The sequence below is a fragment of the Trueperella pyogenes genome, from assembly GCF_001070855.1.
GTDB classification, from domain to species: domain Bacteria; phylum Actinomycetota; class Actinomycetes; order Actinomycetales; family Actinomycetaceae; genus Pauljensenia; species Pauljensenia pyogenes_A.
In genome coordinates this window covers 1-115,343 of record NZ_JVLH01000003.1, presented here as the reverse complement: position 1 = coordinate 115,343, position 115,343 = coordinate 1, and the positions used below count along the sequence as shown (strand labels likewise).

The following is a 115,343-nucleotide window of genomic DNA, read 5'->3' as shown; positions in this document are numbered from 1 at the left end:
CGCCTTCTTCGCCGTTCTGGTAATTGCCGATCGTTCCGAGGCCGGAGACGGTGCCTTCGCCGGCCAGCCTTCGGATCGTCCCGGTTCCTCCGATGAAGAGCGTTCCGATTCAAAGGGCTACCAGCGTTCGGAAATGTTCGCTCTGGTGCTCTTCTCCACCGGCGGCATGATGATCTTCCCCGCGGCGAACTCCTACATCGTGCTCTTTGTGGCTCTGGAAGTCATGTCTTTGCCGCTGTACATCCTGGCCGCAACGGCACGCCGTCGCCGTCAGCTCTCGCAGGAAGCTGCCCTGAAGTACTTCATCTTGGGTGCCTTCTCCTCTGGCTTTATGCTCATGGGTTCGGCCTTCCTTTACGGTTACTCAGGTTCACTGCTGATCTCCAATGCAGCGACTCCCACAGCTCAGACCGCTGGAATGCAGATTCTTCTGCTCATGGGCACGGTCATGGTCATGGTCGGCCTGCTTTTCAAGGTCGGTGCCGCTCCCTTCCACGCATGGACTCCTGATGTCTACACAGGCGCGCCGACTCCGGTGACCGGTTTCATGGCTGCTGCCGTGAAGCTTGCGGCCTTTGCCGCGATGCTTCGTTTCTTCCAGGTCGTGGCAGCGCCCCTGCAGTGGAGCCTTATCCCGATCATGGTTGTTGTCATCATCTTGACCATGCTGGTGGGTACTTTCGCCGGAGTCGTCCAGATGGACGTCAAGCGCATGCTGGCCTACTCCTCGATCGCGCACGCGGGCTTCATCCTCATGGGTGTGATCTCGCTGCTCCGCTACTCCGCAGGACACGTTCTCTTCTACGTTCTGGCCTATGCGGTTGCAACCATCGGTGCTTTCGGGGTTATTACCCTGGTGCGTTCGCGTGACGATCAGGACACCATCGGTGGGGAAGTAACGGACCTGCGTCGTTGGGCGGGACTTGGAAAGACCAACCCGGCCTTGGCCTCGGCAATGCTGATCTTCCTGCTGTCTTTCGCGGGCATCCCCTTCACCGGCGGTTTCATTGCGAAGTTCGTCGTTTTCTCGGATGCTTTCGCGGCTGGAAACGCCTGGCTTGTTGCGCTTGCGCTGGCATGCTCGGCGGTCACCGCCTTCTACTACTTCCGTCTGGTTCGCGTGATGTTCTTCTCGGAACCGCGTGAAGACGTTGCGGTTGTTCGCTCCGAAGGTTTCACAGGTGTTGCCATTACCGTGTGTGCTGTGGGTACGATTGCACTTGGGCTCTTCCCGAGTCCGGTTCTGTCTCTACTCAATCAGGTGGTTGTGCTTCTCCCGTGAGCGCCGTAATCGACTTACACGTTCCTGATCTCGAGGCCCGAATTCTTCCGGGCCTCGAGGCCGTTGAGGACCGTTTGCACCAGGCCGTGTCCCACTCTCGGGACCTGGTTACAGAATTGACGTCTCACTTGGCCCAGGCCGGTGGCAAGCGTATGCGCCCCCTGCTGACCTTGGTTGCCGCGCAGTTTGGTGATCCGGAGCGCGCGTTGAGCAACGAAGTCCTCACGGCAGCAACGGGTATCGAACTGACGCACTTGGCCTCGCTCTACCACGACGATGTCATGGATTCTGCGCCCACCCGCAGGGGGGTTCCATCGGCTCAACATCTGTGGGGCAATAACCGCGCGATTCTTGCAGGAGACATCCTCTTTGCACGTGCATCGGCCATGATTGCCACTTTGGGTGATGAAACGGTTCGCTACCACGCCATCACTTTCGAGCGCCTGTGCATGGGGCAGCTCAATGAAACCTTCGGCCCCCAAGAGGGGGATGACCCGCTGAAGTTCTACATCCAGGTGCTGGCTGATAAGACCGGTTCTCTGGTGGCTTCTGCAGCGGCATTCGGTGCGATGCACGCGGGTGCGGATCAGGCGACAATTGATGCCCTCACTCAGTTTGGTGAGCGTTTGGGAGTCGCCTTCCAGATCGCCGACGATGTTATTGATTTGGGGCCCGAGGCCGGCGCTTCGGGGAAGACCCCGGGAACTGATCTTCGCGAAGGCGTGGATACTCTTCCGGTGCTTCTTCTTCGCCGCGCACAGTCAAATGGCAATCTGGACCCCGAGGGACAGAAGATTTTGTCCATGCTGGGAGGGGATCTTTCCTCCGATCAGGCTTTGGCTGCGCTGGTTGAACGCCTGCGTGAGCATGATGTTGTTTCGCAGACACGGGAGCTTGCTCGTCAGTGGTGTGATAGCTCTCTTGAATGCATTGCCGACCTTCCAGATGGGGAAGCCAAGCAAGCTTTGATCTCTTTTGCCCACCTGATGGTGGACCGCGTCGCCTGAGTGCGGCCGGCGCACCTCTTGAGGTGTGCCTCGACCTTCTCAGCTGCCCTGCAGGTCGTCTAATTGTAGGATTGGGACAGGATTAGGGTCGCCTTCCTTGGTGGCCAGAGAAGAGGATACGAGTGAGCACCTACAACGTGGCCGTTATCGGCGCTGGACCTGCTGGCATCTATGCATCGGATATTTTGTCCAAATCCGGTTTGGACGTGAATATCGACCTGTTTGAACGCCTTCCCGCCCCCTATGGCCTGGTCCGCTACGGTGTTGCTCCCGATCACCCGCGAATCAAGCAGATCATTGTCGCCTTGTACAAGATCCTGCAGCGCGGTGATATTCGTCTTTTGGGCAATGTTGAGATTGGCCGCGACGTCACGATTGATGACTTGCACGCGCACTACGATGCGATCATCATCGCAACCGGCGCTGACCGCGACGCCCCGCTGAATATCCCCGGTGTTGATCTGCCCCAGTCCTACGGTGCCGCCGACTTCGTCTCCTGGTACGACGGACATCCGGATTACCCCCGTACGTGGCCTCTTGAAGCGAAATCCGTGGCCGTATTGGGCGTGGGAAATGTTGCTTTGGATGTTTCCCGTGTCTTGGCGAAGCACGCCGAAGACATGCTCGTGACCGAGATCCCGGAAAACGTTGCAAAGGGTCTTGCTGAAAATCCCATTACTGACGTTCATGTCTTTGGTCGTCGTGGACCTGCCCAGGTGAAGTTCACGCCGCTGGAACTGCGCGAGTTGGGGCATGTTCCCGATGTTGACATCATTGTTTCCGAGGACGACTTTGACTTCGATGAAGGTTCCGAAGAAGCCCTGCGCGCTTCGAACCAGCAGCGCCAGGTTGTCAAAACTCTGACGAACTACGCGATGGAGGATCCCGAGTCTCACACGGCTTCGCGTCGCATCCATATCCACCTTTTCCAATCTCCGGTTGAGATCCTTGCCGACGAAAACGGTAATGTCAGCGCGATCCGCACCGAGCGCACCGAGCTGACGGGCGATGGCTCCGTGCGTGGAACCGGTGTCATGACCACCTGGCCCGTACAGGCCGTCTACCGCGCAATCGGCTACTACTCCTCGCCGGTCCCCGGGCTGCCCTTCGATAAGCGTGCCGGCGTTGTTCCCAATGTCGAGGGTCGCGTGATCGATTCTGATACGACGAAGAATGAAGATGCTCCGGTGATTCCGGGTATCTATGCGACTGGTTGGATTAAGCGCGGTCCCGTTGGCCTTATTGGCTCGACGAAGTCCGATGCTCAGCAGACGATTTCCCACTTGGTTGAGGACGCTGAGGCCGGTCGCCTGCATGCGACTTCTTCCGACGTTGGTCACGAGGCCATGGTTGCGCTGCTGCGTGAGCGTGGCGTTGAGTTCACAACCTGGGAGGGTTGGGAGCTTCTTGATGCCTACGAGGCCGCGCTGGGCGAGCAATTCGGTGAGGTTCCCGGTGGCCGCGGAACACGCGAGCGCGTGAAGGTCGTGTCGCGTCGCGCGATGACCGATATCTCCCAGGGCAAGGATGAGGTTCACGAGGACCTGATCGGCGAAATGGGGGAGATGGGTGTTCCTTCAGCCCCAGAGCGTTTTGAGGACTACTCGGGGCCGACCCGTGCCTGAGACGGTTGCTAAGGAGGCGTTATGCATACACGTCACTATCACAATGGTCTGAAGACCACCGTGCTTTTGGGTGGAATGTGGGCTCTGCTCCTGGCAATTGGCTATGCCATTGCCCTTGGAACCAGACAGTCCATGTGGATTTTCATCTTCGCCGGGATCGGACTCATCCAAATCGTTTGGTCCTATTGGAACTCTGCGAGTATGGCATTGCGTTCAATGAATGCCTATCAGGTGACTGAAGCGCAGCAACCTGCGATGTATCGGATTGTTCGCGAGCTGTCACAAAAAGCAGGTCAGCCAATGCCGACGCTGTGGGTGGCTCCCACAATGACGCCGAATGCTTTTGCAACCGGTCGTAACCCATCGCACGCGGCGGTGTGCTGCACCGAGGGTATTTTGCACCTGCTCAATGAGCGTGAGCTTCGCGGAGTCCTTGGTCACGAGCTCATGCACGTCTACAACCGCGATATCCTGACCTCCTCCGTCGCAGCAGCAATGGCGAGTATCGTGACTTCGGTTGCCCAATTCATCATGTTCTTTGGTGGTGGAAGTCGTGATAATCGCGAGGGCGGACTTCTTTCGGCAATTGGTGGAATCCTGCTGGCGCTCCTCGCTCCTTTTGCGGCCACGCTGATCCAGTTCTCTCTTTCGAGGACTCGCGAATACGATGCGGACGAGGATGGTGCCTATCTGACTGAAGATCCGCTGGCCTTGGCTTCGGCACTGAAAAAGCTCGAGTCGGGAAATGCGCAGGATCCTCTTCCGGTGACGCCGCAGACGCAGAATGTCTCCGCGATGATGATTGCGAATCCCTTCAGGGGACAGGGCTTGCGGAACCTTTTCTCGACTCACCCTCCGATGGATCAGCGTATTGCGCGCCTCGAACACATTGCGGGCTACTAGGAAGTCACTGGCTTTTAAGGGCAGAGAGCCCTTAGAGCCTTGAGGTGAAACGCGATCCTTCTCAAGTCGTGAATAGCCTGTGGGGGCACCTAGCAGCGCTAGATGCCCCCACAGTGTTGCTGTCAGTCAATCTGAGTCAGCGGTAGTTCACGAACTGAAGTGCGACCTCGAGTTTTTCTCCCGAGGGGCCCTTGAGCAGTGCGATGACTGCCTGCAGATCGTCACGAGACTTTGAGGAGACGCGAATTTCATCCCCCTGGATTTGCGCCTTGACTCCCTTGGGTCCTTCATCGCGGATCAGTTTTGTGATTTTCTTCGCAACGTCCTGTTCAATCCCTTCACGCAGGGGTGCAACCAGACGGTAGATCTTGCCCGATGCCTTCGGCTCGCGATCTTTGAGATCAAGCGCTTTTAGGGATACTCCTCGGCGAATGAGCTTGGTCTGCAGAACATCGACGATGGCCATGACGCGTTCGGGGGTATTGGCCTCCATCTCGATTGCGTCTCCGCTCAGGCGGATCGATGCGTCCACGCCGCGGAAGTCATAGCGAGTCGATACTTCTTTTGCGGCTTGATTGACCGCATTATCGACTTCTTGGCGGTCTAATTTGGAAACAATGTCAAATGATGAATCAGCCATGACCATCCTCTCTTTGTGCTCTATGGCGCACTTGGGTCGCTCTGATTGGCGCGCAACCCATTCGTTCTGCTATTCTTCCACAGCACCGATTTTTTCGGCGTATGGCAGGTTTCCAGAGCGGCCAAATGGATCTGACTGTAAATCAGACGCTTCGTGCTTCGGGGGTTCGAATCCCTCACCTGCCACAGTCTCGTAGAGACTCGTTGTGATGTCATTCTCACTGACAGGAATTGCTTCGCAGTTCGGTTATGAGTTAGGCTTCTCGGCGTTGCCCCGATAGCTCAGTCGGCAGAGCGTCTCCATGGTAAGGAGAAGGTCAAGGGTTCGATTCCCTTTCGGGGCTCAGGTCGCGGTTTCGACCGCAGCCGCTGCGGCGGGGTAGCTCAGCTGGTCAGAGCGCACGACTCATAATCGTGAGGTCGCGGGTTCGAGCCCCGCCCCCGCTACCAGACCAACAGAGTCGCACGCCGACATAAGCAACAGCAAAAGGGGAATCACCGTGGCAAGCAAGTCTCAGGACGTTCGCCCCAAGATCACTCTGGCATGCTCGGAGTGCAAGGAGCGCAACTACATCACCAAGAAGAACCGTCGTAACACGCCGGATCGTCTTGAACTGCAGAAGTACTGCCCGCGTTGCCGCAAGTCTACGCTTCACCGCGAGACCCGCTGACGGCGTCGCGCTAAACCCCGAGGAACGCAAGCTCCTCGGGGATTTTTGTTGTCTGTTTCCATTTTCCGCTAGTGTGGCCCCCATGAGTGCCCGCGTGGATTGTCGTCAGATTGTTGCCCCACTGGATAGGGGCGAGGCCCGCATTCCTGCCCTCGTGACGCTTCCCAGCGGACGCTTGCTTCTCTTTTATGACGAGCGGCCAGCCCCGGCCTCGGGAAAAGGATCGGACTTTAATGGGCTAACGATGGCCTCGGACCTTCCCAACCCGAATCGAATTCGTTGGGTGGAGCGCACGTTCCCAGCCGAAGGTGACAATGCGTCAAGGTGGAGTGCTCCGCGCGATCTTCCTCTTACCCTTCCTGCGATTACCTCTGACGCGTGTGTGGGGATCGATGGTGACGGTCTTCTTCACCTGGCTTGCGCCTCAACGCAGGGGCAAGTGGGGTATATGGATTCGCGTGCCGATGCTGAGCACCTTCAAGCGATCCTTGCGTGGGGGAGTGGTCCGGAGGATCTGCAGGTGCGTGATCTGGCGGACGAACTGTACTCTCGCACCGGCGCGGATGCACTCTTCGCAACCTCGGGCTCGACTGTGACGTGGCAGGGGGCGGTTCTTCTTCCCTACGTTGTGCGAGTGGGCAATCACACCCATGTGCAGGTGCTTGCCGTACGTGGCGGTGAGATTCAGTGGCTTTCTGATCCCCTGGTTGGTCCGAGGGGTGTTCTTCTTGATGAGACGACGCTGGCGCTTTGGGATGGACGGCTTGTTGCCAATTGTCGTTTGCAAGGATTTGAAGGCCGAGGCTCGGGATCTCGTTACCTTGCTTGGGGTGATGGGCGTACCTGGCAAGGTGGGCACTTGTGGAAGTGCGAGGACCCGGGATGTAACGCGAAACAGCTTGCCGACTTCTTTATTCACCCGCATTCACTCAGTTCGCGTAGCGCAGGCACCGTTGTGCGCTTGAGTCCTCCTTGGGAAGGAAACGTGCGCGCCGAGGCCGTCGTTTCCTTGGGTGGGGGAGAGTTTGGGTATAGCGACGTCTGCGTTCGCGGTGACGAGGTTGTTGTTGTTTTTGAGCGGGAACGTGGACTGTGGGACGTGGTGCTTTCTCTGACTGAGATCGTGTCTTAGAGTTTCTGTGCTCTGTGGGGCAGATCTCAAGGGGTGTATGAAATTGTTATCTGAATAGCTTGCGGGAATTTGTCAGACAACATATGCTTGCTTCAGCGGACGTGATAAACGGCCCGCACATCCCATTTCTCGAAGATGAGGAGCGAGAATATGCGTATGCGCAAGCACTTCGCAACCGGTGCTGCAATGGCAGCAGCGGCAACCATGGTCCTGACCGCATGCGGCGGCGGATCGTCCACTTCAACATCAACCAGCAGCAGCAGTAGTTCAGACTCAGGCGCACCCAAGGGCACCATCACCGTTGGTTCCGCCTACGAGACCACTGACTACGGCCCGATCACCACCTCGGCTCTGGGTATCGGTGCGGACTGGCAGGTCCTTGAAGGCCTGTACCGCTTCGATATGTCCGACTACTCAGTCACCCCCGCACTTGCTGCCGGAGATCCCGTCAAGGTTTCCGACACCAAGTACGAAGTCACCCTGCGTGACGGAGCAAAGTTCTCCGACGGCACGGATGTCAAGGCTGCAGACGTCGTGAGCTCCTACGCGCGCGCCACCGATGAAAAGTCGATCTACCGTCAGTTCTTCACCTTCGTCGATTCTGTCGAAGCGAAGGATGACAAGACCGTCACCATCAACCTGAAGCACCCCTTCGCTGCACTGAAGGAACGTTTCGTTAACGTTCGCGTGGTTCCTTCAAGCATGAGCGCAGACGAACTGAAGTCCAAGCCGATCGGCTCTGGTCCCTACAAGTTCGATAACATCTCGGCCACTGAGGTCACCGCTGTTCCCAACGAACACTACAACGGCAAGATCCCCGCAAAGGCAGCCACCCTCAAGTGGAGCGTCCTCAAGGACGATTCGGCACGCCTCGCAGCTGCGCTGGGCAACAGCATCGACATCATGGAAGCAGTTCCTGCAGATGCAGCGGATAAGCTCAAGGCTGCGAGCTGGAGCGTTGATTCCAAGCCCGGTTACGGCAACCCCTTCATGATGTTCAACACTCAGAAGGCTCCCTTCGATAAGCCCGAGGTGCGTCGCGCATTCCTCAAGGCCATCGATAAGCAGAAGCTCGTTTCTTCCGCTCTCCGTGGTCAGGCTGTGGAAGCCAAGTCCTTCCTGCCCGAAGCAAACCCGGCCTACAAGAAGCCTGCAACCGACCTGTCCTACGACAAGGATGCAGCAAAGAAGGCACTTGACGCAGCCGGAGTCTCCGGTAAGGAAATTAACCTGGTCACCACGGACCACCCGTGGGTCCTCTCCCTAGTTCCTCAGATCAAGTCTGATCTTGAAGCACTGGGCCTGAAGGTTAACCACCAGCAGATGGCTTCCTCGGCTCTGTACTCGACCGTCACCGATGTTGACAAGCCCGACTACGACATCGTCATCGCCCCCGGCGATCCCTCGGTCTTCGGTGTTGATCCCGGCATCATCATTTCTTGGTGGAACGGCGACAACGTCTGGACCAAGAAGCGTGACGGCTGGCAGGTCTCGGATCCCGAGTCCTTCAAGAAGCTGCAGACCATCATGGATGAGGCTGTTCAGCTTGAAGGTTCTGCGGCTAAGGAAAAGTGGGGAGAAGCTCAGGATCTGCTCGCCGAGCAGAGCGTGATCTACCCGCTTGCCTTCCGCAACATGATTACCGCATCTAACCCCAAGAAGGTCGATGGCTTCAAGCCAATTTCCGCCACCAGCGTGCAGCTGCTTGGAGTAAGCGCAAAGTAAGCCCTTCGAGGCTTCACAGAAAGGAGGGGTGGGATGCTCGCCCTGAGGCTCTAGCCACAGTGGGACCCCACCCCTCCCTTTCTTTGCCCAATTCCGCTTGACATGGAGGTCTAGCAGTGAATAACCTTCTGCGTCTTCTCGCGCGACGACTAGTGTGGTTGCCGATCATGGTGGTCGGCGTATCCTTCCTGGTCTTCTCAATTATGTGGCTGTCTCCCATTGATCCCGCCTACTCGGCGCTCGGTGAGACCGCAGCCCCTGAAGCTCTTGAGGAATACCGCATTCAGCACCACCTCAACGAGCCCTTCTTCGATCAATTCCGCCTCTATCTGTTGGGGATGCTCCACGGTGACCTTGGAACATTCGGTGTCGGTACCCACTATCGCGTCAGCGATGAGATTGCCAAGGCACTTCCTCTCACCTTGCAGCTGACATTCCTCGGTCTGATCATTGCCGTTCTCATTTCCTTCCCCCTCGGCGTCATCGCCGCGCTCTACCGTGATCGTTGGCCCGATCAGCTGATCCGCGTGATCTCGGTCGTCGCGATTGGCACCCCCTCCTTCTGGCTGGCAGCGTTGCTGGTCCTGCAATTCGTCGGTACTTCCATCCCCGTGTCGGGTGAAGTTCCTGCTTTCAGCGATGACCCATCGGGTTGGTTCCTCCGGATGATTCTTCCGGCTATCGCATTGGCGGTTCCCGTCATCGGTCAGATGACACGTGTCGTTCGTACCTCGATGGTTGAAGAATTGGACCGTGACTACGTCCGAACTGCAATCGGTGCGGGTATTCCAAAGACCGTTGTTGTCGCGCGTAACGTTCTGCGTAATGCGCTGATCACCCCCGTGACCGTCCTTGGTCTTCGCATTGGCTACCTCATGGGCGGTGCGGTCGTTATTGAAATCATCTTCGCCATTGATGGTATGGGCAAGATCGTGCTCCTGAAGGGCATCCAAGACAACTCTGTCACCCTGGTGCAGGGCGGCGCATTGGTTGTCGCAATCGCCTTCATCATCGTCAACATCCTTGTTGACATGCTCTACCTGCTCATCAATCCGCGTATCAGGTCGGTGTGAGTCATGAACCAGAAAGCAAAACTCGAAAAAGTTACCCGAAAGGGTGTGCGTTTTTCGCGTATCGGCGCGATGTCTTTGGGATCCAAGATCGCAATCGGTGTTTTGGCACTGATCGTTCTTGTATCAATCCTCGCGCCCTTCGTGGCACCCTATTCGCCCGAATTCATCGATACGGCGTCGCAGGGGCCGTCTTCGGCTCACCCCTTCGGTACTGACCACGCGGGTCGAGACATTCTTTCTCGCGTCCTCTTCGGTGGTCGCTACTCGCTGCTCATCGGCCTGTGCTCAACCGTGATCGCGCTCTTCTTCGGCGCAATCATCGGATCGATCGCAGCCGTGACGCGCAAGGCCATCTCCGAGACCATCATGCGCATCCTAGACATCATCATGGCTGTCCCCGGTATCGCAATGGCGGCTGTTACGGTTCTGGTCTTTGGTCGTACGCTTTCCCAATCGGGTAATAAGTTCGGGCTGGTGATGGTGATTGTCTTCTCGATCGCCTTCGTCTACATCCCGCAGCTGGCACGTATTGTTCGCGCAAACGTGATGGCCGCATACGGTGAAGACTACGTGCGTGCAGTGATCGTCTCCGGTGCCCGTGCACCGTGGATCCTGATCAAGCACGTCATGCGTAACACTGCTGCTCCGGTTTTGGTCTTCGCCACGGTCTTGGTCGCAGATGCGATCATCCTCGAGGCCTCGCTAACCTTCATCGGTTCAGGCCTTCCTCCAACCATGGTTCCCACTTGGGGCAATATCTTGTCCGAGGCTTCGACCAACCTCTCGATCCTGCTGGGCGACTGGTGGACCGCCTTCTTCCCCGGCCTGTTCATCATGATCACCGTCTTGTGCCTGAACATCCTCTCCGAAGGCATCACCGATGCTATGGTCGCGGCTCCCTCCACGGCAGCTGTTGCCCAGGTCGATAAGAACTCTGACCGCGAAGCCGACCGCATCCTTCTCGATCCTCGCCGCGCCTACGCCGAGCAGGCCGAGTCCTTGCAGCAACGCCTAGACGATCTGGAGGTTGTCGAAGGCAAGCGTCACGATCGTTTTGTCTCTACTTCGCACGAAGCACCTCTGCTCGAGGTCAAGGACCTGTGCATCAAGTTCGAGCGTCACGGCGATGTCAATGTCGTCGATCACGTGTCCTTCAAGGTGCGCCGCGGCGAGACCATGGGCCTCGTCGGTGAGTCCGGATGTGGTAAGTCCATTACGGCACTGACCATTATGGGCCTCATTGACCCGAAGGCAGAGATCACCGGTGAGATCCTCTACGAAGGTAAGAACTTGCTGGAGATGAAGCATGAAGAGCGTCGTGCGCTTCTGGGCCACGAGATGGCAATGATCTACCAGGATGCTCTCTCCTCGCTCAACCCCGCCATGCTCATCAAGGCACAGATGAAGCAGCTGACCAAGCGCGGCGGAACCCGCAGCGCAGAGGAACTCCTTGAGCTGGTGGGCTTGGATCCCAAGCGCACCCTCGAGTCCTACCCGCACGAGCTTTCCGGTGGCCAGCGTCAGCGAGTTCTGATCGCAATGGCACTGACTCGTGACCCGAAGCTCATCATTGCCGATGAACCGACCACCGCACTGGACGTCACCGTTCAGAAGCAGGTCATTTCCCTGCTCAACGAGCTGCGTGAGAAGCTGGGATTCGCAATGATCTTCGTCTCCCACGACCTGGCTCTTGTCGCAGAGGTTGCCCACAACATCACCGTCATGTACGCCGGTCAGGTCATCGAGCAAGCTCCCACTCAGGAACTGCTCACCCACCCGACCCACGAGTACACCCGCGGCTTGCTGGGCGCAGTCCTCTCCATCGAGTCCGGCTCGGGACGTCTGCACCAGGTCCCCGGGACCGTGCCTTCGCCTCGGGACTTCCCGATCGGCGACCGTTTCGCCCCGCGTTCCTCGCACCCCGACTACGGCCTCGACATCCGTCCGGTCCTCACCGAGGTGGGCCCCGAGCACGTGTATGCGGCGCTGCCGCCTCGCGAAGAGGTCCTTGTCGTAAGCGAATCCGTCGTCATTGAAGAAGGTCAGGAGGAAAACTGATGAGTACTGAAACTCCGATCATCGAGCTCAAAGACGTTGAGGTGACCTTCAACTCCCGTACAGGATCGCTGTTCCGCCCCCACAAGGTGCACGCGGTTCGAGGCGTTAACATGCGCATTGAGCGCGGACAGACGCTCGGTATCGTCGGCGAATCGGGCTGTGGCAAGTCCACGACCGCGAACGTCATGTGCGGCCTGCAGATGGCGACGAAGGGCAAGGTGTTCTTCAACGGTGAGGAAGTTACCAAGCGTGGCGCTGATGCGCGCAAGCGTATCGGACGTGTTGTTTCCGTGGTCTTCCAAGACCCCGCAACCGCTCTCAACCCGCGCATGCACGTTGCTGATCAGCTTGCTGATCCGCTGCGCGTACACGGTATTGGTGACGAGGCCTCGCGAGCCAAGCGCGTTCGCGAACTGATCTCCTTCGTGGGCTTGCCCTCGAGCGCCTTGGACGCGCTTCCGGGCCAGCTCTCCGGTGGTCAGCGTCAACGTGTGGCAATCGCCCGAGCCCTGTCCATCGGCCCCGATGCGATCATCGCTGACGAACCGACCAGTGCTCTGGACGTCTCGGTTCGCGCACAGATCCTCAACCTGCTCACGGACCTCAAGAGTGAACTGGGCTTGGCGATGGTCTTTATCTCACACGATATTCAAACTGTTCGCTACGTTTCTGACCGGATCGCTGTGATGAATGGCGGAAAGGTCGTTGAAGAGGGACCGGCAGCTGAATTGCTGGCATCCCCGAAGGATCCCTACACCCGCAAGCTCCTGGGGGCTGCACCCTCGCTGCTGCATCCAACACTCGGAGGAGAGAACTAATGAGTTCACAGATTCGCGGCGTTGTCCCGCCGTTGGCTATCCCGCTGAAGAACGGCGAGCTGGACGTTGCCTCGCTGGAGCGCCACATCAACCGCATGATCGGTGCGGGGCTGAACGGCCTCTTCGTCTCCGGCTCGACCGGTGAGGTTGCATTCTCGACCTCCGAGCGTCGTCAGCAGATCCAGCGCGAGGTTGTTCGCATTGTCGACGGTCGCGTTCCGCTGCTGGTCGGTGTGATCGATACCGAAACTGAGCGTGTCATTGAGAACATCAAGGCAGTTGAAGAAATCGGTGGAGCTCTGGGCGTCGTTGCAACCGCTCCCTTCTATGCACTGGGCGGCCAGGCAGAGATCGAGAAGCACTTCCGCATCCTCAAGGAGAACACCAATCTTGAGCTGTGGGCCTACGACATTCCCGTCTGCGTCCACACGAAGCTTCAGAACGATCTTGTTCTTCGCTTGGGTAAGGAAGGCGTTCTTGACGGCGTTAAGGATTCCTCCGGTGACGATGTGGGCTTCCGCTGGCTGTCCCGTGCGAACGAGGCCGCTGGCCACCCGCTTCAGCTGCTGACCGGCCACGAAGTGGTTGTCGATGGTGCCTACATGTCGGGCGCAGACGGCTCGGTCCCCGGCCTGGCCAATGTTGACCCCGATGGCTATGTCCGTCAGTGGCAGGCTTTCGAGCGCGGTGACTGGGAAGCTGTGCGCGCCGAGCAGGACCGCCTTGCGGACCTCATGCGCATCGTTCTGGTGAAGGGCGTTCAGGGCTTCGGCGGTGGCGTTGGTGCCTTCAAGACCGCACTGCAGCTACTGGGTGTCTTTGATTCCAACGAGATGCCGCGTCCTGTTGCTGCCCTCGAAGGTGACAACGTCGAGCACGTTGCTTCCGTCCTGCGCGAAGCTGGCTTGCTCTCCTGATCATCAGCGAGGCCGAGGTGGTCCTCCTCTCGCGTACGCGCGAGCGTGCGCCCGCCTTGGCCTCGCTGATTAGCATTTTCATCCCTTTTTTAGTGGAGAACTTTCATGACTACGCTCCTCGCCCTTGATATCGGTGGAACCAAAGTCGGTTGGGGCATTGTCGAAGTTGGACAAAACTATACGGTTGTTGAGCGCGGCTCAATTCCTACTGAGGCTTCCCGTGGGGGTGCCGACGTCGCAGAGCGAATCTGCTCGCTGGCCTCGTCTCTCAAAGAGGCTCACCCCGAAGCCTCGGGTGTCGCAATTGCTTCTGCTGGGGTCGTCGATCCCGCTGAAGGAAAGATTGTGTCGGCAACCGACATCATGCCCGGGTGGGGAGGAACCCCTCTGGGGAAGCTTGTTGAGGAAAGCACGGGACTTCCTGTGCACGTCCTTAACGATGTCCACGCACACGGTCTGGGCGAGGCAACCTTGGGAGCCGGACGCCCCTATTCTTCAGTCCTCTCGATCGCAGTAGGTACGGGAATCGGTGGTGCTCTGGTCGAAGACGGTCATGTCACTTTTGGCTCTCGAGGGATCGCTGGGCACGTCGGTCACATCCATCACCATTTCGCCCCCGATATGGTGTGCTCCTGCGGTCGGCTTGGTCATATCGAGGCATTCTGCTCCGGATCAGGAATTACGGCTTGGTACAACTCGCTGCGTCCTCAAGATGCTCCCGAAGTCGATGGCGGTCGTGCACTGCAAGAACTTGCAGATGCGGGTGACCCGCTGGCTAGTGCCTGCTTCTCGCGCTCTGCGTACGCACTGGGCGAGGCCACGGCCTCGCTGGTCAACTGCGTGGACCCCGCAGCGGTTATCATTTCTGGCTCGATGACTCGTTCCGGAGATATCTGGTGGGATGGTCTGTGTGAAGGTTTTGCAGCCAGCGCGATGACTCCCGTTGCTGATACACCGATCCTCATTGGTTCCCTGGGCGGCGACGCGCCGCTGCTCGGAGCCGTTTCATTCTTCCTCAACGCATAGGAGAAACCATGCATCCGCTTATTGCTGGCCTGAAGGGGAAACTCATTGTTTCCGTTCAGGCTTACCCGGGAGAGCCCATGCGGCACCCCGAAACCATGGCGCAGATCGCGCGCGCTGCCGAAATCGGTGGAGCCGCGGCAATTCGCTGCCAAGGTCTGTCTGATATTTCCGCAATCAAGGGGCGCGTGGATGTACCCGTCATTGGTTTGTGGAAGGAAGGCCACGAAGGTGTCTACATCACTCCTTCGCTTCGACACGCTCGCGCATGCGTGATGGCTGGGGCCGATATTGTCGCTCTGGATGCGACTGGTCGCCCGCGTCTTGATGGTCGTAGTTTTGCCGAAACCGTTGCAGCTCTTCGCGAAGAAGAGACTCTGGTTATGGCCGACTGCGGATCTTTTGAAGATGCACAGCGCGCCGTTGATGCCGGTGTCGATATTGTTTCAACGACTCTTGCTGGCTACACCGGAGATCGCCCGAAGACCGATGGTCCTGACTTAGAGCTTCTCGAGCAGACGGTTCAGGCATTCCCGAATGTTCCCGTAATCTGTGAAGGGCGTATTCACACTCCGGAGCATGCCGCAGCTGCCATGAAGCTCGGCGCGTTCGCAGTGATCGTGGGTACCGCAATTACTCACCCGACGTCGGTAACTGGTTGGTTTAAGGCCGCCGTCGAAAACTGACTTTTCTTCCGAATATCAATCGGTGTCCGTGTGGAGCTATTTCACACGGACACCTCTTTTTGCGGCCTTTAACCACGGGTCTATCGGCGAGTAAAATTTCGAATCATGTCTATTCCCTCATCGCGTGCTCACAGTGCTCTTCGTGCGACCTTTGTGGTCTATGCAGGCCTTGGTTTCGCAACCTCAGCGTGGCTCTCACGTCTGCCAGATGTACGCGATCATCTGGGATTGACCCCGGGCACAATCGGTATGATGCTCTTGATTGCCTCGCTTGGTTCTTTGCTGACCTTGCCTACCTCCGGCCCAATCGTCATGAAGATCGGTGCACGCTGGGCTGGGCGAATCGGCGTATTCATTTGGGCATTGGGCATTGCCGGTGCAGCGACAGGAACGCTTGCGAATTCTCTCGTGCTTTTCACCGGTTCCCTCGTTTTCATGTCCGCTGGGACGGGCCTGTGGGGATCAAGCATGAACATCGAGGCTGGCCTCGTGCAGGCTGCTGTGCGGCGCCTCGTTGTTCCGGTGATTCAAGCGATGTACGCCGTCGGCATGCTCGGTGGCGCATTACTTGGAGCACTTGCCTCGCGGGTCGGGATTCCGGTCGGAGCGCACCTTTATGGTCTTGCTGTTCTTGAGCTTATTGTCTGCGGTGTTTCCGTTGGCTTCTACCTCAGCCAAGACGAGGTTGCCACTCTTGAACCCGCTAAGGAAAGCCCTGCGGGCGAAGGGGACGAGGCCTCGGGAACTAATGCGAAGAAGGGATTGACCCGCTTGGCGTGGCGCGAGCGTCGCACGGTTCTGATTGCCCTCATGGTGATGAGTGGCGGCCTGATGGAAGGTGCCTCTAACGACTGGTTGAACCTGTCGATGGTCGATGGCTATGGTTTTGCGACTTCTTCCGCGTCGGCGATCTTCGCTTTCTTCTTGCTGATGATGACGATCATGCGTTTCGGATCCCCGCGTTTGGAGAGGCGTTTCGGAGCGCCGCATCTGCTCCGATTTACCATGGGCTGCGCGGTTGTCGGTCTGCTGCTTGTTGCTTTTGCTCCGCATCATATTTTGGCAATCATTGGCGTCGCCCTGTGGGGTATTGGGGCTTCTTTGGTCTTCCCGCTGGGTATTTCCGCCCTGAGCGTTGATCCCGTGATGACCCCGGCTCGCGTCTCGGTGCTCTCGACGGTGAATTACGGTTCGGCCCTCATTGGACCTCCGGTTTTGGGCTTGATCGCAGATCATGTCGGCTACCACCGCGCGCTTGCCTTCGTTATCCTTCCGGTGCTTCTGGCAATCGTCTTAGCCGGTCAGGTTCCGGACCAGCGGGGGCGCGTGCGAGCCGTCGCACCTCTTGACGATTAATCTTGAGTCATGACGACTCTTGCTGAATTGACGACCTTTCGCGTGGGCGGAGAGGTTTCTCGCCTTGTACGCGCGACTTCCAGTGAGGAATTGGTTGCTGCCGTTCGCGCGGCCGATGAGGAACAGCGCCAGCTTCTAGTCCTAGGCGGCGGATCAAACTTGCTTGCCTCGGATGATCCTTTTGATGGAACTGTCGTCGCTGTGCGCCCGGGCGCAGAGATTGCACGGATCGTTGAAGAGGATGCGGATGGCTCGGTGATCGTCCGCGTGTGGGCCGGCACGGTCTGGGATGACTTTGTTGCGTGGAGCGTCGACGAACACCTCTCCGGTATCGAGGCCTTGTCGGGGATCCCCGGAAGCGCGGGGGCATCCCCGGTACAGAACGTGGGCGCCTACGGACACGAGGTTGCTGAAACAATTCACAGCGTCGAGGCCTACGACCGCCTCGAGCAGCGCATCGTCCGGTTCCTTCCCTCTGAGCTAGGTTTTGCCTACCGTTCCTCCGCGATCAAGCACAGCATTGGCCAGCCCGGTCTTCCCGGTCGCGTGTGGGGGCCGACGGGGCGTTGGGTCGTGTTGAGCGTTGACTTCCGCCTCGAGCGCTCATCCCTGAGTGCGCCCGTCATGTACTCCGAACTCGCGCGGCGCCTCGGAGTGGAAGTAGGGGAGCGTGCCGAGGCTTCCCTGGTCCGTTCGACCGTGCTTGAGCTGCGCGCGGGGAAGGGCATGGTTCTAAACCCGGAGGACCACGATACGTGGAGCGCCGGATCTTTCTTTACCAACCCCATCCTCCCCGAGGCCGTGGCTGCCGTGCTCCCAGAAGAGGCGCCTCGTTTCCCGGCGGGGGAGGGGCTCGTGAAAACCAGCGCCGCTTGGCTCATCGACCACGCGGGCTGCTCCAAGGGTTTCCATCTTCCCGAGGCCGGCGACCCGCCTCGCGCATCCTTGTCGACCAAGCACGTGCTGGCGCTGACAAACCGCGGGGGTGCAAGTGGTGCAGACATCGAGGCCTTGGCGCGCACTGTGCGCGGGCGTGTCTTTGATGCCTATGGCGTAACTCTTGTTCCTGAGCCTGTTGCCATCGGCATTGAGTGGGAGTAGTGCTTGGTAATGTTCGTCGCCTTGCCTTCTATTATCGGCTTTGTTATTGCAGTGGCCGTTGGCATTACTTACTGGAAATTATCGAAATCCCCCCGAAAGTATGGGGGATTAGCAATCGTTGTTTCATGGTCAGCTTTAATCTCGATCTTTATCGGGGGTGCTCTGCTGAAACAGGCTAACCCATATTGGCAACGGTATCTTTTTTGGGGTGTGTTCCTGCTTTCCTTCTGTGTAGCATTTGGTCGGAATTGGATTGATATTAGTGTCCGGAGAGCAATATATTCGCTATCTTATGGTCGAGCGGACCTAGTTCAAAGGACAAGAATTAAAGTCAAAAGTGGAATCTCGGTATTTTTCCCTCCTGGCTCTTTGAACGACATGATAATCACTTCCAAATTTAAAATCTCTCGGGTGCTGTTTTTCGTCGTTGCATTCGGCTTAATTGTCGCTTTTAAACAATTCCTATTATTTCTTTTTTTGAACCAAAATAAAAACCTTAACCTTTGGGTTTGGATCCTGCGGAATTTCTTTCTGTTTTCTTCTGCGCTAGTTGCTTTTGCTTATTTAATTACAGCTGCAGCGTTCGCCGCGCTAAAATTTTTTGGTATTATTAGCGTTTCACTTAACTTATTTGGCTCGTTTCGCTGTCTAGTGGATTGTTCGGGTTATAGTGCCGCTATTGCAACACTTTATATTCTGATCTCACCGGTATGGACGCTTATTTTCGGAGGTGGGGGAGGGGGGGATTCTACAATCCCATTTTCGAATAGCCTCTTACTGAATGCCGCCGGTATTGGAGCCTTTGTTGGGTTAGTCCTGGGGTGTGTGGGGGGAATATTACGCATTGTAAATTCGAAGAACTACCTGTTTGCAGTTATGATCCCAACATTTTTCTTTAGTGTGTCTATTCGGGTGATTCTTGACATCGCGAAGGTTACCCCCCAACGTCTACTTGACTGGTATCTTGCTTTGTACTCAGTTGCAGGCGTAGATAGCTGCGAAGATCATGAGACCGCAAAGCTCCTTGTGGATGAATGCCTTGATGGAGGTTGTGAGCGTTACGTTATCGCTGTGCGTAATTGTGAGAGTTTGATACCTGCGAATCAACGTGTGCTTAGTGGCGTGCTAGAACACTGGGATGTTTGGTTCGATACTCTGCTGTGCGTAATTGTGCTGTTAATGTTTTTAGTGCCTCTTGGATATCGTTTGTATGTGTTGCGAAAACAATAGTCACCCTAAAAACAAGTTTTGCTAAGAGTTAGGTGGTTGCGTTTTTGATGGATCGCGTGGAGTGCTGTTTTAGGATGGATAATTTCCAGCTGAAGTACAGACCTTTATGATCAAGGAGATTCGTGCGCTAACAAACCGCGGTGGTGCAAGCGGTGCAGACATCGAGGCCTTGGCGCGCGCAGTGCGCGGGCGTGTCTTTGATACCTATGGCGTGACTCTTGTTCCTGAGCCTGTTGCCATCGGCATTGAGTGGTAACGCGGATCTTCGTCAACCTTGTGAACCGGCTATTAATTTGCCTGCGAGGCTGTTATCTATCTGCCTGAACCGCGGTGCGCAGGCGTTCGATCATATCGGGAACATTGCGGGTAACGGCCGTCCACAGAAGTTTGTCATCCATGCTTTGGTACCCCGAACGCGCCGCGATGTTCCGAGTCGTCCGCAGCGCGCGCTTCTCGACCAAGGTGAGGGTCTTCATGTATGGCGCGTATTCCTCACGCTCCAGGAAACCGGCCAGTCGGATGATCACCATGCACGCCGAGTCGTATTCAGGGCAATCGGCGTTGAAGGCCTCGGCAGAGACAGCAGCAACCCGTTCGACGCGTCGGGTGATGACATCAAGTTCGTGTAAGAAGTTATCGACGTCGAAGCTGGGTGTATGCCTTTTCGACGCGCGTGGCCGAGGCGTGAAAGACGCAGGGGCGCTCAGTGGTACCGCTTCGTCAATGATGTTCCGCAGGGCCTCGGGTACTTGTGTATCCGCGTGAACTTCGGTAGGAAATCCCGTGAGTTCGCTTGTAAACGAGGCGATATCTGCCAGCTCAAACAGTGACAGCTCGCGGGTGGGAGTACCGATCAGATCAATATCTGATTCAAAGCCGTCCGTTCCCTGAGCGATGGAACCAAAGACGCGGAGGGAGTCTAGCCCCTGTTCCATGGCGTAGCGGCTGATGGAGGGTGCGTAGCGGGCTAGTGGCAGGGAAGGACGATAGTCGGCAGCGCGAAGAATTTTCTCTAGAAGCTCGGCGGATACAGCACGTTTCCCAGCCTCGATTTGTGCGAGGGTCGACTGGCTCATTCCGGTCATCCCCGCTAGTTCAGCCTGTGTAAGCGAAGCATCAGTGCGTGCTTCGCGCACAAGCGATGGTGCGTCCTCCCGATTAAAACGCGTCATAAGTGCATGATAGTGCACGCGTGCACTATTGGTGAAGAGAGATGCTTAGACCGCGGGTGGGGCTGCAAGCCACTGATCGATTTCCGCTTTCCACACGCGTTTCGAGGCCTCACTAGCCAAAGAAGCATCGATGGACTGACGGGCCAAATCTGCCAGCTGTGCGTCAGAGAGCCCGAAAACATCGCGCGCGGCCTCGTACTGGGCAACCACGCGCGAATGGAATAGCAAGGGGTCGTCAGCCGAAAGAGCAACGCGCGCGCCGGCCTCGATAAAGCGCATGAGCGGAACCGACGCAAAATCTGGGAAGACCCCCAAGTGAATATTCGAGGTCGGACACACCTCGAAAGAAATATCCGCGTCAATCAAACGCTGCAGCAAATCGGGATCTTCACTGGTGCGCACGCCGTGACCCAAACGCGTCGGGTGCAGGGCTGAAACAACATTCATCACAGACTCCGGGCCCAAAAGCTCACCGCCGTGAGGAACCGAGGCCAAACCGCCCTCGCGGGCAATACGGAAGGCGGGCGCAAAAGCCGAGGTATCTCCAACGCGCTCATCATTGGACAGACCAAAGCCCACAACCTGTCCGGGCCCATCACCGGCATACTGAACTGCCAGACGAGCAAGCGTGCGCGCATCAAGGGGATGGCGAATTCGCGAGGCCGCAACGATCAATGCAACTTCGACGCCCGTGCGCTTCCCCGCAGCGATCGCCTCGTCAATGATGATCTCCAAAGCGGGAGTAATCCCGCCAACCCAAGGCGCATAAGACGTGGGGTCGACCTGCATTTCGAGGCGACGCGAGCCCTCGGCCGCATCATCTTCCGCGGCCTCGGCAACGATCCGCCGCATCGCAGCCTCGGTGCGTACCAAAGCTCGCGCGGCATCGTAGGAGCGCTGGAAACGGAACCAGCCACGGGCGTCCGCGGGCACGGTTAAGGGGTCCAAGTCCAATAGGTGCGGAGGAAGGCGAGTACCTTTTTCCTGCGCCATATCCACCAGCGTTTGTGGACGCATCGCGCCTGTGAAGTGCAGGTGAAGATGCGCTTTGGGGAGCGTGGACAGCGGTCGTCGCCCAGGGGGAGTCGGCGCTGGAACGGTAAGAGAAGGCTGACGGGGAATAGACGTCGACGCCATCAGTGCCTCTCGAGCCACAGGATCAGATCGCGAAGGACCATATCCTTCTCAGGCTCATTCAAGACTTCGTGGCAAGCCCCATCGATGACGCGCAGGTGGATATCTGCGTCGGGATGCGAATCACGTACACGCTCAACAAACTCTGCAGAGCCCTCCGGCGAAGTGAGCTCATCAGCGCTGCCGTGGAAAATCAGCGTGGGGCAGGTCAGGCGATCCGCATGATCAAGCGCCTTCTTGCCATGAATCACCATGGTCGAGGCCGTCAGAAGCGGGGGAGCGCCGTGGTAGTTGAGAGGATCGGCATCGAAAGCTTCTTGGACGCTGGGATCGCGCGAAAGCAAGGAATGCTCGGGCGTGGACTGTGCTGCCGGAACCTGTACTCCCGGCAAATAGCGAGCCAGTTTCCCAAGTCCGCCAACCACGGGCATAGGAAGCTGGGGGAGTGGAATGAAAGCGGGTCCGGTGAGGACCATGCAGCGCAGATCCTTGCGGTAGATCAGCGCAGAAGCAGCGCTAATCAAACCACCCATTGAATGCCCAAAGAGGATCAATTCATCGCAGCGTGAATTGTGAAGAGCCTCTTGGCGAGCAGCGATGTGGTCCTTGATCAGTAGACCGACGTCGACCTGGGCGCGCGGACCTGGAGAAGTGCCATGACCGTAGTGGTCGTAGGTTGACACATCGTAGCCAGCCTGGAGAAGCGCATTGACCAGCCCTTCAAAACGTCCCGAATGCTCGCCATAACCGTGGGCGACAAGGACGTGTCCATTGGGTTGGTCGAGGTGTGTTCGCCGCGTCGAAAGGTCCATATGTCAATTGTGACAGCTCAAGCTCCATTTTGGATAGCGTTATTGGGGTATTTATTGACGCGGAGTAAGAAAAACCCGGGCGGTAGCACTGCATCGCTACCGCCCGGGTGTATTGAAGTTTTGTATTCGGCTGTATCAGTGAGCTTCTGCCAGAAGTTCCTGGATACGGCCAACGCCCTCAACAAGGTCCTCGTCTGCCAAGGCATAGGACAGGCGAATAAAACCAGAGGGGCCGAAGGCCTCGCCCGGAACGACTGCGACCTCGACCTCATCCAAGATCAGGTCGGCCAATTCGGCGGAAGTGGTTGGGACCTTCCCGCGAATCTCTCGACCAAGAAGATCCGTGACCGCCGGGTATGCGTAGAAGGCGCCCTTAGGTGTGGGAACCTGGAGCCCGTCGATTTCGCGAAGCATCTTCACCATGGTCTGGCGACGACGATCGAATGCTTGGCGCATGTGTTCAACGACATCCAGTGGTCCATTGAGGGCGGCGATTGCCGCGCACTGAGCAATGTTGTTGACATTCGACGTCAGGTGCGATTGGAAGGAGGTCGCTGCACGGATCACGTCGTGAGGACCGATCATCCATCCCACACGCCAACCGGTCATCGCGTAGGTCTTCGCGACACCGTTCAACACAATGGTTTGGTCGGCAAGTTCGGGGACCAAATTGACGATGTGCGCACTCTGCGCACCGTCGTAGAGCAGGTGCTCGTAGATCTCATCGGTAATCACCCACACGCCGTGCTGGAGTGCCCACTGACCGATGGCTGTCAGCTCAGCGGGAGTATAAACAGCGCCTGTCGGGTTAGAGGGCGAGCATAGAAGAAGAAGCTTGGTGTGAGGGGTATGCGCGGCTTCGAGCTGGTCAACGGTGACCTTGTAGTCCTGGTCGGCACCCGCGAAAACTTCCACCGGGGTCGCGCCCGCGAGCTTGATGACCTCGGGGTAGGTGGTCCAGTAGGGGGTGGGGAGGATGGCCTCGTCTCCGGGGTTCAGCAGCGAGGCGAAGGCCTGGAAAACCGCCTGCTTTCCACCGTTGGTTACCAAAACCTGGTCGGGGCTGACCTCGTAACCTGAATCGCGAAGTGTCTTGTGGGCGATTGCTTCCTTGAGTGCGGGAAGGCCCGAGGCCGGGGTGTAGCGGTACATCGCGGGGTTGCGTGCTGCTTCGAGCGCCGCCTCGACAATGTAATCGGGGGTAGCAAAGTCCGGCTCTCCGGCGCCGAAACCAACAACGGGACGCCCCTGTGCCTTCAGTGCCTTAGCCTTAGCGTCGACTGCAAGGGTCGCAGATGGGGTGATATTGGCGAAGCGCGTTGAGATACGCGAAGCTGATTGAGTATCCACATCAGTATTGTGACATGGCCACAGTCATTTATTGGTCTGAGTCACAATTTGAGCTTCTGTGAGGGATTGTCACGCGGATGAGTTGGACATGGGGCGCGTTCTCCCCTAAACTCAACCAGGCAACACTTTTTAAAGAGTTGCAGTAGGGCAGTGGCGCAATTGGTAGCGCACCGGTCTCCAAAACCGGCGGTTGTGGGTTCGAGTCCCGCCTGCCCTGCCACTTAGGTGCAGAACTATTGGAGGAACGATGAGCGGATCCCAGGCTCGCCGTGACGAATCGCCCAAGGCGGATCGCACAAAGAGCGGTGCAACGCGCTCTCGTAAAGCTTCCTCCTCTGAGAAGACCCAGGAAAAGCGTCCGAATATCTTCAAGCGCATGGTGATCTTCGTCTCTCAGGTTGTCGCTGAGATGAAGAAAGTTGTTTATCCCAGCGGATCAGAGACTTGGACCTACTTCATCGTCGTGATTGTGTTTGTTGCCGCAGTTATGGCTTTCACTGGAATTCTTGATTTCCTATTCGGTAGACTAAGTTCCATCGTATTTGGCTGAAACCGTGACCCGCCCGCAGGAATGCAGGCGGGTTTCTTCTACGGCTCGGCCGTGAAGCACCGCGCAAGCGGTAACCACAGGAGGAAAACCCGTGAGCCAGGACAAGATCGAGGGCCAGGAACCCGATACTTTTGACGGTGGAATCGCCCCCGAAGGTGAGCTGGAGACCGCTGCACAGCGCGAGGATGAGCGCGAAGAGCGCCTTGAAGACGCCCCCGAAGAGCGCAAGGAAGCTCTTGAAGAAGGCGAAGCGATTGCTGGCGTCGAGGAAGCAGCTGCGGAAGCGGCCTCGAGCGAGGATGATCCCATCGAGAAGCTGCGCCGTGAGCTCTACATGTCTCCCGGTGACTGGTACGTTATCCACACCTACTCCGGCCACGAGCGCAAGGTGAAGGCGAACCTTGAGCAGCGCATCACCAGCCAGAACATGGAAGAGTCGATCTTCCAGGTTGAGGTTCCCGACGAATACGTCATGGAATACCGCGGCAATGTGAAGAAGCGCGTTCGTCGCGTGCGCATCCCCGGATACGTCATTGTCTGCATGGACTTCAACGAAGACTCCTACCGTGTCGTTAAGGAAACTCCCGCGGTTACCGGCTTCGTTGGTGATCAGCACAATCCTGTGCCGCTGTCGATCGACGAGGTCGTCATGCTGCTGACCCCGAATGTACTCGAGGCTGCTGCCGCCGAGGAAAAGAGCGCTCCTGCTCCCGTTCAGGAAGTCCACACTCAGTTCGAGGTTGGCGAGGTCGTCACCGTTACCGATGGCGCATTCGCCACCATGAGCGCAGTGATCTCCGAGATCATGCCTGAAACCCAGCGTCTGAAGGTCTTGCTGACCATCTTCGAACGTGAGACCCCCATGGAGCTCACCTTCGATCAGGTCGAAAAGATCGAAGAGTAAATTCGCTGAAACGCAAGTGGGTGCTCCCTTCCTGCTGACGCAGTGAATGCCGGCTGTTCTTTCGATTGGCGTGAGCTGCAGCACCTAGACTTGGGGAGTCACCCACATCGCGTTATCATGTAGATTCGTGCGTCTAGGTGGACTTTGTCTACAGGTTGCTCTTCTTGTAGATCCCGCGTGGACGTATGCCGCGGTAGTCTCCGCGGCTGAGTAAGAAATAGAAAGACCCGAAATATGGCACCGAAGAAGAAGAAGGTCACCGGCCTCATCAAGCTGCAGATTGCTGCAGGCGCCGCGACCCCGGCTCCGCCCGTTGGTCCTGCACTGGGCCAGCACGGCGTTAACATCGTTGAATTCACGAAGGCATACAACGCTGCAACTGAGTCGCAGCGCGGTTCGATCGTCCCGGTTGAAATCACCGTTTACGAAGATCGTTCCTTCACCTTCGTTCTGAAGACCCCTCCGGCCTCCGAAATGATCAAGAAGGCTGCAGGTGTTGCAAAGGGTTCGGGCACCCCGAACACCGCCAAGGTTGGATCGATCACCATGGACCAGGTGCGCGAAATCGCCCAGGCCAAGATGGTTGACCTCAACGCCAACGACATTGATGCTGCATCCAAGATCGTTGCGGGCACCGCACGTTCCATGGGCATCACTGTTCAGGACTGACCCTTTAATTTCCGTGGTAGGGCAGGCGCTGCCCGACACCCACACCTGCAAGGAGAAGAAGCAGAATGACGAAGCGCTCTAAGAGCTACCGCGCAGCGGCGGAGAAGATCCACGCTGGCGAACTGTACAGCCCCCTGGCCGCAATGCGTTTGGCCAAGGAAACCTCGGTCACCAAGTTCGATTCAACCGTTGAGGTTGTTATGCGACTGGGTGTTGATCCCCGTAAGGCCGATCAGATGGTCCGAGGCACCGTTTCCCTGCCGCACGGCACCGGTAAGACCTCCCGGGTCTTGGTCTTCGCCGTTGGCGAGCGCGCACAGGAAGCAATCGACGCCGGAGCCGACGAAGTCGGTGGCGACGAGCTGATCGAGAAGGTTGCCAAGGGCTACACCGACTTCGATGTCGCCGTTGCAACCCCCGACCTCATGGGCAAGGTTGGCCGTCTGGGCCGCGTGCTTGGTCCCCGTGGCCTCATGCCGAACCCCAAGACCGGCACCGTCACCATGGATGTCGCCAAGGCCGTTAAGGAAATCAAGGGCGGTCGTATCGAGTTCCGTGTCGACAAGCACTCGAACCTGGCATTCATCGTTGGTAAGGCTTCCTTCACCGCCGAGCAGCTGGTTGAGAACTACGCTGTCGTCCTGGAGGAGATCCTGCGTCTGAAGCCGGCTTCCGCAAAGGGCCGTTACATCCTCAAGGCTACGGTCGCCACGACCATGGGCCCCGGTATCCCGCTGGATGCCACCAAGACTCGCGCCCTGACCTCCGAGGATGCTTCCTGAAGCACTAGAGGTTAACGGCAGATAGTCGTTTCAAGGGGTCCCCACGAGCAACGCTCGTGGGGACCCCTTGCTTTATCAGTATCGTTGCATTTCGCTAAAAAGAGCACGTCAAACTGGGCATAAAGTCTCTCGATACGCCTGAAAGATAGGCTAGCCTTAGATTTGTTCAATAAACCTTATATCGTGAAAGGCCACGATTATGACTCAGGTTTCAGGCTCGGGCGTAACAAAGGCGCGCTCGGCTGTCACCATTGGCGCTTTTACTGCTGTCTATTTCATTCTCATGTGGTGCTCGGGAATGCTTGGCTTCTTCGGGCCCGCGTTCATGTTCGTCGGTTGGATTGTTGGTCTGATCCTCAATGGGCCGGTCGTCATGCTAATGATGGTGCGATCGCGCATGTTTGGGACGGTCACCATCATGGCCGGCGTCGTTGCCTTCCTGATGGTCGTGACCGGGCATTCGTGGGTAACCGTACCGGTCGCTCTTATCCTCGGTTTTCTGGCTGACCTTATCGCCCGCAGCGGCGGCTATCTGAGCGCCCCTCGAAACATCGCAGCATACATGCTGTTCTCCCTGTGGATGATTGGTCCGCTTGCTCCGATTTTCTTTGCCCCCGACTCCTACTACGCAGACGTCGCGTCCCAGATGGGACAGGACTACGCGGACGGCATGCGAGCACTCTTTAGTCCCGCAGTCATCAGCGGGTGGGTTGTCGTCGCGATGATCTTTGCGTGCCTGGGCGGACTCATTGGTCGTTTCCTGCTGCGCAAGCATTTCGCGAAGGCCGGCGTTGCCTGAGATCTCGCTCGCCGAGGCCAACCCAGGCGAGTCGACAAGCAAGCTGGATCCACGCACAAAGCTTCTCGCCCTCCTCGTCCTCAACGCGCTCGTTATGCGAGCGAGCCCCACATCTACTCTTCTGGCGGTGCAGGCACTGGCAGTAGCCGCCCTTGCATGGGAGGTCAGCGCTGGGACGGCTGCTCGTGTGGCCACGTGGTGTATTGTTTGCGACGCGTGCAGTTTGGGCTCGCCATTCCTTGTCGCCTGGCTGCAGGGTATGGGCGCGCCACGGGGCGTGATACTTGCGATTGGCACGTGCAGCGCGATCATGTACTGGTTCGCGCGTTTCTCTGCGGGTTTCGGCCTCGCCCTCTACGTCTATCGCACGATTCGAATCGGTCAGATGAAAGCGGCACTACGATCGGTTCACCTCCCGCGAGTGTTCGTCGACGCCCTCGTTGTTGCCTTCCGTGTCCTCCCGACGGTGGGGGCCGAGGCAGTCGCGATCCGTGAGGCGATGGAGATGCGCGGCGTCGACCTTGGGGTTCGAGGCATCCTCCGTCATCCCCTTGTCATTGCCGAGCGTTTCCTAGTTCCCTTGCTGTCCTCTATCGCGCGCGTGGCCGATGACTTGGCCGCCTCGAGCGTCATTCGAGGCTTGGGTGGGCCCACGCGTCCCACATCGCTCACCCGGCTGCGGGTCACCGGCTGGGACGTGTTTGCCCTCGCGTGCGTCGCTGGCGTCATCGTCATCGAGTTTTGTGCGTACCTGGGAGTCTTGCCGTGATTGACGTTGAATCTCTGTCCTTCTCCTACGTCAGTGAGCTGACGGGAGACTGCGTTGAGGCTCTGCGTGGGGTTGACTTATCCGCCCGGCCGGGCAGCCTCACCCTCGTGTGCGGCTCCTCCGGCTGCGGCAAGTCGACTCTTATGCGGGCGCTCACCGGCCTCGTTCCTCAGATGACTCCCGGGGAACTGAAAGGCGCGGTGCGGATCAATGAGCGTGACCTCACCGAGGTCCCCCTGACCGAGGTTGGCCACCTATGCTCATCAGTCTTCCAGAATCCGCGTACCCAGTTTTTCTGCGACACCGTCGCTGAAGAGCTGGCCTTCTGCGGTGAGAACTACGGTCGCGATCGTGAAAGCCTGATCGAGAGTAGCGAGCGAGCCGCTGAGCTTATGGGCATCACCCATCTCATGGAGCGAAAACTTTCGAGTTTATCGGGAGGGCAGCTTCAGAAAGTGGCTCTCGCCTGTGCCTTAGCATCCGGCGCTCCGGTCCTCCTCGCCGATGAACCGACATCGAATCTAGATCCCGACGCCATTGCAGACGTGCGACGTGCACTTGAGATCCTCAAAGAGCAAGGCATGACTGTCGTCGTTGTCGAGCACCGCCTCCATTTTCTCAGGGGCCTGGCCGATCAAGTCCTCCTCATGGAGGACGGAACGGTCACGCGTCGTTGGAGCGGGGACGAGTTTTATTCGATGAACGATGACCAGCGGAAGTCATTCGGCTTGCGTACCCTGGTGGACCCCGGACCTCCCGAGGCCTGGGTGGCCTCGCGAGGGAGAGGGGGAGTGGGCGCCCCTGGAAAGGAAGCGCGTCTATCATGCCGGAACCTGAGCTTCTCCTATGGGAAAACCCCCGTTTTCAGTGGTTTTAATGCTGACTTTTATGCCGGAGAAATCACCTGCATCGCGGGGGTGAATGGCGTTGGTAAAACAACTCTTGTGCGGGTGCTCTGCGGATTGGCAGCCCCGAACTCCGGAGAAGTTTTCGTGGATGGCGTGACAAGTTCGCGCAGGCAACGGCGCGCGGCATGTGCGCTTGTCATGCAGGACACTGGGCGACAGCTCTTTTCCGACACGCTTGCCGGAGAACTCACGATCGGGGCATCTGAGGCGAGCGGCGAGGACGGGGAGAAGCTGCTGGCCGACTTCGACCTCGCGCGCCTGGGGGATAGGCACCCGCTGAGCCTCTCGGGAGGACAGAAGCAACGCCTCGTCATCGCGGCCGCACGAGCTACCGGGCGTCCCGTTGTCATCCTTGACGAACCGACTTCGGGGGTCGATGCCAGGCACCTTGACTCAATCACTTCAACGCTGCGGCGAATTGCTGACGAAGGGGCGGCCGTTATTGTCGTCACCCACGACGGTGAGTTCGCCTCGGCGTGCGCAGATCGTCTCATCACACTCACGTCGACAGCTGAAGCAGGTTCCGACGAAGGAGATCAATAATGACTGTTACTGTTCAGGACCAGATAGCGGGCGGGGGAGAGCAACCACCATCCTGTGGCGACGTGAAAGTCGAGGATTCTCGCGCTGCGTACAGGGCAGGGCAGAAAGCGTTCAAAGAACTGACCGCGCCGATCCGTGGATCTATGGCTCTTGCCCAGGTACTTGGAGTACTTTACGGAGCGCTCGCGGTCGCTCCCTACGTGATTCTCGTTCAGCTCGGCGAGGTACTTCTGGCAGCAGCTCGCGTGGGTGTCTCTCCTGACCGTGGTGAGGTCATCCACCTTCTCATGTGGCTACTCGGAGCATTTGGTATGCGCTATGGCATTTACTTCCTTGCGCTTACTGTTACCCATTTTGCGGATATTCGTTTTGGTCATATTGTGCGTACGCGCATGGTGAAAGTGCTTGCTGGGGCGCCGCTTGCGTGGTTTACCTCGACGAATTCGGGGGCTGTGCGCAAGGCAATCCAGGATGATACCCACGATGTCCACACCGTCATCGCTCACGCTCCGGTCGAATCTGCTGCCGCTGTCAGCGCACCTGTGTCCCTGCTGATCTACTCATTCATCGTAGATTGGCGTTTGGGGCTGCTATCGATCGCTACCTTGCCGATTTACGCCCTCATTAATGCCTGGATGATGCGGGATATGGGCGAGAAAACCGCCGAGATGGACCGCTACCTCACGCGTGTCTCGGCGACCATGGTCGAGTTTGTTTCGGGTATTAGCGTCGTCAAGGCTTTTGGGACTGTTGGGCGCTCACATGAACGCTTCACTCACGCGGCTGAAGATTTTGCGCGCTTCTACCTTGCGTGGTGTGGACCATTGCTCAAAGGGTCCGCGCTGGGGCAGGCTGCTGTTTCGCCCTCGATGATTCTATTGATCTCGACAGCGGGAGGATCCGCACTGGCGGCTGCTGGAATCGTGAGCCCTGTGCAAGTTATTACCTGCGCGCTGATTGCCCTGGTCATTCCCGCCGCAATCGAGGTACTTGGATCAACGGTGTGGTCCTATCAAATTGCCGGCGCAGCCGCACTGCGCATTGTCGCTCTACTTTCTGTCTCCCCGCTTCCGAGCGCTGGGAGCGAGGAGCCGCAGGGTGCTGATATTGAAATCGATCATGTCTCTTTCTCTTATGGCTCGACGCTCGCTCTTGACGATGTCACCCTGACGGTCCCGCAAGGAACAGTAACGGCTCTCGTGGGGGCATCAGGTTCTGGAAAATCCACCCTGGCGACACTGGTCGCGCGTTTCGCGGACCCAGATGAAGGAAGCGTGCGTATCGGAGGCGCCGATGTGCGATCCATTGCTCCAAGCGTCCTCTACAGGCATGTCTCTTTTGTTCTCCAAGATCCGCAGCTTCTTGATATATCCCTGCGCGAGAACATTGCACTGGGCAACCCAGCAGCCACTGACGAGGAGATCTGGGCAGCTGCTGGCGCTGCCCGAATTGACGACTACGTGCGTTCTCTTCCCCGAGGCCTCGATACAGTCATCGGGGAGGACGCACACCCATCGGGTGGCCAAGCCCAGCGCATTGCCATTGCGCGCGCACTTCTTGTCGATGCTCCCATCCTTGTTCTCGACGAGGCCACTGCATTCACAGACCCAGAAGCCGAGGCCGAGATCCAGGCAGCCCTCACTCGCTTGGTTCAGGGAAAGACAGTTTTGGTGATTGCCCACCGAGCCGCATCAATTATTGGCGTCGACCAAATCGCCATCCTCGAGTCAGGTCGCCTTATTGCCTTGGGCACCCCCATTGAACTCGCAGATCATCCGTATATGAGTGGCCTAACTGCGCCCGTGAAAGGACACTGACATGTTCGATCTGATCTCCAGGCTGCGTGAGCCGCTCTCTGCTGAGGGGCGCGCCGGATTCTCTCAGGTCATGTACCTGTCCTGTATCGTCGGGCTTGTTCGAGGCTTCTCTCTCATTTCATTCATTCCAGCTGCGATCGCACTAACTTCGGGACAAGCAGCGTGGGGGATGAGTTTGCGCGCGTGGCTCGTCGTGCTTGCGGTCTGTGCGTTGCTCTCATTCATCCTGGAGTATGTGTTGGCAATACGCTCCTACGTCGTGGCCTTCGATTTCCTCACGAATATGCACCGTGCGATCGGAGATAAGATCGCCTCGCTGCCTCTTGGGGCTTTCCGCGCGGACACGGCCGGGAAGACCTCGCGCCTTGTCTCTCGAGAGCTCATGATGCTCGGTGAGATCTTTGCCCATATGTATTCGCCCCTGATCGCCGCGATTGTCACCTCCTTGACGATGCTCATTGGCATTACCGTTTTTTCGCCGGTTCTAGGAGTGGTGTGCCTTGCCGCAGTCCCGATCGTTGCCGGGGGAGTGTGGGTTGCGCGCCGATGCTTGCTTTCGGGTTCCGCATTGAAAGAACCTCCTGCCCAAGAGTTGTCGCACCGCATTGTCGAATATGCGACCAAGCAGGGAGCTTTGCGCGCCTGCGGGCGCTCGGCCTCCTTTGAGCCTCTCCAGCGGGCGGAAGAATTGTATGGGGCAGCCGCCCGACGCTCGCTTATCCGGGAAACGCTGGGGCAAATTACCAATGGCATGGCTGCGCAACTCGTGGTCGTCTCACTGATCTGCGCAATCGGACTGCTTGCAGTCGGAGGAAGCGTCAGCCCTGTGGAGGCAGTCGTTGCGATAGGTCTGCTCCTGCGCTTCACCCAGATCCTTGTTGATATTGGTGCACTTGCTTCCGCCTTTGAAACTCGGAGGCCGGTCCTTGACCTCGGTCATGAGATCCTCTCCGCGCCCGAACTTCCCGTCGCCTCGGAAGAGCAACAGAGTGAAGATGCGACCGCGTTGAGTGCATCCGTGGCACTCGAGGACGTTGTTTTCTCCTACGAGGCCGATCAACCTGTCTTACGGGGTGTGTCCTTCCGCGTTGAGCCGGGCACTATGACTGCGATTGTCGGTCCTTCAGGCTGTGGGAAGACGACGATTGCCCGTCTGATTGCACGTTTCTATGACGCGGATAGCGGCGTCGTAAGTGTGGGAGGCCGCGATGTTCGCCGGTGGGATCCAGCGGAATTGATGGCACAACTTTCCTTGGTTTTCCAAGATGTCTACTTGTTTGACGATAGTCTCGAGGCGAATGTTCGTGTTGGTCGTCCCGATGCGAGTGCCGCCGAGGTTGAGGAAGCCGCACGTCTGAGCGGCGTCGATGAAATCGTTGCGCGGCTACCTATGGGGTGGGGTACTCAAGTTGGTGAAGGAGGCCGTGCCCTCTCCGGTGGTGAACGCCAACGCGTGTCTATTGCCCGAGCGCTCTTGAAAGCATCGCCCATTGTTCTTTTCGATGAGGCGACCAGCGCTCTTGATCCCGAGAATGAACACCGTGTTACCGCAGCTATGGATACATTGCGGCAGAATGCAACGCTTATCGTCATTGCGCATAAGCTTGATACGATCACGGCCGCTGACCAGATCGTCGTCCTCGACGAGAACGGGCGTGTAGTGCAAATTGGTACCCATTCGCAGCTATATGCGGAAACTGAGGGACAATACCGAGGCTTCTGGGAGGCGCGCTCGCGGGCCGCGGGATGGAGGCTCGTCTGAAGCCGATCGGTGGCGCTTGGCCTCCGTGCCCCTATCGGAACGCCCAATGGGAAGTTTGAGGTGTGCTGATACACACTTCCAGAGCTGGAACCCCTACTGCGATGCGTGTTAAGCTACTCGTTGCCGAAGACCGTCGGTCATCCACCTCGGTGGATTCCAAGTGCGAAAGCTTCCGACGCAGGTGAGTGACTTCTTTTGAAGTGGGTTTCATTTGAGCCCGGCCGCTTTCCTGCGTGCCGGGCTTTTTCGTGCGTCCGGCGGTGAATTTTTGAAAGGAGGACCATGGCGAAGTCCGACAAGGTGGCAGCAGTTGCCGAGCTCGTGGAGCGTTTCCGCGCAGCCGACGCTGTCCTGCTGACCGAGTACCGCGGTCTGACCGTTGGCCAGCTCAAGCAGCTGCGTCGCGGCCTGGCTGGCAATGCGACCTACGCCGTGGCAAAGAACACGCTGGCGATCCTGGCGGCTCGCGAAGTTGGTCTCGATTTCCTCGAGGCCGACCTGAAGGGCCCGACCGCTATCGCTTTCGTCACCGGTGAGCCCGTTGAGGCTGCCAAGACGCTGCGTGATTTTGCCAAGGAGAATCCTCAGCTGGTACTGAAGTCCGGTGCTATGGAGGGCGCACAGCTCTCCGCTGAGGCTGTCAAGAAGCTTGCCGATCTCGAGTCTCGCGAGGTCCTGCTGGCCAAGGCTGCAGGCGCCCTCAAGGCGAAGATCTCTCAGGCGGCATACGCCTTCAACGCGCTTCCGTCCAAGGCGGTGCGCACCATCGATGCTCTGCGTGAAAAGCAGGGCGAAGCGGCCTGACGTGACAGGCCCGCGAAGGCACTCGCCTTTGCGATCACATCCACAATCTGCTCACGTAGCAGGCCAAAATCGAAAGGATGCCAATCATGGCTAAGCTCTCCAACGACGAGCTCATCGAAGCTTTCAAGGAAATGTCCCTCATCGAGCTCTCCGATTTCGTGAAGCTCTTCGAAGAGACCTTCGACGTTACCGCTGCTGCTCCCGCAGCCGTTGCCGTTGCTGCTCCCGCAGCAGGCGATGCTCCCGCAGCTGAAGAGAAGGACGAGTTCGAGGTTGTCCTCGAGTCCGCAGGCGACAAGAAGATCGCCGTCGTCAAGGCCGTCAAGGCTCTGACCGGCCTGGGCCTCAAGGAAGCCAAGGACCTGGTTGACGGCGCCCCCTCGACCATCTTCGAGAACGCCAAGAAGGAAGACGCCGAGAAGGCTAAGGCTGAGATCGAAGAGGCCGGCGGCAAGGTCACCCTTAAGTGATTTTCCCCGTCTGATTCATTCAGACTTTCGCCCGTCATGGGCTGCGAAACCCCGTTCTGCTTCGGTAGGGCGGGGTTTCCGCATTGTGTGCCACTTTGGGGCTGTCGCACCCTGCTGCGCACTCGACTTGACCATGACGCGACGTGAGACTTCACAATGATTGACATGAGCGATGACAACATTCTCTACACCGTTGGTGAGGTCGCTGAGCGTTTTTCGTTGACGGTGCGAACGCTTCACCACTGGGAGGCACAGGGGCTCCTCGCTCCTGCCGAACGGAGCTGGTCAAATTACCGGCTCTACTCGGTCGAGGACTGTGCTCGGGTCCAAAGGATCATCATCTACCGAGCGACGGGGATGAAGCTGGGGGACATCAAGACACTCCTCGATTCTGGGGAATCGGGGGTCTCGCACCTGAAGCGACAGCGAGCAAGCCTTATTGCCCATCGCCAGCAGACGGACAAAATGATCAAAGCAATCGATACGTTATTGGAGGATGCAATGAACGAAAATTCTCTCAGCGTGGAAGAGATCGGGGAAATCCTTGGGGATGCTGACTTTGCCCTGCATCAGGAGGAAGCTGAACAACACTACGGTGATAGTGACGACTGGAAGGAATCTCAGCGCCGTACTGCGTCGTGGAGTGCGAAGGACTGGCAGGGAAATGCTGACCGTTTTCAGCAGGTCGAGAAGGACATGATCGCAGCCATCTGTCAGGGCGTTCTTCCTGATAGTGACGAGGCGGCAGCTCTTGTCGCCTCGCATCGGGAATTGCTCAGCGAGTTCTTCCCGGTGACCCCTGCAAAGCACTACGTGATTTCACGTTCCTACATTCACGACGAGCGTTTCCGTTCGCACTACGACTCGCAGTTCGACGGTTTTGCTCAATGGCTCGCGTCTGCAATTGAGTGCGCTGCTCGCGATAGTGGTGTGGATACGGACAATCCCGAATGGAAGTAATTGGTATGTGAGACAGGCCATGAGCGCAGGAAGCTTTCGGATTTGCTCTTGGCCCACTTCATCGCTACTATTTCTTTTTGTCGCTTTCCCGCGTAGCTCAACGGCAGAGCATCCGACTGTTAATCGGACGGTTACTGGTTCGAATCCAGTCGCGGGAGCTTCTCCCCGGTACTCGGTACCGGGGTTTTTCTTTTTCAGTGAACTCCCAACTGTCCATCTTGCACTCTGAGGCTGAGAGTGCCAGACTTGGATTTAGCACTCGGGAGTGCCGAGTGATAAGCACTAAGGCCGGTGAGGCTTAGGAGTTACCTGAGTCGTCCGTCGCGGGCATCGGTCCAATCCGCATCGCGGAAGGATAGAAGAACATGACGAAGCTCATTCACTTCGATGAGGAGGCACGCCGCGGCATGGAGCGCGGTCTGAACCTTCTCGCCGACACCGTTAAGGTCACCCTGGGCCCCAAGGGCCGTAATGTCGTCCTCGATAAGAAGTGGGGCGCCCCCACCATCACCAAGGATGGCGTTTCCGTTGCTAAGGAAATCGACCTCGAAGATCCCTTCGAGCGTATCGGTGCAGAACTGGTCAAGGAAGTTGCCAAGAAGACCGATGACGTTGCAGGTGACGGCACCACGACCGCTACCGTTCTGGCACAGGCGCTGGTCCGTGAGGGCCTGCGCAACGTTGCAGCCGGTTCGAACCCCATCGCCCTGAAGCGTGGCATTGATGGCGCCGTTGAGGCAATCGTTGCCCAGCTGCACAAGGATTCCAAGCCTGTTGAGACCACCGAGCAGATCGCTGCCACGGCCTCAATCTCCGCAAACGATCCCGAGATTGGCAAGCTCATTGCTCAGGCCTTCGAGAAGGTTGGTTCCGAAGGTGTTGTGACCGTTGAAGAGACCAACTCTTTCGACACCACCCTTGAGACCACCGAAGGTATGCGTTTCGAGCGCGGCTACCTCTCTGCATACTTCGTTAACGATGCAGATCGCCAGGAAGCTGTCCTCGAGGATCCCTACATCCTGCTGGTCGACACCAAGATCACTAACGCCAAGGAACTGCTGCCTGTCCTGGAAAAGGTCATGCAGACCGGCAAGCCGCTGTTCATCATTGCCGAGGACGTTGAGGGTGAAGCCCTAGCAACCCTGGTTGTCAACAACATCCGTGGCACCTTCAAGTCTGTCGCCATCAAGGCTCCCGGCTTTGGCGATCGCCGCAAGGCCATGCTGAAGGACGTTGCAATCCTCACCGCCGGTGAAGTGATCTCCGAGACCGTTGGCCTCTCTCTTGAGAACGCCACCCTTGAGGATCTCGGCCGTGCGCGCAAGGTCATCGTCTCCAAGGATGAGACCACCATCGTTGATGGACTGGGCGCAAAGGATGACATCCAGGCACGCATCCGTCAGCTGCGTAAGGAAATCGAGACCACCGATTCCGATTACGACCGCGAGAAGCTCCAGGAGCGTCTGGCAAAGCTCTCCGGCGGCGTGGCAGTCATCAAGTCCGGTGCTGCAACTGAGGTTGAGCTCAAGGAACGTAAGCACCGCATCGAGGACGCGATCCGTAACGCTCGCGCAGCCTCCGAAGAGGGCTTGGTTGCCGGTGGTGGTGTTGCACTGATTCAGGCAGCCTCCAAGGCTCTTGGCTCACTGAACTTCAGCGGCGATGAGGCAACCGGTGTGAACATCGTTCGCGAAGCCGTCTCCGCACCGCTCAAGCAGATCGCTGAGAACGCTGGCCTTGAAGGTGGCGTTGTTGCTGACCGCGTTGCTCAGATGGAGCCCGGCTTCGGTCTGAACGCTGCAACCGGCGAGTACGGCGACCTGATGACTCAGGGTATCTCCGACCCGGTCAAGGTCACCCGCTCCGCTCTGCAGAACGCAGCCTCGATCGCAGGTATGTTCCTGACCACCGAGGCCGTTGTTGCCGACAAGCCCGAGCCTCCGGCGCCGGCAGGAGCAGCTGCTGACGGCGGAATGGGCGGAATGTACTGATCCCCTAGGGGTTAGAAAACAGCATTCCCATTGAATGTCCCTGTGGGGGCGCGCTTCAAGCGCGCCCCCACAGGCATTTATTAGGCGCTTTCATTGACTAGGCCAGTCTTCTAATGCGCGAAGAGTCCTATGCTCTGTGCTTCAGCATCTGCGTAGACCTGAGCCGCATGTGAAAGTGAGCCTGAGATCTGGTCTAGGGAGCTTTCAACTTGAGCTTGGGTGAGCTGCCAAGAAGCAACAGAATCGGAGAATTGCGCAGAGGCGCCACCTTGCCAAGTATCTTTAAGCGCCAGTAATTCGTTCATGAGTGCTGAGACTTCGCTTCGAATTGAGTCGCAGGTAATTTGGATCCGCGAGGCGCATGAAGCGATGTGTGCGGAGTCGACGGAAAACGCGGTCATTGTGCCCTCCTAGGCTGGGTGAATGGGTGTTCACAGCCTAGGAAGAGAGAAATGACGTCACCGTGCAGATGAGGCGATCTGTGCAAAAAACGGTTCAATCTGACACGGTGGATGAATACGATGATTCAACCTTAAGGATTTAGGACAGTGGGGGAGGAGTTGGAATGTCCAAGTCATCCAACGCTGACTCCAAAGAAGAAGTGTCGTCATCATCAACAGCAGATCTACGCGAAGGACTTTCTGCTGCAATACCCGGCAGAGGGGTGTGGACGGTGCTGGGCAGAGAAACATGTTGAGAAGAAGGTTCTGCCATGCCAGAGGGCGTGGGAGCTGCCTCTCCGCTTGGAATCCCCAGAGCAGGTGTCTCAGTGTTTTCTGGAGGAAGGGTTGGTGATACGGGCACAGTATCCCCCGCTGACTCCTCCGCGCTATCAGATGTGGCATTGGAAGGAGCCTGAGCGGAGACTGAAGCCTCAGCCCCACTGCCAAGGGAAGCGGGCGTCACAGGTACGCCAGCGGCCTCGTCAGTGGCAAACTCATCGGAATCAGCGGAAAGGGTTGACTTCGGAAGCTCAACAACAGCGGAAGGCAAAGATTCGCCAGGAACGCTTGGGGTATCGACGGGGTCGAAAGGCTCAGCATGACTCTTAATGTTGAGGTGACGGCGCCGGATAATCATCGTCCCAGAGGCAGGAGTATCCGATGAGAGTGTCTCCTGGTGTTCCTCTGGCTCAAAATCTTCTTCGGACTCATTGAGATCGGCATCGGGGGCGCATGCTTTGAGAACTCGAGCGAGCTTGGCACTTTCGGCCTCGAGATTAGCGCGTGCAGTTTCTTCCCATGCAAGTGCAAGCGGTGAATGAAAGATCTGCTCGCGTGCCAAAATCTTCTTAATTGCTAGGCGGCGTGCGCGTACGTAATCCGTATCGCATAAATCAGGGCATTCTTCGCGCAATGATTCGCGGAAGCGTTTAAAGTCCTGAGGGCTAGCTGCCAGCATTCCTAAGTCGGCATCAATGAGGACTTGAGCATCCATGTCAGAAGGGTCAGCGCGGTGCGTAAAAAGCGCCATCATGAGCTCTTGAATGCGAGAAATAACGTCTTCGCTCAGCCCCAGTGTTTCCATGCGAGAACGTGCGTGGTACAGCGCAGAGAATTCTTGTTCATCGCTGTCGGTTCCGCGTTGGAAAACATCGAAACTACGGTTAAGAACCGCTCCTTGATACCACAGTGCAACCCGCAGAACTTCAGGATCGTGTGCTGTCGAGGCAATTTCGTCGATACGCGCCAAAGTTTTGATGAGATGGCGGGTATTGTGAAGGATTCGTCCCTTGGCATTCCAGCGCGAGATCAAATCGCGAGCTTCAGCCTCCAGAAGGGGAATCGGAGCGCTTGCCCCAATTTCTTGCATCGCGTCCACGAAGGAACTAAAAAGCCACTGAGGTGCATCGGCACCCATGCGCGCTCACTCCTAGTCTGACAATGTTACTTGGCAATGCTAGCCACTTTTTGGGCGCTTGGCACGGAGCTTTCCCCCTCAGCGAAGGATTCGCAGAGGCCATGCAGCGCGTGATCACTTAATTCCCAGCGGTTTTCTGCGTCATTCTCAAGGAAAAACAGTGGAGCTTTGGTAGTTGAGATTCGCAAGACATTCGACGTGGAAAGGAAGTGGCGAAGACCGAATTTCGTCAGTTTACGCCTTCATGCGTTCTTTGGACTGCACGATTGGCATATCGATCTTGACGGTAAGACCACCGCCCGTGGTCTTTGCCAGCTGTGCGTGACCGCCGTGTGCCGAGATGATTGAGGACACAATGGAAAGGCCCAATCCGGAGCCACCCAGCGAGCGGGCACGCGAGCTTTCTGTTCGATAGAAGCGCTGGAAAACTTTTTCATAGTCTTCCTTCGCAATTCCAGGTCCGTGGTCCCTAAATTCCATCAGAACAGAAGTGGGATTCTGACTTACCGCAATCTCAACCGGTGTTGAACGCGGGGTATAACGCACAATGTTGCCGATGATATTTGTGAGCACCTGTTGCAGGCGGTCGCGGTCGGCCTGAATCCATACGGATTGTGGAATCGGCTGGTCATTGATCCCCAGAATCTTGACCTGGCGAGTGGGATCGAGGGCTTGAAGATCAAAGCGAGCATTGCGAAGCATCGCGATCACGTCAACGTCCACGATTTCTAGCGGCCGGCCCTCGTCCAAGCGAGCCAAGGTCAAAAGGTCCTCAACCAATGAACCCATGCGAGTTGATTCGGATCGAATGCGCCCCATGACTTCGCCGGTGCGCTCTGCCGGAACGCCGCCCATTGAGTAGAGCTCGCAGTAACCGGAAATCGCGGCTAGGGGAGTGCGTAGTTCATGCGAAGCGTCGGAAACGAAGCGACGGATCTTGCGCTCAGATTCTTCGCGCGCTGCGAATGACTGCTCCAGCTGGCTCAGCATGGAGTTCAATGAGTTCGAAAGCGAACCGACTTCCGTTGAAGGCGGAGCGAATGGAACACGCTGGGTGAGGTCGCCAGCGGCGATCTTCCCAGCAGTCGTCTCGATTCCGCGCAGAGGAAGAAGCGCGCGCCGGACTAGGTAGGTCGCCAGGCCGGTGCCGATGGCGATGATCGCAATTGCCGTCGTCGCAACGTATCCAGCCATATTTTGAATGGTGAATTTTACGTCGTTGAGCGGAAGCGCGACGGTGAGCCTGCCCGTTGGGGTGATATCGCCACTGCGCGTAATGGGAACAATAATCACGCGCCATGTAGATCCCTTCTTCGTTGATTCGACAGTAACGGGGTCAGTCCAGCCGGTAGCCGTCTGCGCGGATTGACCTGGCTTGAGAAGCTCCGGAATCAGCGGTTTACCTGCGTGGTCGCGTGTCGAGGCCGAGAGCAGCGTGACGTCTTCTTCGTTGGCTCGTTGGATGTTGAGGTAGTAGAGGGTGGGGAGGTTGGGCTCTTGGGCCAGCTCTTGGGGGTTCTCAATGGCCTTGGGGGCCAATGACAGAACTGTTGATGAGAGTTGGTCATCAACTTGGGCAATGAGGTGGCGCTGCAAGAGGCCGATCATCACCGTTGCTGAAAGGGAAAGTCCAAGGGAGAGAAGAAGTGCAGTGAGCGCAACAATTCTGGCCGTCAACGAACGTGACGACCAGAATCTGCGTACTACACCGCGTGGGTACATTTTTTAGTTATCGTCTCGAAGGATGTATCCAACGCCTCGCTTGGTGTGAATGAGCTCGCCGCTGGCGCCTTCGACGGCCAGCTTGCGACGCAGGTAGGAAATATAAGATTCGACGATTGCGACCTCGCCATCCCAGTCGTATTCCCAGACGTGATCGAGGATCTGCATCTTGGAAACGACTCGTCCCTGGTTGATCATGAGGTAGCGCAGAAGCTTGAACTCGGTGGGGGACAGGTCGATCGGTACTCCAGCGCGAGTGACTTCGTGTGCGTCTTCGTCGATGACAAGGTCAGCGACGCGCAGCTTGCCATCGTCGCCGCTCTCGCCCAGCGTACGGCGCAGAACGGCACGAATACGTGCGACGACTTCCTCAAGGCCAAAAGGCTTCGTGACGTAATCGTCGCCGCCGACGGTGAGTCCCTGGATCTTGTCGCGCATATCATCGCGAGCTGTCAGGAAAAGGACGGGGATGGTGATACCTGCATCGCGCAGGCGACGAGTCACTGTGAAGCCGTCCATGTCGGGGAGCATGACATCCAGAACGATCAGGTCGGGGCGTTCTTCCTGAGCTTGGTGGTAAGCAGATGCTCCGTCTTCTGCCGTAATGACATCAAAGCCAGCAAATCGCAGAGATGAGGCCAGAAGATCGCGAATATTTGGTTCATCGTCAACGACAAGAAGTCGTGCTTCTCCAGTGTTTTCAAATTCCGTCATAGTCAACATTTTGAGTGAGATAGCTGAATGTATCCTGAATGCCTGCTGTGTGAAATTGTTTTTCTGAGAATCCGCATGAAAAAGGTATTGAAAGGGAGATAATGCAAGCATGACTCAATCCAGCTCGCAAAGTCTTTTTGAACCCCAAGGCGTGACCTTTAATCCGGTTAAACGCTCGCTTGCCGTGGTGCGGCGGCTGAACGTCAGTGTTTACTTTGTCATCGGTGTTGCTGCGGTATCGGTTGGCATGGTGATGGCACCAGATTTTCCACGAGAGTGGGGTTTTGGGATCATCGCTGGATTAAGTGCCGGATGGCTCTACATGATGTGGATTATCGGCCGGCAAGTACGTAATTTCGCATGGGCGCAAGGTGAGCATGATTTCCTCATTCGTCGAGGTGCTTTCTTCCGCTCGATGACAATCGTTCCTTACGGCCGCATTCAGTACGTTGATATTTCAGAAGGCCCCGTTTCTCGCTTCTTTGGTATTTCCACGGTGATCATTCATACGGCCTCGGTCTCTACTCGTGCCTTTGTTCAGGGGATCCCCTCTGAGGATGCTGCCCGTCTGCGCGACCAACTCGCCCAGCGTGGAAGCGCTGAGATGGCAGGGCTGTGAGCATGAGTTCTTCTCAACACGTGTATGCAGCGGACCAAGGGGTTGATCCCTCGCTGTGGCGCCGCGTCCACGTCATCACGCCTCTTCTGGAGATCTGGCAAATCCTGGTGGCAGGTTTTGCCTTTGCTACTTATCGCAATTTCAGTGAAATCCAGGAAATGCTGCGTTCTGAGTATCCTCTCCCTTTCCTTTCGGAGCGTTTCTTTTATTTGGTGGGGAGCGCACTGATTGTCATTGCCGTCCTGGTTGGTTTTGTTTTTCTCCAGTGGTGGTCCCTGGCCTTTGCAGTCACGGAAACTGCAGTGTGGTCACGCCGTGGGATTCTTAAGCGTCAGCAGCGCCATGCGCGCTTGGACCGTATTCAGGCCGTTGATATCTCCCAGCCGGTCCTTGCACGAATTCTTGGCTTGGGCAAGCTAGATGTCGAAGTTGCTGGTGGTTCCTCCTCCAACATCACCATCGGTTACCTCAAGGTCTCCGAACTTGAAGCTCTACGCGGAGAAATCCTCGCTCGTGCCGCAGGGCTGAGGGTAGAAGCACAAACTTCCCCCGAGGCCTCGGCAATGGGGACGATGCCTCAGTCGCCTTACACCCCCGCCCAGAGCGGGTACCCAGCTGCAACGGCGGATCCCTACGCTCCTGCTCAGCCCACGGCCTCGCAAACTCCCGGAAACTACAGCTACACCGGAGAGGTCTATGCGCCCTCTTCAATCCCGGTTGCACCTGAGCGTGAGCTCTATCAGGTCTCAATGGGACGCCTGCTCGGATCGCAGATGCTGTCTTTGGGCAATATCGTTGCCATTTTGCTTCTGATTGCATTCCTCGTCGCCGGAGGCATTGCCGCTGTACAAGAGGGCATTGTTGTCGCCATTGCATCATTGGGTGGTTTCCTTTCTGTGGCAATGTCGATTGTCGCTGCACAGTGGAATCGTTTTGCCTCTGAGGCTAACTTCCGCCTAGCGATTTCCCCAGATGGTATCCGCGTGCGACGCGGTTTACTCAGCACGCGCGCACAGACCATTCCGCCGAGGCGTATTCACGCGATTCAGGTTCAGCAGCCCTTCTTTTGGCGTTTTCTGGGTTGGTACCGCCTGAGCATTCTTCAAGCCGGTTACGGTGTGAAAGACACTGACTCGAACAAACAGCAGAGTTCTCACATCCTTATTCCCGTAGGTACACGCCGAGACGTTGAATTCGCACTGTGGATGGTTTTCAACGATCTGGGTGTCGATGATGTTCCTTCCTTTATTGAGGCTGCGCTCGCGGGAAAGGGAAGCGGGCAGGGCTTTGTGCAGATGTCGCCTCGAGCGCGCTGCTTGGACCCCTTCGCCTACCATCGCCGCGCTCGAGCAATCACGCGGACCACATTCGTTATCCGCGATGGTTGGTTGAATTGGAAGAGCCTCTGGGCACCTATTGCACGTCTGCAGTCGGTTCGGGTGCAATCGGGTCCTCTAGAACGCAAACTGGGTGTGGCAAGTCTGCACATGGATGTGGTTCCCGGTGTATTCAAGATGATTGCGGAGCATCAAGACGCCTCGCAGGCAGGTGCAGATATTTACACCTTGCTCATCGAAGGGCAGGCCAACCGTGCCAGCGAGCCTCCTGAGAAATGGATGCTGCGCGTAGAAAATGGGATGCACAGTTAATATCCAATGATGCAGCTGCGAAGATAGCGCCGAGCAAGGGGCGCGGATTCAGACGTGGCTTTGCGCTCAGGGCTATCCATCAGACACCACAGCAAAGGCGGAATATGCGCGGCGGTCGACTTGATATCGGCATTATCGGCATGGGACATGTTGGCCCTGTGATTGGCTCGGCCCTGCGAGCGGTTGGACACACGATTGTTGGGGTGAGTGCTTCTTCGGAGGAATCGCGCGAGCGCGCCGATGCTCTATTGCCGGGGATTCCCATTCTTTCGGTGGAAGAGATTGTCTCTCGTTGCCAAATGGTTGTTCTGACCGTTCCCGACGACCAGCTGGAAGGTTTGGTCAAGGGGCTGGCTGAATTAGGTGCCTGGCAGTCCTCGCAACTGGTTGTGCATACTTCGGGGGCGCACGGAATTGACATTCTGCGCCCCGCTTCGGGTATGGGGGCAATTCCCTTGGCAATTCATCCGGCAATGACCTTCACGGGGACCTCTGTTGACGTTCCACGTTTGGTGGGGACACCCTTTGCAGTGACTGCTCCAGCAATTGCCTTGCCCATTGCCCAAGCGCTAGTCGTTGAAATGGGTGGTGAGCCTTTTGAGATCGCGGAGGAAGATCGTGGGGTCTACCACGCTGCGTTGAATCACGGTGCAAATTTCCTTGCCACTGTAGTCGCGCAGTCTAAGCAGATCCTCTCCACCGTTGGAATTGAGGATCCGGGAACTTTCTTGCGTCCCCTGTGCGAGGCCGCACTAGATCGCGCGTTGCGAGCGGGAGACCGCGGGGTTTCTGGCCCCATCCCGCGGGGCGATGTCGGAACAATTCGCGAGCACCTGAGCGTTCTAGAAATCAAAGCCAAGGAAGAAAACTTGGCGGGGGAGGGCCAGTGGGCGCACCGCCTCGAGGACGCACGCTCAACCTACGCGGCAATGACTCTGCACACCGTTGACCTACTGGAATTTGAGGGACGAATCAGCTCTCAGGTGGCCTCGGAAATCCGCGCAGCCGTGCGCGAAATGGGTGAAAAGTGATCCGTTAGACCCCCACGAAATGGCGTTTCGGGGGCCTTTCGGGCGAGAATAAGTCATATGAACTCTACGCCTCAGTTGACGCATACCCGAGAAGAACTTGCGCAAGCACTATCCCAACTTGAGGGGACGCGCGCGCTGGTCATGACAATGGGAGCGCTCCACCGAGGGCACCTTGAGCTTGTCCGGCAGGCACAGGAGCTTGCCGATCATGTCATCGTCACAATCTTCGTGAACCCCACCCAGTTTGCTCCGGGCGAGGACTACGACGCCTACCCGCGCACATTGGATGCCGATATGGAGGCACTGTCAACGGTGGGCGCCGATCTTGTCTGGGCGCCTTCCGTCACTGATGCTTACCCAACTCCTGCAACCACCCGTATCGACGCTGGCCCGGTTGCTCACATTCTTGAAGGTGCAACCCGCCCGACGCATTTTGCCGGCGTTGCTTTGGTCGTCTCAAAGGCAATGAATCTGATCCGTCCTGATGTTGCGCTCTTTGGTCAAAAAGATGCCCAACAGCTGGCAGTTATTCGCACTTTTGTTCGTGACTTGGATATGCCCGTGCGCATTCAGGCCGTTGAGATTGTTCGCGATAGCGATGGTGTTGCGCTCTCTTCGCGTAATCAGTACCTCAGTGAGGAAGAACGCGTGCACGCGCGTTCCCTGTCGCGTGCGATTGACGAGGCCCGCGCTGCAGCGGCTTTGGGCGTTCCTCTTGAGGAGGTTTTGCGTGCTGCATCCTCCGTTCTCGAGGCCGAAGAGGGAGTCGTTCCCGATTACGTTGCGATCGTGGATGATGACGATTTCACCCTGCTTGCAGGGACGGGAAGCGCCGCAGAGCAGGTAGACAAGGAAAGCCGTGAGAAGGTGCTGGAAGCTGCGGCAACGCAGGGGAGCCTGCGCGCTCGAATTCTTCTTGCCGCGCGGGTCGGAGCGACTCGCTTGATCGATAACGCGGATGTCGTTATTTCTGTTGCCGGAGGCGCACGTCATGAGTGAAATGACTCGGACCATGGTGATTGGAAAGATTCACCGTGCACGAGTAACTGGAGCCGATTTGCATTATGTTGGCTCGATTACCATCGACGAAGACCTCTTGGATGCGGCCAATATTGTTCCCGGCCAAAAAGTAGATATCGCGGATGTGAACAACGGATCACGCCTATCGACGTACACGATCGCTGGTCAGCGCGGAAGTGGCGTCATTCAGCTCAATGGAGCAGCGGCGCATCTGGTGAACCTGGATGATTTGGTCATCATTATGGCCTATGCCCAGGTTCCCGAATCCCAGGTTCGCTCTGTAACGCCCAGCGTCGTTTTCGTTGATGCGCAGAATCGAATTATCGAAGAGGGGAGTGCTCTGGGACAGGTTCCTGAGTCTTCGCCCCACGCCCAAAGCTTGGGCTTGAAAAGTTCGGGTGTGTGAATTTCAATCCGCTTATACGCATGGGCGTGACTAATCGCTGACTTTCGCTACCATTGAAGTCATGACTGATTCGCCTGTTGACGATACCCCTGAACAAGTACAAATTCGCGCTGCCAAGCGTGCACGCCTCATGGAGGCAGGGATTCCCGCCTACCCTGTGAAGCTTCCTATCACCACGACCATTGCAAAGGTCCGTGAAAAGTACAGCCATCTGGAAGCCGGTGAAGAGACCGACGACATCGTTGCTCTCTCTGGCCGCGTGATTTTGGCGCGTAATGGTGGAAAGCTCTGCTTTGCAACCCTCATGGATGGTGCGGGCAATAAGATCCAGGTGATGCTCTCTGCCGCCTCGGTTGGTGTAGAGTCGCTGGCTCAGTATAAGAACGACGTTGACTTGGGTGACTTCCTCTATGTTCACGGTCGCGTGATTTCCTCCAAGCGCGGCGAGCTGTCGATCTTCGCCACCCCGGCTGAAGTGACTCCCGAGTCCCAAGCTGCTTACGACGCGGCCCCGACTGCACTTCCCGCTCCTGACGCCTCGTGGGCGATTGCCTCAAAGGCGTTGCGTCCTTTGCCGAAGACATGGACGACCGCCGAGGGTGAAGAAGTTACTCTTTCGGAAGATCAGCGAATCCGTCGCCGCGAGCTCGACCTGATCACCCGTCCTGCTGCGCGCAATATGATCCGTATCCGCGCTGCGGTGAACCGTTCCATTCGTGAGAACTTCTTCCGCCGTGATTACATTGAGCTCGAGACTCCGATGCTCCAAGTTATCCACGGTGGGGCTTCGGCACGTCCCTTCATCACGCATATGAATGCGCTGGATATGGACCTCTATCTGCGTATTGCTACCGAGATCTACCTCAAGCGCGCAGTCGTCGGTGGCGTGGATCGCGTCTTCGAGATGAACCGTAACTTCCGTAACGAAGGTATGGATTCCTCTCACAGCCCCGAATTCACCTCCCTGGAGGCCTACGAGGCCTATTCCGACTACAACGGAATGGCTGCTCTGACCCGAAACCTGATCCAGCAGGCTGCTCGCGATGCCTTTGATCTTGCCGAAGGCCAGGAAATCGTCACTCTTGCTGACGGTACCGAGTATGACCTTTCGGGCGATTGGGACCACATCGACCTGTATGGCTCGACTTCAGAGGCTTTGGGTGAAGAGATCACGGTGGATACGCCTCGTGAAAAGCTGCTCAAGTACGCCGACCAGATCGGTATTGAGGTTGATGATTACGCAGTGAACGGCAAGATCGTCGAGGATATCTTCGAAGAGCTCGTTGCCTCGAAGCTGTGGGCACCGACCTTCGTCTACGACTTCCCCGAGGATACTTCTCCGCTGACCCGTTACCACCGTTCGCGTCCGGGGCTGACTGAGAAGTGGGACCTGTATGTTCGTGGTTTTGAGACTGCAACGGCATACTCCGAGCTCGCTGATCCCGTCGTTCAGCGTCAGCGCTTCGAAGCGCAGGCTCTGGCAGCTGCCAATGGTGATCCCGAAGCCATGGTTTTGGATGAGGACTTCCTTATTGCTATGGAGCAGGGCTTCCCGCCCTGCGGTGGCATGGGCATGGGAATTGACCGCTTGCTGATGGTGCTGACCGGACAGGGAATCCGTGAAACGATCCCCTTCCCCTTGGTGAAGCGCTTGGGCTGAGTACGTAAATGCGGCCGGCTTTCGTCAATTGACGAGGCCGGCCGCCTTGTATGTAGAGAGTGCACCTAAGCGCTGGTGGGTACTATCTGAAAACGCGGCGATAAAGCGTCACGGGCGGCTTAGGCGTGGGCGCGGTGGCGCACCAAATCCAGGAGTTCACGCGCAGCGCCATCATCCAAAACAAGATCGGTGATGACACCGGCGTGGAGTGCTCCCAGTAAAGGTAGTGCCTTTGATGCGCCTGCCACCACGGCCAAGCGACGGGGGATTTTCTTCAGCGTTGCCGGGCTTGGCCCAGATGCGCGTTTGTTGAGATCCATGTCTGTCGATCCGTCTTCACGCAGAAGGACCGTGCAGACATCCCCAACAACGCCGTCTTCTTGAGCATGCGTAATTTCATCGGGATCCAAGAACCCTCCCGAATAGACGCGCGATGGAAGTCGGGCAGAAAGTGAGCCGATTCCAAAGAGCGCGACATTCGCCGAATCAATCGTCGCAAGTACCGAGGTAACCGAACGTTCACGCCACAGTGCTTCCTTTGTTTCTGCGAAGTCAAAGAAAGCAGGGACGGGGAAGTGAACCATCCGGGCACCCAAAGCAGTAGCTGCGCGAGAAATAATGGCATCCGCATAGGGGACACCCGATTCTGTCGCAGTTGCAGCGCCGTTGAGTTGCACCACCGTTGAACCAGGGAGATTCACTCGGGGAAGGCATCGAGTGACCTCCGAGGTCGTGTTACCCCATGCAATTCCAAGAGTGTCTCCGGGCTTGAGCATATCCACAAGGCGTTCAGCGGCTACTCGTGCAACATTGTGCAGCCGATTCACTTCCGTGTGAATGTCATGAACGGGAACGACTGATGTTCGAATTCCAAATATTTCGTTAATTTGGCCCGAGAGTGAACCGCGGTTTCCTGGGGTCGCAGCAACGGAGATGCGCACCAGACCGGAGTTTCGAGCGTAGGTCAGTAGGCGTGAAACAGACGAACGTGAAACACCGAGGTGGCGGGCGATGGTCTCCATCGTCTGCCCCTGCAGGTAATACATCGAGGCCGCTTCGTGGGCCTGTTCATCACGTATTGTCACATTTCCTAGTATGCCATCCATGAGCACGCACTTGTAGCTGTTTAGTCACCAATTTGCCTATAGGCGAAGTGGAGGCCAAATGATGTACTTGTCCACAGGTTGACCCAAATGCATGAACAAACGTTCATCCATTTGGGGTGGAGGGCAACAAATGAGATACTAAACGTGATCCACAACGCATCTTCGAATGAGGGTGGTCTGGTGGTACTTGCATGGCGGTGAAATCCCGCCAATGGCCCCGTCGCGAAGACGCGACGGAGAAAGTTAGGGAAATATGCTCGCAACAATTCTCCCAGCCGTTGACACGTCACTTCCGGTGACAACGGCACAGGTCTTCTGGTCTGAGTTCCTTGGAACTGCAGTACTTCTTCTCCTTGGTGGCGGCGTCGTTGCCACGCATCTGCTCCCCAAGTCCAAGGGCAAGGGTGGCGGTTGGCTCATGATCAACTTTGGATGGGGACTTGCAGTATTTGCAGGTGTTTATGTCGCTTTCCGTAGCGGTGGACACCTGAACCCCGCAGTCACCATTGCAAAGGTTGTCGCCTACCTCTTTGACCCCAGCAAGACTCTCAACGGCGTTCCGGCAGATAAGGCTGGAGCTGTTCTTGTCACCGGTTCGAATGTTGCCGTATACATCATTGCCCAGTTCCTCGGCGCGTTTGTCGGTGCTGTCCTGTGCTGGCTCACCTTCAAGAAGCACTTCGATGAGGATTGCGATCCTGCTCTGAAGCTCGGTGTCTTCTCTACCGGCCCCGAGATTCGCTCCTACGTTTGGAACTGCGTCACTGAGGCCATCGGCACTGCTGTCCTTATCCTCTGGGTCTTTGTCTCCGGATACACCGAAACTGCGATTGGCCCGCTCGGCGTTGCGCTCATCATCGTTGTCATCGGTAACTCCCTTGGTGGCCCCACCGGATACGCAATCAACCCCGCTCGTGACCTCGGCCCCCGTATCGCTCACGCAATTTTGCCGATCAAGGGCAAGGGTGGCTCCGACTGGGCATACTCCTGGGTTCCCGTCGTCGGCCCCATCGTTGGTGCGGTGTTGGGAACTGTCCTCTACTTCCTCGTCCTTGTCTGAGTAAACACAACGACGTGACACTACTTTCGAAAGGAAACTCATGACTACTAAAGAATTCGTCATGGCAATCGACCAGGGTACGACTTCGACCCGAGCAATCATCTTCAACCACTCCGGTGAGATTGTCTCTGTCGGGCAGAAGGAATTCACCCAGATCTTCCCGAATCCCGGTTGGGTTGAGCACAACCCGATCGAGATCTGGGATACCACGCGTCAGGTCGTCGCTGATGCACTGCAGAAGGCGGAAATTAACCGTCACCAACTGGCCGCCGTCGGCATCACCAACCAGCGTGAAACTACCGTCGTGTGGGATAAGAACACCGGTGAGCCCGTTTATAACGCGATTGTCTGGCAGGACATGCGTACCTCCGACATCGTCAAGGAACTTGAAGGTGACGAGGGCCCCGATCGCTTCCGTCAGATTTGTGGCCTTGGGCTGTCTCCCTACTTCTCAGGTTCGAAGATTAAGTGGATCCTCGACAACGTGGAGGGTGCACGCGAGCGCGCCGAGGCCGGCGATCTCTACTTCGGTAACACCGACTCTTGGGTTTTGTGGAACTTGACGGGCGGCGTAAACGGCGGCGTTCACTACACTGACGTCACCAACGCCTCGCGTACCATGCTCATGGATATTCGCACCCTTCAGTGGCGCGAAGATGTCTGCGAGATTTTCGGCATTCCCATGTCGATGTTGCCTGAGATCAAGTCCTCCTCCGAGATTTACGGTTACGGCCGTAAGAACGGTCTGCTCATCGATACGCCGATTTCGGGTATCCTTGGTGACCAGCAGGCTGCAACCTTCGGCCAGGCTTGCTTCGAAAAGGGTATGGCAAAGAACACCTACGGCACCGGCTGCTTCATGCTGATGAACACCGGCACTGAGCCCGTGTTCTCCAACAATGGTTTGCTCACGACGGTTGCCTACAAGATCGGTGATCAGGCTCCCGTTTACGCCTTGGAAGGATCTATCGCTGTTGCCGGCTCGCTGGTTCAGTGGCTGCGTGACAACCTGGGCATGATCGTGAAGTCCTCCGATATCGGTGAACTGGCACGTACGGTTGAAGACAACGGTGGCGTCTACTTCGTTCCCGCATTCTCCGGTCTTTTTGCACCGTACTGGCGTTCCGATGCGCGTGGCGCAATCGTCGGCTTGACGCGTTACGTCAACAAGGGTCACATTGCTCGCGCGGTTGAGGAATCCACCGCATTCCAGAGCGCAGAAGTCCTGGATGCAATGAATGCCGACTCGGGTGTTCCTCTCAAGGAGCTCAAGGTCGACGGCGGCATGACGCACGACGATCTGGTCATGCAGTTCCAGGCCGACCTGTGCGGTGTCGATGTTGTTCGCCCGAAGGTTATTGAGACCACCGCGCTGGGTGCTGCTTACGCTGCGGGTATGGCTGTTGGCTTCTGGTCGGGCACCGACGATGTCGTTGCCAACTGGCAGGAAGGCAAGCGCTGGACTCCTTCAATGGCTCCTGCAGAACGCGATCGTACCTACCGCCTGTGGAAGAAGGCCGTCACTCGTACTCTCGACTGGGTTGATGAGGACGTGAAGTAGTCTCAAGGTATTGAGACATAAGTGGCCGGGGCCGCATCTGCGGTCCCGGCCTCTTGCGTCTCAGGCGCCTCGCGATGAGGATTTCTCCTTAATTCACGCCTGCGTCGATGCCCAGAAGTATAGGATTGGACTATGAATCCCCCTGACGCAGAAGCGACATATCTCCTGATCGATGGCGAAAACATCGATGCCACACTTGGGCTTTCCGTTCTGGATCGCCGCCCAACTCCCGATGAACGTCCCCGCTGGGATCGAATTCGTGAAGCGACCGAGCAGCTCTGGCATCAGCAAGTGCGCGGCCTTTTCTACCTCAATGGAACCTCGGGTTACCTTCCGATGGGCTTTATTCAAGCGCTCCATGCGATGGGTTACCGCGCTCTTCCCCTAGCTGGTCCAGACGACATGAAGGTCGTTGATATCGGTATTCAGCGCACCCTTGAAGCCATTGCAGAGCAGGGCTCGGGCTCAGTTATTTTGGCTTCTCACGACGCTGATTTCCTGCCGCAAATTCAGGATCTGCTTGAAAACGGACACCGCGTCGGGATTATGTGTTTCAAGGAGTTCCTCTCCAGCCAGTTCCACGAACTGGAAGATTTGGGCCTTGAAATCATTGACCTTGAATACGATGCGCACGCATTCCAAGTACAGCTTCCACGTATTCACATCATCGATATCGACGACTTCGACCCCTTCGACTATCTCTGACATACAAAAATGTGGGCCCTGGATCAGGGCCCACATTTTTAAGCTGTCAATCAGTGCTGCTGCTTCAGTGCTGCAAGACGAGCTTCGATTTCAGCCTGAGAAGAATCGGTCTCCAGCTCTGCGAATTGTGAGTCTAGCGAGGAGGTTGCAACCTCAGTCTTGCCCTGGGCCATTGCCTCGGCTCGACGAACCTTGTCCTCGAAGCGAGAGAGCTCGGAGGTGGGGTCAAGGACATTGATCGAGGCAACTGCATCCGAAACCTGTGCCTGTGCCTCGGCGGCCTTCTGGCGTGCAACCAGCTGATCGCGCTTGGTCTTGAGCTCGCTGAGCTTCTCCTTCATCTGGACCAGCCCGTTCTTGAGCTTGTCGACGACCTCGCGCTGAGAAGCGATCAGCGGCTCAGCGTTCTTTGCTTCGCCTTCGAACTGGATCTGCTTGCCGATGGCGACGCGAGCCAGATCGTCCCACTTCTGTGCGCCGGCCTGGTCGCCGGCTGCGCGCATTTCCTCTGCCTTTGCCGAGGCCGCGGCTGCCTTACGTCCCCAATCTGCAGCTACAGTGACGTCCTCATCGTGGTCCTTCTCGGCCAAACGGAGGTTACCGACGGTCTGTGCGACTGCGGTCTCTGCTTCTGCGATTGAGTTCGTGTAGTCGCGAATCAGCTGATCAAGCATCTTCTGAGGGTCCTCGGCGCGGTCGAGGAGCGCGTTGATGTTTGCCTTTGCGAGCTGAGAAATACGTCCAAGAATGGTTTGCTTTTCCGCCATTGTTTCCTCCTTGATGGGACGGGAAAAATTATGATTGAACTATATCCTATTTCAGAACGATCCGGTGTGACCTGATCCGTTGGAACCGCCGAAGCCGCCCCCGCCGAAGCCACCTCCGCTGAAGCCACCTCCGCCGAAGTTGCCTCCGCTGGAACCACCCCAACTGGAGCCGCCCCCACCCCAATCGTGTCGACGTGAACTTCCTCCATTGAGCATTCCATTGAGAACGGACCATACAAGCATGCTGCCCATTCCGATCCCGTTGACGATTGCGTCACCCGTTGTGGAGCGTTGCGGAGCATTCAGGGGAGCATTGATTGCGGCCTGCGCGTAGGTGATTGCGTTTCGTGCTTGGCCGGCAGCAGTCTCGTCATTGCCTTGGTCGTGATAGGAATGCGCACTCTGAAGTGAGGACTGTGCAAAGGAAAGATTTGAGCGTGCGTCGAAACCAACCAGCGTGCCGTGGCTTGTCACGTGTTGACTTGCGCGTGCGACATCGGAATCAGCCTGAGCTAAAAGTGCGTCAATTCCGGACTCAGCACGTTGGCTGCGCTCTTCTGCGCTACGTAAGGGAGCCAAGGCCTCGTCAAGGGCGGCTTCCGCAATGCGCAGGGATTCAAGCGCGACTAAAGGATCACCCTTCCCGTTCTGCGCGGCATTACCGGCGTTAATTGCTTCCTGAGCGGAGGCAACCAGCTGCTGGAATGCGATCGGATCCGCGTGAAGGCGAGTCACATCGGAAATATCCGAGGTGATTGAGCCGATTGCAGCGGTCAAAAGTTCCGAAGAACGCGAAAGTTGGTCGGGGGCTTGAGTGATGGCTTCCAGCTGATGGCGTGCCAGTGCTAAAGCGCGACGCGCAATTTCGAGGATCTGGAGCGCATTCTGGCCGTTGCTTTCGTTTGCTAGAGCCTCATTAGCGCTGCTTTCAGCCTGATCCAAGAGCGCTCGGGCCTGGTCGGGACGTCCCTTGAGGGAGGCGACGGCCTCGGGAGAATAGGCGAGCTGAAGAGTCTGAAGGTCCATCTCCGCCTGAGTAACTTGAGCACGAGTCTGCGCAATCATCTCGAGCAACTCACGGGCCTGCTGGCCGACATTTGCAACCTGGTTACGGCGCTGAGTGAAAGCGTTCTTCTCCGCGACCAATTGGTTCATTGCAACGTTGAGTTTCCCGACAAACTCTTGGAATTCGTAGGGAGAGTGCGGGTTGCTTCCATCCTCGTTCTCACGCTGCATGGTGAAACCCTTATTAACCAGTGCTCGCGCCGTTTCAAGCGCCGCAGAGTAGGACTTGACGGACTCGGGGCCGAATTGAGCCCGGGCGAATTGGATTTCGTCGTCACTTGAACGAACGATGTCATCTGCGTCCAGCAGGAGGCGTGCGAGATCCAATGTCTGCTGAACATGCTCCTGAGCCTGATTACGCACGACATTTTTGTGTGTCTTGCGTTGAGAGCGCATAACAATAAATAGAAATACGAGGATGATAACGGGAAGCAGAAGGAAGGGAGCCATTGCGCCGATGGCCATGGCCAGTGAGATCGAGTTGCGTGTGGAGCTGTGAGAAGTCGTCGCGGCGGACTTGCTTGCCGCCGGCGAGGCCGTGATGGATTTAGTTGTTACTCCCACTTCCAGTTCGGTAACGAAAAGCTCGAGGCCAGTAGCTAAAGTTGATTCATCCAGAGGATCTGCCTTGCTCAGTACGTCCTTTAATCCCGAGAAAGCGGTAACAACCGCCGTGTCAGTGATCCCTTTTTCGTTTGAATTGCCGCAGGTGGCCGTCTTGCGTTCTTGCGTTGCAATTACTAAGACCAGTGAAGAACTGGATAGGCCCGATTGGGTACCGACCGTATTGCACCATTCCAGAGGGGCTGTTCCTGAAAAATCTGGGACCACAACGATGTAGGTATCCAAACCTTTTCTTTGAAGGGCACGCAGTTCGGTATTAATGGATTGGACTGAGTTTTCAGACAGGAACGAGGCCGTATCCGTCAAGTTTGTTGTTACGGTCACCGGTGAATCGGCGCGCGCAATTCCGGCCGGTAGACACGTCGCGATAAGCGCCGTAGCAAGCGCGGCGAAAAAAGCCACACAACGAGAGCGGAAAGCATGGTAAAACATAGCCACTAGTTTACGGCTAAGAAGCGTTTGATTGACGTGCCATCTATGATGGAGGATACGTCCTTAGCCGACGACACAGGAAGGAGTGCACAGGATGCCCACTGGTAAGGTGAAGTTTTTTGATGCTGAGCGCGGTTTTGGCTTCATTATGGGAGAAGACGGTGGTCAGGTTTTCCTGCACTCTTCCGCGCTGCCTGAAGGAGTGACGCCTCGTCCCGGAACCCGTGTTGAATACGGAGTTGCCGATGGGCGCAAGGGGCCGCAGGCGCTGTCGGTTCGTATTATTTCCACGCCGCACTCCGTGGCGCGTGCCCAACGACGTAAGCCCGAAACTATGGTGCCCGTCGTCGAAGACTTAATTAAACTGCTCGATGCCTCTTCTGAATCTTTGCGCCGCGGACACTACCCGGAAAATGCAGCAAAGATCGCGAAGGTCATGCGGGCCGTTGCAGAGGATTTTGATGCCTGAAAAAACTGCGTCCGCGCGTGGGCGAATGGATCAGCAGCTCGCCCAAGCGGTGGATTTTGCGCGTGAAAACGCGGTCGAAGTTGGGGGAGAAGCCTCGGTAGGGGAGCATCTTTCTTTCGAAATGAATGCCGAGCGCCTTGGTACTCACTACTTCGCCTGTAACGATGCCGGTTATGTCGGCTGGCGTTGGTCGGTCATTTTGACGCGCGTTCCGCGCTCGCGGAAGATCACGGTGTGTGAAGTTGATTTGGTACCCGGTTCCGGTGCACTTTTGGCACCCGAGTGGCTCCCGTGGGAGGAGCGCCTGCAGCCGGGTGATGTGAGCCGTGAGGATGTTCTGCCGTACCGTGACGATGATGATCGCCTGATTTCGGGGCTTGAGGACACCGGTGAAGATCCGGATTTGCCAACGGATCGCGAGTTGGGATTGGGACGCGTTCGCGTTCTTTCTGATAAAGGTCACGACGATGCTGCAAAGCGCTGGTACGCCTCGGATCGTGGACCGAAGCGTGGTCGTCGCCCCAAGCAGACCTGTTCGACCTGTGGCTTCCTCATGAAGATGTCCGGTTCGATGCGTCTGGTCTTTGGTGTCTGTGCAAATGAATGGGCACAAGATGATGGCTGTGTCGTGAGTTTGGATCACACCTGCGGTGCACACTCTGAAACTGATGTGCCGAACAATGGAACGGATTGGCCGGTTCGCCCCTCGCGTATCAACGATTTCCTTGTTGAATCTGAGCGAATCGGGTCCTGAGAACGAAACTGGTTCTAAACAAGAACTATAAGCAGGTCGATCCGGGAAATCAAAGTGCATCTCGCTGGATGATAAGCGCTTCACTTTGAGCGTTTTTTCAGCGATTATTTGGGGAGTGAGCACACAAGAGAAAGCGCCATCGAGCGCAAAGCCACTGAATTCCATTGACACTTTCTTCCACATCACTGAACGTGGATCCACAATTGGTCGCGAAATCCGAGGTGGCGTGGTCACCTTCTTCGCAATGGCCTACATCCTTGTTGTTAACCCCTCGATTCTTTCGGCCGCTCTGCCTCAAGACGGCTCCATCACTCCCGCAGGAATTGCTGCAGGCACCGCACTTGTCGCGGGCATCATGACCATCCTCATGGGTGTCGTTGCGAACTACCCGCTGGCGCTGGCCGCAGGTCTTGGCCTCAACGCAATCGTTGCCTTCACCTTGGTCCTTGGTTCAGGACTAACCTTCCAAGAGGCCATGGGCCTGATCTTCTGGGAGGGTATCCTCATTACCCTTCTCGTTCTGACAGGATTCCGAGACGCGGTCTTCCGCGCAGTTCCGTACCAGATCAAGACCGCTATCTCTGTAGGTATCGGTCTTTTTATTACCCTGGTTGGCCTGATTAACGCGGGTATCATTCGTGCAGGCGCAACCCCGGTTCAGCTTGGTATTAATGGCTCCCTGCAGGGATGGCCAACCTTGGTCTTCGTTGTCGGCCTTGGTCTGACCATCATCTTGTACGTGCGCAAGGTCAAGGGCGCAATGCTCATCGGCCTTATCACTTCCACGGTTTTGGCAGCGATCCTCCAGCTCTTCGTTCACCTTCCCGTACGTAGTGAGAACTCTCCTACCGGTTGGGGACAGACCGTTCCAGCACTGAGCGGCTCTCCGATTTCGATCCCCAGCTTTAACTCGCTCTTCCAGATCGATTTCTTCGGCGCCTTCGGAAAGCTCGGCGTCGTTTCGGTTCTTCTGCTGATTTTCTCGCTGATGCTTGCAGACTTCTTTGACACCATGGGAACGATGGTTGCTGTCGGTGCCGAGGGTGGTCTTCTGGACGAGGGCGGAAACCCGCCTCACTCCAGCCGTATTCTGCTCATAGACTCCTTGGCCGCTGCTGCAGGTGGTCTGGGCGGTGTCTCTTCGAACACCTCCTACATTGAGTCGACCGCCGGTGTTGGCGAGGGTGCGCGTACTGGTTTGGCCTCGGTTGTCACCGGTGTCCTCTTCCTGCTGTCCACCTTCCTTTCGCCCCTGGTTCAGCTTGTCCCGACAGAGGCCGCCTCGACCGCACTGGTCTTCGTTGGCTTCCTCATGATGGCTCAGGTTCTTGAGGTTGATTGGAAGGATCCGGAGTATGCAATCCCCGGCTTCTTGACCATCGCCTTCATGCCTTTCGCCTACTCGATCTCGGTGGGTATCGGTGTTGGCTTCATTGCCTACACAGTCATTCAGATCACTCTGGGCAAGGCTCGTAAGATTCACCCGCTGATGTGGCTGACCTCGATCCTCTTCGTGGTCTACTTCCTTTTGGGTCCGATTCGGGCTGCTTTGGGAGCCTGATCCGTTATTCGCCTTTTGTGGGGGCCGGCATGTGTCGGCCCCCACACCTGTATTTGGGCGTATCCTGCAAAAGCAGTCTTGAGCGGTGTGGGGGCTTTTGTGTCACGAACTTTTCAGTCATTTGAGTACCGGAGTTTCCGGCATTGGTTTGTCGCCAATGTGCTGGCTGCTTCTGCCCAGTGGATGCAGCGCGTCGCTCAGGACTGGCTTGTTTTGACCGTATTGACGCAGAATTCCTCTTTCCAAATCGGTGTCGTCACAGCTCTTCAATTTCTCCCCATTCTTCTTTTGAGTCCCTATGCGGGCGTCGTGGTTGACCGTCTTGATCGCAAAGGAATCATCCAGGTCACCCAGACATCTTTCGGTGTTTTCGGCCTGCTCTTGGGAATTATGGTTTTTACGGGGCATGCGCATCTGTGGCTGGTGTATGCCTTAGCCTTTGGCGGGGGAGTTGCCGCAGCTTTTGATTCTCCTGCGCGCCAGGCTTTTGTTTCCGAGCTTGTTCCCGCTTCATCGATCACGAACGCTGTGGCGCTCAACTCTGTTGCTTTTAATTTTGCCCGTCTGGTAGGCCCCGCAATTTCGGGCCTGATGATTGATTGGGTGGGCGAGGCCTGGGTCTTCTTTGTGAACTCGGGAATGTTCCTGATTGCCGCGATGTTCACGACATCAATTCGCCATAAGGATTTAGTGCCTCGTCGGCCGGTTCCTCGGAAGAAAGGGCAGCTGCGTGAGGGGCTTGTGTATTTACGAGGCCGTCCCGATCTTATTTTGATCATTGTTGTAGTTGGTTTTGCTTCGGCTTTGGCCTTAAATCAGCAGCTTACGACGGCTGTCATGGCGACAACGGTATTCCATAGGGGAGCGGGCCAGTACGGTATGTTGAGTGCACTGATTGCGGTCGGATCGTTTTCTGGGGCACTTTTTGCTGCGCGGCGGAAGCTTCCGCGCCTTCGTTTGGTCGTTGGCTCAACTATTGCATTGGGCGTTGTATCAACGATTCTGGCATTTACTCCCACCTATGAAACCTATGGGATCATGTGCATTCCGACGGGTTTTGCCATGATCACCATGCTCACTTCTGCAAATGCGGCGGTTCAAACCACGACTGCAGAAGACGTACGTGGACGGGTTTTGGCTCTGTACGGCATGGTCGTCATGGGGTCGACACCTATCGGCGCTCCCTTTGTCGGGTGGATTGGTCAAGTGATTGATGCCCGTGCGTCAATTTGGGTGGGTTCTGTTTCAACCGTGCTTGTGACGATTATTGCCGCAGCGGTGTGTATGAAACGGTGGGATATCCATTTACATGTTCGCGCGGGTGCGCACCCCATTGAAATTGAGAACCCGAATGCTCATTACGATCCCCTTATGGGGAATTAGAAACATCGGCTTATCTCAATTGATGCTGAACTTGTTCACCTGACTCCCCGTGACGCGCGGTTTTCGTAGCTAATGAACACCATGGCGCGGAAATATGTACTCTGAGGTCAGAAACTACCTATGGAGGAATCGTGAGCGATCTGATCGATACCACCGAAATGTATCTCAAGACGATTTTTGAGCTTGAAGAAGACGGTGTTACGCCTCTTCGCGCTCGAATTGTTGAGCGATTGGGGCACTCTGGCCCCACGGTTTCGCAAACTATTGGGCGAATGGAACGTGATGGCCTCGTGCATGTCATGGGGGACCGGCGGTTGGAACTGACGGCTCTGGGGCGTGAGCGCGCCATTGAAGTTGTTCGCAAGCATCGCCTTGCTGAGCGTCTTTTGACTGATGTCATCGGTTTGGATTGGGCCCACACCCATGAGGAAGCGTGTCGCTGGGAGCACGTCATGTCGGACCAGGTTGAACAGCGTCTTGGGGAAATTCTTCATAACCCGACGACCGATCCCTATGGAAACCCAATTCCTGGGACGGATGGAGTGTCAGACGGCATTTCGATGGAACTGGCATTGCGAATGGGGGAGTCCACCTCTGGAACGGTGACCCGAATCGGTGAACCCATCCAAGCAGAGACGGAATTGCTGGATGCCTTTGCTCGTTGCGGAGTGCGTCCGGGGGCTCGGATTAACTTCGAGGCTGACCCTCGTGAGGTCGTTATTGAGGTAACTCACACCAATGATGGGAAGGAATCAGTGCCCGGTCAGGCCGTTCAACTGCCCTTGACGCTTGCTCCACACCTTTTCATCACGCTTAATTAAGTTCCCTGACCAGCAATTCTGAAAGTAAGCTGCAAAACCTTAAGAAAACCTGTAATATGTTCGTCATCGTTTCGTTACATTGGCGTGACATTTTAGGGGCGGTAGGATAAACTCATACGTGGCCGCACTGGCCGACCGTTCTTCGTTAACCGAGGTTGAACCGCGAAGAAATAGGTAAGACGAAGGTTCAACGCGGGGAAACCACTTACGACCCTTGGGTCTTGGGGTGAAGCTTGGGAAACCAAGCCGGGCTCTCCCGCCCGAACCCGACAGCTCACCTCGCAGGTCAAAGAGGAGATTACTTGTGACAACTGGTAAGCCCGCGCCGCGGCACCGCAAGGCACGCCGCCCGATGGCCCCTGTTTTCGACTTGGCTGACACGCTCACCGCGTTCAAGACACCGCTTCGCGGCACCGCTGCTGCGTCGGCCGCTGGACTCGCTCTGACCGCTGTCGTCGGTGGTACTGCAACCGCAGCCCCCACCGTCCACGATGCCGCAGTCGATACTTCAAACAACACCGCGACCGTTCTGCCTACGACGGTTTCGGTCCCGGATATCGCCTGGTCTGCTAGTGACGAAGTTTCCGCTTCGGCTGAAGCTCCGGCTCCTGTTGCAACGACGAATACTACTTCGCGTGATTACACTCGTACGGATCTGAGCGATTCGGCGACTTCGTCTGCAGCGCTGAACCCTTCAGGTAACGACATTGTGTCGATCGCTCTGTCGCTCACCGGCATTCCTTACGTCTACGGTGGCTCTACCCCCGCGGGCTTCGACTGCTCTGGCTTCACCCAGTACGTTTACGCTCGTGCAGGTATCTCCATTCCGCGTACCTCTGGTGCGCAGGGCGCAGCGGGTACTTTCGTCTCCGCTTCTGAAGCGCGTCCCGGTGACCTCGTGTGGCACGCCTACGGTCACGTGGGCATCTACGCAGGCAACGGAATGGTCGTCGAGGCTACCACCCCCGGTTCTGTGACTAAGGTCCAGCCGCTGTGGGGTAACTACAGCTTCGTGCGCTACTGAGTTTTTGTGTGATAGGGAAGGGGTCGCTGCGGCGGCCCCTTTTCTATATCCGCCCGCGCTCCGTGATATTCACTTCTTCGCTGTGGAATCGCAGAAGTGCTGACATTTCGCGTGAGAATAGGGCAAAATAGTGGTGACGTAATCACGAGGAGGTAGTCATGGGGACATCAGAAGTGATTTTGGTCGGTGTGGATGGCTCAAAGGAGAGCTTCGCAGCAGTCAAGTGGGCCGCAGAGCGTTCAAAGGTTCGTTCATGCAGACTTCACATTATTTGTACATATGCCGTTGCGTCGTATGCTGCGGCAACCCTAGACGGCGGATATGCGGTCCTCGACGATGCGGCTCTTAAAGAAGGAGCATCGCAGATCGTTAAGCAAGGCGTTGACCTGGCAAAGGAAATTGGCGCTCCTGACGTTCACGGCCTCGTCGAAGCTGGTGATCCCGCGGGAATTCTTATCGATATGTCTCGCGAAGTCGACTTGATTGTCGTTGGCTCGCGCGGTGGTGGCGGTTTCGCCGACCGCCTCCTGGGAACTGTGTCTTCCGCACTTCCTGCTCATGCTCATTGCCCGGTCGTTATTGTGCCCCGTCACACCTCGGGTAAGGCTTTCACTCCCATTGAGCGAATTGTCGTTGGCTCTGATGGGTCCGAAGGTGCGACCTCGGCGCTCAAGCGTGCGGTTGACGAGGCCGAGCTGTGGGATGCTCGCCTGACCGCAGTTGCCGCAGTCCCAATGACAACGGGTACGACGATGATGGCTTGGTTGCCAGCCAATATCGATCGCGACAAGCTCCTCAAGGATGTCAAGGAGGGTCTTGATAGCGCTGTTGATGCAGCCTTGGATGGGCGCCAGCGCAAGGTTGCTCGTCATGCTTTGGACGGGTCCCCCTCATCGTTGCTCATTGAGTTCTCGACAGCCGTCGATTTGGTTGTCGTTGGTACCCGAGGCCGCGGTGGCTTCGCCGGCATCTTATTGGGTTCGACTTCGCAGACAGTGATCGCGCACTCAACCTGCCCGGTGATGGTGGTTCCATCTGCCCACCACGATGTGTCACCTGATCCTTCGCAGGAGTGGAGCAGGCGCTGACAATGCGTTTTTAAATAGCGGCGACATCTTCGGGTGTCGCCGCTTGCGTATATGCATTGTTTTTCGAGAGTCTGAGAAACGAAGAGGTGGGTGATACCCTATGGGGGTGCGCCCTCGTAGCTCAGGGGATAGAGCACCGCTCTCCTAAAGCGGGTGTCGGACGTTCGAATCGTCTCGGGGGCACTGAAGTGCAAAACGGCTTGGTCTCAGGCCGTTTTGTATTATTCTATTCGGAGAGGACTCCCCAGATTTGCGCGGTTGCACCATCGGGGTAGTGAAGAAATAACGCAAAGCAGCATGGGGGAGAAGTGAACAGGGTGCTTGGGCGCTTGCTGAGCCATCCTCTCACGCGCAATTCCGCTTTCATGCACCTGTGGGCCGGCCAGACCGCAGCCGAGTTTGGTTTCCAAGTAGCCACTCTTGCAACCTCGGCAATCGCTATCTCAATATTGCATGCCACGGAGTCTGAAATCGGTGTTCTCACCGGCTTGCAAACACTCGCATTTCTTCTGATTGGTCTTCCCGCGGGTGCGTGGGTTGATCGGTGGCGTAAACGCCGGGTCATGATTGTTTCTGACCTTGCGCGGGTTTTTGCGCTCATTTCGATTCCGATCGCATATGAGTGGTTTACGCTGACACTCACGCACCTGATGATCGTTGCTGCGCTCTTGGGACTTGCGACAGTCTTCTTTGATGTTGCGTATCAGTCCTATGTTCCAGCAATTGCCTCCACGCGGTACATCGCGGCTGCGAATGGCCGACTCGAGGCCTCGTACCAGGTCGGCGCAGCGGGTGGACCTGGTTTAGGCGGCTGGCTTCTGGGTGTCCTTGCGCCCCCTCTGGCCTACGTTTTCACCGCAGTAACTTACGTGTTCTCGACGGTGGCGATTTGGCGGATTAGAACACCTGAGCCTAAACCAGCACGCCCTAGTGCCTCTTTGCTTGCACAAATCCGCGAGGGGTTGAGTTTCGTTCGACATGAGCCTCTGCTTTTCCCCCTATTCTCCTGCATCTCCTTTGCTGCTTTTACGGGTTCAGGGCTGCGCGTTCTCTTGCCGATTTTGGTGCTTCGAACGCTGGGCATGAATGCGACGCAATTGGGGGTCCTTCTGAGCGCGGGAGCACTTGGTGGCATTCTTGGGGCGATGACTCGTTCCCTGTGGCTTGGGCGCCTGGGAATCGGTCGTTGCATTGTGATCACTTACGTCATTGGAGTCTCGATCCTTGTCTTGCAGCCGGCGGCACTTCATGTGCCCGAGATCGCGGGCTGGGTAATTGCTGGTGCGGGAGTCGTGTATTCGTATTTCATCACCATCTACAACGTGACGCAGATGAGTTTGCGGCAGGAGATCTGCCCCAAGTGGATGCTTGGACGCATGAATGCGACCTTCCGTTTCGCGGTGTGGGGAGTGATGCCCCTGGGGTCAGTCGCTGCTGGTCTTCTTGCGTCTGTTGTGGGTGTCGAAGCGGCAATGTATATCTTCGTTGTTCTGTCAGTGCTTGCTGGTGTCGCGTTGGCTTTCACTCCTGCAGCCCGGATTAAAGATTCTCATATGGCTTTGGATCCGAGTCAAAACTGAATATTGTCTGAGATGTGAGACATCTCGAGTGTCGCAATTATGTGATCTATCAGCCTTCTTTCGCGTGTATTTATTCAGCTTTTGAGGCTTTTCTCAATTCTTGCTGAAATTCATCTGCATATTTTCAGTGCTAGCATTTGAGAGTCTGAATATTATTAACCTTGCTGAAGAGGTGTATCGCGTTATGGAGTCAGGTATGAAGCGCGCTTTACGAGTTCCGTCATGGCTTGCAACAGGGGCAGCGTGCGCCTTGGTGGGTGTGAGCGCCTTGGCAGGAGTCGTGGCGGCTGACCAATCTGCACAGGCCGCTCAAATTGATGCCGTGACTGGAGCGAAGATTACTAATACGTCGACGCCAGCAGGTCCGAACTATGTCTATGACAATTTCAAGCTCGAGCTGACTTTTGATACTACCGGCAAGGCAGTTGCTGAGAACGATACTCTTAATATTCAGCTTCCCAGTGAGCTGCGAACTCGCAGTGCTTCTTTCGATGTAACCGACACGGAATCAGGTGGCGTTGCGCTGCGCTGCACTGTTCCTGCAGCTGAAGGTCCAGAAGTGACCTGTGTTTTCACCGACTTTATGGCAACGCATGTTAATGCCAGGGGAAATATTGTCCTTGTTGCAGATTCGGTGAAAGAAACAACAAGTGAAGTGCTTCATGCGACGATTAATCACTCAGTTGATATTCCGATGCACCTTGATCATGGGGCAATTGTCAAGAACACAAGAGGTTTCGCCCCGGAGACCCCGTATAAGTACGGGTGGCAGCTTCACAACGGGCACCCCGAGCGCTTCACCTGGGAGGTCTACATTCCTGAGCGCAGTATTGGTGAAAACACCATCGTCATTAATGACACTTTTGATTCCTCATATGGTGGCTACCGTCTTTTCAATGATGAGAGCAGTAAGAATGCGTGGCAGCGCACCCACCTTCTGAAGTGGAACTCGCTGGAGGACTTTAAAGCGGATCCCAGTCATGAACGTCCTGCAGAGACTGTTTCGGTAGGGGGTGCAATTAATGGGGGAATCTTCCAGATGACAGATACCGAGAATGGTTTCCGTGTTTCGTTCCCGAATACTCATGGCGATGCGTACTACCTGCTTAAGTACTACACAGTTCTGAATGTTCCAGCTAACGCGAAAGTCGGCAGCACTTTTACAAATACAGCGGTTGTAAGTGGGCAGAAGGCTGAGAACACTATTGCCATCAAGACTGCCGGTTGGGGAGATCTGGACGCAGATCAAAAGACCACACCAACTCCTGAGCCAACTCCGTCTACAACGACGCCTGAACCTACCCCGTCTACAACGACGCCTGAACCTACCCCGTCGACGACTACACCTGAGCCCACGCCGTCGACGACTACACCTGAGCCCACGCCGTCGACGACTACACCCGAGCCTACGCCGTCGACTACCGAGCCTGAGCCTGTACCCTCATCATCGACTCCGGAACCGCAGCCGACAGCCTCGACGACGACCCCGGCCCCGGCCTCGTCAACAAGCGCAAGTTTGCCCCCTCAAAAGGCTCTTGCCCGTACGGGAAGTGATGCTGCGCTGATCGGACTTTCGGTGCTGTTGCTTGGAATTTCGGGCGCCTCGCTCATCGCCCGTCGGGCACAATAAGTGATCGGTGATCGTGAACGTGGCTGGTGCGTAATTTTGCACCAGCCACGTTTTCTATAAGAATCTGAAATTGTCGTATGGCCTTCATCTGCGCAGGGGAATTGTGGATGAATAGAGTTCGTCTCTTGCGTTATAAATTCGGGATTTTCCGTGCAATATCTGAAAAATGCGGAAAGTGTGAAAAATAACTGATTTTATCCTGTATGTTGATGTGGTAGCATTCGAGGGATCTCAATACAGTTCGACGTTCTCAACGAAAGATAACTTGAAATGAACTCTGAAGTGACAAGCGCCCGCCCGCTGTCTTCTTGGGGAGCAACAGCACTTGCCTGTGCGCTGGTCGGTGCTGGAGCTGCTGCTGGTGTAATAACCTCGAATGGCGTCGCACAGGCTGCGGATGTCAATGTGGTTACCGATGCATCGATCAAGAACACCACGCATCCAAATGGTCCCAACAATGTCTTCGACTCTTTCAACGCCGTTTTCTCCTTCGATACGACCGGTAAGACTGTAGCCGAAAATGACACGCTTACCATCAAGCTTCCCAAGGAATTGAGGACTCGTCAGGCATCTTTCGATGTGACTGATGCTCAGACCGGTGGCGTAGCACTTCGGTGCTCGGTGCCTTCTGGCGAAGGACCTGAACTCACCTGTGTTTTCACCGACTACATGAAGACGCATGAAAATGCGAAGGGCCAGATTCACCTGGTTGGTGATACAGCCGCCGAATCTTCAAGTGAAAATTTGAGCTTCACTGTGAATCACACGGTGACGCTTCCTGTTCCCATGCCCAATGGAAAGATTGTTCCGAAGTCTAATGCTCATGCGCCTGCCAAGGCCTATAAGGATGGTTGGCAGCTTCACAACGGGCATGATGAGCGCTTTACGTGGGAGGTCTACATCCCTGAGCGTCAAAACCATGCAAGCACCATCAGCGTGACCGATACTTTTGATCCCGCCAACGGTGGCTACCGTCTTTTCAATGATCCGAATGGTGCATGGCAGCGTACGCGTCTTCTGAAGTGGAATTCGCTGGAAGACTTCCAGAACGACCCGAAGCGTGAGAATTTTGCTGAAAAGGTCGACGTTGGAGGCTCGATCAATGGTGGCACTTTCACCATGACGGAGACTGCTAACGGTTTTGTCGCATCTTTCCCGAACTCGGGTGGCGATGCCTACTACCTGCTCAAGTACTACACAGAACTCAAGGTTCCGGCCAGTGCAAGCGTTGGTAGCTCTTTCAAGAACACTGCTGTCGTCAATGACCAGGTTGCCGAGAAGAGCATCGTCATTAACACCGCCGGTTGGGGCGATGTCGATGCAGATAAGAAGAAGACGCCGACCCCGACTCCGTCTACTACGACGCCTGAGCCTACCCCGTCGACGACTACCCCGGAGCCGACACCTTCAACGACAACTCCTGAACCTACTCCATCGACGACTACTCCCGAGCCTGAGCCGACCCCGTCTACTACGACGCCCGAGCCCGAGCCCACTCCGTCAACGACTACGCCCGAGCCCGAGCCGACCCCGTCTACTACGACGCCCGAGCCTGAGCCCACTCCGTCCACCACGAGTCCCGAGCCTGAACCCAGCGTTTCAACATCCAGCGCAGCACCAAAGGTTTTGGCTCACACGGGTGCAAGTACAGCGGTTGTTCTTATCGCTGGCGTCTTAGCTGGCACACTGGGCGCAATGATTTCGCGTCGACGCGCGCAGTAACTTAATCTCTCGCTAGTTTGATTGGCCGGTGTCTCCGTGTGGGGGCATCGGCCAATCGCTATGTGGGGGGCTCCATGTTGTGATTGGGGAGTGAAGTGCGGGACTTCTGCGTCCATTCATCTTCACGCGGGAAACGCGGGCAGCAGCGTTGCCTCAAGGTGTACTTCATTTTCAGTCAAAACTGGGATTTTGCTATGAATATACACACATGTATCGGCCTTTGTTTGAAAAAATTTCTGAAAATCCGTAGATTATGGGCAAAAACTCTGATGTTGTTAACAGTGCAACCTGAGTTGAAGCTGAATGTGGGCGTGATACTCTTCTAATGTTTGGTCACCCGTGTGACAACCCTCCAGAAAGAAATGACTTCATGATTTTCAATGCTACAAGCGCGCGTGCGCGTCGCGCTTCGGTTGCCGGTGCTCTTGCGTGCACGCTTGCCGGAGCCGGCGTGATGTCTGTCGTTACCGCTTCTTCTTCACAAGCCGCTGATCACTATCCCGTTGCGGTCGATCAGGTCGTCAAGAACGTCGTGATGAAGAACCGTTCGACTCCGGATGGCCCCAACCGTGTGTGGGATAACTTCACCATGGATTTCAGCTTCGATACGACTGGTGTGGATGTTGCGGAAACTGACACGATCACGATTCAACTTCCCAGTGACTTGCGTACTCGTGCCACCTCCTTTGATGTCACAGATAAGAACACCGGTGGCGTCGCAATGAAGTGCATCATCCCCAATGGCGAGGGACAGACGCTGCGCTGTGCGTTTACGGACTACGCAGATAACCACATCAACATGAAGGGCGATATCCATGTCCTGGCGGACGTTACGCGCGCGACCACTTCAACTCGCTTTGAGTTCAAGTTGAGTCATGACATTACGCTGTCTGCAGATATTGAGCATGGCAACGTCGTTCCGAATGCGGTTGGCTATGCTCCCGATACTCCGTGGAAGAACGGCTGGCAGCTGCACGAGGGACACAATGAACGTTTTACCTGGGAGGTCTTCATCCCAGAACGTAACATTCACTCGGATACCATTTCGGTGACTGATACCTTCGACACTGCTCATGGCGGTTACAAGCTGTTCAATGACCCCTCAACGGATCCGAATGCTTGGCAGCGTACCCGCTTGCTCAAGTGGAATTCGCTTGCGGAATTCAAGGCTGACCCGAGTCACCAGAAGTACAACGAGAGCATTCCGGTGGGAGGTGCGGTCAATGGTGGCACCTTTGCCATGACCGAGACCTCGACCGGGTTCGTTGCTTCTTTCCCGAACTCGAACAGCGACGCCTACTACATGATCAAGTACTACACGGTGCTCAATGTTCCTGAAAATGCGAAGGCCGGAAACGTTTTCAATAACAAGGCTGATGTCGATGGGATGACCGCTGAGCACAGTATCGCGATCGATACGGTTGGCTGGGGTGACCTCTCGAGTGAGAATCGCCCGACTCCTCCTGCTCCCTCGACCTCGACTCCTCCCGCTACCACGGTGACCCCCTCTCCCTCTGAGTCGACAACCGAGGCCACGCCTTCTCCCTCGACCAGCACCACTCCTTCGCCGAAGACTCCCTTGGCACATACCGGTGTTATGACCGCTCCCATGATCGGCTTGGGTGCCTTGGGAATGGCATTGGGCGCTGCACTGATGCGTCGTCGTCAGCCGGCCTAAGTCTGAACGAAGTGCGCTTCTCTCTTGAGAAGTAACGGTTGAACTGTGGGCCCCATCCTTATGGATGGGGCCCACAACTTTATCTAGAAACATTGTTATCTGGGTGATTTGCACGAATATGTGCTGGTGGTCAGTTCTATCTAACCGGAAAGACGCGAATTTGTAATGCTGCTTAACTTGGAGATTTCGAATCTCTAACACTGTGTCAATAACTGGGATTTACTCAGGAATATTCAGGAATGTATCGGGGAAATTGCTGATGTTGGATGCGTAGATCGTTGATATTCTGCGCATTTCCTGAAATTGGCATTGTTGTTTGCGAAATAATCGCTTGACCAAAGCTGAAGATGAAAGTGTTAGCCTGAAATGGCTTAGCCGCTTAAGCGGCATCCCTCCAGAAAGACACATACGTCATGAATAACGAAGCTACGCGCGCGCAGTTGCGTCGCGTTCCTCTCGCTGGCGCGCTCACAGTTGCTTTGCTCGGTGCCGGCGCACTCAGCGTATTCGCCCCCACCTCACCCGCGGCCTCGGCAGCAGAAGTGAACGGTGTGGTGACCGGTGTATCGATGAAAAATGAGTCCAGCTCGACTGGCCCGAACATAATTTGGGACGAGTTCTCGGCAGACTTAACCTTCGATACGACAGGGAAGAACGTTGCCGAGGGCGACACCCTGACGATCCAACTCCCTCGAGAACTGCGTACGCGCAGTGCAAACTTCGATGTCATTGACAAGAACGGTGGCGGCGTTGCGCTCAAATGTTCGGTCCCCGCGGGCACTGGACAGATCGTCAACTGTGTTTTCACCGATTACGTCAAGACTCACATCAACGCCAAGGGTGATATCCACGTCCGAGCCGACATGGCGATGACCACAACGACGGATCGCTTCACCTTTACGATTGGCCACTCGGTCACGATCGAGGCCAAGATCGATCGCGGCAACGTCGTTTCCAACAAGTACAGCTGGGTTCCCAAGCAGCCCTGGAAGTACGGTTGGCAGCTGCATGAAGGCCACAACGAGCGTTTCACCTGGGAGATTCACATTCCCGCCAAATCGGTGCAAGGATCGGTCATTACAGTGACTGACACATTTGATACCGCTAACGGTGGCTATAAGCTCTTTAATGATGGCAAGAAGAACCAGCAGGCGCGTTTGCTGAAATGGAATACCACCGAGGCCTACCGCAACGACCCCTACCACCAGCGTCCCAGTCAGCTGGTGTGGGTGGGAGGCTCCATCGATGGTGGCACCTTCACAATGACTGAAACTGCTAACGGTTTTGTCGCTTCGTTCCCCAAGGCTAGCGATGACGCCATTTATGAGCTCAAGTACTACACCGAGCTCAACACCCCTGAGGGGCTGAAGATCGGAAACGTCTTCAAGAACACTGCGGTGATCAATGGTCAAACCGCTGTTAAGAACATTGAGATTGAAACAGTCGGTTGGGGAAACGTTGAGGGTCAGTTGAAGACGACTCCGCCTACTCCGTCGGTGACGACTCCTCCTGTGGCGACTCCTCCGGCAACCACGGTGACCCCGTCTCCCTCTGTGTCGACGACCGAGGCCACGCCTTCTCCCTCGACCAGTACCACCCCTTCGCCGAAGACTCCCTTGGCCCGTACAGGTGTTATGACTGCTCCCGCGATTGGTTTGGGTGTGCTGGGAGTGGCATTGGGTGCTGCGCTGATGCGTCGTCGTCAGCAGGCCTGAGAGCAAGTCTAAAGCTGCGGCTTTAAAACCTAGGTTGAGTGCCTGAAGAGCAGATCCCCTCGATCAAGAGAAATGTCTCAGGCGTAAACGCAGTACACGTACTGGTGGGCTCCATCTATATAGATGGAGCCCACCAGTGTTGTTGGTGAGTCTGAATGTGTAGCGATATGCATCTAAGCGTTCTTAGCCGCGCATAGCGACGGAGTGGGCATGTTAGTGACGGAATAGGGCCGTTTGAAGCCTGGGTCCTGTGCGGATAAAGACGTGGCAGGCTCTGGGCGGTAGGGGAGGAGGAGCGGCTAGCAGGAAGACGGAGAAAACCGCATAAGTGCGTGCATGTAGTAATGGGGGGCGCTGCCAATCAAATTGGCAGCGCCCCCCATATTGTGAACAAAGGCGTCTTACGTCATCCGCTTGCCTGATCTCTTAGGTCTGTCACATGAAGTCGCGCCAGGATACAGGTTGTAGCCCGTTGTATTTGCTGACTTCATGTGGAGTAGGCAGGCCGGAGCAACACCCGGCGCTTTATGCGCGCGCATCGAAGTGTTGCAGGCCGGAGTCCTCACGGGAACCGCCCTGGCCATCACCGACATCGTGGTAGTCGTGGATCCATTCGATACGGTGAACCCACTTGACCATCTTGTAGCCGTGCTGAGAATCAGCACGCAGACGCAGGGGACCGCCGTAAACGTCGGGCAGGGGCTCACCGTTCATTGCCCATGCGAGGATGCATTCATCATCGTCAACCATGGAAGGCTCTAGGCACTCGTAGTACGGAGTTGTCGGACCGCCGTCGTACATATGCCCCACATGTCCGTAGGAGGTGACCATAACGTAGCGTGCGCCCTCAGTTGGCTTCACCAAAGCTAAGACGTCCTTCAAACGGATCCCTTCCCACTTTGCAATGCCAGTCCATCCCTGCATGCAGGTGTGCATAGTGATGTTAGTGACGTGGCCAAGTGCCTTGAGCTCATCAATCGAGAAGGACTTCTCTTCCTCGACCAAACCGCCGATCTCCAGGCGGTAGTCCTCGAAGCCGCGTTCACGCATTTCAACCCATTCTTCGGATTGTTCGCGTGTCGGGGGACGAGTGTTTACCCAGTGGAAAGGCGAAATATCGTCTTCGGTGAAGGTGCCAGTCTTGACCTGACGAGAGTGCATCTTGTCGAGGGTGAGCGAGCGGATAGGCTGGGTTGCTCCCCAGACCAGACGCTGTGCGCGGCGCTTATCTTTCAATGACCAGTAGGATGCGCCGATCCAAAGAGCGATTGCAAAAACAATTCCAAGGATGAGCATCGTCACCGCTTGGGCGAATTGCGCTGCAGTGATGTCGTTGTAGTTCTCGCCCAACATCATGTGTGCGATGTTGTACTGCGGGTGAACCACGAAAACCAGGGCCACGTGAATCACCACAAACACGCAGTAGAAAGCCATTCCGAGGAAGTGAATGGAACGTGCCGTCTGACGGTTGTGGAAGAGCTTGACGTAGCGGGGGAAGCGCCCTGCGAAGGTTGGAGACATGATCGGTCCGGTTGCGATCATCAAAGGTGCAACGATGAAGACAACTGTGAAGTACATGAGCTTCTGCAGTGCGTCATAGGGCTGGAAGTGCTCGATCGAAGGGATCTGCAAGCCCATGTAGATCTTGGCGCTTTCCCAGGCCTCGGGGAAAATCGACCATGACGTCGGGACGATGCGGCGCCACTGACCGGTTCCGAAAAGCAGAGCAACGTAGATAAAGCCGTTGAGCAACCAGATTGAGGTAACTAGGGCGTGCCATGCGCGTCCGAGTCCAATTTCGCCTCGTCCGGGGAGGGAGATCAGCGGGTGAAGACTGCGCTGATCGTCGCGAGCGGTGAACTCGCCGGGGACGGTCGAAACCTTGTCCTTGGTGAATTTAATCCACTCAGAGCCGGGGGTGCAGTGGTTATTCCAGTACAGTCGCGGGTGAGATGCTAGAACTTCCCAGCCGGATCGAATGAGGAACCCCATCATGATGAAGTTGATGAAGTGGGTAATTCGAAGCCAGGCGGGGAAGGTATCTAGATCAACGCCATTCACGATATTCGCGACTGCAATAAATGAGTGCGACATGGTGATTCCTTAGTTGATTCTGACACGGTGACACTTTCAGTTTAGGACGCCTTCGTCATAAAAAAGGAAAAAACCGAATTTATTTACGAATCCAGCTCAATTTGTCACAATCGTATGCTTCTGCAAGAAAATAACGATTTTAGGAAGAATGAAGACGATAGTTTTTAAGCTGCGGAAAACTGTGTTTATTGGTTGAAATTCTTGATAAGGGTGCCAAAAGCGATTCGGGACTTTTGTCCTAATTGACGAGGCCGTGGCAGGGTGTGCGAAGAAGTGCACGCAACCCAGCCACGGCCTCGTCAAGGAGAAGAAGCGTTATGAGGAAACTAAGAAAGCTCCCTCAGGCTTACAGGCGCGGAATATTACGCATATTGGAAGTTGCCATTGCGACAGCTTCGCCAGCACCGCGGTTGAGGACAATCTTGCTCATTGCGGTCGCGAAACCAATTACCTGTCCCGAACGGATCTCAGGCGGAAGTGAGAGCGCATTCGGATCGGTCATGACCTCGATCAAAGCGGGGCCGTTGTATGCGAAGGCCTCTTGGAGCGCTCCGCGCAAGCGAGTCGGCTCGGTGACGCGCTCGCCGTGCAAACCAATTGCGCTTGCGACTTCCGCGTAGTTCACGTCGTGAACATCGGTGCCGTAATCGGGCAGGCCGTTTACCAACATCTCGAGTTTCACCATGCCCAGAGTCGAGTTGTTGAAGACAACAACCTTGATGGGCAGGTTGTACATGCGTGCGGTTACCAGCTCGCCAAGGAGCATCGAAAGGCCGCCATCGCCGGAAACAGAGATAACCTGACGGTTCGGGAAAGCAACCTGCGCACCGATTGCGTGAGGAAGCGCATTGGCCATCGAACCGTGTAAGAAAGAGCCGATGAGACGACGGGTGCCAAGTGGATCGATGTAGCGTGCGGTCCACACATTGCACATGCCCGTGTCAGCCGTGAAGATCGCATCCTTTGATGCAACCTCATTGAGGATGTGAGCGGCGTACTCGGGGTGAATCGGTTTCATGTGCTCCGCATTGCGCGTGTAAGCGCCAATGGGGGAGTGCATGATCTTCGAGTGCTTCTTCACCTTGGCCTTAAGGAAAGCATCTGAACGATCTCGATCGAGCAACGGCAAGAGCGCTGTGATCAGGGGCTTGACGTCACTGTGGATCGGGAGCGAAATATCGGTACGGCGTCCCAGCTTTTCCGGATGGTTTTCGACCTGGACGGTGAAGGTGTCAGGCAGGAATTGATCGTAGGGGAAGTCGGTGCCCAGCATGATGAGGACATCTGCATCATTCATGCCCTCAGCTGCTGCACCGTAACCCAGTAGGCCCGTCATGCCCACATCGAAGGGGTTGTCGTACTGGATGAAGTCCTTGCCACGCAGGGTGTGGCCAATCGGGGCCTTCAAAACGTCGGCGAGCTCGATGACCTCGTCATGAGCGCCCTCCACACCAGCGCCAGCAAAGATTGCAACCTTCTTCGCGCGATTGAGAACATCAGCGAGCTGACGAACGTCTTCCTCATTAGGGCTCAATACGGGCCGCCGGGAAGGCACGTATTTCGGTGAAGGAGAAGTTGCCTTCAGGTCGGAGACATCACCGGGAAGGCTAATGACTGAAACGCCAGAAAGCTCAACAGCGTGACGAATTGCAGCGTTAACGACGCGCGGAGCCTGCTCGGCGCTGGAAATCATCTCGTTGTAAACCGAGCACTCATTAAACAAGCGATCGGGGTGGGTCTCCTGGAAGTACATCTGGCCGATTTGAACACTGGGGATATGCGAGGCGATTGCCAGAACGGGAGCAGCGGAGCGCTGTGCATCGTATAGCCCGTTGATTAAGTGAAGGTTGCCCGGTCCGCACGAGCCTGCACAAACTGCAAGCTTTCCGGTCAGTTGTGCTTCAGCGGCCGCAGCGAAAGCAGCGGCCTCTTCGTGGCGGACATGAACCCAATCAATTCCGCCCTTCTTGCTGCCGCCAGACTTGCGGATTGCATCGACAATGGGGTTGAGTGAGTCTCCAACAATGCCGTAGACGCGGTGGACACCAGCGTCGATCAGTTGGGAGACAAGCTGCTCTGCAACGTTCATAGTCGCTCCTTGGTCTTTGAGTGAGCATTCCGTGAAGTCTGGGCGTCCAGCCCCAATAAACACGATCTGCTCCGAACAAAACCAGCGTACACCGACCAAAGTCCTAGGACTTTGCGAGAGTGAGGCAAAGAACGAAGCTGGGTTGTCAGCGTTTCCCAGTTAGGTGAAGTCTTCCCCTCATGCTTCGTCTTGGCCGCTGAGTTCCTTCTCGATCTCGCGGGCAAGAGTGCGGAGCTTTCCAGAGTGGAGGGAAGTGGTCTTAATAGTTTCCTTCACTTCGATCAGCAGATTGTGCAGCGCATCAGTGTCTCCAAGTTCGGAATAGCACTGAGAAAGGGCAGCCAGTGGGAAGACATAGTTTTCGGCGTCCTTGATCTCTTTTTGGAGAGCGAAAGCTTCTTGAAGAAGTGGAATTGCCGGATAGTGATCGTGGGATGTCATGTACACCCATCCCTTAATGTAGGTAATTCCAGCACGGAGGAAAGTCATCTCCTGAGGATCTATTTGCTCAGTGAAGGAATCGAGCCACGTGGATCCGGCATCTACAGCTTGAAGGGCACGTTCTTTATCGGCTTCCGACACCTTCCCCGTTGGGGTGTCGACGTAAGCCTTTGCAGCCATTCGAGTCAGAGCAATGACATCGTGAGGAGCCTTGAACTCTTTTGCGATCTCAAGAGCGCGCTCGATCGCGGCTAGTCGCTTGGGACGATCGTGCAGTCGCTTTGCGGCATCGTTGGCTAGTGATCCCGCGCGCGAGGCAGTGCGAAGGTTACCGCTTGCGACGAGTGGGTCAATGGCCTCCATTGCGGCTTCGTAGGCTTCTTCGTCCTGGTCGATGGACAGGTAGTAGCTTGCCAGGGTCAGACGAATGAGCGCTGTCAGAAGTCGGGCGAAGGAGGAATCACCTGCCCGAGAAATGGTTTGCTCGAGAAGCTCAATTGCTTCTTCGATACGGTGTACACCTTCGAATGCATCCGAGATGATTGTCGCGGCAGACAATCCCAAGGATCGCAGCGGTGTGCGCGTGATGATTTCACTCAGGCGCAATGCTTGAGAAACAGCCTCGGCTGATTCGTAGGCCTTGATGCTGGCAGTACAGATGATCAATCGAGCAAAGAAAGCCGTGTAGGGGTCGCAGTGAGTCTCTAAACGCAGAGCCTTGTCAGCCAGCTGAGCAGCTCGACGGTAGTCGTCGATTTCAAGGTAAAGCTGTGCACCCTCTAGGCTAAGAGTGCGCATGAATGCTGACTCGCTGGTACCACTGTGCAGGCAAGCGGGTTTGAGGGATTCGATCGTGTGAAGGGCATTGAGTGCTTGCTTTGATTTCTCTGAATCAAGGAAGATTTCGCCACAGGTGCACAGGCAATCAATGATTGCTGCAATATCCTCGGCCTTCGTTGCACCTCGGTTCAGTGTTGACGTCATGGAAGCAATTTGAGAGACGAAAGCGTCGCATAGCGCCACTGCGTTCTTTTGAAGGTCGCTTGGCGCATCCATACCGAGCCATGAGTAGCGATCGAGCTCGCAGGAATACCGCAGTAATTCCAGCTGCGTGGTAGTCAGCTCCTTGCGACTGAAGGAGGCCTGCGAACGCCCGAAAATCCTCGCGAAGAAACCGGGCGTATGTAGGGGAGTGCCTTCAGGCATTGAATGAATAACTGGCGCTACTCGCTCATAGACGGACTCAAACTTCTCGTGCTCTTTACGCAAAGACAGAAGAGTTTTCGAAAAACTCGCAAAGGAAAGAGCCGCTTGAGGATCGTTTTCGTCAAACTGCAGCTCATCGACATCCAAGGTGTTGACCAGACACCAATCTGTCAAAAGATTGGTCTCCACGTTGTAGCCGATGACATCTGTCTGTGCAGCGTAGCGATCAAAAGCCTCTTGCATCGACGTCGGCAAAGGAGGCAGTGAATAGTCAATGGGTGGATAGGGGTTTGACTGGTCAATGGTCTCGGCCTGTGCGCGAGCACTGCGGGATGACACCCGCTGCGCGGGCAAGTCTTCACCTTCGATAGTTGACAGAGGATCGGGCATCGTCTCGCGCTCACCAACCAGCTCCAACTGCCACTCGCCCTGCGCGCGTGTTTCTGCCTGTTCGTCGACTGGTCCAGCCTCAAGAATCTCACGCACTAAACGAGTGTAGTAGTCATTCCCGTTACGCTGATCAAAGAGAGAAGCAACATCCAATGCCCACTGCGAGAGCTTTGCGGCGGTCTCGGAAAGAGGAGTATTGACATCGAGCTGTGGTCCCTGGCACCACTGCGACTGGCCGGTGCACAGGGCTCCAAAAGGTTCATTGCCGTGGCCGCGTCGTGTGGCCTCGATAGCCGTCAGCGCAGCAGCCGGAAGATAATCGGCAAGAAGCGACGCACTCTCAAGAGAAGAGGTCATGCCGATACTGTCTCGCAGAATCTCTAAGGCGCGTTGCCAGCGTCCTGAACGCACGAGGTATTCGAGATGTAACCCGATGTAATCGATGCTGTTGGCAACACCGCGGTGGTGCCGGTAGGAGCGAATATGCGCTTCCCACGCGGCCTCGGGACGCCCCGACATTAGCAGCGGGATCATTGCTTTGGCTCGGATTCCGTGGGGCTGAGCTCCGCAGGCGCCCTCCTCGTCGAAAAGCGGCATTGCGGTAGCTACTGCACGTTCCCAATCCTTGCGGGCGACGGCCTCGTTAATCTGCTTCATGGGGTCGCAGCCTTCGCAATCGCTAATCTGATCGCTCGGCGTAGAGCGCCACAAGGTCAGTGCTTCGCGGGCGTCATCCAGACGCCCAGTTCGCAAGCCAACCATTGCGCGTACTCCGTGAACTGCGTGCATCGAAAACCCCTGGCCCGATACGAAGGTCGCAAGCGAGGTAATCAGTTCATCAATTTGGTCAATCGAGACCGCAGGGTTTCGGCCTGCAGCGGCCACCGCACTCTTGAAAAGCCATGCGAGTTCTTCGGTCTGTTCGGGAGTAAAGTCCACTGAGTTCTTTTCAAAGCGGCTCAGAAGGAGTGAGACCGGAGCCAGTGCCTTCCATTCTTCATTGCCCTGCTGATAGGACAAAGTCAGAGCGAGGTAGGCATCGATCTGCAATTCAGCCTCGCCCTCCAGTGCGTCCGCCCAGACAACCGCCTGTGCGACTTGGCTACTACGCGCCGGTCCCCATGGAAGCTGGGAGGTGTAGTCGAGGAGTTCGCGTACGTCTTCAGCGTTTGGCATGGGAGGTCCTTCCGAGCGTTGGAGAATTAGTTGTCGGCTGTGCCGAGTGCAGAATCGAGTAGTGAGCCGAGGAGCTGTGCCGCCCAAGCCCTTTCTTTGGGCCCCAAAGTTTGACGTCCCGCCAAGAGGCTCTGGACGTAGAGTCCGCGCAGGACACTGACGGCGGTTTGCGGGGAGCTGCTTGCCACGATCAATCGCGTCACCAATGAATTCGAACGATTCAGTACCAGTCTGGGCGGCTTGGAATTTGCGAAGGGATCGGTAACCCCCATGATTCCCGCCCACAGTTTCGAGGCCTGAGCCTGAGAATTGCGCTGAACGTGGCGTTCCGCGAAGTCTGGGTCGGGCAGGTAGAGTGCCGGCAGAGTGATTGGTGTGAACCGGCGCAGCACCACTTCGCAATCAGAGGGGTCGATCGCCTCTGCAGCGAGCAGCATGAGGTCCATGGCCTCGGCCTGCTCTGACAAACTACATTCTTCGAAGGCGTCGAGCAGCTCTGAGGGATCGACCAATTGAAGTTTCTGCGCCAAGGTTGAGTAACGGGGATCCGTCATCAGCGCATTGATGAGCTCTTCGTCGTAGGCATAGCCCGCATTCACCAAGACTATGGACTGTGAGGCGGCGACATCGGCTAAGGCTCGGTACTGATCGACGGTACGCGTGTAGCGGATTGTCTCCTCTAAGGAGAGGAGCGTCAGTATGGGAGCGGCTCCGACTGTGCTTTCCATGGGAACATAACGCGCGGTGAGGTCAAGCATGTAAGGGTCGCGCATAGCGACGGCACGCAATCCCATCGCATGGGTGGAAATGAACTCGTTAAAACGCGAAGGTGAGTGTTCGGCCATTTCCTCGAGCCAGGCGCGAATCTCACTTCCAATAGCCTCGCGGGTGTTTTCCAAGAGCTCATCGTCGCTGAGCTGCTCGCGGGAGGCGGTCAATCGCAAGTAGTTTGCATTCCCAATGAAACGAACGAAATACGCCCACTGCGGAACGATTCCTTCGCAGGTTCGCGACACCAGCATCTTCTTTGCATATACCGTGTGGTTGGAGCTGGAGAGCGTATTCGGGCGCTGCGAAACAACCGCGATACCTTTGACTCCGGCGGCGGGAACATCGATGGGGATAATGTCCATCCCTGAGGAGGCAAGATGCTCATCGCACCACTGCTGTTGCTGCGAAGGCTCCAGTTCCCATACCGGCGTCTCATTCCCATGGAAAGTTGACGCGGAATCGGAACGTACTTCAATTGAAATCGGAAGAAGCGAGGCGAATTCGTCGACCAGGGCTCGCACGGTATCAGGATCGATCCAGGGCTCGCCGGGGTGGGCCTCGAGAACCACTTCGGTACCGGCTTCACCCAAGTTGTGGGGGTCCGAGGCCGGGAGGGGCTGTGTGGTGTAGGTGCCTTCCGTCTTCCCTTCCCAGATCACGGTGGGGGAGTCGGGAGACTTAGCCGAACGCGAGTAAACGGTGATTGAGTCGGAAATCATGAAGCATGAGAGCATGCCGATACCGAACTGGCCTAGGAAATCACTGCGAGCCATTCCTAATTCATCACGTTTTGATGAGGCGCCAATAGTTGAGAGCAGTCCCGCAGCTTCCTGTTCTGTGAGTCCGATTCCGCTATCGCGGCACTTCAGGGTGCGCCCTTCAATTGTGATGGTGACGCGACGCGGGCAGTCAGGGTCCAGTGCACTGCGGGCCTCAATAGCGTCGAGGCCATTTTGGAGGAGTTCGCGAATGTATACGCGCGGACCGGAATATAGGTTTCGGGAGAGAAGGTCAACCATCCCTCTGAGGTCCACTTGGAATGTCGACATTCACTTCCCCTCTGATGTTGCCTTTTCGTCGCTCGTTGCGGTAGAAGAACGACGATCCTGTCGCTTTGCGGAAATAAGATCCTTGAGACTGACAATAATAACGCCTGCCAGAATTAAAGCCATACCTGCGATATCGATAAGCGTGAAATGGGTCCCAACAAGAAGGAACGAAAAGAAAGTTGCGGAAATTGGCTGAAGGCAGGAAATGAGACTTGCGCGTACCGGGCCGATATCGCCGACTCCCTGCAGGAACAGCGTGAATGCGAAGGTTGTGCCAACTAAGACCAGTCCGGCCATGGCCATCACCGACATGAAATCCCACTTGATGGAGTAGGACCAGACTCGAACACCGAGCCCCAAAATAATCCCGCCAATGATGAAGCCATAAGCAACGACCAGCTCGCTGCCGTAATGGCGGATGAGTTTGACGGGGATCAGCGTGTAGAGAGCGAAACCGATCGCGCTGGCAAGACCCCAGTACAAGGCATCGGTGGAAATAGCCAGAGAGTCGATCTTCCCGTGGGTTGCCAGAATAAAGGTGCCCAATAAAGCAAAAGTAATGGCAAAGAGCTCGGTGTATTTCGGAAGACGGCGTACGGTGATACAGACGAAAACGACAATCAGGATGGGGCCAAGGAATTCAATAACCGTTGCCGTTCCCGCATTGGAATAGCCGATCGCGACCACGTAGGTCAATTGACTGCCTGCTAGTCCGAGAACCGAATAAATCACCATCGGCAGGTAGGAACGACGGTTTCGCAGGAGGCTTTTGTGCAAGGCGGAGAAACCTCGGTCTTTAAAGAGAAGGAAGCCCATCGTAGTCGGTGCGGCAAGAAGCATTCGGATCGCGGTGAGCCAATAGGGGTTCGCGCCATAATCCTTCATCAGGAATTCACTACAGACTCCCGAGAAGCCCCAGGCAATTGAGGCGAGGATCGTAATGAGATATCCACGAGTGCGCGTATTCATGGTCTTCCTTGGCGGTGGTACTCGATGCGCTCCACTCTATTCTTTTTCCTCCTACGGCTTAAATATAGTGCGCCATTCGGACAAAAACGACACAATGGCGTCATGAGCAATACACCATCGAAAATTGTGTACACCGCCCGCGCTGAGGTGACGGGTGGTCGTTCTGGTCAGGCCCACTCTTTTGACCCTGATCTCACCCTTGATATGCGTATGCCACCGGCTCTTGGCGGACCCGGTGGTGGTGCAAATCCTGAAGCTCTCTTCGCCATGGGATATGGTGCATGCTTCCAGGGAGCTCTTGGCTTGGCCGCAAAGGAAGCGGGAGTCGATGTTACCGATTCGAAGGTCGCTGTGAGCGTCGGAATCGGTCCAGAGGGCGAATCCTTCGGCCTTGCTGTTGATATCCGCGTTCTAGTTCCAGGTCTTGAGCTTTCACAAGCGCAGGCATTGGCTGAGCGTACCCACCAGCTTTGCCCCTATTCAAAGGCGGTTGCTGGGAACGTTCCCGTTTCGGTTTTGGCAGTAACGGATCTGTCCTAAAACTACTCGCGGTTGTGGGGGTAAGCGCATATGAGCCTTGCCCCCACAAACACGCGAATCTATGACTGATCTTGAGCCCCGGGGTCTTCCTCGTCGATGAGTTCTTGGATCGCGCGAATGAGCGACTTCAACCTAGTGGGTTTCATCGAGGGTAGCTTTGTCATCTCAGTGAGTTCGTCGACGCACTCGCGCAGGCCATCGAAATTCCCCGTCATGTAATAGCAACGTGCAAGAACTTCCATCGGATAACCGGCCTCGTCATATTCTTCGTATGCACGGAAGCATGCGATTGATTCGCGAAGAGCGTCCATAGCCTCAACCGGTTTGCCCGCCTTTAGGGTCACCCACCCCAAGGTGTAGTTGTTTTCGGCATGCGATATGGCTACTTGTTTCTCAGTTAACTCCGTCTTGATTGAGGCGATGAGCTGACGGTCTCGTTCTAGAACAGCCAGAGCGCGCTCAAGATCGTCCTCTCCCACGTGCGGTCCTTTGACCATTGCCGCTGCCTCGCGGCGAAGGTACTGATGCTCCCTGAAGTACTCTTTCCATTCGTGGCTCAATTCTGCCGCAAGATCCGCAGCGTCGGCCTCGGCAATGTAATTCCCCAGCTCCTTCGCCGCATTGGAGGCGGTATCGGCAAGGCTCAAAGCCGATCGATACATCTCGTTTTGTCGCAGGACGGCGGAATACTTCATCGCAAGGTCGTAGGCGTCTTGGTATTCCTCGATGCAGAGGTAGAGGTGTGCCAAAGTTGGGGCAGCTCCGGCCAAGCGCATTTTGATATACGGGGAATCATTGAGAGTACTGAAGGCCTCTTCAAGGATTTCAGTTGCTTCGGTGAATCGATCTTTTTCAGCAAGAGCTTGCGAAAAAAGTCGTGCGGCACTGACGTTCCATACCTCGGTTGGGAAGGCATGAATGACGTCATTGAGGTGCTTGGCTTGGGCAAGAGCCTCGTCAGGTTGGTGTGCCTGCAGTGAAGCCGAGCAAATCGTCCCTCGCGATATGAGGGCGGTATAGGGATCGCACAGATCGTTGAGACGCAGAGCCTGGTCAGCGTATTGGCATGCCGCCATGTACTTTTCGCGTCCAAGCTCCAATTCCTGATATTCCAAAAGAAGCTCAAGCGCAACTTGCTTCTTTGAAGGTGCAAAACGAGTGAAGGCCCTCTCGAGGTTTTCCCACAGTGCGTAGGTCGTCTCAGTGTCATCGAAGTTTTTGCACATTGTCGCAATCGATGCGCATTGGCTGAGAACGAGGCTAACGAGCTGAATGTCTTTCCCCGTTCCCTGATTGCGATTCAGCTCGGGGACCACTTCTTCGATTAATGCGCGAGCGTTCTTGATGCGGGCCATCGCATGAGTCACTACTTCTTCGGGGATTTCCTCATCACGAATGGAGAAATACATGACATCGCAGGAAGAACTTTGGAGGTTGATCCATGCAAGGTTGAGCTGCTGGCGAGTGAGCTGAGCGCGGCGTCCCCGTAGCTTTGAGAAAAAACCGGGAGAAACAATAGACGTGTCATCTTTCAGTGCACTAACCGTCTGTTCTGCCTGGTCGAGAAGCCTGCGAGCAGCATCAAAATTTTGGTGCAATTTGAGGACGACAACAGCGAAAATGTAGTAGTCCATGATGCCTGCGTGACTGAAATTGATATCCAGAACTGACTCGTTCATAACAGTTGCGTGGTCGACGACGAACTGGCGTTCGGGATCGAAACCGGTTGTGCCCGAAAGCGCTGAGAAACGATTGAAGGCTTCTTGTATCGAGGCCGGGGGAGTAAAGGGCCTTAGATCAACACGCGGGTAGGGATTCGTGTCATCGGTGGTTTTCACTTTCTCCTGTTTGATGCGACGCGTGGAGTACTTCGGTGTTTCATCGACGTCACTACTTGAAATCGCTTCGGGAAGGACTTCGCGTTCGCCCACAACCTCAAAAGACCAGGTTTTTTGTGCGCGTTCTTCTGCTTCGCTAGTAACTGGACCTTCATCAAGAACTTCGCCAGCAGAGGCCGTGTAAAAATCATTGCTATTTCGCGCGTCGAAGAGCGCAGCAACAGAGAACAGCCATTCTTTGAGTCCTGATGCAACATCTTCCAAAGAGGTATTGACATCCAAACGAGGACCCTGACACCACTGAGATTGCCCAGTACACAGCGCGCGGAAAGCATGTTTTCCTAAACCTCGGTCGACGGCCTCGCGCGCCGCCAAGGCGCCGCCCTTCAGGTAATCAAAAAGAAGGGCTGCGCTTTCCGCGCGGGAGGTTACTGCAATGGAGTCGCGCAGGATATCGAGCGCACGCTGCCAACGCCCGGAGAGCACAAGGAACTCCATGTGTTGTCCCAAAAGATCCATGTACTCTGCGTTGCGGCGATGTTGGCGATAGGAACGGACGTGGCATTCCCAGGCAGCTTCGGGACGCCCTGACATCAATAGAGGAATCATTGACAGGGCTTGGACTCCTGCAGGCTGATTTCCGCAGCCCTCGCGGATGTCGAGCAAAGGTACCGCTGTCGCAACTGCACGTTCCCAATCTTTCGCGACAACGGCCTCGGTGATCTGGCGTTCGGGATCGCATTGGACGCAGTCAGAAACCTCATCGCGTGGGGTTGCCCGCCACTTCACCAATTCTTCATGGGCGGCCGCGGGATCACCCATCCGTAGTGCGAGGGCGAAACGGACTCCGTGGACCGCATGCATTGAATATCCCTCATCCTGGATGAATTTCCCGAAGCCTTCAGAGAGCTCCTGTGCTTGCTCCTTCGATACTGCGGGGTTGCGTCCTGTTGCGCTCGCGGCGTTCTTGTACAACCAGGCTAAGGATTTGATCTGATCCGCGTCGAAAGCACTGGGATTCTCCTCGAATTTCGTGACGAGCCATGCCGTGGGTGCCAGTGCTTTCCATTCTTCATTTCCCTGCTGATAGGCGGTAGCCAGCTGAATGTAGGTCTCGATGCGTAGCTCTTCTTCGCCCTCTAAGGAATCGACGAGCACCACTGCGCGCGCAAGCTCGGCACTGCACGCGGGCCCCCACGGCATCTTCGCTGCGCGATCGATAATGTCCTTCACTTCCTGGACGGTGCTCATCATTGATCCCTTCTGAAAGCAAGCAGGAAATTAGATGAGATGATCATAAATCCAATGTGATGGAGAAGATAAAAGAGCAGTTCAGGGAGTGCTTATGAAGCGTTTCTGCAGAGTTTAAGTGTGCAATAGGCGCGCAATTTCTACGTGAGGGACAAAGGTGCGTGCCACGGGAATAAGGCGCCCGAGGTGATGCTTCACTGCTCGGGATGCCCTCTGGTCATCTAATAGTGCCCTGAGCTCAATCAACAAGAAGGCTCCCTGTCGATCTGCATGAAGCAGTGATCGACAGGGAGCCTTCTGTGCAGTTTCTTTTAGGCTTACTTCACCCCAGTGATTTCACCGTCGGTGGTCAGTTCGATTCGTTCTGCTGCTGGGTGAGCCGACAAACCGGGCATCGTTGAAAGCGTTCCCGAAATTGCGTAGACGTAGCCGGCACCAGCTGCAAGACGGACTTCGCGAATGGGAAGGGTCCAACCCGTAGGTGCGCCCTTTGCTTGCGGATCGGCACTGAGCGACATCGGAGTTTTGGCAACCACAACCTTGAGTGAACCAAAGCCTGCTGCTTGGTATTCCTTCAGACGCTTCGCAGCGGCAGGAGTGTAATCCACACCCGATGCCCCATACATTGCACCGACCTTTGCGATCTTGTCTTCGAGGGAATCGGAATCTTCGTAAAGAGGACGAATCTGCGCATCGGCGGATTCTTCACAGGCCGCAGCTACTTCGCGCGCAAGTTCGCGTGCGCCTTCGCCGCCCTCAACAACACCAAGGGAGCGAGCCACACGCACCCCGGCCTCGGCACAAATTTTCTCAATCTCTAAGAGCTCGGCCTCGTGATCGGTGGGGAAGACATTGATTGCAACTACGGGGTTCAGGCCGAAACCGCGGACAATTTCAATGTGCTTGAGAAGGTTTGCGCTGCCCGTGCGAATCTCTTCAACGTTTTCCTCGGTCATGGCATCGGGCAGGGGCTTGCCCGGGGCAAGGCGGTACTTACCGGAGTGAGACTTGAGTGCGCGAACCGTCGTGACGATCACCGCGCAATCGGGACGCAAACCGCCCACGGGGCACTTGATATCGAAGAAACGTTCGGCGCCCATATCCGCACCAAAACCGGCCTCGGTCACCACGTAATCACTGTGCTGCCCAGCAAGGCGGTCCGCGACTACCGAGGAGCATCCCGTGGCAATATTGCCGAAGGGGCCGGTGTGAACCAGGACCGGGCTGCCCTCAGTCGTGCGCAAAAGGTTCGGGCAGAGTGCATCGCGAAGGAGCGCAGCCATTGCTCCCGCAGCCTTCAGGTCCTCAGCGGTGACATATTCACCGGCCTCATTTTGGCCAATGACAATGCGTCCCAAACGCTCGCGAAGATCAGCGTAAGAGGTGGCAAGGGACATGATGACCATGACCTCACTGGCGGCGGTGATATCAAAGGACGACTGACGAGTCACGCCATCAATTGCGCCACCCAAGCCCGTGACGACGTGGCGCAAAGAGCGGTCATTGACGTCCAGAACGCGCGGCCACGTGATGGAGCGTTCCTTGATGTGGAGCTCATTTCCCTGATGCAGGTGGTTATCGATCATTGCAGACAGCAGGTTGTGTGCAGCTGTGATCGCGTGGAAATCGCCGGTCAGGTGCAGATTCATCTTCTCGAATGGCAGGACCTGGCTCTTGCCATTGCCGGCCGCTCCGCCTTTGACGCCGAAAGTCGGGCCCATTGATGGCTGGCGAATTGTCAAAGTTGCGTTAGCGCCTTCAAGTGCCAACCCCTGAACGAGGCCAATAGCAGTCGTCGTTTTCCCCTCGCCAAAAGGGGTGGGGGAGGTTGCGGTCACGACGACATAGCGGGCTCGTTGAGGAGCGGAAGCATCGACAGCGGCCAGATCGATCTTTGCCAGATCAAAACCGTAGGGGAGAAGGTGCTTGCTGGAAATACCCGCGCGTTTGGCCAATTCGACCAGCGGTTCAAGCTTGGACGCAAAATCAGTTGCAACAGTGCTCATGGGGATAGCTTAAGTCACTGCGGGCAGCCGGACTCGGTGGCCCGAGTGGTGGGAAAATGTTGCCTTACGGCGTTCCCTCTCGTGGCAAAGGAGTCATTTCCACTACGGTGGTTTTGTGGCCGTTAATTTCTTTTCTCGATCGACGCAAGATTCTTCACGGGAACCGGTAGATACCGTCCCGGAAACGCCGAGCGCACCCAGCGACCATGTTGTCCAAGAATGGCGTGCGCAACTGCGCCTTTTGACTTCGCAGGAAGGTGGGAACTCTTTCCCAAGTCTGACCGTCTCTGAGGCGCACCCCGGAGGACTGGCGCAGCTTTATGCCGGACGACCCACGAAATTGTCCAGCCTGATCCGTGAAAGTGCGGCACATAAGCGTGCTCTCGAGCGCGCACGTTCCCTGGTTTCTTTCGCCCACGAAATGGCGATGCGCCACGGCGTTGCCCCTATTCACATTGCCATCGGTCACGCGCAGTGGGGCAGCGGCGAAGCCCGACAGAGCTCTCCCGTTTTCCTTCGCCCGCTGCGTCTGGTCGTTGATGGCGATGACGTCGTTATCACCTTACGTCATGGAATGGAACTCTCCGCTGCTTTTGAAGATGCGCTCGCGGATAAAGGCATGCACATCGACATGGATGAAGTTGCCCATCTGTCGACACAGGCACACGGTTTTTCTGCATCTGTGGTTTTGGACCATGCGCGGCATGCGGCCTCAGTTCTTGAGAACTTTGATGTTCGTGAAGAACTGACAATTGGGATTTTTGAACATCCAGCTGCGCTTTTGCTCCGCGAGCTTGACCGTCCTGCCGTTTTGATGAAGAACCGCGTGATTCGTGCTCTTGCTGGGGATGCAGCGGCTAGAAGTGCGATCTCTGGTCCCCTTCCCCAGTCCAATCCCAATGACCGTGACCCCGATGAGGAGCGCGGTGCAGGCGATCTGACCCCGCGTCAACAAGATGTTGTTGAGGCCGTTGCAGAGGGCTATTCCTTCGTTGTCGATACGCCTTCGGGTGCAGATGATGCTGCTCTTATTTCCGCGATTATTGCCGACAGTGCCGCGAATGGACGCACACTGGTTCATATTGCAGGTTCGCCCTCGCGCGCTCTTGCAGTTCACGGGCGTCTTCGTGAGCTCGGTATCGATGAGGCTGCGGTACGCATTGATGGCTCGAATGCGACCGATGCGCTGCTGGGGGAGAAGCTTCTTCATGCGGCCGAAGACACGAACTCGGTCGAAGACACGACCGAAGTTGCGCAGATGCGTGCGCGGTTGCGTACCATCCGTCAAACCCTGTCTTCTTACACCACCTATTTGCACCGTCCCTTCAAGAATTTCGGTGTCAGTGCTTTCAATGCGCTTCAGGTCCTGACTGATCTGACGGCAACAAAGCCCGCGCCCCGAACTCGTATACGCCTTGGCGAGGATGTCCTTCTTGAGATTGCTTCCGACCAGGGAGAGCGTGCCCGCGAACTTCTTCACGAGGCCTCGGCCCTAGGAGTTTTCTCTCGCCAAGCGCAGGTTGGTCCCTGGAAGGGGATCGTCATTGGTTCCCAAGAGCAGGTTCCTGATGTTCTTGAGCGAGTCGATCGCCTGGCAAAGGAAACGCTTCCGCAATTGCGAGTCATCATGGCCTCGGTTGCGGGAGAAAGTGGGATCACTCCCGCTGTCGACATGCGTCAGTGGTATGCGCAGCTGTCGATGTTCGAGGGTGTTCGTGAGGTTCTGGATATCTTCCAGCCCCGCGTCTTTGAGCGCTCTGCAGCCGATATGGTGATTGCAACCGCCTCCAAGAAATGGCGTCAAGAGCACGGTATTTCGATGTCACGTTCACAGCGAGTCCGTTTGGTTAAACAAGCGCAGGACATGCTCCGACCGGGCACCCACGTCAATGATCTTCACCGCGCTCTGCTGACCGTCCAAGAACGACGCGATGTATGGCGTCAGCATTGCGATTCTGATGGGTGGCCAACACTGCCGTCGAACCTGATGCAGGCTGTGGAGCTGACCCAAGATGTTGCGGAAGATCTTGAGCATCTGACGCCCATGTTTGCGACGGCTCATGGTGATCTTGAGGCAATGTCGATTGCCGAATTGGCGAAACTGTGCGAGAGGCTCAGCGGCGATCCCGAAGGTGGTTACGAACTTCCTCGTCGCGTTGCGGTATTGAAGGCTCTGTCCGAGCTTGGTCTTGAACCGCTGACCCGAGATCTTCGTCAGCGTCATGTTGCTGACGACCAACTGGATGCCGAACTCGACCTAGCGTGGTGGGCATCGATCTTGGGCTTGATGCTGGCAACCGATTCGCGCTTGGGTGGGTTTGATCCTGCCGTTTTGGAGCAAACCTTGATCGAGGGCCGCGATTTGGATCGCCGCCAGGTCGCATCTCTGGTCCCGCAGGTCATTTCGCGTCTGCACCGGGTACGTACGCAGGCTTTGGCCGATGATCCGCAAGCGTTGCGCGCTCTTGAATTGGCCGTCCAAGACCAGCATCTGCTGACGTCTTTGTACGCGCAATTCCCCTTGTCGTGGAAGCTTATTCCCGCGGTTTTGACGGTCCCGACGCTGGTTCCCCAAATTCTGCCTGAGCAGCAACAGGTCGATATCGTGATTTTGGACGGCATCGATGAGCTCCCCATCGCAGAACTGGTTCCGATTATTTCGCGGGCATCGCAGGTAGTCGTCTTTGCTGATCTTGCGCAGGAACACAGCGAGGATGCCGTCGATGCCCTAGCCGAGGTTCTTCCGCAGGTGCGCATGGATGTTCGCCCCACGCGCTTGAACGATCAGATGGCATTGCTTCTTGCCAGATACCGCGTTGATCACACGGGTGTTCCGGTTCCTTGGACTTCTGCCAGTGCTCCGGTGACCGCGGTGTGGACAGAGGGCACAGGGATGCCGACTCCGGGAAGCGAGGCCGTTGAGTCGACTTCCGTGGAAGTTGATGCCGTTGTCGAGGCTGTTCTTGAGCACGCGACTTCAACCCCCGATCGTTCTCTTGCTGTCGTCGCGTTGAATGCACAGCACGCTGAGCGGATCCGCGCTCAACTAACGCGCACGATCGGCGCTGAGCCTGGCTTGGCCTCGTTCTTTGATCCCGCGCGTGTGGAACCTTTCGTGGTTGTCGACCCCGATGGTGCACGAGGCCTAGGTCGCGACCACGTGATTATTTCGGTTGGTTTCGCGAAGACTCCTCACGGTCGCGTTATTCACCACTTCGGTGTTTTCTCTTCCCCTGCGGGTGCGGGAGCAATGGCCGATGTCTTGCGCTCGGTGCGCGGAGATCTGACTGTTGTCTCTTCGATTCGACCCGAAGAGATTGATACTTCGCGTTTGTCCCAGCGCGGTGCGCTCATGCTGGTTGATCTGCTAGAGATTGCTCAAGGGCAGTCGGGTGTGGGTATTGATGCATGGCCGACCCTGGAGATTGAGCCGGATCGTCTGCTCATCGACCTAGCGGATCGTCTGTACGGCTTGGGTCTTGAGGTTGTTGCAAATATCGGTATTCCCGGTGGTTTGCGGATCCCCCTTGCAATTGGACATCCCGAGGTTCCGGGACGTCTGCTTCTCGCGGTTCTTACTGATGACGATGAGTATGTTGCTCAGCCTTCATTACGTGTGCGCGATCGCCTGTGGCCATCGATGCTTGAGGAGCAGGGGTGGAAGGTGCATATCGCATTGTCGATGGCCGTCTTCATTGACCCGGCAAAGGAAACGGATCGCATTGTCCAGCTGGTGTTGGATGCAGTTGATGAGATCAACGGTCCCGCCGCGCCAGTCCTTGAACTTCCCGAGGATCCTGACGCTGAGTTTGGCGTAGCTGAAGAAGAAGATGCTTTCGCTTCTGTTTCTTCCGAGGCGTCGCATGAGGATCAGGAGGACGACGAGGCCTCGCAGGCTCGTCAGCGCCGTGATGAGTTGGTTGAGGATGCTCGTGAGAACGAGGCCGTGGCTGAGTCTGAAAACGATGCTGATAGCGCGCGTGGAGAGCGTCCCGCGATTGCACGTGGTTTGCCGCTGGCGGCCTATAGCGATGACCAATTGGATGAGGTCGCACTGTGGGTGGCATCCGATGGTGTTGAGCGCGGCGAAGAAGAGGCAGTTGATGAGCTCTGGCGTGCACTTGGATTGACTCGTCGCGGCGCACAGACCGATGCGGTCTTGCGCCATGTGATTCGCAGGAATAGTAAGTGAGTGACCCTTTTGAGGCGATGCACTCGCACTCTCATGAGCCGGATTTAGGAAGTGGAGATAACTCTGCGGGATCCGAAGAACATGCGACGCGCGCGCGGAAGCGCAGGCGTGTGCTTTTCGTCAACGAGGTCGATGAAAAGCTGATTTCGCGGGGGATCCCAACCTCTCTGGAAGATCGAGTTTCCGACCAAGAACGCCAGGATGCTCTGGATAAGGCGCATATAGTTGGCGAGGCGGATCAGTCGAATACTGCCCGCCTCGCCGCTAACGTCCCCCCGCACTCCCAAGCGCGGATTTAGCTATCCCTATTGGATATCTAGCGGCACTGGGTGCCGCGGTCGCGGGAATGCGGAGTCGAGAAGATCGAGTTCTGTTTGCGAGAAGCAGATTGATGCTGCCTCGATGTTTTCTTTCATATGCTTCAAGCTTCCGGTGCGCGGGATTGCAACGACGTCCTTATGAGCAAGGACCCATGCAAGCAGGATTTGGAAGGGAGTTACACCGCGGTCGGCAGCCAGGGTTTGGATAACTTTATTTGTGATGAGGTTGTGCTGCAGCCTTCCAGCCTGCGCAAGAGGACAGTAGGCGATTGTCGTAACTCTATGTGCAGCGTGCAAAGGTTGTAGATCGACTTCGATTCCTCGTGAACCAAGGTGGTACAGGACTTCGTTGACTTGGCAATGCTGTGAGCCTTGAACCTCCAAGAGCTCTGACATATCAGAGCAGTCGAAGTTAGATACTCCCCACGAGGAGATCTTTCCCTTTGCGCGGAGGCGCTCCAATTCTTCGACGGTTTCTTCTAGGGGCACTGCTCCACGCCAATGGTAGAGATACATGTCCAAATAATCGGTGTTGAGGAAGCGCAAGCTTGTGTCGAGCGAGTGCTCTATACGCTCGTGCGAGGCATTAGAGGGAAGAACCTTCGAGATCAGGAAAATAGAATCGCGTTCATAGGGGCTGATTGCTTCGCCGACTAGATCTTCAGATCGTCCGTTTCCGTACATTTCAGCGGTATCGATAAGCGTTGCGCCCGATTCGATTCCGTATCTCAGGGCGGCAATTTCTTCGTCTCGTGTGCTTGCGCTATCGCCGAGATACCAAGTTCCCAAGCCAAGCTGGGGGATTGAAGTTCCGTTTTTAAGAAGGACCATTGACATCTGTGATCTCCTAGAGTTCCTTCGTCGCATTGAAATCTTCTGCGACTGCATTTCGGAAGCATTCGTCGTAGCCGAAGTCGAGCGCCACACTTGCGAGGCCAAAAGCACCATCCAGCGCTGCTTGGTCCCCTGAAGGTGATGCCGCGGCGGCGGCTAATTCTTCTGTGTGGAGCATCAGCTGAGAGTCTCCAACAGAAACTAGCGGATGGATTGCCGGTATACGGATTGATAGATTTCCAAAGTCTGTTCCCGCTGCGATTGTCTCTGATAGGACTCCGAATGGCAGGGGGTTTCGTCCGCGTCGACGCTGTGAACGTACCCATGATTGGAGGAGCCACTTATTTGATATAACGGGCGCTTCGTTTCGATTTGCTTCTTCGATAAAAGTGACCGCTGTGCCTGTCATCAGTGCTGCCCCGCGGAAGATATTGAGTACTCGTTCAACAAGGTTGCTCAGTCCCGAGTCGTATTTTGATCGGATACACATGCTGAGTTCGGTTTTCTCTGGGATGACGTTAGGCACGTCGCCACCATTGGTGATAATTGCGTGCATGCGGTCGGTGGGTGAGAGCTGTTGGCGGAGCAGGCCGATTCCGGTCAGAGACAGGACTGCAGCGTCGAGCGCATTACGCCCCATGAAAGGCGCCGATGACGCATGTGAGGGGACGCCTGTAAATTGGATCTTTAAGCGTTTTTGTGCGAGCCATGTTTGGTGTGCAACATCCGTCCCGTAAGAGTGGGCCATTACAACCGCGTCAACGCCATCAAATGCGCCTCGTTGGAAGAGAACTTCTTTGCAGGTCGAGCATTCTTCTGCGGGGGTGGTCTGGAGGATCACCCGCATGGGGAGGCCGTCGGGCAGTTCTGAATTGAGTGCTGATAATGCTAGAAATGCCCCCACTGTTTGGGCGCACATAACGTTATGTCCGCAGCCATGCCCGATGCCCGGGAGGGCGTCATACTCGCAGGTTAATGCAAATACCGGTGCATCCGGGTCGGAGTTTCCGATGCTTGCACGAAGCGCTGTTGGAATATCGAAAACTCCCTTCTCACTACTAATGCCGTGTCGCGCGAGTACTTCGGCGACTGTGTTCATCGCAAAGTACTCATTAAAGCCCGTCTCAGGGTGCGAATGAATTGTGTGAGAAAGCGAAATAATTTCGTTATTTAGATGAAGAATTGCGCTGCTCAGTGCATCGCGGAGGACTTCAGCTGCTCCTGTTTCTTCATCGAGTTGCTCTGAATCTCCGAGAAATGCGCGGCGTTCCTCGGTCTCTTTCTGCATGAACTCGGTATATAGCCGGGTAGGTGTTTCGGGTGTATCGAAATGGAAGATATCGGTCACGATATTTTTCCTTCTTGGTCTATAAAAATGAATTGTTACCGGCTTACTTCTGACTTGCCGTAAGTTTCTGGACAACCCGAGTAAGGGCAGTTTCATCACCGACATTTCCCGGGAAAACGATGTACGGAATTCCCAGCGCAGGACCCGAGCATGCTGTCCAGAGCGAAATGATTCCTTCGAGCATCGGCCCAATGCACATTGCGTGCCGCATCTGAAGTGCCTTTGAGGCCAGATCCGATGAAGTAATCCCTCCCTTTGCAATGACAAAACGGGGGGAAGTCCCAGTGATGATTTCTTGAACGAGGCGGACAAGGGAAGCCGACACGAGGCGTGCAATAGCAAGCGAGGCCTCGGGATCGGAAGCGGTGTGAACCTTCCGAGAGGTAGAGATCAATACAGTTTTTTCAGATAAACAATCGATTGCTTCACGCGCGAGCTCGTTGAGGTACATTTCGCGTTGAGAATCATCAATAACCTGCGAAACATCAAGCTCGATGTGATGGAGCGGCACGTTCGAAGTGAGATGGTTGAGCTGCGCATTCGTTACCGCAACATGCGATCCGACTACGACCAAACCGCCGGGAACAAAAGCGCGCTCAGAGTCGATGAGAGTGCTGATTTCATCGCTAGTAATCGGAGCATGACGGTCCTGACCAATTCGAGCTCGCATAAAAGGAGGACCGACGTGGTAGACAAAGTGCTTCCCCTGTGCTTCTGCTTGAATCAAAGCAAGACTTATTGCGCGCAAATCTTCTTCGCAAGCTGCATCAGGTGCGAAGACCATCCCCTTACGCATCGACATAACGCGTGAGAGAAGCTCTTCAGGCTTGGTGCGAACGCAATTCAGATCCGCAGTTACCACATTATCGAAGGGAATTTCACCCCCACTCTTTTCTTCTACCCAAAGAGCAAGTTCAGAGGAGTGAAAACCGAAACTTGCATCTCGCGCGAATTCACTTTCTCCAACAGGGATATAACTATTGTCTTCTCGGCAGTAATGGACACCATTTATGGTCACTCGACCGGCATCTGGAAAAGCAGGAATAAGGACAATTCCGTCAATTCTTTGACCGTTTTGCTCAATTGATTTCGCAATCGATGTAGCCTCAAGCGGAAAATGGCAACGTAATGTCGAATCCGAGCGCGAAACAAATGAGATAGGAATATTTAGTTGTCGAGCCGCCTCGCTAGCATTCTGAACAATTTCATTGATGATAATTGCGACTTTTGAACGCGGTAGTGAACGCGAATTTGTCATGACATAAATTGCGGGCTTTTCTTGTGTAAGCGCCCATTTGCAATCCTCCAAACCCCAGGTTGTTAATACCGGGATATCCGCAACGGACTGGGTGCCGGTGGGATCGTCGTCAAGGACGAAAAAAACCGCTTCGGTTGCTGAATTCTCCCTGATTTCTGTGCGGACTGCACCAGCGCTGATATCGGGGGCTTGAGGATATGAGCTGAGAAGCTGATCGAGGGACACCATGAGAACCTCCATGTTCAGTATGTGACCGTCCTAGGGGGCTCACTGTAGTACAGCGCGCAGTCGGAGTGTCAATATTATTTAAATTAATAGATATATGTGCCACTATTTTTCAGTTTTTGTTCATAAGCAAAACTAAATGCTGAAAAAGTGGTGTGAAGTTAATATTAAGTCCCTAAGAGTTTTAGCTCAGGGTGTCAAGATTGACACTTTTCAGTCCTTATTTTGTGCGCGTTTTAACGAAAGAAACGCGCCATAAAGCCAAAAGTCGGGTGTTTTGCTGCGTTGCAACTCTGTGTACCATCGCTCGTACCGACGGCGACTCGGGTCGTCGAATCGGCCTATTAGCGATGTAGCTGATAACTGACTTCTGGGAGGAAAGATGAAAATTCTCGCGGTTAACGTCAATACCACTGCTGCAATGACTGAGCAGATTGCTGACGCAGCACGCGCTGTTGTGCGTGAGGGTACGGAAATCGTTGGGGTGACTCCACGAGTTGGTGCGGAATCAGTCGAAGGTAATTTCGAATCGTATCTCTGCGCTGTTGCGGTGATGGACAGCGTGGCAACCTATCCTGATGCTTTTGATGCTGTCATTCAATGTGGCTTTGGTGAGCATGGCGTTGAAGGGCTGCGTGAGATTGTTGATGTTCCAGTTGTTGATATGACCGAGGCGGCTGCTCATTTTGCAATGCTTCTCGGCAATCGTTTTACCATCGTGACAACACTTGATCGTGCCGTCCCTCTTATCGAGGAGCGTCTGCTGAGCTTTGGGCTTGATAGACACTGTGCGAATGTTCGATCGACTTCGCTTAGTGTCCTGGAGCTGGAAGATCAGGAGCGTGCGAAAGATGCTATTCGGGAACAAGCGCGAATTGCGCTCCTTGAAGATCATGCCGAAGTGATCGTTCTTGGTTGTGGAGGCATGGCGGGCTTGGATCGAGAGCTAACTGAGCAACTGAATGTACCTGTGGTCGAGGGAGTTGCGTGTGCTGCACTCTTGGCTCAGGATCTTGTTGACCTTGGTTTGACTACCTCAAAAATTCGCACCTATGCGCCACCGCGCCCTAAGCGGGTTGCGAATTGGCCAATTTCGAGAACTAAGTAGTTCTTAGAGCATTTCTTGTTGAACGGACTTCTTTCCGTTTAGGTAAAACTTCAATTAAGCGTGAAGTGGCGGAAGCGTACTCAGGTAATGCTACAAGCTTCAACGAATATTGATGAGGCGTCGTACGTGGCGGAAACCAAAGCGTGAACTGATGGCACCCCCTTCGTCTGCGTCTTCATAGATTTTCAGAAGCGTCTATTCGGTTAATTCTGGAGCTCGACAACGTTGTCGGGCAGAAAGTAGGAAAGATGAGTGAGAAGGTAATAAATCCCTCATCGGCTGGCGTTGAAGATGACGCCATGCCGAGGGGTATTGATACCAGTCTTTTCAATGACGATCTTGCTCCAGCAAAAAGTCGTGACTGGAGTTTCTACTCGCTATTTGCGATGTGGATGTCAGATATTCACTCGATTGGTGGATATACATTTGCGGCGGGTCTTTTTGCGCTTGGGCTCAGCGCTGCACTCGTGTTCGCGGGTTTGTCAGTTGGAATTGTTATTGTTTTCCTTCTGATGAACCTCGTGGGATATGCGGGTCAAAAAACTGGCTTGTGCTATCCGGTGCTGGCACGTATTTCATTCGGTGTTTATGGGTCGAATCTTCCGGCCTTGACACGTGGCTTCGTTGCTATCTGCTGGTATGGAATTCAAACTTGGCTCGCGTCCAAGGCTGTCATTGTCCTTGTTGGTTCAATCAATAAGTCGTGGATCGACTGGGGACACACAATGTTCCTTGGCGAGAGCATCCTTGGCTGGGTTGCGTTTGTCTTAATGTGGACGCTTCAGCTGCTCCTGCTTCGTAACGGCATGGAAACGATCCGTAAATTCCAGGACTTTGCAGGGCCTGCGGTTTGGGTTGTCATGTTTGTTCTGACGATTTATGTGCTCTACAAGGCTGGTTGGAGCATCTCGCTCACGGTTCCTTCGAAGCCTGCTGAGTGGGGAATGCTGCATTCATTCCTTGCAGCTATTGCCTTGACAGTCGCTTATTTCTCGACGCTGTTGCTGAATTTCTGCGATTTTGCGCGTTTTTCTCCAAGCAAGAAGGCCGTTTTCCAGGCAAATATGTGGGGACTTCCTGTTAACTTCATCCTCTTCTCGGTTGTCTCGGTCCTGGTAACTGCAGGCTCGTTCCAGATTTATGGTGAATATGTTTACGATCCCGTCGAAATGGTTTCGCGTATTAATCACCCGATTGCCGCAGCCCTAGGGGCAATTACCTTCTCGGTTGCAACATTGGGAATTAACGTCGTTGCCAACTTCGTTTCTCCGGCATACGACCTGGCAAACGCATGGCCTTCGAAGATCAACTTCGTTCGTGGCGGTTTGATCTCCGCGGTGATTGCCCTGGTTATCACGCCTTGGAACCTGTTCAACAGCCCTGTGATGATCAATATCTTCCTTGCAGCTTTTGGTGCGGTTCTCGGTCCGCTTTTTGGAATCATCATTGCGGATTACTTCCTCTTGCGAAAGCAGCATGTCCAGGTATCAGAACTCTTCAAAGTTAACGGGATGCATGCTTTTACAAAGGGCTGGAACATGCGTGCTGTCTGGGTGTTTATTGCAACCTCGATCCCCACAATTTTGATTGCGGTTCTGCAGATCGATTTCTGTCGCTTCCTCAGTCCATTCTCATGGTTTATCGGAGCAGGGCTCGCCTTCGCGTGTCACTACCTGGTCTCTAAGAATGACCCCTACGTGATCAATGCAGTGAAGCAAGCGATGACGGTTGACCTTGATGCCGATCGTGATGCGATTGCCCGATAGAAAGGTGAAAGACATGGAAACTCAAGCAGTAGACCTTGTTATTAGAGCAAAGCGGACCGTCTTCCCTGATGGAATTCGTCCCTGTGCAGTGCTCGTTAGCAATGGGGTTATCGGTGGAATAGATGACTTCGATGCTCCGGTTGATGCAGCGAAAGAAATTATCGTTCCGGACGACCAGGTGTTGATGCCAGGGCTCGTGGACTCGCATGTGCATATCAATGAGCCAGGCCGGACAGAATGGGAAGGCTATGAGAGTGCGACTCGCGCCGCATTCGCCGGTGGAATTACAACGGTTCTTGACATGCCTCTCAATTCGAATCCTCCGACGACAACCCTTGAAAACCTAAATGTTAAGCGAGTGGCAGCAGAGGGGCAGCTCTCGGTTGACGTCGGCTTCTGGGGTGGCGCGGTTCCGGGGAATGTTCCTGATCTGGAAGCTCTTTGGGAACACGGAGTTTATGGATTTAAATGTTTCACGGCTCATTCCGGCATTGATGAATATGGATATCTGACCTACGAACAGATCAAGGAGACGCTCGAGGAAATTGCGCGTCTTGATGCAGTCCTTATCGTCCATGCCGAGGACTCAGAAATCCTTGCGCAGGCACCCCAGATCGGTGGACAAAAGTACCAGGATTACTTGAACTCGCGTCCGCGGAGTGCTGAGAACACTGCGATCCATAACCTGCTGGAACTGGCTAAAGAGACGGGTGCTCGCGTACATATCCTTCACCTGTCCAGTTCAGAAGCTCTTGACGATATTCAACGTGCTAAGGCTGAAGGAGTGCGAGTCACTGTCGAGACGTGTCCTCACTATCTGACCTTTGCGTCTGAGGAAATTCCAGACGGTGCAACCCAGTACAAGTGTGCGCCTCCACTTCGTGAGGACGAGAATCGCAAGAAGCTGTGGCAGGGACTCATCGATGGCACGATCGACCATATTGCTTCTGACCACTCTCCATGTACTGCAGATCTGAAGCACCTTGAGATCGGCGACTTTGCGCAGGCTTGGGGCGGTGTTTCATCTGTTCAGCTTGGTTTCTCCGCCATCTGGACAGCAGGCAAGCAGTTTGATGTCGAGCTACAGGATATTGCTCGTTGGTTCGCCGCAAATCCTGCTCGAAATTTCGGCATTGCCCGGAAGGGTGAAATCGCGGTCGGGAACGATGCTGACTTTGCCATCATTGCGCCGGATGAGACCTTCACCGTGAAGGTTGCTGAACTGGAGCATAAGAACAAGATTTCTCCCTACGACGGTCGGGAGATGCGCGGAGTTGTGAAGCAAACAATCCTGCGCGGAAACACAGAGCTGACTAGGGATTCAAAAGTGGGAACGGAATTGTTCCACGCCTAAGGGCGCTCTTCATTCAATAGAAAACACTAAGTAACACAGGAGTTATTGTGTCTGAACACATGCGCTCAATGCGCGAACTGATCGATGCCGTTGACCACGCTGGCAAGAACTTCATTTCGATCAACGATCTCTCGAACGAACAGCTCTACAACCTGTTCGAACTTGGTAAGGCCCTTGAGCTGTTCAACCGCTCGAAGATCGACCTTTTCGATGACAAGATGCTCGCGCTGATGTTCTTCCAGCCGTCAACGCGTACCCGTATGAGCTTCCAGACCGCTATGGAGCGTATGGGTGGCCACGTCATTGTTGAGGCAAATCCGAAAGTGACCTCTTCGGTGGCGAAGGAAGAGTCGATTGAAGATACGATGCGCTGCATTTCGCAGTACGCCAATTTGATCGTTCTCCGCCACTACGATGAAGAGGAAGCTCGCCGAGGAGCCGAGTCCGCAGAATGCCCCGTGATTAACGGTGGTTGGGGCCACTGGGAACACCCGACCCAGGCGCTTCTTGACCTCTATACACTGTGGCGTCGTTTCGGTCGTATCGAGGGATTGAATGTCGCAGTTGTCTCGCCTGACATGGTTGAAGCACGCACCGGCCACTCGATGGCCTACGGACTTGCTCGCCTGGGTGCAAATGTCTCTATCGCATCCGATTCCGATCGCCGTACTCCCTCTGAGGTGACCGACCGTATTCGCAATGAATTTAACGTCGAATTGAATGAAGAATTCGATTTCGAACAGGATTCCTTCAACGAATTTGTCCGTAAGCAGGACCTCATCTACCTGCCGGGTTGCTCTGCTCCCGCTGGCGCAAAGGCAGACGAGTTCAAGACCTTGATGGATCGTTACTTCGTCCGCTACGACACCCTCAAGGATGAGGCAGAGAAGGGCCACATGATCTACGTGACTCACACCCTGCCGCGTCGTAAGGGCGAGATGGATCTGCGTATCGATAACACTCCGCATCAGTTGCACTTCCGCGCAATTTTGCAGTCGGTTTCCATCCGCATGGCTCTGCTTGCATCGATCCTCGGCAACTGATTACAGACAGAACAATAAGAAAGGAAAAAGGAACAATGCTGCTCGAAATTACCGCTGGAGGCTACACCTTCAAGGCTCGCTATGAGGATGAAGCTGCGCCTAAGACCGTTGAAGCTTTCAAGAAGCATCTTCTTGGTCTGACCTCAAAGATCATTCATGTTCGTTGGTCTGGCCAGGCCGGATGGATTCCTTTTGGCGATCTTGATCTTGGCATCAAGCCTGAGAACGGAACCTGCTACCCGCACCCCGGTGAGCTCGTAATCTACCCCGGTGGTGTATCTGAGACGGAACTGCTCCTTGCGTACGGATACGTCAACTTTGCCTCGAAGGCGGGGCAGCTGGCTGGCAACCACTTCGCGACGATCATCGAAGGCAACGAGAACCTTGCTGCCTTGGGCGAAAAGTTCCTTTGGGAAGGTGCCCAAGAGATTTCGTTCCGCGAAATTGATGAGTAAGCGCGCATGACACTCAGGGTGTCCTGGCGAGATGGTGATCTCGCCAGGACACCCACAGAAGAAAGGATATGCATTGAAACAGGAAGAAATTGAGAGCCTCGAGCAGACTGCTCTCGAGTGCCGTCGCGATATCGTGCGAATGGTGCACCATGCGGGAAGCGGCCATCCGGCTGGTTCTCTTTCCGCCATCGATGTGTTGCTGGTTCTGTACATGAAATACATGCGTGTACGTACTAGCGAACCTCACTGGCATGGCCGTGACATGTTCTTTCTTTCAAAAGGACACTGCACTCCCGCCTACTACGCTGCGATGAGCGCACGCGGGTTCTTCCCTCGCGAAGAACTTATGACATTCCGAGACATGCACACTCGTCTCCAAGGGCACCCCTCGAATCTTCATCTTGATTGTGTTGATGCGTCCTCGGGTTCTCTGGGGCAGGGGCTCTCTGTTGCAAATGGTGCAGCGCTGGCCGCTAAGCATGATGGCATGGACTCGCGTTACTACGTCATGCTTGGTGACGGAGAAATTCAAGAAGGCCAAGTTTGGGAGGCTGCGATGTCAGCTGCCGCCTATGGCCTTGATAACGTCTGTGCAATTCTTGATTACAACAAGATCCAACTTGATGGTCCCGTCAATGAGGTTTTGTCTATCGGCGATGTCCGTGCAAAGTGGGAAGCATTCGGCTGGAACGCCATCGAAATCAATGGGCACGATATTGCAGCGATTGATGCTGCTTTCGAAAGTGCGATGCGGTTTAAGGGGAAGCCGAGCATCATTATTGCCCACACGATCAAAGGTAAGGGTGTGTCCTTCATGGAAAACACCGCGAAGTTCCACGGCCTAGCTCCGACGGATGAAGAACTTGCACAAGCTCTGGAGGAATTGAAGTGACGACTACTACCGAACCTCGTGAAGGTTATGCGCGAGCGCTCATTGAATTGGGACAACAGCATGATGATGTTTTCGTTCTTGATGCTGATTGTGCAAAGTCGAATTACACGAATCGATTCCGCGACAAGTTTCCGGACAGATTCTTCAATATGGGAATTGCCGAGTGCGACATCGTTGGAACCGCTGCAGGTATGGCCGCGCTTGGGAAGGTCCCATTTGCGAATGCATATGCCAACTTCCTCACTGGACGCGGATATGACCAAGTTCGAATTTCGGTCGCATACTCCGGTAGGAATGTGAAAATCGTTGGTCACAATGCCGGGACTTCTGCCGCCCAAGAAGGCGCAACGCACCTTCCTCTTGAAGACATTGGACTGATGCGTGCGATTCCGGACATGACGGTGATTGTTCCCGCAGATTCGTGTGAGATGGAAAAAGCCGTGCGTGCTGCATATGAATACGACGGCCCTGTATATCTGCGTGTTGGGAAACTGAAGGTCCCGGACGTGACGACCGCCGATACCCCGTTTGAAATTGGTAAAGCAATTCGCTTCCGTGAAGGCAGTGACGTCACGCTAATCTCAACGGGCAATATGCTTTTTGAAACGCTTAAGGCAGCCGAGATTCTTACGGAAAAGGGTGTTTCCGCTGAGGTTCTTCACATGCATACGGTTAAGCCTATCGATTCGGAAGCAATTGCTGAATCCGCAAGGAAGACCGGCGCAGTTGTCACAGTTGAAGAGCATTCGATTCTGAATGGCTTGGGATCAGCTGTCGCTGAAACCCTCTGTGAAAAATATCCAGTCCCACTGCGACGGGTTGGTACAAAAGACGTTTTTGGACTGTCTGGAACCATGGACGAACTCATGGATTACTTCGGACTTCGAGCGGAGCCTATCGCTGCAACCGCTTTGGAAGCAATCCAGGCAAAGTAACTGCAAACTCGGAAAGAAGATCAAAATGAAACAGTCGTTACATGACTACATGCGTGTTGGCATTGTCCACTTTATGGCCTACCCGTTCGCGATGTCTGGTGAGGGGCCGATCGCGGATTCTGTTGCCAAGATCGTGTGCGATGAGTTCTTTGAGTCAATTGAGGTCACCCACGTTGATGTTCCTGATGAACATGAACGAGTGAAGAACCTTCTTACGACCTCGGGTGTCCGTGTTGGTTTTGGCGCACAACCATTTATTTTACGCGGCAAGCTTGACTTGAATTCTCCCGACCCTGAGAAGCGTCAGCAGGCGATCGACGTACTTAAGGGAGCAGTTGATCAGGCCTATGCATTCGGCGCTCGTAAGTTTGGTTTCCTCTCTGGTCCGCGCCCCCAGGCAAAGGAACAGCAGGAAAAGGCTCTTGAACTTCTCGCCGAATCAATCACTGAGATTGGTCGCTATGCGCAGTCAAAGGGTGACTTGATGCTGTCGCTCGAGACTTTCGATGACTCCACCGACAAGCGTGCACTTATCGGTTCAAACCGACTCGCAGTCGAACTTGCGCAGGAGGTTCGTAAGTCGGTGCCTAGTTTCGGCTTGATGATCGATCTCTCGCATCTGCCGATGCAGACCGAGACCATCCATGAAGCACTTCATGTGTCTGCGGACTACATCAACCATGCGCATATTGGAACGTGTGTGATCAACGACCCGACGGATCCGGCATTTGGCGATAAGCATCCCTATTTTGGACACCCAAAGGGCGAGTGCAAGGTTCCTGAGGTCCGCGAATTCCTACGTGGTCTGCTGGAAAACGGTTACCTGGTTGAAGACGCTGCCGATCGAAATATCGTTGCTTTTGAAGTCCAACCGCTGGGCGAGCAGACTTCTGAAGCCGTTATTGCTGATGCGAAGCGTACTTTGCGCGAGGCTTGGCGCACCCTCTGAGTGATAAAGAGGAAATGGAGGGAATCATGGGCGCAGGGAAGCGCATGACGGTAGGCTTTGTCGGCATTGGCACTATGGGGTTGCCAATGGCAATAAACCTGCTTCGTGGTGGGTATTCCGTTAAAGGCTATTCTCGTGTTCCTGAAAGAAATGAACGCTTTGGAGAGGCTGGCGGCACAGTTTGCTCCTCCGTTGAAGAAGTTCTTTCGGACGTCGATGTCGTTATCACGATGGTGCCAAACGGTAGCGTTGTCAACGATATCGTCACGCGTTATAAGCACCGCTTCACTCCATCTTGCCTCTTCGTTGACATGTCAACTACCTCTCCGGCTGATGCGCGTGCTGCTGCGGAGCAGCTAGCAGAAGTGGGAGTGGATTTCTTGGATGCGCCGGTGTCTGGCGGACTTACCGGCGCATCCGAGGGGGCATTGTCCATCATGGTCGGAGGCCATGAAAGCGTCCTTGAAAAAGCGCGGGGAGTACTTGCGCTTCTCGGGCGCTCAATTACTTACATGGGACCGGTAGGTTCTGGCCAGGTGACAAAGGCGGCCAATCAACTCATTGTCGGTGGAACTCTGGCATTGGTAGCGGAAGCCGCTGTCCTTCTGAAGAAGAGTGGAGTTGCCCCAGCGACTGCGCTCTCCGCTCTTAGAGGTGGGCTAGCTGGCTCGCGAATCCTTGATCTGAAAGGACCGCAGATGATCGAGCATGAATTCACGCCGACCTTCGCAGCGGGACTCCACCTAAAAGATATGGATATCGCCATGGCAGTGGGACATGAAGCTCACTGTGTACTTCCCGTAACCGCTTGTGTATTGCAGCTGTTTGAAGCGGTTTGTGCATGCGGATTCGCGGAGCAGGATCACTCGGTCATCATCAAAATCATCGAAACACTTAGTGGAATTGAAGTCGAACGGAGAAACTAACCATGTCACGAATGCGCGCTGTTGATGCAATCGTTCGTATTCTTGAGAAGGAGGGGGCAACACAGGCATTTGGGGTGCCGGGTGCTGCTATCAACCCGCTTTATTCAGCAATGAAAGAGCATGGCGGGATTCGCCATGTGCTTGCGCGTCACGTTGAGGGCGCTTCCCACATGGCAGAGGGCTTTACGCGTGCAAAGTCTGGAAATATCGGTGTTTGCATTGGAACATCGGGTCCCGGTGGCACCGATATGATCACTGGTTTGTACTCGGCGAGTGCGGACTCAATCCCGATCCTGTGCATCACTGGCCAGGCAACCCGTCCAATGTTGAATAAGGAAGAGTTCCAGGGCGTGGATATCGCATCGATTGCGAAGCCTGTCACCAAAATGGCAGTTACGGTTCTCGAACCAGCGCAGATTCCCGGAACCTTTGCCGAGGCCTTCCGTCGTATGCGCTCTGGTCGCCGTGGTCCCGTCTTGATTGACCTGCCTTTTGATGTCCAGGTTGCTGAAATCGATTTTGATATCGATACCTACGAGCCTCTGCCAGTGTGCGAACCGCGTATGACTGCCCTCCAGGCAAATCGAATTCTCGACATGCTGGATGAGTCTGAGCACCCAATCCTGTTGGCCGGTGGAGGCGTCATCGGTGCCGACGCATCTGAGGACCTCATTGCCTTGGCTGAATATCTTGGGGTCCCTGTTATTTCGACCCTTATGGGTTGGGGAAGTATCCCGGATGATCATCGCTTGGCTCAGGGAATGGCGGGAATCCAGACATCGCAGCGCTATGCAAATGCAACGATGATGGATTCAGACTTGGTTATCGGTATCGGTAATCGTTGGGCTGCACGTCACTGTGGCAATTTGGAAACCTATCGAAAGGGTAGGAAGTTCGTCCACGTCGATATCGAACCAACTCAGATTGGTCGCGTGTTCCCGCCGGACTTTTGGTCGGTATCCGATGCTAAGGCAGCACTCGCTGAATTGCTCGCTGCTGCCAAGGACCGCTACGGTGCAGAGCTCACTCGATACAACCAGTGGGTGGATGAATGTAATGAGCGTAAGTCGACGATGCTTCGCAAGACCCATTTCGACAACGTTCCGCTTAAGCCGCAGCGTGTCTACGAAGAGATGTGCCGCGCATTTGGACCTGAAACTCGCTATGTCACGACGATCGGCCTTTCACAGATCGCTGCGGCTCAGATGCTTCACGTATTTAAGCCCCGCCACTGGGTGAATGCCGGTCAAGCCGGTCCTCTCGGATGGACAATTCCAGCAGCCATTGGTGCGTCTGTTGCCGATCCGGATACTCCGGTTGTTGCACTTTCGGGTGACTATGACTTCCAATTCCTCATTGAGGAACTTGCAGTCGCTGCGCACTTCAATATTCCATATGTGCATGTTGTTGTGAATAACGCCTACCTGGGACTTATTAGGCAGAGCCAGCGAGCATTCGATATGGATTACCAAGTCCAATTGTCGTTTGAGAACATCAATGCCCCTGAAACAGGGGGGTACGGCGTGGATCATGTTGGTGTGGTTGAAGCACTTGGATGTAAGGCAATTCGCGTGCACAACCCCGATGAGTTAGCGGCAGCGCTCGCGGAGGCACCGAAGATCGCAAAGGAATACCGTGTCCCCGTTGTGGTTGAAGCGATCCTTGAACGCGTGACGAATATTTCGATGGGAGCCGCTATCGATAACGTCAACGAATTTGAAGAGGTCGCGGAAAACCCCACAGAAGATGCACCTTGCGCGATTGGACTCGCGAAGTAGTAGCGAACCGCGTCTTCAGTTCTCTTCCTGCAGAAAATACCGAAAACAGGTATTTGAAGTAGGGGGTAGCAGCATCATTTGTGGTGCTGCTACCCCCGGGTAGTAACGATGCTGCCCAGACCTTTAGCTATCGCATTCCTCGGCATCGTCCTCTCTGTAGTCATGCGATGTCATGGATGGAATCGCACTGATCCAGCGATAGGCCTAAAAATGCATTTTCAAATAACGAGGGAAGGAGTGTATCGACTTGCCTTTGCTCTGGTGCTGAATGCGTCTAAGCGGAAGCGAGTCTTGAACGGAGTTAGCCGTTCATTGTCGGCAAGAGATGCCGAAAAGCCGGGTAATTTACTCGGGAATAGTGATGATCTTGCCTGTTGGATCAGTTTGTGATGATCCGTTTTTATCGCAGAACAATGGAGTTTTAGGAGAATTATTATGAGAGCCCAAGAGCTGTCATTTGAAGAAATAGAAAAGGGTGATCCAGAACATCGGTTATGTAATCGTGATCTTGCACCGGCAAGTTCGGATGACCGAGTGTGGAATGGCTATTCGCTTTTTTCCCTGTGGATGAATGATGCCCACAATGCATCGAACTACACTTTTGCTGCTGCGCTATTTATTGGTACCGGGACGTTGATGGGCCTTACGCCTTTCGCAATCGTTATCGGCGTTCTCGTTGCTACTGCAATTATCTTTGCTGCTTGCTGCCTTTCTGGAATGATGGGCTACGAGACAGGCGCTCCATATCCGGTGGTTTCTCGTGTTACTTGGGGTGTTTGGGGAGCGAACTTCCCAGCAATTGTCCGTGGCATTGTTGCTATTGCTTGGTACGGAATTCAGACCTATATTGCGTCGATTTCACTTGAGCTGCTCTTAATGCGAATTTTCCCAGCAATGCGAGAATGGTCGACGCCTTTCCTTGGGCTACGCCTATCTGGTTGGTTTGCATTCCTGTTGTTGTCAGCGGTCCAGCTGCTGATTGTCTGGCGAGGAATGGAAGCCGTCCGCCACTTCCAGGGTGCAGCTGGTCCTATCATCTGGGTCATTATGATCGGCATGGCCGTTTGGATGCTCTCACAGGCAAACTGGAGCTTCTCGTGGATGACGAACGCTAGCGGTGAGACACCCGATTTTGGCACCCAGCTCTACCAGATCTTTGTGACCGTTGGCTTGACAGTGGGAACTCTTGCGACGCTAATGCTGAACTTTGCAGACTTTGCTCGCTATGCTCCGACGAAGAAGGCCGTCTATGTGGGTAACCTTCTCGGCCTTCCTCTGAACTGGACGGCGTTTGCGCTCACTTCAGTGATTTGCTCGGCTGCGGCGGTTCAGGTTTACGGTGAAGCCTTCAATGATCCAGGTGATTTGCTTGACCGTATTGATAACAACATTGTCTTCTACCTGGTGTCGATTGGCTTCATTGTCGCAACTGTTGGCGTCAATATTGTGGCAAATTTCGTGTCAGCGGCTTTCGACCTCTCGAATGTGAGTCCGAAGCATATTTCCTTCCGTATTGGTGGAATCGCGGCAGTCGTTCTGTCCATTGTTGTGACACCGTGGAACCTGTACGGAAGCCCCGCAGCGATCACCTACTTCTTGGGATCTTTGGGTGCGCTTCTCGGCCCGTTCTTTGGAATTCTTGTCATGGACTACTACTACTACAAGCGTTCCACTGTGGATCTGAAGGACTTGTATTCGCCTCAGTCAGCAGGCCGCTACTTCTACCATGGCGGGTGGAATTTGCGTGCTGTCGCTGCTTTCATTCCCGCTGCGGTCGTCGCATTGTGTGTTGCACTTGTAAAGGTGCCTTTCCTTGAAGCGATTGCACCCTTCTCCTGGTTCGTTGCGGCTCCGCTCGGTGCACTGTGCTACTGGGTGGTTATGACTGTGACCCAAACTCCACGGGATTGTGCTCCCGTGTCTGAGACCGTCGAAACAGAGAGTGAAGTCCTTAAGCTCTCATGACGTTCTCGTAGGTATAAAAAGAGGTGGCGGCAAGCATGATGCTTGCCGCCACCTTATATATGAATCAGATTCAGTTGTTGCTCTGAGCCTTGAGCAGGTCGCGGATCTCAGAGAGCAGCTGGACGTCCTCGGAAACTGCGGGAGCTTCCTCGGGCTCTTCCTTCTTGCGGCGAGCGTTCAGAGCGTTCATCGGCATGACCACGAAGAGGTACAGTGCAAAGGCAACGATCAGGAAGTTGACCAGTGCAGTGATGATGGCGCCGGGCTGAACAGTTGCCGAGCCAACGGTGAACTCCAGGAAGCTGTCGAAGTTCGGCTTGCCGACCAGACCACCGATGAGGGGGTTGAGGAACTTCTCAACCAGAGCGGTGACGACTGCGGTGAAGGCAGCACCGATCACCATACCGACGGCAAGATCAACAGCGTTTCCGCGGGAAATGAATTCTTTGAAGCCCTTGAGCATGGAAAACTCCTTGAGTTATTGATATTCAGCTCTGAGTCCAGTTAGGAATCACCGAACTCGCACGTGTTGCGTGACGCTCATGCGTCAACCAAGGAGAAAGCCTATCGGCAACACCAGTGCCTTGGGAAGCGCAAAATACGCAGTCTTCCTCACATATTGCGCCTAGCCTGTGCAGGAGCTATTCACTTGATTCCCAGTTTAATGAAGTGCGAAGGCGTAATGACTCCGTCTACCGGAATATCGTGATCCTCGCGGGGGAGCAATTCTTTTCCTCGATACTCCCAATCAAAAATGCATGCAATAACTGGGGCTGACACGCCCTTATATAACAGTGCGCGGTCGTACCAGCCGCCACCCTGGCCAAGGCGAGTGCCGGCCTCGTCGACTGAAAGACCGGCGATCAGGACAATCGATGCCGCTTCAAGAGCCTGGGCTTCGCGGATAGGGGCGCGGCTTTGGGCAGGGAAGCGCGGGTTAGGGCGAGTGAGTTCGTCACCTCGGGAATGAAGAGCCCAGTGGGGTTCGCGCAAGAGCGTGCCGTCCTCGCACGCAAGAACAGGAAGTAAAACGGGGTCAAAACAGGCAAGGATTCCAGAAATATCTGGCTCCTTTTCCATCGGATAAAAAGCTGCAAGGGGGTGGCTACTGCTGGGAGTGACGCCAAAAACATCAAGCGCTTCACGGAAATGTGCGGTCAAAGCGTCACGCTCACCCTGTTCCTCGCCGCGGCCTCGGGAATCCCAGTACAGGCTCCTACGCGCACGAATTTCAGCACGAAGTGAGTTTTTATGCATGGTCATTTCGCTCCCATGCCCCTTCCTCGACTACTCTGGTGACTATGACAGATCGAAATGTACCTGTGCGTCACGCGGTTGTTCCGGCCGCCGGACGCGGCACGCGTTTCCTGCCAATCACAAAGTCTGTGCCTAAGGAAATGCTGCCTGTTGTTGACCGTCCTTCAATTGAATATATCGCTCGAGAGGCAACGGATGCCGGTATCGACGATATGCTCTTCGTGACTCGAACCGGTAAGGAATCCATCGAAGCCTACTTTGATGCCGACCCCGGTCTCGAAAATGAGCTCGAGAAGGCAGGCAAGGACGAGCTTCTTGCCCTCTCTCGCGAATACCTCAAACTTGCACGCATGCACTCGGTGCGCCAGGGACACCCGCTGGGTCTGGGACATGCTGTTTTGCAAGCCCGTCAGCATGTTGGAAATGCTCCCTTTGCTGTGATGCTTCCTGACGACCTCATGCACCCGAATTCCACGCTGCTCAAGCACATGATTGATGTGCGCCATGCTCTTGGTGGTTCGGTTGTTGCCCTTCTGCGCGTGACTCCTGAACAGGCGACTGCCTACGCGTCGACTTCGGTTACTCCTCTGGAGATCCCCGAAGGTGTTTCCCTCAAGGACGGCGATCTTATGCGTATTGATCGCGTTGTTGAGAAGCCGCCGCTCGAAGAGGTCATGAGTGAGTACGCGGTTGTCGGACGCTACGTCTTCGACCCCGCGATCTTTGATGAACTGACAAAGATCGAGCCCGGACGCGGTGGCGAATACCAGCTGACTGACGGTTTCGCTCGCCTGATCGATCGTGACCCGGAGGACGGTGGCGGCCTGTACGGTGTCGTTGTCAATGACCGTCGTTTCGATACCGGTGACAAGCTCGGCTACCTCGAGGCCAATATCGCCTTGGCTTTGGAAGATCCGAAGCTCGGTCCGAAGTTGGCGGAGTTCTTGGTGAACGAGGCCGGTACCCAGCTGAAAGACCGTCTGGCGAAAGTTCTAGGTCTGTAATGCGCTCGGTCGCTGATTTCTATCAAGACTGTATTTCTGCCGTCGGGCAGCAGCCCCCTCTGGATGTCCAACTTCCAGACGCTGTGGGCTGCGTCTTGGCAGAGGACGTTGAGGCTCCCTTCAACCTGCCGGTTGCTGACCTGGCTGCGTGCGATGGCTACGCGGTTGCTGCAGCTGACCTTGAAGGCGCTCGCCCGGATGCTCCTGTTGTCCTGCCCGTTACGGAAGAGATCCGCGCGGGGGATATTCACCCTGCTGCCCTGATCCGAGGCCGCGCGATCCGTATCGCGTCTGGCGCTCCTATGCCTCAGGGTGCGGATGCAGTTCTTGCTCTGGAATTCAGCGACCATGGCATTTCTAAGGTTTCCGCGAAGACTCAGCCTGCGGTAGGAGAGAACATCCGCCGTAAGGCCGAGGACGTGGAAGAAGGAACCGTTGTTCTTCGAGCGGGGACCCGTGTGGGTGCCCGTCAGGTTGCTCTGCTTGCCGGCGTTGGTCGTTCCCGCGTTCTGGTTCACCCACGTCCCCGCGTGGTGATTTTGTCCATCGGTGATGAGCTCGTTGAGCCCGGCCGCGAGGCTCGCCCCGGAACGGTATTCGATGCCAACGGCCACGCACTTTCGACGGCTATCACTGATGCGGGTGCGCAGACCTTCCGTGTGTCTGCCGTTCCCGATGAGCGTTCTGTCCTTCGTGAAACTATTGAAGATCAGTTGGTTCGCGCCGATTTGATCTTGACGACGGGCGGTATCTCGTACGGAAGTGGCGATACAGTCCGAGAGGTCTTGTCGGCACTTGGTACGGTTCGCTTCGATTCGGTTGCTGCATGGCCAGGTCACATCCTTGGTGTGGGAACTGTCGGCGGTGACGATCAGGGGCGCGCGGGTACGCCTATTTTCTGCCTTCCCGGTGACCCGGTTTCCGCCCAAGTTTGCTTCGAGGTTTATGTGCGTCCTGCGCTTCGCCACATGCAGGGCTGGACTGTTCTTAACCGTCCCAGCGTTGAAGCGCGCGTAGATCGCTCATGGTATTCGCCGCGAGGCCGTCGCGAGTTCGTGCGAGTGCGTCTAGTGGGCGAACCTCGCACGGGATATCAGGCGAAGGTGATGGGAGCCCCTGCCTCGTTGCTTCTTTCGGCCCTGGCTGAATCGAATGCGCTTGCGGTGGTCCCCGAAGACGTGACGAATGTGCGCGTCGGCGATATTTTGCGCTGCATGGTTTTGGACTGATTGGGTACCTATTCGGAATGGGACTGCGCGAGCTTTTTGCACCCGCTGCGGTGTGGGGGCGTGACCCGTCCTTCTTCAGTGTGCGCATTGAAGATCCGGTCTCGGAAGGTTTTCTTCGCGCGTCGTCCTCTGTGCCTCCTGAGGTCATGACAATTCGCCCGCTTTTGGGGCGCGACCATCTGCGTATTGATTCGGTACGACGCGCGAACTCCGCTTGGCTGAATCCGTGGGATGCAACCTTGCCCGAGGGAGCAGTGGAAGAACTTCCAACCCTGTGGGAGTACATGCGGCGCGCAGACCGCGATCAACGGCAGGGGCACTCTTTAATATTGATGCCCGAATTTGATGGGAAGCCGGTTGGTCAATTCACCCTTTCACAGGTGCAATGGGGTGCAATGAGTCAAGGAATCCTTGGCTATTGGGTTGCTCAAGAGGCTGCTCATATGGGCGTGGCTTCTTTGGTTGTTGCCTACATGATGGACTTGGTTATTGGCGAACTCGGTCTGCATCGAATTGAAGTTAATGTCCGGCCAGAAAATGAGCGCTCTTTGGGTCTTTGTCGCAAGCTTGGTCTTCGCGAGGAAGGCTACCGTGAGCGCTATATGAACATCGCGGGGCAGTGGGCCGACCATGTGAGTTTTGCGATGGATGCAGAGTCTCTTCCGCAAGGTGGCATGATCGCCTCCGTGTACGGTCAAAGCTTGCGCTAGCACATTTCCCCTTCATGTTGTCAATGGTGTGCATGTGACAACTGTGATTGATGTGAATTTGCTGCGCTATTTTTCTTCCAATGATCACAGACACGCGCCCGCCATAGGACTTCGTCATGGCGCTGAGGTTTTAGCGTTAGAGGGTGGTATACGGAGGAGTTTTGGTTGCAGTGGCGGTCATCGTCACCCTTGCCACCCTCCCGTACCTTGTTGCTCGTCGAAGCGCGATGATGCAATCTCGAGAGAACGATCGGTTTTCTCCCAGCTTGCGTCTCGTTGAATCGGCTAGCGTCGTACCCGTCGACGAATGCGCTGACGAATCGCCCGCGCTACTCAACGGCACCCGTCCCGTGCAACGAAGGAGCTCTCCAGTGGCACACAATGCTCCGGTCCTGACCGCAGAGGCCGCCCGCGCTCGCAGTCGCGGAGTGCGTGAGATTTCTGCACTGCGCGCTCGTCGCGCTGCCCGTTTGAGCGCCGAGGCCGCTGCTGCCCGCCGACGTGTGCTGCTTGTGGCAGTGGCCGCGCTTGCAACCCTGATCCTTGCTGGTTGTGCTGCAGCAACTTCGCTGTCATGGATGTGGCCGCTTCTTCCCTTTGCTGTGGGTGCGGCAACCCTTGTCTTCTCGCGGGCGTGTGCGATTCGTTCCCAGCGGATTGGGGAAGAGGAAGTCGCACAGCTCCGCAGGCTTCGCGACCAGCTCTCCCGGTCATCAGCGTCTGGGAAGGCGTCGACTGAAGTAACCACGGTCGAAGCTGAAGCTGTCCAGTCGCCTGTTTCTGATGCCTCGGAAGAAGGCGTGGAAGATGAGAGTCTGCGCGCGGATCAGGTTACGAATGAGTCCGAGGAACTCGCTGAAGATCTTCAAAATGAAGCGCAGGTTGCGGTGGAGGAGACTGTGGCCTCTGCTATCGAGGAAGAGATTCCGGCTCCCGTGGAACGTCGCACTTGGACGCCTGCCGCAATCCCCGCGCCGACCTATGCAATGCGTGCTCGACTAAGTGGGCGAATCGTGCACCCCGATACCGATATTCGCGGAATCCCAAGGGTGGATGCGCGTATTCCTGCTCGCCCGATTGCCGCTGGGCCGGTGCCGAAGGACGCGCGTTCGACCGAGGAAGTTGTCGCCTACGAAGCAGTTGTCCTGGATGTCGAGGCCGCGCTGGATTCGCGTATCGCTCAGTAGCTTGGCGTACGGAGCCTGCTGGGGCTCCGTTTGGCCAAACGGATTTCTGCCGCTATGATGGTGGGGTCCTTGGGGCTATGGCGCAGTTGGTAGCGCGTCTCGTTCGCAATGAGAAGGTCGGGGGTTCGAATCCCCCTAGCTCCACAACCTGGGTCGGGCTGATTGCCCGGCCTTTTGTGTATCTCCCGTTCTTTTGGATATAGGAATCCCGGTCACCTACGTGAGGCGACCGGGATTTCTATCTTCCAGAGCTGCATCGAGGGCACGAGGCCCTGGGGTAGCGCTAAGGCCTACCTAGGCCTCGTCCCCAGCTAGTCCTGCCAGTAATCCAGCTTCTGGGTGATACCGATAGAAGAAGCCTTGAAGGTCGGGTTCAGTCCCGCCTTGCGCTGCTTCTGGTAATCAAGGGCGCACCGGATGGCCTTGTTGCCCAGGATGATGATCACGGGCAGGTTGATCAATGCCATGAGGCCCATCAAGATATCGCCAATGTTCCATGCGACCGAGAACTCCAGCAGTGCACCTGCAAAGACCAACAGCGAAGCGACTGCACGGAAGATTGTTAATACCCAGTGCGGAGTCGGCTTATCTCCGAAGAGGAAGCGCAGGTTCACCTCGGCGTAGTAGAAGTTGCCAACCAGAGTGGTGAAGCCGAAGAGCAGCAGGGCAAAGGTTGTGAAGGGGCCCGCGAAAGAACCGATGGTCGAGGCCATTGCGTTCTGAACCAGGGGAGCACCGGTCACATCGCCGTTGAGCTCAACATTGGAGGAGAGGATCACGAAGGCGGTGATCGTGCAGATGATCATGGTGTCGATAAAGACAGAGAGCATCTGAACCAGGCCCTGCTTGACGGGGTGGGACACCGAGGCAGAAGCTGCGGCGTTGGGAGCGGAACCGACACCGGCCTCGTTCGAGTAAAGGCCGCGCTTAATGCCGTACATGACCGCCGATCCTGCGAAGCCGGAGAAGATTGCCTTGAAGTCGAAAGCGCCTGCAAAGATCGATTCGAGCATCGAAGGAATGTTCTGCCAATTGATCAGCACAACAACGATTCCCACGCCCAAGTAAATGATTGCCATGACCGGGACGAGGAAAGAAGTGATGTCGGAAAGACGGCGGGTTCCGCCGAAGATTGAACCGGCCATCGCGATAGCAAGCAAGCCACCGATGATGTAGGGAGTGTAGCTGGCGTTGTACCAGCTGTATGCGCTGAATGCCTGGTTGACGTTGAAAGAAGCAAGCAGATTGAAGCCGCCCATGTAGGTGACGATCAAGGCAATTGCGAAGACCACTGCCAACCATCCCTTGCCTAAGCCGTCCCTGATGTAGTACGCGGGACCACCGAAGGAATGGCCGTGAGGGGAGCGACGCTTATAGATCTGAGCCAGAGTTGATTCAATGAAAGCCGAGGCCGAGCCAACGGTCGCGATAACCCACATCCAGAAGACCGCTCCAGCACCGCCCAGCGCGATCGCCGTCGCGACACCGGCAATGTTGCCAACGCCCACGCGCGAGGCCGTGGAGACCATCAGTGCACGGAACGAGGAGAAGTCACTATCTTTTTCGGGTTTTTCCATAACGACGCGAATCGACTCCCAGAACATGCGAAGTGGAAGTGCCTTCGTTCGGATAAAGAAGTACAAGCCAGTACCGATCAGGAGAATGATCAGGATGTAGCTGTACAAGGCAGTAGAAATTGCATCCAAGATGCTTGCCATGAGAGCTCCTCAGTCGAAATGGTCAGAAAAACCGCAGAATTTCGCCGATTGGGAGGTCCCAATGGCCGCTGCGAAAACGTTGAGATAAGCGTATAGCAAAGGTAAAGTATTGGCAATAATTATAAAAATCTAGGGCCCAAAACGGTAATGTGTGCTGGTTCACGTGGTTTTGGTTTGACGTGGTGGGGGTTGGGTGTGTAGA

General features: G+C 55.7%; 92 protein-coding genes, 7 tRNA genes, 2 pseudogenes and 1 riboswitch (1 of these 102 running past the window's edge). Of the genes and pseudogenes, 76 read left to right on the top strand and 25 right to left on the bottom strand.

The genetic code is table 11. From position 1 onward, the window contains the following. The 4 genes from nuoN to htpX all read left to right on the top strand — a co-directional run. A protein-coding gene (nuoN, locus tag ADG72_RS00615; RefSeq protein WP_048711395.1) for an NADH-quinone oxidoreductase subunit NuoN crosses the window boundary here: on the top strand, positions 1 to 1,282 show its 3' portion. It extends 290 nt beyond the left edge of the window; only the last 1,282 of its 1,572 coding nucleotides appear in the window; the start codon falls outside the window, past its left edge; it ends in the stop codon at positions 1,280 to 1,282. Continuing rightward, complete coding sequence (locus ADG72_RS00610; RefSeq protein WP_048711393.1) at positions 1,279 to 2,289, top strand: polyprenyl synthetase family protein; 1,011 nt, start codon at positions 1,279 to 1,281, stop codon at positions 2,287 to 2,289. Before nuoN ends, ADG72_RS00610 begins: the two co-directional genes overlap by 4 nt. 122 nt (positions 2,290 to 2,411) lie before the next feature. Beyond that, on the top strand, positions 2,412 to 3,914 hold the full coding sequence (locus ADG72_RS00605; protein WP_048711392.1) for an FAD-dependent oxidoreductase: 1,503 nt from the start codon (positions 2,412 to 2,414) through the stop codon (positions 3,912 to 3,914). A 21-nt stretch (positions 3,915 to 3,935) separates the two neighbouring features. After that, positions 3,936 to 4,817 carry a zinc metalloprotease HtpX gene (gene htpX / locus ADG72_RS00600; RefSeq protein WP_048711390.1) on the top strand — a complete coding sequence of 294 codons (882 nt, stop codon included), beginning with the start codon at positions 3,936 to 3,938 and terminating at the stop codon, positions 4,815 to 4,817. A 136-nt stretch (positions 4,818 to 4,953) separates the two neighbouring features. Here htpX and ADG72_RS00595 read toward each other — a convergent pair whose 3' ends face one another. Continuing rightward, complete coding sequence (locus ADG72_RS00595) at positions 4,954 to 5,457, bottom strand: YajQ family cyclic di-GMP-binding protein (protein WP_026066683.1); 504 nt, start codon at positions 5,455 to 5,457, stop codon at positions 4,954 to 4,956. A gap of 103 nt (positions 5,458 to 5,560) precedes the next feature. Between ADG72_RS00595 and ADG72_RS00590 the strand changes: the two genes are divergently transcribed. The 16 genes and pseudogenes from ADG72_RS00590 to ADG72_RS08475 form a co-directional block, all read left to right on the top strand. Continuing rightward, a tRNA-Tyr gene (locus tag ADG72_RS00590) sits at positions 5,561 to 5,642 on the top strand. An 85-nt stretch (positions 5,643 to 5,727) separates the two neighbouring features. Beyond that, positions 5,728 to 5,800 (top strand) — tRNA-Thr (locus tag ADG72_RS00585). A 29-nt stretch (positions 5,801 to 5,829) separates the two neighbouring features. Further along, positions 5,830 to 5,906, top strand: a tRNA-Met gene (locus tag ADG72_RS00580). A gap of 50 nt (positions 5,907 to 5,956) precedes the next feature. Further along, on the top strand, positions 5,957 to 6,127 hold the full coding sequence (gene rpmG, locus ADG72_RS00575) for a 50S ribosomal protein L33 (protein ID WP_019126956.1): 171 nt from the start codon (positions 5,957 to 5,959) through the stop codon (positions 6,125 to 6,127). A gap of 82 nt (positions 6,128 to 6,209) precedes the next feature. Beyond that, positions 6,210 to 7,259 (top strand): sialidase family protein, encoded by a 1,050-nt coding sequence (locus tag ADG72_RS00570; RefSeq protein WP_048711389.1) that lies wholly within the window; start codon positions 6,210 to 6,212, stop codon positions 7,257 to 7,259. A gap of 150 nt (positions 7,260 to 7,409) precedes the next feature. Then, entirely contained in the window at positions 7,410 to 8,984 is a 1,575-nt protein-coding gene (locus tag ADG72_RS00565; protein ID WP_048711387.1) for an ABC transporter substrate-binding protein, read from the top strand. A 116-nt stretch (positions 8,985 to 9,100) separates the two neighbouring features. Further along, on the top strand, positions 9,101 to 10,057 hold the full coding sequence (locus ADG72_RS00560) for an ABC transporter permease (protein WP_048711386.1): 957 nt from the start codon (positions 9,101 to 9,103) through the stop codon (positions 10,055 to 10,057). Positions 10,058 to 10,060: 3 nt separating this feature from the next. Further along, complete coding sequence (locus ADG72_RS00555; RefSeq protein WP_048711384.1) at positions 10,061 to 12,115, top strand: dipeptide/oligopeptide/nickel ABC transporter permease/ATP-binding protein; 2,055 nt, start codon at positions 10,061 to 10,063, stop codon at positions 12,113 to 12,115. After that, positions 12,115 to 12,933, top strand: a complete 819-nt coding sequence (locus ADG72_RS00550; RefSeq protein WP_048711383.1) for an ABC transporter ATP-binding protein — start codon at positions 12,115 to 12,117, stop codon at positions 12,931 to 12,933. Before ADG72_RS00555 ends, ADG72_RS00550 begins: the two co-directional genes overlap by 1 nt. Continuing rightward, complete coding sequence (locus ADG72_RS00545) at positions 12,933 to 13,850, top strand: dihydrodipicolinate synthase family protein (RefSeq protein ID WP_048711381.1); 918 nt, start codon at positions 12,933 to 12,935, stop codon at positions 13,848 to 13,850. The genes ADG72_RS00550 and ADG72_RS00545 overlap by 1 nt, the downstream gene beginning before the upstream one ends. A gap of 105 nt (positions 13,851 to 13,955) precedes the next feature. After that, complete coding sequence (locus ADG72_RS00540; RefSeq protein WP_048711379.1) at positions 13,956 to 14,876, top strand: ROK family protein; 921 nt, start codon at positions 13,956 to 13,958, stop codon at positions 14,874 to 14,876. Positions 14,877 to 14,884: 8 nt separating this feature from the next. Continuing rightward, complete coding sequence (locus ADG72_RS00535) at positions 14,885 to 15,559, top strand: N-acetylmannosamine-6-phosphate 2-epimerase (RefSeq protein ID WP_019126964.1); 675 nt, start codon at positions 14,885 to 14,887, stop codon at positions 15,557 to 15,559. A 105-nt stretch (positions 15,560 to 15,664) separates the two neighbouring features. Further along, on the top strand, positions 15,665 to 16,915 hold the full coding sequence (locus tag ADG72_RS00530; protein ID WP_048711376.1) for an MFS transporter: 1,251 nt from the start codon (positions 15,665 to 15,667) through the stop codon (positions 16,913 to 16,915). A 9-nt stretch (positions 16,916 to 16,924) separates the two neighbouring features. After that, complete coding sequence (locus ADG72_RS00525) at positions 16,925 to 18,016, top strand: UDP-N-acetylmuramate dehydrogenase (RefSeq protein ID WP_048711375.1); 1,092 nt, start codon at positions 16,925 to 16,927, stop codon at positions 18,014 to 18,016. 3 nt (positions 18,017 to 18,019) lie between these two features. Then, a complete protein-coding gene (locus ADG72_RS00520) occupies positions 18,020 to 19,246 on the top strand; it encodes a hypothetical protein (protein ID WP_157857674.1) in 1,227 nt (408 codons plus the stop codon). A gap of 112 nt (positions 19,247 to 19,358) precedes the next feature. Beyond that, a pseudogene (locus tag ADG72_RS08475) lies at positions 19,359 to 19,502 on the top strand (UDP-N-acetylenolpyruvoylglucosamine reductase); the annotation flags it as partial. A 448-nt stretch (positions 19,503 to 19,950) separates the two neighbouring features. Here ADG72_RS08475 and ADG72_RS08885 read toward each other — a convergent pair. The 4 genes and pseudogenes from ADG72_RS08885 to ADG72_RS00490 all read right to left on the bottom strand — a co-directional run. After that, a pseudogene (locus ADG72_RS08885) lies at positions 19,951 to 20,418 on the bottom strand (helix-turn-helix domain-containing protein); the annotation flags it as partial. Between the two features lie 45 nt (positions 20,419 to 20,463). Next, positions 20,464 to 21,555: an adenosine deaminase gene (locus ADG72_RS00500; RefSeq protein WP_048711505.1), complete on the bottom strand. Its 1,092-nt coding sequence runs from the start codon at positions 21,553 to 21,555 to the stop codon at positions 20,464 to 20,466. Beyond that, positions 21,555 to 22,364, bottom strand: a complete 810-nt coding sequence (locus ADG72_RS00495) for an alpha/beta hydrolase (RefSeq protein ID WP_048711371.1) — start codon at positions 22,362 to 22,364, stop codon at positions 21,555 to 21,557. Before ADG72_RS00495 ends, ADG72_RS00500 begins: the two co-directional genes overlap by 1 nt. 135 nt (positions 22,365 to 22,499) lie before the next feature. Further along, positions 22,500 to 23,714, bottom strand: coding sequence for a pyridoxal phosphate-dependent aminotransferase (locus tag ADG72_RS00490; RefSeq protein ID WP_048711369.1), 1,215 nt, complete (start codon positions 23,712 to 23,714; stop codon positions 22,500 to 22,502). A gap of 144 nt (positions 23,715 to 23,858) precedes the next feature. Between ADG72_RS00490 and ADG72_RS00485 the strand changes: the two genes are divergently transcribed. The 15 genes from ADG72_RS00485 (at position 23,859) to groL (ending at position 37,442) form a co-directional block, all read left to right on the top strand. Continuing rightward, positions 23,859 to 23,934: transfer RNA gene (locus tag ADG72_RS00485), tRNA-Trp, on the top strand. A gap of 27 nt (positions 23,935 to 23,961) precedes the next feature. Beyond that, complete coding sequence (gene secE / locus ADG72_RS00480) at positions 23,962 to 24,264, top strand: preprotein translocase subunit SecE (protein ID WP_048711367.1); 303 nt, start codon at positions 23,962 to 23,964, stop codon at positions 24,262 to 24,264. Positions 24,265 to 24,355: 91 nt separating this feature from the next. Beyond that, positions 24,356 to 25,168, top strand: coding sequence for a transcription termination/antitermination protein NusG (nusG, locus tag ADG72_RS00475; RefSeq protein ID WP_009408633.1), 813 nt, complete (start codon positions 24,356 to 24,358; stop codon positions 25,166 to 25,168). A 234-nt stretch (positions 25,169 to 25,402) separates the two neighbouring features. Then, positions 25,403 to 25,837, top strand: coding sequence for a 50S ribosomal protein L11 (gene rplK, locus ADG72_RS00470; protein WP_009408634.1), 435 nt, complete (start codon positions 25,403 to 25,405; stop codon positions 25,835 to 25,837). A gap of 65 nt (positions 25,838 to 25,902) precedes the next feature. Then, a complete protein-coding gene (gene rplA / locus ADG72_RS00465; protein ID WP_048711365.1) occupies positions 25,903 to 26,619 on the top strand; it encodes a 50S ribosomal protein L1 in 717 nt (238 codons plus the stop codon). A 199-nt stretch (positions 26,620 to 26,818) separates the two neighbouring features. Next, positions 26,819 to 27,418, top strand: coding sequence for an MptD family putative ECF transporter S component (locus tag ADG72_RS00460; RefSeq protein ID WP_048711363.1), 600 nt, complete (start codon positions 26,819 to 26,821; stop codon positions 27,416 to 27,418). Further along, positions 27,411 to 28,187, top strand: a complete 777-nt coding sequence (locus ADG72_RS00455) for an energy-coupling factor transporter transmembrane component T (RefSeq protein ID WP_009408637.1) — start codon at positions 27,411 to 27,413, stop codon at positions 28,185 to 28,187. Before ADG72_RS00460 ends, ADG72_RS00455 begins: the two co-directional genes overlap by 8 nt. Beyond that, a complete protein-coding gene (locus ADG72_RS00450; protein WP_048711360.1) occupies positions 28,184 to 29,638 on the top strand; it encodes an ABC transporter ATP-binding protein in 1,455 nt (484 codons plus the stop codon). The genes ADG72_RS00455 and ADG72_RS00450 overlap by 4 nt, the downstream gene beginning before the upstream one ends. Continuing rightward, the gene (locus ADG72_RS00445) at positions 29,638 to 31,455 is read left to right on the top strand and encodes an ABC transporter ATP-binding protein (protein ID WP_192831718.1); all 1,818 of its coding nucleotides are present in this window, start codon (positions 29,638 to 29,640) and stop codon (positions 31,453 to 31,455) included. The genes ADG72_RS00450 and ADG72_RS00445 overlap by 1 nt, the downstream gene beginning before the upstream one ends. Before the next feature lies 1 nt (position 31,456). Further along, positions 31,457 to 33,217, top strand: coding sequence for an ABC transporter ATP-binding protein (locus tag ADG72_RS00440; protein WP_048711358.1), 1,761 nt, complete (start codon positions 31,457 to 31,459; stop codon positions 33,215 to 33,217). 282 nt (positions 33,218 to 33,499) lie between these two features. Next, positions 33,500 to 34,021, top strand: coding sequence for a 50S ribosomal protein L10 (rplJ, locus tag ADG72_RS00435; protein WP_009408642.1), 522 nt, complete (start codon positions 33,500 to 33,502; stop codon positions 34,019 to 34,021). 86 nt (positions 34,022 to 34,107) lie between these two features. Beyond that, positions 34,108 to 34,491, top strand: a complete 384-nt coding sequence (gene rplL, locus ADG72_RS00430; RefSeq protein WP_019126974.1) for a 50S ribosomal protein L7/L12 — start codon at positions 34,108 to 34,110, stop codon at positions 34,489 to 34,491. 165 nt (positions 34,492 to 34,656) lie between these two features. Further along, a complete protein-coding gene (locus ADG72_RS00425; RefSeq protein WP_048711356.1) occupies positions 34,657 to 35,451 on the top strand; it encodes a MerR family transcriptional regulator in 795 nt (264 codons plus the stop codon). Positions 35,452 to 35,537: 86 nt separating this feature from the next. Then, positions 35,538 to 35,609 (top strand) — tRNA-Asn (locus ADG72_RS00420). Positions 35,610 to 35,816: 207 nt separating this feature from the next. After that, complete coding sequence (gene groL / locus ADG72_RS00415) at positions 35,817 to 37,442, top strand: chaperonin GroEL (protein WP_019126976.1); 1,626 nt, start codon at positions 35,817 to 35,819, stop codon at positions 37,440 to 37,442. 110 nt (positions 37,443 to 37,552) lie between these two features. Here groL and ADG72_RS00410 read toward each other — a convergent pair whose 3' ends face one another. From ADG72_RS00410 to ADG72_RS00395, 4 genes are all read right to left on the bottom strand, one after another. Then, a complete protein-coding gene (locus ADG72_RS00410; RefSeq protein WP_009408646.1) occupies positions 37,553 to 37,843 on the bottom strand; it encodes a WXG100 family type VII secretion target in 291 nt (96 codons plus the stop codon). 139 nt (positions 37,844 to 37,982) lie between these two features. Further along, positions 37,983 to 39,302, bottom strand: coding sequence for a hypothetical protein (locus ADG72_RS00405; protein WP_048711354.1), 1,320 nt, complete (start codon positions 39,300 to 39,302; stop codon positions 37,983 to 37,985). Between the two features lie 234 nt (positions 39,303 to 39,536). Beyond that, a complete protein-coding gene (locus tag ADG72_RS00400; protein ID WP_034251506.1) occupies positions 39,537 to 41,024 on the bottom strand; it encodes a sensor histidine kinase in 1,488 nt (495 codons plus the stop codon). Positions 41,025 to 41,027: 3 nt separating this feature from the next. Next, the gene (locus ADG72_RS00395) at positions 41,028 to 41,747 is read right to left on the bottom strand and encodes a response regulator transcription factor (protein WP_009408650.1); all 720 of its coding nucleotides are present in this window, start codon (positions 41,745 to 41,747) and stop codon (positions 41,028 to 41,030) included. A 100-nt stretch (positions 41,748 to 41,847) separates the two neighbouring features. Between ADG72_RS00395 and ADG72_RS00390 the strand changes: the two genes are divergently transcribed. The 6 genes from ADG72_RS00390 (at position 41,848) to ADG72_RS00365 (ending at position 48,123) form a co-directional block, all read left to right on the top strand. Beyond that, positions 41,848 to 42,357 (top strand): PH domain-containing protein, encoded by a 510-nt coding sequence (locus ADG72_RS00390; RefSeq protein WP_009408651.1) that lies wholly within the window; start codon positions 41,848 to 41,850, stop codon positions 42,355 to 42,357. Between the two features lie 2 nt (positions 42,358 to 42,359). Continuing rightward, positions 42,360 to 44,006 carry a PH domain-containing protein gene (locus ADG72_RS00385; protein WP_048711352.1) on the top strand — a complete coding sequence of 549 codons (1,647 nt, stop codon included), beginning with the start codon at positions 42,360 to 42,362 and terminating at the stop codon, positions 44,004 to 44,006. Continuing rightward, on the top strand, positions 43,970 to 45,037 hold the full coding sequence (locus tag ADG72_RS00380) for a Rossmann-like and DUF2520 domain-containing protein (RefSeq protein ID WP_396334644.1): 1,068 nt from the start codon (positions 43,970 to 43,972) through the stop codon (positions 45,035 to 45,037). Before ADG72_RS00385 ends, ADG72_RS00380 begins: the two co-directional genes overlap by 37 nt. A 57-nt stretch (positions 45,038 to 45,094) precedes the next feature. Continuing rightward, positions 45,095 to 46,036, top strand: coding sequence for a pantoate--beta-alanine ligase (gene panC, locus ADG72_RS00375; RefSeq protein WP_048711348.1), 942 nt, complete (start codon positions 45,095 to 45,097; stop codon positions 46,034 to 46,036). After that, complete coding sequence (panD, locus tag ADG72_RS00370) at positions 46,029 to 46,463, top strand: aspartate 1-decarboxylase (RefSeq protein WP_019126985.1); 435 nt, start codon at positions 46,029 to 46,031, stop codon at positions 46,461 to 46,463. The genes panC and panD overlap by 8 nt, the downstream gene beginning before the upstream one ends. A 61-nt stretch (positions 46,464 to 46,524) precedes the next feature. After that, positions 46,525 to 48,123: a lysine--tRNA ligase gene (locus ADG72_RS00365; RefSeq protein WP_048711347.1), complete on the top strand. Its 1,599-nt coding sequence runs from the start codon at positions 46,525 to 46,527 to the stop codon at positions 48,121 to 48,123. 119 nt (positions 48,124 to 48,242) lie between these two features. Here the strand turns inward: ADG72_RS00365 and ADG72_RS00360 are convergent, their stop codons facing one another. Beyond that, entirely contained in the window at positions 48,243 to 49,169 is a 927-nt protein-coding gene (locus tag ADG72_RS00360) for a sugar-binding transcriptional regulator (RefSeq protein WP_048711500.1), read from the bottom strand. Between the two features lie 313 nt (positions 49,170 to 49,482). On the opposite strand from ADG72_RS00360, the gene ADG72_RS00355 reads away from it, so the two are divergent. The 3 genes from ADG72_RS00355 to ADG72_RS00345 all read left to right on the top strand — a co-directional run bounded on the left by ADG72_RS00355 (position 49,483) and on the right by ADG72_RS00345 (position 52,555). Next, positions 49,483 to 50,289 (top strand): MIP/aquaporin family protein, encoded by an 807-nt coding sequence (locus tag ADG72_RS00355; RefSeq protein WP_048711345.1) that lies wholly within the window; start codon positions 49,483 to 49,485, stop codon positions 50,287 to 50,289. 40 nt (positions 50,290 to 50,329) lie between these two features. After that, the gene (gene glpK / locus ADG72_RS00350) at positions 50,330 to 51,850 is read left to right on the top strand and encodes a glycerol kinase GlpK (RefSeq protein WP_009408660.1); all 1,521 of its coding nucleotides are present in this window, start codon (positions 50,330 to 50,332) and stop codon (positions 51,848 to 51,850) included. A 132-nt stretch (positions 51,851 to 51,982) separates the two neighbouring features. Continuing rightward, complete coding sequence (locus ADG72_RS00345; RefSeq protein ID WP_048711342.1) at positions 51,983 to 52,555, top strand: NYN domain-containing protein; 573 nt, start codon at positions 51,983 to 51,985, stop codon at positions 52,553 to 52,555. 50 nt (positions 52,556 to 52,605) lie between these two features. Here ADG72_RS00345 and ADG72_RS00340 read toward each other — a convergent pair whose 3' ends face one another. Both ADG72_RS00340 and ADG72_RS00335 read right to left on the bottom strand, forming a co-directional pair. Further along, positions 52,606 to 53,322 carry a PspA/IM30 family protein gene (locus ADG72_RS00340; protein WP_048711341.1) on the bottom strand — a complete coding sequence of 239 codons (717 nt, stop codon included), beginning with the start codon at positions 53,320 to 53,322 and terminating at the stop codon, positions 52,606 to 52,608. A 51-nt stretch (positions 53,323 to 53,373) separates the two neighbouring features. After that, entirely contained in the window at positions 53,374 to 55,413 is a 2,040-nt protein-coding gene (locus ADG72_RS00335; RefSeq protein WP_048711498.1) for a TPM domain-containing protein, read from the bottom strand. Between the two features lie 124 nt (positions 55,414 to 55,537). On the opposite strand from ADG72_RS00335, the gene ADG72_RS00330 reads away from it, so the two are divergent. The 13 genes from ADG72_RS00330 to ADG72_RS00270 all read left to right on the top strand — a co-directional run bounded on the left by ADG72_RS00330 (position 55,538) and on the right by ADG72_RS00270 (position 70,868). Next, positions 55,538 to 55,912, top strand: coding sequence for a cold-shock protein (locus tag ADG72_RS00330; protein WP_034251511.1), 375 nt, complete (start codon positions 55,538 to 55,540; stop codon positions 55,910 to 55,912). Next, entirely contained in the window at positions 55,905 to 56,666 is a 762-nt protein-coding gene (locus ADG72_RS00325) for a DUF3027 domain-containing protein (RefSeq protein ID WP_048711338.1), read from the top strand. Before ADG72_RS00330 ends, ADG72_RS00325 begins: the two co-directional genes overlap by 8 nt. A gap of 115 nt (positions 56,667 to 56,781) precedes the next feature. Further along, entirely contained in the window at positions 56,782 to 58,227 is a 1,446-nt protein-coding gene (locus tag ADG72_RS00320; RefSeq protein WP_048711336.1) for an NCS2 family permease, read from the top strand. 99 nt (positions 58,228 to 58,326) lie between these two features. After that, positions 58,327 to 59,610, top strand: coding sequence for an MFS transporter (locus ADG72_RS00315; protein ID WP_048711496.1), 1,284 nt, complete (start codon positions 58,327 to 58,329; stop codon positions 59,608 to 59,610). Between the two features lie 131 nt (positions 59,611 to 59,741). Further along, the gene (locus ADG72_RS00310; protein WP_048711334.1) at positions 59,742 to 60,431 is read left to right on the top strand and encodes a metal-dependent transcriptional regulator; all 690 of its coding nucleotides are present in this window, start codon (positions 59,742 to 59,744) and stop codon (positions 60,429 to 60,431) included. A gap of 168 nt (positions 60,432 to 60,599) precedes the next feature. Beyond that, positions 60,600 to 60,732, top strand: a riboswitch (cyclic di-AMP (ydaO/yuaA leader). Positions 60,733 to 60,735: 3 nt separating this feature from the next. Next, positions 60,736 to 61,455: a C40 family peptidase gene (locus ADG72_RS00305; protein WP_065427136.1), complete on the top strand. Its 720-nt coding sequence runs from the start codon at positions 60,736 to 60,738 to the stop codon at positions 61,453 to 61,455. Positions 61,456 to 61,613: 158 nt separating this feature from the next. Next, complete coding sequence (locus ADG72_RS00300) at positions 61,614 to 62,543, top strand: universal stress protein (protein WP_048711332.1); 930 nt, start codon at positions 61,614 to 61,616, stop codon at positions 62,541 to 62,543. 110 nt (positions 62,544 to 62,653) lie between these two features. Beyond that, a tRNA-Arg gene (locus tag ADG72_RS00295) sits at positions 62,654 to 62,726 on the top strand. 146 nt (positions 62,727 to 62,872) lie between these two features. Further along, complete coding sequence (locus ADG72_RS00290) at positions 62,873 to 64,123, top strand: MFS transporter (protein ID WP_414717742.1); 1,251 nt, start codon at positions 62,873 to 62,875, stop codon at positions 64,121 to 64,123. Between the two features lie 196 nt (positions 64,124 to 64,319). Continuing rightward, positions 64,320 to 65,753, top strand: coding sequence for an Ig-like domain-containing protein (locus ADG72_RS00285; RefSeq protein ID WP_080978611.1), 1,434 nt, complete (start codon positions 64,320 to 64,322; stop codon positions 65,751 to 65,753). Positions 65,754 to 66,023: 270 nt separating this feature from the next. Then, complete coding sequence (locus tag ADG72_RS00280) at positions 66,024 to 67,475, top strand: Ig-like domain-containing protein (RefSeq protein ID WP_048711331.1); 1,452 nt, start codon at positions 66,024 to 66,026, stop codon at positions 67,473 to 67,475. 370 nt (positions 67,476 to 67,845) lie between these two features. Beyond that, positions 67,846 to 69,153, top strand: coding sequence for an Ig-like domain-containing protein (locus ADG72_RS00275; protein WP_048711329.1), 1,308 nt, complete (start codon positions 67,846 to 67,848; stop codon positions 69,151 to 69,153). A 413-nt stretch (positions 69,154 to 69,566) separates the two neighbouring features. After that, positions 69,567 to 70,868: an Ig-like domain-containing protein gene (locus tag ADG72_RS00270; protein ID WP_048711327.1), complete on the top strand. Its 1,302-nt coding sequence runs from the start codon at positions 69,567 to 69,569 to the stop codon at positions 70,866 to 70,868. A gap of 525 nt (positions 70,869 to 71,393) precedes the next feature. Here the strand turns inward: ADG72_RS00270 and ADG72_RS00265 are convergent. The 5 genes from ADG72_RS00265 to ADG72_RS00245 all read right to left on the bottom strand — a co-directional run bounded on the left by ADG72_RS00265 (position 71,394) and on the right by ADG72_RS00245 (position 81,053). Continuing rightward, a complete protein-coding gene (locus ADG72_RS00265) occupies positions 71,394 to 72,962 on the bottom strand; it encodes a molybdopterin-dependent oxidoreductase (protein WP_009408146.1) in 1,569 nt (522 codons plus the stop codon). Positions 72,963 to 73,308: 346 nt separating this feature from the next. Then, entirely contained in the window at positions 73,309 to 75,051 is a 1,743-nt protein-coding gene (locus ADG72_RS00260; RefSeq protein ID WP_048711324.1) for a pyruvate dehydrogenase, read from the bottom strand. 177 nt (positions 75,052 to 75,228) lie between these two features. Next, complete coding sequence (locus ADG72_RS00255) at positions 75,229 to 78,264, bottom strand: tetratricopeptide repeat protein (protein WP_048711323.1); 3,036 nt, start codon at positions 78,262 to 78,264, stop codon at positions 75,229 to 75,231. Positions 78,265 to 78,290: 26 nt separating this feature from the next. Next, positions 78,291 to 80,084: an HSP90 family protein gene (locus tag ADG72_RS00250; RefSeq protein ID WP_048711322.1), complete on the bottom strand. Its 1,794-nt coding sequence runs from the start codon at positions 80,082 to 80,084 to the stop codon at positions 78,291 to 78,293. After that, entirely contained in the window at positions 80,085 to 81,053 is a 969-nt protein-coding gene (locus ADG72_RS00245; RefSeq protein ID WP_048711320.1) for a DMT family transporter, read from the bottom strand. Between the two features lie 102 nt (positions 81,054 to 81,155). Here ADG72_RS00245 and ADG72_RS00240 point away from each other — a divergent pair, with 102 nt between their 5' ends. After that, positions 81,156 to 81,593 (top strand): Ohr family peroxiredoxin, encoded by a 438-nt coding sequence (locus tag ADG72_RS00240; RefSeq protein ID WP_048711319.1) that lies wholly within the window; start codon positions 81,156 to 81,158, stop codon positions 81,591 to 81,593. Positions 81,594 to 81,652: 59 nt separating this feature from the next. Here ADG72_RS00240 and ADG72_RS00235 read toward each other — a convergent pair whose 3' ends face one another. Continuing rightward, positions 81,653 to 84,685, bottom strand: a complete 3,033-nt coding sequence (locus ADG72_RS00235) for a hypothetical protein (protein ID WP_048711318.1) — start codon at positions 84,683 to 84,685, stop codon at positions 81,653 to 81,655. A gap of 314 nt (positions 84,686 to 84,999) precedes the next feature. Then, a complete protein-coding gene (locus ADG72_RS00230) occupies positions 85,000 to 86,688 on the bottom strand; it encodes a formate--tetrahydrofolate ligase (protein WP_048711316.1) in 1,689 nt (562 codons plus the stop codon). 115 nt (positions 86,689 to 86,803) lie between these two features. Between ADG72_RS00230 and ADG72_RS00225 the strand changes: the two genes are divergently transcribed. Further along, positions 86,804 to 90,880, top strand: coding sequence for a hypothetical protein (locus tag ADG72_RS00225; RefSeq protein WP_048711314.1), 4,077 nt, complete (start codon positions 86,804 to 86,806; stop codon positions 90,878 to 90,880). After that, entirely contained in the window at positions 90,877 to 91,179 is a 303-nt protein-coding gene (locus ADG72_RS00220) for a hypothetical protein (protein WP_048711313.1), read from the top strand. The genes ADG72_RS00225 and ADG72_RS00220 overlap by 4 nt, the downstream gene beginning before the upstream one ends. 6 nt (positions 91,180 to 91,185) lie before the next feature. Here ADG72_RS00220 and ADG72_RS00215 read toward each other — a convergent pair whose 3' ends face one another. From ADG72_RS00215 to ADG72_RS00205, 3 genes are read right to left on the bottom strand one after another with little or no spacing between them, the layout of a single operon-like run. Then, positions 91,186 to 92,037 (bottom strand): aldo/keto reductase, encoded by an 852-nt coding sequence (locus ADG72_RS00215; protein WP_048711311.1) that lies wholly within the window; start codon positions 92,035 to 92,037, stop codon positions 91,186 to 91,188. A gap of 10 nt (positions 92,038 to 92,047) precedes the next feature. Further along, positions 92,048 to 93,382 carry an amidohydrolase gene (locus tag ADG72_RS00210; RefSeq protein ID WP_080978609.1) on the bottom strand — a complete coding sequence of 445 codons (1,335 nt, stop codon included), beginning with the start codon at positions 93,380 to 93,382 and terminating at the stop codon, positions 92,048 to 92,050. 43 nt (positions 93,383 to 93,425) lie between these two features. Further along, the gene (locus tag ADG72_RS00205) at positions 93,426 to 94,868 is read right to left on the bottom strand and encodes a four-carbon acid sugar kinase family protein (protein WP_048711310.1); all 1,443 of its coding nucleotides are present in this window, start codon (positions 94,866 to 94,868) and stop codon (positions 93,426 to 93,428) included. Positions 94,869 to 95,247: 379 nt separating this feature from the next. Between ADG72_RS00205 and ADG72_RS00200 the strand changes: the two genes are divergently transcribed. From ADG72_RS00200 to ADG72_RS00150, 11 genes are all read left to right on the top strand, one after another. After that, positions 95,248 to 95,973, top strand: a complete 726-nt coding sequence (locus tag ADG72_RS00200; RefSeq protein WP_048711308.1) for an aspartate/glutamate racemase family protein — start codon at positions 95,248 to 95,250, stop codon at positions 95,971 to 95,973. Between the two features lie 248 nt (positions 95,974 to 96,221). Next, the gene (locus ADG72_RS00195) at positions 96,222 to 97,739 is read left to right on the top strand and encodes an NCS1 family nucleobase:cation symporter-1 (protein ID WP_048711307.1); all 1,518 of its coding nucleotides are present in this window, start codon (positions 96,222 to 96,224) and stop codon (positions 97,737 to 97,739) included. A gap of 13 nt (positions 97,740 to 97,752) precedes the next feature. Further along, complete coding sequence (gene allB, locus ADG72_RS00190; RefSeq protein ID WP_048711305.1) at positions 97,753 to 99,093, top strand: allantoinase AllB; 1,341 nt, start codon at positions 97,753 to 97,755, stop codon at positions 99,091 to 99,093. A gap of 47 nt (positions 99,094 to 99,140) precedes the next feature. Next, entirely contained in the window at positions 99,141 to 100,136 is a 996-nt protein-coding gene (locus tag ADG72_RS00185) for an aspartate/ornithine carbamoyltransferase family protein (protein ID WP_048711303.1), read from the top strand. A gap of 35 nt (positions 100,137 to 100,171) precedes the next feature. After that, entirely contained in the window at positions 100,172 to 100,591 is a 420-nt protein-coding gene (locus ADG72_RS00180; RefSeq protein WP_048711300.1) for a DUF3830 family protein, read from the top strand. Between the two features lie 73 nt (positions 100,592 to 100,664). Then, positions 100,665 to 101,483 (top strand): transketolase, encoded by an 819-nt coding sequence (locus ADG72_RS00175; protein WP_239667608.1) that lies wholly within the window; start codon positions 100,665 to 100,667, stop codon positions 101,481 to 101,483. After that, positions 101,480 to 102,418, top strand: a complete 939-nt coding sequence (locus ADG72_RS00170) for a transketolase family protein (protein ID WP_048711296.1) — start codon at positions 101,480 to 101,482, stop codon at positions 102,416 to 102,418. Before ADG72_RS00175 ends, ADG72_RS00170 begins: the two co-directional genes overlap by 4 nt. A 25-nt stretch (positions 102,419 to 102,443) precedes the next feature. Continuing rightward, entirely contained in the window at positions 102,444 to 103,367 is a 924-nt protein-coding gene (locus ADG72_RS00165; RefSeq protein WP_048711293.1) for a sugar phosphate isomerase/epimerase family protein, read from the top strand. 26 nt (positions 103,368 to 103,393) lie between these two features. Next, on the top strand, positions 103,394 to 104,293 hold the full coding sequence (locus ADG72_RS00160; RefSeq protein ID WP_080978619.1) for an NAD(P)-dependent oxidoreductase: 900 nt from the start codon (positions 103,394 to 103,396) through the stop codon (positions 104,291 to 104,293). A 2-nt stretch (positions 104,294 to 104,295) separates the two neighbouring features. Next, on the top strand, positions 104,296 to 106,071 hold the full coding sequence (gene gcl / locus ADG72_RS00155; RefSeq protein WP_048711289.1) for a glyoxylate carboligase: 1,776 nt from the start codon (positions 104,296 to 104,298) through the stop codon (positions 106,069 to 106,071). Positions 106,072 to 106,506: 435 nt separating this feature from the next. Beyond that, positions 106,507 to 108,036: an NCS1 family nucleobase:cation symporter-1 gene (locus tag ADG72_RS00150; protein ID WP_019127027.1), complete on the top strand. Its 1,530-nt coding sequence runs from the start codon at positions 106,507 to 106,509 to the stop codon at positions 108,034 to 108,036. Between the two features lie 70 nt (positions 108,037 to 108,106). Here the strand turns inward: ADG72_RS00150 and mscL are convergent, their stop codons facing one another. Then, on the bottom strand, positions 108,107 to 108,499 hold the full coding sequence (gene mscL, locus ADG72_RS00145; RefSeq protein WP_048711287.1) for a large conductance mechanosensitive channel protein MscL: 393 nt from the start codon (positions 108,497 to 108,499) through the stop codon (positions 108,107 to 108,109). 182 nt (positions 108,500 to 108,681) lie between these two features. Next, positions 108,682 to 109,299 carry a 5-formyltetrahydrofolate cyclo-ligase gene (locus tag ADG72_RS00140; RefSeq protein WP_048711285.1) on the bottom strand — a complete coding sequence of 206 codons (618 nt, stop codon included), beginning with the start codon at positions 109,297 to 109,299 and terminating at the stop codon, positions 108,682 to 108,684. 38 nt (positions 109,300 to 109,337) lie between these two features. Here ADG72_RS00140 and ADG72_RS00135 point away from each other — a divergent pair, with 38 nt between their 5' ends. The 5 genes from ADG72_RS00135 (at position 109,338) to ADG72_RS00115 (ending at position 113,567) form a co-directional block, all read left to right on the top strand. Next, complete coding sequence (locus ADG72_RS00135; RefSeq protein ID WP_026066698.1) at positions 109,338 to 110,297, top strand: UTP--glucose-1-phosphate uridylyltransferase; 960 nt, start codon at positions 109,338 to 109,340, stop codon at positions 110,295 to 110,297. After that, positions 110,297 to 111,526 carry a gephyrin-like molybdotransferase Glp gene (gene glp / locus ADG72_RS00130; protein ID WP_048711282.1) on the top strand — a complete coding sequence of 410 codons (1,230 nt, stop codon included), beginning with the start codon at positions 110,297 to 110,299 and terminating at the stop codon, positions 111,524 to 111,526. The genes ADG72_RS00135 and glp overlap by 1 nt, the downstream gene beginning before the upstream one ends. A gap of 17 nt (positions 111,527 to 111,543) precedes the next feature. Then, complete coding sequence (locus ADG72_RS00125) at positions 111,544 to 112,236, top strand: GNAT family N-acetyltransferase (RefSeq protein ID WP_048711280.1); 693 nt, start codon at positions 111,544 to 111,546, stop codon at positions 112,234 to 112,236. 371 nt (positions 112,237 to 112,607) lie between these two features. Beyond that, positions 112,608 to 113,423 (top strand): hypothetical protein, encoded by an 816-nt coding sequence (locus ADG72_RS00120; protein ID WP_239667607.1) that lies wholly within the window; start codon positions 112,608 to 112,610, stop codon positions 113,421 to 113,423. A 71-nt stretch (positions 113,424 to 113,494) separates the two neighbouring features. Then, positions 113,495 to 113,567: transfer RNA gene (locus ADG72_RS00115), tRNA-Ala, on the top strand. A 167-nt stretch (positions 113,568 to 113,734) separates the two neighbouring features. Here the strand turns inward: ADG72_RS00115 and ADG72_RS00110 are convergent. Next, on the bottom strand, positions 113,735 to 115,141 hold the full coding sequence (locus ADG72_RS00110; RefSeq protein WP_048711277.1) for an alanine/glycine:cation symporter family protein: 1,407 nt from the start codon (positions 115,139 to 115,141) through the stop codon (positions 113,735 to 113,737). Positions 115,142 to 115,343: the final 202 nt, after the last annotated feature.

Coding starts and splice junctions, on each gene's coding strand:
- htpX (WP_048711390.1), top strand. CDS start 3,936: ATGCATACACGTCACTATCACAATGGTCTGAAGACCACCGTGCTTTTG.
- ADG72_RS00595 (WP_026066683.1), bottom strand. CDS start 5,457: ATGGCTGATTCATCATTTGACATTGTTTCCAAATTAGACCGCCAAGAA.
- ADG72_RS00570 (WP_048711389.1), top strand. CDS start 6,210: ATGAGTGCCCGCGTGGATTGTCGTCAGATTGTTGCCCCACTGGATAGG.
- ADG72_RS00565 (WP_048711387.1), top strand. CDS start 7,410: ATGCGTATGCGCAAGCACTTCGCAACCGGTGCTGCAATGGCAGCAGCG.
- ADG72_RS00555 (WP_048711384.1), top strand. CDS start 10,061: ATGAACCAGAAAGCAAAACTCGAAAAAGTTACCCGAAAGGGTGTGCGT.
- ADG72_RS00550 (WP_048711383.1), top strand. CDS start 12,115: ATGAGTACTGAAACTCCGATCATCGAGCTCAAAGACGTTGAGGTGACC.
- ADG72_RS00545 (WP_048711381.1), top strand. CDS start 12,933: ATGAGTTCACAGATTCGCGGCGTTGTCCCGCCGTTGGCTATCCCGCTG.
- ADG72_RS00540 (WP_048711379.1), top strand. CDS start 13,956: ATGACTACGCTCCTCGCCCTTGATATCGGTGGAACCAAAGTCGGTTGG.
- ADG72_RS00535 (WP_019126964.1), top strand. CDS start 14,885: ATGCATCCGCTTATTGCTGGCCTGAAGGGGAAACTCATTGTTTCCGTT.
- ADG72_RS00530 (WP_048711376.1), top strand. CDS start 15,665: ATGTCTATTCCCTCATCGCGTGCTCACAGTGCTCTTCGTGCGACCTTT.
- ADG72_RS00525 (WP_048711375.1), top strand. CDS start 16,925: ATGACGACTCTTGCTGAATTGACGACCTTTCGCGTGGGCGGAGAGGTT.
- ADG72_RS00500 (WP_048711505.1), bottom strand. CDS start 21,555: ATGGCGTCGACGTCTATTCCCCGTCAGCCTTCTCTTACCGTTCCAGCG.
- ADG72_RS00495 (WP_048711371.1), bottom strand. CDS start 22,364: ATGGACCTTTCGACGCGGCGAACACACCTCGACCAACCCAATGGACAC.
- secE (WP_048711367.1), top strand. CDS start 23,962: ATGAGCGGATCCCAGGCTCGCCGTGACGAATCGCCCAAGGCGGATCGC.
- rplK (WP_009408634.1), top strand. CDS start 25,403: ATGGCACCGAAGAAGAAGAAGGTCACCGGCCTCATCAAGCTGCAGATT.
- rplA (WP_048711365.1), top strand. CDS start 25,903: ATGACGAAGCGCTCTAAGAGCTACCGCGCAGCGGCGGAGAAGATCCAC.
- ADG72_RS00460 (WP_048711363.1), top strand. CDS start 26,819: ATGACTCAGGTTTCAGGCTCGGGCGTAACAAAGGCGCGCTCGGCTGTC.
- ADG72_RS00445 (WP_192831718.1), top strand. CDS start 29,638: ATGACTGTTACTGTTCAGGACCAGATAGCGGGCGGGGGAGAGCAACCA.
- ADG72_RS00440 (WP_048711358.1), top strand. CDS start 31,457: ATGTTCGATCTGATCTCCAGGCTGCGTGAGCCGCTCTCTGCTGAGGGG.
- rplJ (WP_009408642.1), top strand. CDS start 33,500: ATGGCGAAGTCCGACAAGGTGGCAGCAGTTGCCGAGCTCGTGGAGCGT.
- rplL (WP_019126974.1), top strand. CDS start 34,108: ATGGCTAAGCTCTCCAACGACGAGCTCATCGAAGCTTTCAAGGAAATG.
- ADG72_RS00425 (WP_048711356.1), top strand. CDS start 34,657: ATGAGCGATGACAACATTCTCTACACCGTTGGTGAGGTCGCTGAGCGT.
- groL (WP_019126976.1), top strand. CDS start 35,817: ATGACGAAGCTCATTCACTTCGATGAGGAGGCACGCCGCGGCATGGAG.
- ADG72_RS00410 (WP_009408646.1), bottom strand. CDS start 37,843: ATGACCGCGTTTTCCGTCGACTCCGCACACATCGCTTCATGCGCCTCG.
- ADG72_RS00405 (WP_048711354.1), bottom strand. CDS start 39,302: ATGGGTGCCGATGCACCTCAGTGGCTTTTTAGTTCCTTCGTGGACGCG.
- ADG72_RS00400 (WP_034251506.1), bottom strand. CDS start 41,024: ATGTACCCACGCGGTGTAGTACGCAGATTCTGGTCGTCACGTTCGTTG.
- ADG72_RS00395 (WP_009408650.1), bottom strand. CDS start 41,747: ATGTTGACTATGACGGAATTTGAAAACACTGGAGAAGCACGACTTCTT.
- ADG72_RS00390 (WP_009408651.1), top strand. CDS start 41,848: ATGACTCAATCCAGCTCGCAAAGTCTTTTTGAACCCCAAGGCGTGACC.
- ADG72_RS00385 (WP_048711352.1), top strand. CDS start 42,360: ATGAGTTCTTCTCAACACGTGTATGCAGCGGACCAAGGGGTTGATCCC.
- ADG72_RS00380 (WP_396334644.1), top strand. CDS start 43,970: ATGGATGCTGCGCGTAGAAAATGGGATGCACAGTTAATATCCAATGAT.
- panC (WP_048711348.1), top strand. CDS start 45,095: ATGAACTCTACGCCTCAGTTGACGCATACCCGAGAAGAACTTGCGCAA.
- panD (WP_019126985.1), top strand. CDS start 46,029: ATGAGTGAAATGACTCGGACCATGGTGATTGGAAAGATTCACCGTGCA.
- ADG72_RS00365 (WP_048711347.1), top strand. CDS start 46,525: ATGACTGATTCGCCTGTTGACGATACCCCTGAACAAGTACAAATTCGC.
- ADG72_RS00360 (WP_048711500.1), bottom strand. CDS start 49,169: ATGTATTACCTGCAGGGGCAGACGATGGAGACCATCGCCCGCCACCTC.
- ADG72_RS00355 (WP_048711345.1), top strand. CDS start 49,483: ATGCTCGCAACAATTCTCCCAGCCGTTGACACGTCACTTCCGGTGACA.
- glpK (WP_009408660.1), top strand. CDS start 50,330: ATGACTACTAAAGAATTCGTCATGGCAATCGACCAGGGTACGACTTCG.
- ADG72_RS00345 (WP_048711342.1), top strand. CDS start 51,983: ATGAATCCCCCTGACGCAGAAGCGACATATCTCCTGATCGATGGCGAA.
- ADG72_RS00340 (WP_048711341.1), bottom strand. CDS start 53,322: ATGGCGGAAAAGCAAACCATTCTTGGACGTATTTCTCAGCTCGCAAAG.
- ADG72_RS00330 (WP_034251511.1), top strand. CDS start 55,538: ATGCCCACTGGTAAGGTGAAGTTTTTTGATGCTGAGCGCGGTTTTGGC.
- ADG72_RS00325 (WP_048711338.1), top strand. CDS start 55,905: ATGCCTGAAAAAACTGCGTCCGCGCGTGGGCGAATGGATCAGCAGCTC.
- ADG72_RS00300 (WP_048711332.1), top strand. CDS start 61,614: ATGGGGACATCAGAAGTGATTTTGGTCGGTGTGGATGGCTCAAAGGAG.
- ADG72_RS00285 (WP_080978611.1), top strand. CDS start 64,320: ATGAAGCGCGCTTTACGAGTTCCGTCATGGCTTGCAACAGGGGCAGCG.
- ADG72_RS00280 (WP_048711331.1), top strand. CDS start 66,024: ATGAACTCTGAAGTGACAAGCGCCCGCCCGCTGTCTTCTTGGGGAGCA.
- ADG72_RS00275 (WP_048711329.1), top strand. CDS start 67,846: ATGATTTTCAATGCTACAAGCGCGCGTGCGCGTCGCGCTTCGGTTGCC.
- ADG72_RS00270 (WP_048711327.1), top strand. CDS start 69,567: ATGAATAACGAAGCTACGCGCGCGCAGTTGCGTCGCGTTCCTCTCGCT.
- ADG72_RS00265 (WP_009408146.1), bottom strand. CDS start 72,962: ATGTCGCACTCATTTATTGCAGTCGCGAATATCGTGAATGGCGTTGAT.
- ADG72_RS00260 (WP_048711324.1), bottom strand. CDS start 75,051: ATGAACGTTGCAGAGCAGCTTGTCTCCCAACTGATCGACGCTGGTGTC.
- ADG72_RS00255 (WP_048711323.1), bottom strand. CDS start 78,264: ATGCCAAACGCTGAAGACGTACGCGAACTCCTCGACTACACCTCCCAG.
- ADG72_RS00250 (WP_048711322.1), bottom strand. CDS start 80,084: ATGTCGACATTCCAAGTGGACCTCAGAGGGATGGTTGACCTTCTCTCC.
- ADG72_RS00245 (WP_048711320.1), bottom strand. CDS start 81,053: ATGAATACGCGCACTCGTGGATATCTCATTACGATCCTCGCCTCAATT.
- ADG72_RS00240 (WP_048711319.1), top strand. CDS start 81,156: ATGAGCAATACACCATCGAAAATTGTGTACACCGCCCGCGCTGAGGTG.
- ADG72_RS00235 (WP_048711318.1), bottom strand. CDS start 84,685: ATGATGAGCACCGTCCAGGAAGTGAAGGACATTATCGATCGCGCAGCG.
- ADG72_RS00230 (WP_048711316.1), bottom strand. CDS start 86,688: ATGAGCACTGTTGCAACTGATTTTGCGTCCAAGCTTGAACCGCTGGTC.
- ADG72_RS00215 (WP_048711311.1), bottom strand. CDS start 92,037: ATGTCAATGGTCCTTCTTAAAAACGGAACTTCAATCCCCCAGCTTGGC.
- ADG72_RS00205 (WP_048711310.1), bottom strand. CDS start 94,868: ATGGTGTCCCTCGATCAGCTTCTCAGCTCATATCCTCAAGCCCCCGAT.
- ADG72_RS00200 (WP_048711308.1), top strand. CDS start 95,248: ATGAAAATTCTCGCGGTTAACGTCAATACCACTGCTGCAATGACTGAG.
- ADG72_RS00195 (WP_048711307.1), top strand. CDS start 96,222: ATGAGTGAGAAGGTAATAAATCCCTCATCGGCTGGCGTTGAAGATGAC.
- allB (WP_048711305.1), top strand. CDS start 97,753: ATGGAAACTCAAGCAGTAGACCTTGTTATTAGAGCAAAGCGGACCGTC.
- ADG72_RS00180 (WP_048711300.1), top strand. CDS start 100,172: ATGCTGCTCGAAATTACCGCTGGAGGCTACACCTTCAAGGCTCGCTAT.
- ADG72_RS00165 (WP_048711293.1), top strand. CDS start 102,444: ATGAAACAGTCGTTACATGACTACATGCGTGTTGGCATTGTCCACTTT.
- ADG72_RS00160 (WP_080978619.1), top strand. CDS start 103,394: ATGGGCGCAGGGAAGCGCATGACGGTAGGCTTTGTCGGCATTGGCACT.
- gcl (WP_048711289.1), top strand. CDS start 104,296: ATGTCACGAATGCGCGCTGTTGATGCAATCGTTCGTATTCTTGAGAAG.
- ADG72_RS00150 (WP_019127027.1), top strand. CDS start 106,507: ATGAGAGCCCAAGAGCTGTCATTTGAAGAAATAGAAAAGGGTGATCCA.
- mscL (WP_048711287.1), bottom strand. CDS start 108,499: ATGCTCAAGGGCTTCAAAGAATTCATTTCCCGCGGAAACGCTGTTGAT.
- ADG72_RS00140 (WP_048711285.1), bottom strand. CDS start 109,299: ATGACCATGCATAAAAACTCACTTCGTGCTGAAATTCGTGCGCGTAGG.
- ADG72_RS00135 (WP_026066698.1), top strand. CDS start 109,338: ATGACAGATCGAAATGTACCTGTGCGTCACGCGGTTGTTCCGGCCGCC.
- glp (WP_048711282.1), top strand. CDS start 110,297: ATGCGCTCGGTCGCTGATTTCTATCAAGACTGTATTTCTGCCGTCGGG.
- ADG72_RS00125 (WP_048711280.1), top strand. CDS start 111,544: ATGGGACTGCGCGAGCTTTTTGCACCCGCTGCGGTGTGGGGGCGTGAC.
- ADG72_RS00110 (WP_048711277.1), bottom strand. CDS start 115,141: ATGGCAAGCATCTTGGATGCAATTTCTACTGCCTTGTACAGCTACATC.